This is a genomic window from Sporosarcina pasadenensis (assembly GCF_047228845.1).
Classification (GTDB): Bacteria; Bacillota; Bacilli; order Bacillales_A; family Planococcaceae; genus Sporosarcina.
Genome location: NZ_JBFEGM010000007.1, coordinates 1 through 115,343, shown reverse-complemented (window position 1 = coordinate 115,343; position 115,343 = coordinate 1). Strand labels below are relative to the sequence as shown.

Here is a 115,343-nt window from a genome sequence, read left to right as displayed (position 1 = left end):
CCGACAGCTTGACTGCCATCAACGTCAGCTTTGCAACTGCCCGCACATTGCCGGCCACTTTTGAATGCACAGCGAAATTCCGCTATCGTCAACCGGACACGAAAGTGACGGTTGAGCTTACAGGTGAAGGAAATGCCAATGTCATTTTTGCGCAACCTGTCAGAGCGATCACACCAGGACAAGCCGTCGTCTTCTATGACGGTGAAGAATGCCTCGGTGGAGGAACAATTGATAAAGTCATAAAAAATGGTATGCAACTAGATTACGTAGGATGAGGGGAAGCATTATGGAATACAACGAAATTGGAATCAAGGCCCTTCAAGAAGGGAATTATGAAAAGGCCATCGAAGCCTTCATGAAAGCTGCAGAGGAAGAGCCGGACAATCCGGTCGGCTATATCAATCTTGGAAATGTCTTCGCTTCCGCAGGGGACACCGAAAGGGCTGAGCGATTCTTCCAGAAGGCGATCAGTTTGGATGAAAATGCGGGTTCAGCACTTTATGGCCTAGGCAATCTCTATTATACGAATGAACGGTTCGAAGAGGCTGCCAAACTGTATGAAAAGGCCATCCGTACAGGCTTGAATGAATCGGATGCCTTTTTCATGCTCGGAAAGAGCTTGAAGCAGTCGGACAAATCCAAGCTCGCATTGCCCTATTTCCAAAGGGCAGCGGAATTGGCGCCGGAGGACATTGAAATCCGTTTGGCGTACGGGATTCTGCTTGCAGAAATGGAGCTATTTGAAGAAGCGAGTAAAGAGCTGGCATTTGTCCTAGAGATAGATAACGAGAATGCAGATGCCCATTACAATTTAGGTGTGCTGTATGCCGTCTCTACGGATCGTAAGGATGATGCGCTTTTCCATTTGGAAAAAGCGTTTACGATCGAACCGGAACATACGCAAGCACGATATATATTCGATATGATTAAGTTAGGTTAATTTCCAAAATGGACGGAACGTAAGGCGGTGATCTGTTTGGCTGAAGGAAAAGGGAATAATGAAGCGGTTTTCATCGTTGGACGGCCTGTCGTCACTATTTTTCACAATCCTGATAATCTCTTTTCCATTGTTAAGATGAAAATAACGAAAACGAATAGCGGCTATGAGGATAAGGAAATCGTCATTAAGGGGAATTTCCCTCCCTTGGCGAACGAAGATGACTACAGACTGACGGGCAGGCTTGTCAATCATGCGACATATGGACAACAGTTCGACGTTCATACGTTTGCGAAAGAGATGCCCGAAACCGAAACCGGAATCGTCCATTACTTGTCTGGAGATCTATTTCCTGGAATCGGTAGAAAAACTGCCGACACTATCGTGAAAACTTTAGGCAAGGATGCCATCAAACAGATTCTGGAAAACCCTTCGGTGCTTGATCGCGTTCCGAAGCTTTCGGAAGAAAGGAAAGAGACTCTTGTCTCAGTGCTTCAGGAAAATCTCGGATTGGAAAGAAGCATGGTGCAATTGAATGAATGGGGATTCGGTCCTCAGCTAGCGATGCGAATCTACCAAACTTATCGAGAAGAAGTCATTGAACTGTTAAAAGAGAATCCCTACAAGCTGATCGAGGACGTTGAAGGAGTCGGTTTCCAGCGCGCGGATGAATTGGGAAGGCAGTTGGGGATTACCGGCAAGCATCCTTCCCGAGTGAAAGCTGCAATCCTTCACACGATGAACCAAGGCGTCCAGTCGGCTGGTCACGTCTATTTGCATGCTGAAACTGTGTTGCCCGAAGTGAAGCGGTTACTAGAGTCTAGCCAAACGGAAGAAGTGCCGTTCGATCATATTTCCAGATGTGTCATTGAATTGGTTGAGGAAACTAAGCTGTGCGGCGAAGGACAAAGGCTTTACATCCCTTCGCTTTATTTTTCTGAAATAGGCATTGCCTCTAAAATGGAAAGAATCATGGAAAACGATCTTTCCGACAAATTCCCAGTTTCAGAAATCCGTAAAGCGATTGGGGAAGCCGAAGAGCGGCTTGGTGTTAATTATGCCGAAACCCAAGTGGCGGCAATCGAAAAAGCGCTCCATTCGCCTGCAATGATTTTGACAGGGGGACCCGGAACAGGAAAAACGACGGTCATCCGTGGTTTAGTGGAAGTGTATGCCGAGCTGCATGGTCTTTCACTCGATCCAAAAGTGTATGTGGAAAAAGAGGAGACCTTTCCAATCGTTTTAGCAGCTCCGACAGGGCGAGCAGCTAAAAGGATGTCCGAGTCGACAGGACTTCCCGCAATGACCATTCATCGGCTTCTCGGCTTCAACGGCCAGGAAAAAGATGATGCAATCGGCAGGGAAGTGGAAGGGCGGCTAATCATTATCGATGAAATGTCGATGGTCGATACATGGCTTGCCCATCAACTCTTAAAAGCATTGCACAATGATATTCAAGTCCTTTTCGTAGGCGATCAGGATCAGCTTCCGCCTGTCGGTCCCGGTCAAGTGTTAAAAGATATGCTTGATTCGGGAAAGATCCCTGTCGTTGAACTGACCGAAATTTATCGCCAAAGCGCCGGGTCGACAATCATTGAGATGGCCCATATGATCAAAAATGCGGAATGGACAGATGACATAACGAGAAAAACGACTGACCGCTCCTTTATAAGGGCAAATGGAGAACAAATCCTCGAAGTCGTCGAAAAGGTCGTGAAAAACGCCATTTCGAAAGGCCATCATATTAAAAACATCCAAGTGCTTGCTCCTATGTATAAAGGACCGGCCGGTATCGACGGACTGAACAAGATGATCCAACAGATGGTCAATCCACCGGGACCGGATCGGAAAGAAGTCGTCTTCGGAGATGTTGTCTATCGGATCGGAGACAAAGTGCTACAGCTTGTCAATCAACCTGAAAGCAATGTGTTCAATGGAGATATGGGCGAAGTCATATCCATTATCAAGGCGAAAGAAACCGTAGATAAAAAGGAAATGCTGATCGTTTCTTATGACGGCATCGAAGTGGAATATGAGCGTAACGACCTAAATCAAATCACGCTTGCCTATTGCTGCTCAATCCATAAGTCTCAAGGAAGTGAATTCCCAATCGTAGTCATGCCAGTCGTTCGAGGATACAGAAAAATGCTCCGAAGAAATCTTCTGTATACAGGCATTACAAGAGCTAAGAACTTCCTCATCCTATGCGGTGAACCAGAAGAATTTAAAATCGGCGTCAACAGGACAGATGAACTGGAGCGGCAGACGACATTGAAAGATCGCCTGCGTAAGGAAACCCCTGTGGAAAACCGCGAAGAGATCATAGAAAATGAACAAGCCGAAGAGCAGCAATCTATACCTAGCGAAACTGCTAGCGAGACGCCGATAATCACTAAGGAGTACAAACTTACAATGGAGACGATACTCGGAATCGATCCAATGATCGGGATGCAAGGAGTCTCTCCTTATGATTTTTCAGAGGCGATGGATTGACACGGAGGCAGCGATTCCCTATAATCCAAAGTATCATATGAAATTCGATGACGGAGAAAGTACGCCTACCGCCATGCTCAGAAAGGAATCCCAAGGCTGAAAGGATTCCCATGGCCGTTTGTCGGAAAGCTACTCCAGAGAGCAACTAACACTTGCCGTTAGCCGCGTTATGGCTTCTTGAGATACCGGCTTTCCGTCGGTAAATTAGGGTGGTACCACGAAAAATCTTCGTCCCTTGTACAGGGGCGGGGATTTTTTTATTTTCACTTTATTTATTAGTGTGAAAGATTCTTTATCAAGGATTGGAGCGAAAGCCGGCGACTCCAGCGGGAATAGCACAAGCTGAAAACCCCGCAGGAACGCAGTGACGAGGAGATTGAAGCTGTGCCCGCGGAAAGCGTCCGGCTGAAGCGGAAATCCAGGTACAATGGCAACTTGACTACTAAGGAGGAATATTCATGAAAAAATTATCAGCATCTGAAATCAGAAAAATGTTTCTTGATTACTTCAAAGAGCATGGCCATAGCGAAGAGCCATCAGCACCCCTAGTGCCAATCGACGATCCATCACTTCTTTGGATCAACAGCGGCGTCGCGACACTGAAAAAATATTTTGACGGACGTGTCGTCCCGACAAATCCGCGAATCGTCAACGCACAAAAGTCCATTCGTACGAACGACATCGAAAACGTAGGAAGGACTGCACGCCATCATACATTCTTCGAAATGCTCGGGAATTTCTCGATCGGCGATTACTTCAAAGAAGAAGCAATTATTCGCGCATGGGATTTCTTGACGAATGAAAAATGGATCGGCTTTAATCCCGACTTGCTTTCCGTCACGGTCCACCCAGAAGATGAGGAAGCATACGCGATTTGGAGAGACAAAATCGGTATTCCTGAAGAGCGCATCATCCGATTGGAAGGGAACTTCTGGGATATCGGGGAAGGTCCAAGCGGCCCGAACTCCGAGATCTTCTACGATCGAGGACCTGCGTTCGGCGATGATTTTTCGGATCCGGAACTATATCCAGGCGGCGAAAACGAACGTTATTTAGAAATATGGAACTTAGTATTCTCCGAGTTCAACCATAATCCTGATCATACGTACACGCCGCTGCCGAAGAAAAACATCGATACAGGAATGGGGCTTGAAAGGATGGCCTCAGTCATCCAGGAAGTGCCGACGAACTTCGACACAGACCTATTCATGCCGATCATCCATGCTGTAGAAAAAGTATCTGGTGAAAAGTATGGCAAAGACGGTGTGAAGGATACAGCATTCAAAGTGATTGCAGATCATATTAGAACTGTTGCGTTCGCTATCGGCGACGGCGCATTGCCTTCTAATGAAGGAAGGGGATATGTTCTACGAAGACTATTACGTCGTGCAGTACGCTTTGCGAAACAATTGGGCATCAATAAGCCGTTCATGTATGAACTCGTTCCTGTCGTCGGGGAAGTGATGCAAGACTTTTATCCCGAAGTCAAAGAAAAAGAAGCATTCATCATGAAAGTAATTAAAAACGAAGAAGAGCGCTTCCACGAAACATTGAATGAAGGAATGGCAATCTTAAATGGCGTCATTGAAAAAGCGAAGGCGGAAGGCAATCCAATCGTTTCGGGTGCGGACGCATTCAAGCTTTACGACACGTACGGCTTTCCATTTGAGTTGACAGAGGAATTTGCGGAGGAAGCGGGCGTTACCGTCGACCGTGCTGGATTTGACGAAGAAATGGATAACCAACGGAAACGTGCTAGAGCTGCACGACAAGACGTAGATTCCATGCATGTCCAATCGGAAGTGCTTGGCAGCATCCATGAAAAAAGCGAATTCATCGGATACGATCAACTGTCCTGCGAGACGAAAATCGTTGCCCTATTGCATAATGGCGAATTGGTTGCACATGCTTCTGAAGGCGATGAAATCCAGTTCATGCTGGAGCGGACTCCTTTTTACGCGGAAAGTGGCGGGCAAATTGCCGATAAAGGAACTATATCAAGCGATACGTTCATCGTCGATGTGAAAGATGTCAAAAAGGCTCCGAATGGTCAACATCTGCATACAGCTATTGTTCGATCTGGAGAAATTGCTGAAAAATCGGAAGTGTTTGCTGAGATTGATTCAGAATCACGTAAAATGACAATTAAAAACCATACCGCTACACATCTTCTGCACAAAGCTTTGAAAAGCGTCCTCGGTGAGCATGTCAATCAGGCAGGCTCTTATGTAGGACCAGATCGTCTCCGTTTCGACTTCTCCCATTTCGGGCAAGTGACGAAAGAGGAGCTGGAAGAGATTGAAGCGATCGTCAACGAAAAGATTTGGGCGGATATTCCTGTCCAAATCGAACAGAAACCGATTGATGAAGCAAAAGAGATGGGCGCAATGGCTTTATTCGGCGAGAAATATGGAAATATCGTCCGCGTTGTGTCAGTCGGGGATTATTCAATTGAATTGTGCGGAGGCTGTCACGTGCCGGCAACTTCGACAATCGGCCTCTTTAAAATTGAATCGGAAGGCGGCATCGGTGCAGGGACGAGAAGAATAGAAGCAATTACAGGGCAAGAGGCATATCAATCATTTAAAAAGGAAGAGGCTCTTCTTACGGAAGCCGCTACATTATTGAAGGCCAATCCGAAAGATCTCGTTACGAAAGTCAGCTCTTTCCTATCTGATATGAAAGAGCTTCAGCGGGAGAATGAATCGCTTTCCGCAAAGCTTGGGAACAGTCAGCTCACGGATATCTTGGCAACTGCTCAACAGGTTGGCGATGTGACAGTCCTTTCCGCTAGAGTCGATGTTAAGGATAATAATGCACTTCGACAAATGATTGATGAATTGAAGCAACAAGTGAGCAATGGTGTAATTGTCCTAGGAGCTGCGGCTGATGGAAAAGTTTTATTGGCAGCGGGAGTGACAGAAGATTTGAAAAACGGGAACTTCCATGCTGGAAAAATCGTCAATCATGTAGCATCTCTCTGTGGCGGCAAGGGCGGAGGCCGTCCGGACATGGCGATGGCAGGTGCGAAAGATGCTTCTAAACTTGATGAAGCACTTCATTCCGTGTATGATTATGTCAAATCCGTTTAAGCGGAAATGGATGTCGGGTATAGAGCTAGTGGGAAAGGTATCCGATTTGCTAACGGACGATTGGAAAGCGGGGTGTCGACTATGAATTCATACGACAAGACGATGAAATTCAACTTTCCTGAAGAATCAATGGAGCAAGAAGTGAAACAAGTCATGCTCCATGTGCACAAAGCATTGGAAGACAAGGGTTACAATCCTATCAACCAAATTGTCGGTTACCTCTTATCGGGCGACCCGGCTTATATCCCTCGCCACTATGAGGCACGAAATCTCATTAGGAAATTGGAGAGGGACGAGATTCTCGAGGAATTGGTCAAGTTTTATATCCGTGAAAACGGAGGTCAGACGAATTGAGGGTAATGGGATTGGACGTCGGTTCCAAAACGGTCGGTATTGCAATCAGCGATGCTCTTGGGTGGACAGCCCAAGGCATCGAAACGATTAAAATCGATGAAAGTGCCGGCCAATTTGGCATGTCCAGAATTCAGGAGCTTGTAGCTGAATATGCGGTTACCTCTTTCGTAGTCGGATATCCGAAAAACATGAACAACTCCGTTGGTCCGAGAGGGGAAGCATCCGAAAGGTTTGCTGAAATGTTGGAAGAGGCGTTTGGTTTTCCTGTCATCCTTTGGGATGAGCGGTTGACGACAATGGCAGCGGAACGCATGTTGATCGAAGCTGATGTCAGCAGGAAAAAGAGAAAGACTGTCATCGATAAGATGGCGGCAGTCATGATACTTCAAGGGTATCTTGATTCAAAAAATAGATGAGGTGAATGTAATGGAACACGGACAAGAAACAATGACAGTAGTAGACGAGCACGGAGTAGAGCATGTATGTGAGGTAATCTTCACATTTGAATCAGAGGATTTCGGAAAATCATACGTCCTTTATCATATTCTAGGTGAAGAAGAAGTGGGCGATGATGAAGAAGTCGAAATTCATGCTTCAGCTTTCATCCCATCTGAAGACAATGAAGACGGTGAACTATTGCCGATCGAGACTGATGAGGAATGGGACATGATCGAAGAAATGTTGAACACATTCCTTGCAGAAGACGAGGACGAAGAATAATCCATATGTGCACGGACGGAATGGTGCAGGCCATTCCGTCTTTTTACTGCTATGGACCTTTTTTAGAGAGAAATTGTTTGGAATGAGGTGATGCTTGATGGAAAACGGTTCGAAAAAGGATCAGATGTTTGAGAAAATGCTTGAACAGAAAAAAGAAGTGAAGATAGTTAGACGAATCGTGTTCGTTGTTGCGCTCGTTCTTATTATCGGTGCTTTGATCGGAGGCCGAGCGGTATATAAATACATAACAGAAGCCCTCCAACCGGTCGACCCGAACTCGGAAGAAGTAATTGAAGTGGAAATCCCGATCGGCTCCGGCTTGACCTCGATTTCAGAAATGCTTGAAGCCAAAGGGCTCGTCAAAGATGCTAAGATCTTTAAATACTATGCAAAATTCAACAATGAAGCCCAATTCCAGGCAGGCTCATACGGCTTAACAAAAGCGATGACAATGGATGAATTGATTGAAAGCCTCAAGACTGGGAAGGTATACAGGACGCCTGTATTCACGATGACAATTCCCGAAGGTCTGATGTTGAATCAGATTGCAGCGATTGTTGAAAAGCGGATAGGCATACCTGAAAAAGAGTTTTTGGATTATGTCAATGACGAACAAACGATTGCCGATCTGATGGGAAGATATCCGAACATCCTGACAGAAGAGATTCTGGAAGAGGATGTCAGATATCCATTGGAAGGGTATTTATTCCCTGCGACTTATCCGTTTTATGAAGAAAAGCCATCAGTCGAAACAGTAGTTACGACGATGCTCGATGCAACATCGGACAATATAACTCCATACTTCGCGTATTTGGAGAGCAATAAAAAATCGGTCCATTGGCTACTTACTTTCGCTAGCCTGCTTGAAAGGGAAGCAACCGCTAAAACCGATCGGGAGACGATTGCAAGTGTCTTTTACAATCGGCTGGATGAAGGAATGCCGCTCCAGACGGATCCTACAGTGTTATACGCATTAGGCAAACATAAGGATCGGGTCCTCTACTCCGATCTGGAAGTCCAAGATCCGTATAATACGTATGTCCATAAAGGCCTCCCGCCTGGTCCGATTGCAAATGCCGGCAGATCCTCGATAGAAGCGGTCGTAGATCCTTCCATCACGGACTATCTTTATTTCCTTGCCGGTAAGGATGGACAGAATCATTTTGCGAAAACATATGAAGAGCATTTGAAACTTAAGAAGGAACATATATCGGGAGAATGACTGATTCAAAAAGAATGGAAGTGCCTTGTATGAAAGCCTTTGAAGCTTATATTTCCAGCATGCGAGAAGCGGATAGTCCGTTGATCCGTGAAATGGAGGAATTTGCGGCAGAACACCGTATTCCGATCATGGATCGGAGCGGGATGGAAACGTTCATTGGCCTGCTTCGAATCCAACGGCCGAAGTTAATACTTGAAATCGGAAGCGCAATAGGCTATTCTGCTATCCGGATGGTTTCCTCTTTGGAGGAAGCATCTGTCGTCACGATTGAGAGGGACAAGGAGCGGTATGCAGCCGCGGTAGAATATATTGAGCGGAGCGGATTCGGCGACAGGATTAAAATCATTGAAGGAGATGCACTTCTTCTATCCGATGAAACAATCCCTCCTTTGCGTTATGATGCCCTTTTCATTGATGCTGCAAAAGGTCAATATAAACGGTTCTTTGAAAAGTACTCCGAGCATGTGGAGCCGGGCGGCATAATCTATTGCGATAATATGTTCATGCACGGTGCCGTCATGCTTCCGGATGAAGAAGTGCCGAAACGGAATCGAACGATGATCCGTAATCTGAAGGAATTCACTTCATGGGTTATGAAGCATCCGAATTATGAGACGTCATTGCTGCCAGTAGGCGATGGAATCCTGGTTGCGGTAAAAAAGAGGGACTAAGCGAAATCCCTGTATTTGTGGGAGGAAAAGAAATGGATAAGAGAAAGCCTCTCGTCATCGGCATTGCCGGTGGTTCGGGATCAGGAAAGACGAGTGTTACGCACCGAATTTACGAAGTGTTCAAAGAACACTCAGTTGTCGTCATCGAACAAGATTATTATTACAAAGATCAATCCCATCTAGAGTTTGAAGAAAGATTGCTGACAAATTATGATCATCCACTTGCGTTTGATACAGATCTGTTAATCGAACATATCGGAAAACTTCTTGATCGGGAGACCATCGAAAAGCCGGTTTACGATTATGCGCTCCATACGAGATCTGATCAGAAAATCGCAATTGAACCGAAAGACGTCATCATTCTCGAAGGAATTCTCGTTTTGGAAGATGAAAGGCTTCGGGACTTGATGGATATTAAACTATTTGTCGATACGGACGCGGATTTGCGAATTATCAGGCGCTTGATGAGGGACATTAATGAGCGAGGGCGAACGATCGAATCGGTCATTGAACAATACCTCTCAGTCGTCCATCCGATGCATAATCAATTCATAGAACCGACAAAGCGCTATGCGGATATTATCATTCCTGAAGGCGGACATAACGAAGTCGCTATTGATTTGATGGTCACGAAAATAAAAACAATTCTTGAATTTGGAACGAATTTGTAATATGATGAAGTCAGAATTCAATATAAATGAGACTATGTCGCATACCTCTTGCAGGAGCGGCATAGTGTTTTTATGAACAGGAATATGAGGAGTGTTGTATAATGGTATCAGAGAAAAAGTATCCGATGACAGCATCGGGTAAGAAAAAATTAGAAGAAGAACTCGAGTTTCTTAAAACAGTAAAACGTAAAGAAGTAGTGGAACGCATCAAAATTGCACGGAGCTACGGAGACCTCTCGGAAAACTCGGAGTACGATTCCGCAAAAGAGGACCAGGCATTTGTCGAAGGTAAAATTTCTACACTGGAATCGATGATCCGCAACTCTGTCATCATTACAGAAAATGAAATGAATACTGACGAAGTACAACTAGGGAAAACAGTTACATTCAAGGAATTGCCTGACGGCGACGAAGAGACATATACAATCGTCGGCTCTGCCGAAGCGAATCCGATTGAGGGATTGATTTCCAACGATTCACCGATTGCAAAAGGCTTGATTGGCCGCAGTAAAGGCGATGAAGTGAAGATCTTGACTCCTGGTGGGGAAATGTCGGTCGTTATTGTTGAAATTAAGTGACCTTGAATGGCCGCCTTCAAATGAGGGCGGCCATTACTCGTTAGCAAGAAGATAGGGGGAAGGATATATGAAAGGAAATGATCCTAGATACTCGCGTGTGAATCGTAAGAAAATGCGCAACAAGAGCAACCAGCTATTGAACATTATGATCGGACTCGTCGTCGTATTGATTATCATTGTCGGCGCTTCAATCATCGTCGGGAACAAAGACGATGTAGTAAAGGAGAGTGCAGTTGAACAAGGAGAGGTCGATAAAACCGATTCAACTGACAATGAGTCACAAAATGAAGAAAATGATTCCGGTTCCGAATCCGAAAATGAAATGGGATCCGATGAAACGGGTGATGACGAAAGTGCTGATGCGGGACAGTCAGATTCAGGAAGCGAGGAAACAGGCGAATCAGACAGCAACGATGAAGGGGTCTCAGGTGAAGAGGAGACAGAAATCGTAAAGATTGTTCCGGATAATGACGAAATTATTATGGAAACTGTCATCGATAAGGGTTGGCAGCCGGTAGGGACTACTCAAACGGGCATCCACGAATCGAAATATGACGGTGAATCCGTTGATTGGAACGAAAAGAAAAAAGCCATTTCGTATGCAACCGGGCATTCAGAGGATGAATTGATTTTCTGGAAAATTAAAAACGGCGGAGGCCCCCAAAAATCGATTGGAATTGTTTCAACGAGGGACAAATCGAAGAAATACCGCGTTTCCCTCGAATGGGTTGATGGAAAGGGCTGGAAGCCTGTTCAGATGGACATTTTAAATACATTGGATTTTGAATATTGAACAGTGGATATTAGTCCGCGTTCGGTCGGAGGGTATATAAAGATGAAAATAGCAATCATTGGAGCGATGGAACAGGAAGTTGAAATATTAAGGGAGAAGATCGAGGATCCGATTACCGAAACGATAGCAGGCTGTGAATTCATTGAAGGAAAGATCGGGAAACATGAAATCATTCTCGTGAAGAGCGGAATCGGTAAAGTGAACGCGGCAATCGCGACTACTCTGCTTATCCAGCAATACTCGCCAGATGCAGTTCTTAACACAGGATCTGCAGGCGGCTTCAAGCAATCCCTTGATGTAGGAACGGTTGTCATCTCTGACCAGGTGAGACATCATGACGTCGATGCGACCGCTTTTGGCTATGAAATTGGACAAGTTCCTGGAATGCCTCCGTCCTTCCCTGCGGATGAAAAACTCATTCAAATCGCCAAGGAAGCCGTGGCCGAAATTGGTGAACATAACTATTCCATCGGATTGATAGCTTCCGGTGATGTATTTATGAGTGATGCTAAGAGGGTAGAGATTGTCAAAGGGCAATTCCCTACAATGATTGCGGCTGAAATGGAGGCGGCAGCTGTTGCACAAGTGTGCCATCAGTTCAGGACGCCGTTTGTCGTCATCCGTGCATTGTCAGATATCGCAGGAAAAGAATCGTCCATCAGCTTCGATGAATTCCTGCCATTGGCGGCAAAGCACTCATCGGAAATTGTCATGCACGCCATCTCGAAATTCTAGGATGATTATGGTAGAATGTTATCATGTTACATAATGCGTGAAGGAGGTAATAAAGGATGTTTTATTTAATGGCTGGTGTATTCGTCGTAACGGCAGTTATTGCGGTGGTCATTGCTCGTGAGGTAAGTGCAGACTGATTTTGACTATGCAGCATGAATAAAAGAAGCAATAAAGAGGCGTTTCCTTTCACAGGGCCCGTGGCCACGTGTCTGGAAACGCCTTTTCATTTGTGATGGACGGCTTTTTATTCATTATACTCATGCTTGAAAAGCTGATATAGCTTAACGATTGCTCTTTTTTCGATGCGGGAGACATAGCTTCTTGAAATGTTGAGTTGCTGCGCGATTTCCTTCTGGGTCATCGGTTGATCGTCGAGAAGACCGTACCTTCTCTGAATGATTTCAAGCTCTCTTCCATCCAGTTTTCCAAGATGGCGGTAAAGTCGCTCCTTTTGCTCTTTCTGCTGGACGGTTTCAATTGGCGCTTCCTCGTCGGTCTGCAACAAATCTGCTATCTGAAGGGACTGACCGTCTTTATCTGTCCCTATCGGATCGAAGAGTGATACATCCTTCTGCACTTTCTTTTGCGTACGCAAGTACATGAGTATTTCATTTTCAATACAACGGGCTGCATACGTCGCAAGCTTCGTCTTACGATCAAGTGTGAAACTGTTTACAGCTTTCATGAGCCCGATTGTGCCGATGGAGATATAATCGTCTAGTTGTTCATGTTTTGGATGAAATTTTTTTACGACATGAGCGACGAGGCGCATATTCCTTTCAATGAGCTCATCTCTCGCACTTTCATCACCTTCTGCCAATCGTTTCAAGCAATCAGCCTCTTCCGCTTTCGATAGCGGTCGACGGAATGCCTGCCCCCTGATATAGCCGACCATAGCAGGGACTTCGACCCACAGTTGGACGAGTGCCATGACAAACCCGCTCATCGGTCCACCTCCTGTGTCGTTATATGACAGCATATGCGATGACTGCTTGTTTACATTCGGTTATAGAACGGAGAAAATCAACGGATTTCCAGCTTAGCTCAATCCGTGCCATTGGATGGCAATATGATATAATCGGAATACAATTAGAGAAATAACGGAGTGGTTAACTTGTATAAATATTTTTTGCCGGATGAATATGTCAAAAATATTTTTCAGATTTCACCGGAGGCATTAAAAGAAAAAGGAATCAAAGGAATTATCACCGATTTAGACAATACTTTGGTGGAATGGGATCGGCCTGAAGCGACGCCCGAGATAATTGAATGGGTAAGGATGATGCAGGAAGCTGGTCTCCAAGTGGCGATCCTTTCGAATAATAACCAGAGCCGCGTTGAATCGTTCTGCAATCCGCTCGGCACGCCATTCATTTGCGACGCTCGAAAGCCTTTGGCAAGGAATTTTAAAAAGGCTCTCACAATGATGGGCCTACAGAAAGAAGAGGCTGTAATGGTAGGCGATCAGCTGATGACAGATGTTTTAGGTGGCAACAGATTCGGTCTTCATACAATTCTCGTAGTGCCCGTAGCAAGCTCAGATGGATTCGTGACGAAATTCAATCGGATGATTGAAAGAAGAATCTTGTCAAAACTGAAAAGGCAAGGATTGATTAAATGGGAGGAATAAGTTTGGAACGACTTACATGTATAGGGTGTGGAATTGAAATACAAACAGAAGATCCGAAAAAGGAAGGGTATGCACCTGCTGCTTCATTGGAGAAGGAAGAAGTCATTTGCAGACGTTGTTTCCGCCTTCGAAATTACAATGAACTACAGCCCGTCTCTTTATCAGGAGACGATTTTCTAGCGATATTGAATGGTATCGGGGAAAAAGATGGCCTTATCATCAAAGTCGTCGATATTTTCGATTTCAATGGAAGCTGGATAAACGGCTTACAACGATTTGTCGGAAAGAAAGATATCCTTCTGATCGGCAATAAGTCTGATGTACTTCCTAAATCCATCAACCGCAATCGACTGATTCAGTGGATGAAGGCTGAGTCTTCAAAGCTTGGCTTGAAGCCGGTTGATGTATTGCTCATTTCCGCATACAAAGGTCATGGAATGGAAGAGGCATTGACAGCCATAGATAAATATAGAAAAGGGAAAGACGTCTATGTCGTCGGTTGTACGAATGTCGGAAAATCAACATTCATCAATCGGATCATCAAAAATGCGACGGGCATGGGTGAAGTGATCACAACTTCTCATTTCCCAGGAACGACACTCGATCTTGTTGAAATCCCACTCGACGATGGCAAGGCCATCTATGATACACCTGGTATCATTAACGACCATCAGATTGCCCATCATCTGGATACGAAAGACTTGAAGGCCATCACGCCTAAAAAGGAACTGAAGCCTAAAGTATTTCAATTGAACGCGGAGCAAACATTGTTCATCGGTGGTCTAGCAAGATTCGATTTTCTATCGGGCGATCGTTCTTCATTTACGATCCATGTCTCGAATGAAATCCCTATCCATCGGACGAAGCTTGAGAACGCCAACTCGTTGTATGCTGCGCATCTCGGAGAAATGCTCTCCCCGCCAAGCGGCGATTCCCTTGAAAAGATGCCGCCGCTCGTAAGACATGAGTTCTCGATTAAAAAGCCCAAAATGGATCTCGTCATTTCGGGATTAGGCTGGATCACTGTTCAGCATCCGGGAGTTGTCGTTGCGGTGCATGCACCGCGAGGAGTCGATGTAGTACTCCGTCCATCGCTTATTTAAGGAGGACTGTTTCATGAAAAAGTGGTATGCGGTCATCGGTGACCCAATTGCTCAATCGATGTCTCCTATAATGCACGATACGTGGTTTCGGGAAAACGGGATCGACGCATCCTATATTCCGATCCACGTAGAGGCAAATCATTTAAAGGATGCCGTTGACAGCTTGAAACGATTAGGTTGCAGCGGTTGGAATGTTACAGTGCCTCATAAAAGTGCAATCATTCCTTTTCTCGATCAAGTGGACGAGGAAGCAAGGCGGATGGACGCTGTGAATACTGTAAAAGTCCTTGATGATGGAACGTTATTCGGAACGAACACTGATGGTCGCGGTTTTGTCCGCTCCTTGCAAGAAATTGGAACTACTCCTGAAGATGTCGGAGAGTTGCTCATCATAGGCGCTGGCGGGGCAGCTGCAGGCATTTCCTATGCACTTGAGTCGGCGAGTTTCGGCCCAATTGCCATTACGAACCGTACAATAGAGAAAGCTAAGCAAATGTCCAAAGGCATTACAGGAAGTTACGCTATACAAGTAGACGACGCGCAATCTGAAATTAGTAAATTCGGTTTGATCGTTCAAACGACTTCTGTCGGGATGAATTTTGCACAAAGTGGATTCCCACTCGATCCGAAAGGAATTTCCGAAGGCGCAACGGTCGCTGACATTATCTACAATCCATTGGAAACCGAATTTCTCTGCCGTGCCCGGGAGGCTGGCGGTAAGACATTGAACGGGATCGGTATGTTTGTCCACCAAGGGGCATTGGCCTTTGAGCTTTGGACAGGCGTCTACCCGGATACGAAGAAAATGATTCATTCAATTACAACTGAACTTGGAGGAAAATAAATGTTAACAGGTAAACAGAAAAGTTATTTACGAAGTGAAGCGCATCATCTCCAACCGATTTTTCAAATTGGAAAAGGTGGCTTGACTGAACCGATCATCAAACAGATCGAAGAGGCGCTTGAAGCCCGTGAGTTGATTAAAGTGAGCATCCTTCAAAATTGTGAAGAAGATAAAAATACGATTGCGGAGAGACTGCAAGAGGAAGGAATTGAGGTCGCGCAAGTGATCGGTAAAATCCTTGTGCTTTACAAAGAGTCGAAGGAGAAAAAGCGAATCGTTTTACCTTAAGGAGGACAACATGAAAAAGATTGGACTGCTGGGCGGTACTTTTAATCCACCGCATATCGGACATCTTATCATGGCGAATGAAGTGAAGCATGCACTGCAACTTGATGAAGTTCGGCTAATGCCCACTTCGATTCCGCCTCATAAAGCGGACCCATCAGATGCAACGCCCGAGCAAAGGTTGCGAATGGTTGAACTTGCCGTCTCAGGCACACCCGGATTGACCGCATCCTCTTTTGAAGTTGACCGGGGCGGTGTCTCCTATACGTTTGATACGATGAAAGCCTTAAAGGAACAGGAACCGGAAACCGAATTCCACTTTATCATCGGCGGCGATATGATCGATATGCTGCACAAATGGTATAAAATCGATGAACTGATGAAAATTGTGACGTTTGTCGGTGTGGGGAGACCGGGTACTGTAGGTGAAACGCAATATCCGATTACAATGGTTCAAATCCCGGAAATCGATTTGTCTTCGACGTTGATCCGTAACCGGCTGCAAACAGGCGGCACGATACAATTCCTTGTACCGGACGACATCGCGACGTATATCCGACAGGAGGGGCTCTATGGAAACCGGATCATTGATAGCGGAACTTGAAAAAAGATTGCCGAGAAGGCGTTTTGAGCATGTAATGAGGGTGACGGAAAAGGCAAAGGAATTGGCTTTACGATACAGTGTTCCGGTAAACAAAGCGGAACAGGCGGCACTGTTCCATGATATTGCGAAATTCATGGAGCCGGCTGATATGCGAAAACTTATCGAAGAGAATGGGGAAGATAAAAGGCTTTTGTCCTTCCATCATGAACTTTGGCATGCGGCAGCGGGACGTATCATCGCTGAGGAGGAGTTCGGAGTGAAGGATTTGGATATCCTCAATGCCATCCGTTATCATACGACAGGCAGGCCCGGCATGTCCGTCTTGGAGAAAATTGTTTATATTGCAGACTTAATTGAACCGGGAAGGAATTTTCCGGGCATTGAAAAGCTGCGCGAAGCTGCCGAACTGCAGATTGATGAGGCGATGAAGGCTTGCATCGCCCATTCTGTGCTCTATCTTATCGATAAGCGCGCCGCTGTCTTTCCGGACTCCATTGAATGCTATAATGAACACGTACGAAGAATTTGAAACAGCCAACTACGAAAGGAAACGTGAAAATATGTCAACTTTACTTGAAACAGCTTATAAAGCGGTAGACGATAAGAAAGGGCAAGACATTGTCGTATTGAATATGGAGGGAGTTTCACTCATCGCAGACCAATTCATCATTTGTCATGCGAACTCGGAGCGCCAAGTGCAAGCAATTGCCAGAGAAGTTGCCGATAAGGCTTCAGAAAACGCATTTGACGTCAAAAGAGTGGAAGGTATGGATAACGGCAGATGGGTCCTCGTCGACTTGGGCGATGTCATCGTCCACGTATTCCATAAGGACGAGCGCGGATATTATAATTTGGAGAAGTTATGGGGAGATGCTCCATTGCTGAAAATGGACGATGGACAATAAAGAGGCATATACGGACTTCGCCCTCGTCTATGATGAATTGATGATAGATATACCTTATGAGGCATATGTGGAGTTGATCTCCCTTGCTGCTGACGGGATAAAAGAAAAGAAAATCATCGATGTCGGTTGCGGGACGGGTTTGCTTTCTGTAAAGTTATCGAAAGCCGGGGCATTTGTGACAGGGATCGATTTATCTAAGGATATGCTCAATGTCGCAGAAAAACGCGCAAATGACCTTTCCTTGGACATTGATTTTAAGAAAATGCCAATGCAGGAAATAGAAGGGGCAGAGCAATTTGACGTTGCTGTCATAGCGATTGATTCGCTGAACTACTTACCGGACCGTGAAAGTGTCCTCGACACTTTCAATGGTATCCATTCTGTTTTGAGAAAAGGTGGAGTGCTCATTTTTGATGTGCATTCCACTTTCAAGACCGACGTCATTTTCATGGAAGGTCCATTCACTTTCGATAACGATCGTATCGCATATATTTGGCATACAGAGGAAGGCGATGAGGAGCATTCCGTCATGTCGGAACTCAGCTTTTTCGTAAAAGAGGATAGCGGCCTTTACCGTCGATTCGATGAAAGACATCAACAACGCACTTTTCATGTGTATGAATACGTAGATTTATTGCAAGATGCTGGTTTTACGATGGAACGTATTTTTGCAGATTGGGAAGATGAGCCCCCGCACGAAGAAAGTGAGAGAATATTTTTTCAAGCGCGTAAATGACACTTCCAATTTCGTTGGAAATCAGATATAGTGGGATATGACTCCATATGGATGCCTCGTAGAAAGGGTGGTAAAGCTGTTTCTATCGATCGTATCCGGAAAATGGCGTAAAATCATCACCCCTATTGCAGCAATCGCTGTACTATCCGCAATTCTGTTCTTTCCCCGAGGGCAGGCCGACAGTCAACTGACAGTCGCAAGCGGACAAACCCCAATTTTAGATGTTATACAAGAGCAACAACTAGAAGAAGAGCAGCCGATTGAAAGTATTGAAACGGCCCCGATGATGATCATGGTCGATATCCAAGGCGCCGTGAAGTATCCTGGCGTCTATTCACTCATGGAAGGAGATCGTCTGATCGATGCCATTCATGCGGCGGGTGGCTATTTGGCTGATGCGGATTCCCGAATGCTGAACCACGCTATGAAACTTCCAGATGAGTTTTTCATTTATGTGCCTAGGGAAGGTGAAGAAGTTGATTTTTCCGGGTCAGCCGGTTCAAGTCATCTCCAGCAGGGCGATGGCTCGAAGGATGACGGAAAAGTGAACATCAACACCGCGGATGCGCAGGAGCTCATGACAATTCCGGGAATCGGACCGTCAAAGGCCGCTGCCATCATTCAATATCGTGAAGAGCATGGGCTATTCGCTTCCCCCGAAGCCATAATGGAAGTGTCTGGAATCGGGCAAAAGACGTATGAAAAGCTTGAGTCTTTCATTACGGCAAAATAATTGAAACTGTTTGGAGGCATACATATGGAGCGTATTACATGGGATCAGTTTTTCATGGCGCAATGCCATTTGCTTGCGGTCAGAAGCACTTGTACAAGACTGACGGTCGGAGCGACAATCGTCAGAGACAACAGGATCATTGCGGGGGGCTATAACGGCTCCATTTCAGGCGGGGACCATTGCATCGATCATGGATGTTATGTTGTCGGAAATCATTGCGTCCGAACAATTCACGCTGAGATGAACGCATTGCTCCAATGTGCAAAATACGGAAGTCCTGTTGAAGGGGCATCCTTGTATGTGACTCATTTTCCTTGTTTGCAATGCTCAAAAGCGATCATTCAGTCTGGAATAAAGACTGTCAACTATGCGTCGGATTATAAGAACGACGAATACGCCATAGAGCTTTTCAAGCAATCCGGTGTTGAAATCAGACATATCCCTTTCGATGAAAGAAAGGTGGATTTCACAAAGGAAGGGAAGTTACAGCTCATCAATGACTTGCTTGCAGAAATGGAATCATTAGGCGCGCCGACCGAAGAGCTTGTTCCATTCAAAAAAAGGGTGGATGACTTATTTGGCAAGTGATCGGCAAAATTCGCCTTATTTATATTTGCGTGCCGGTAGCCGTATCCGCTTTTGCAGCATACGGACCGGCGCAATTTTTACTCCTCAATCTATTGCTTATCCCCATTTTTCTCCGTAGAAAAGAAGCCGCCACTCCAATACTTGCATTGGCGGCATCAATATTCTCCTATTTTTTCATTTCATTGCATGTACCTGAACTTAATGAAGGCGGACAACCTGCCACCTTGAATTTAACATGGACCGATCAAGTTAAAATTGATGGCGGAAAAATGAAAGGCTTTGCGAAGACAGACACCGGCGAAGTCGTTTATGCCTTGCTGAAATTCGAGAATGAAGCCCAGAAATTACAATTTCAAAACTTGCATATCCCTTCTTATCATTTTACTTTGGAAGGGGCTTTTCAGGAACTGCCCACCTCGGCACATGAATATTCCTTCAACATGGAACGTTACTTGAGAATGAATGGTGCTGTAGGCATGTTCGAATCCACTAGATTATTAAACTATGAATTCAACTCCGGATTGAATACGATTTTATCGGAGCGAAGGTGGAATGTGAAGCAGCATATCCAAGAAACTTTTCCGGAATCGCTCGTAACGGAAGCGCAAGCCTTGCTCATTGGGGATCGGAGCGGCATGGATGAACAGGTGGCTTCCAGATATAGGACTCTTGGAATCACCCATCTATTTGCCATATCGGGTTTGCATGTCGGACTGCTGACGTTTCTATTTCGAAACCTGCTGATCAGATTGTCGGTCAGGATTGAAACAATCGATAATTTTCTGATCATTCTTCTACCATTATACGCAGTAATAGCGGGTGGAGCACCATCTGTTTGGCGAGCAGTATCCGTGACAATACTCATTCTGCTTACTGCGACTGGGCGATTCAGAATGAGAATGGATGATGCACTTGCCATGAGTGCCGCCGGCTTTATCCTTTGGCAGCCATTCGTCGTATTCCAGCCCGGATTCCAACTATCATATTTGGCCGCATTCTCGTTAATATACTCGACAAGAATACTTTCGCGTCCTACATCAGCAATTACGTTATCATTTCTAGTGACGTCCATTACTCAATTAGCGTTATATCCGATCCTTTTGTACCACTTCTATGAGTTGTCACTATCGTCTTTTATCGTAAATCTTTTCTATGTTCCTCTTTATTCATTCGTCATATTACCGACGAATATCGTATTATTGTTGTTGACCTATGCATTGCCTCCTATCGCTGAAATTGTTTTTTTGCTCTATGTTCCGTTTAGAAGCTGGATTGAGGCATGTACAGAATTTCTGGCATCCTTACCAAATCAAGTATGGGTTCCGGGTCGACCTGGTCCATTTACATCGATACTCGCAATATGCGGTACTCTCTTGTTTTTTATTGCCCTTGAAAGAGGAGTGAAAGCATTTCGGGCTGTCCCTTACGTCTTGATACCCGCGCTTCTTATTCAGGCATTACTGTATACGGAATCAGCGACGAGGGTGACGTATCTTGATGTCGGACAAGGGGATGCAATCGTCATCGAACTCCCATATCGCAGAGGAGTATACGTCATCGATACAGGAGGGACGGTGAACTTTGGAGAACCTAATTGGCGCACGCCGGAAAAAGCATTCGAAGTGGGCAGGAGCATTGTCGTCCCTTTTTTGAAAGGGAGAGGAATTACTAAAATAGATAAATTAATATTAACCCATGCGGACAGCGATCATATGGAAGGTGCGGACGAAGTTCTGGAAGAGGTCCAAGTGAGGGAGATCCACATTTCACCGGGGAGTGAAAAGGAAAAGACGATGGAAGATGTTATGCGGATAGCTACAGACAAGGGGATCCCGGTTTTTGCTATGAAAGAGGGGGCCACTTGGTTGGACAAGAACTCTGATTTTTACTATATGGCACCTGCCGTTGGTCCATACAAAGGGAATGACAGCTCCCTTGTGCTCTTCATGACGACAGAAGGGCCTTCATTCCTGTTCACCGGAGATTTGGGGGTTGAAGGAGAGAGGAAGCTACTTGGAAGATATGGAAACTTCGATTGGGGAAAGGTGATTCTGAAAGCCGGCCATCACGGCAGCCATACGTCCAGCTCTGATGAATTCGTGCGAGCTCTGCAACCGGAACTGACAATATTCTCATACGGGAAGGATAATCGGTATGGACATCCTCACGCAGAAGTGTTGGAGACTTTTAAAAAGTATGGACTTTCGACGATGTCAACGGCTGATCACGGCTCAATAACGGTTTCCGTGAAAAGAGGCGGCTATTCTGTTGTGGCGCAATAAAATGAAAAGGCGGCCTTGTCCATTCCGAGTGGGAAATGAACAAGCCGCCTTTCAGGAGTGCTATTAGTGCGCGACGAAGTCTACGATTGTAGCAATAACGAAAATTGCAGAAAAAGCAACGAAAGCTACAATGAAACCGATACCAGAGTCGATTAAATCATTGCGTTTAGACTGTACGTCATGTTCGAACTCATTCATTGCTACACCTCCTAATTCCTTTATAGTATAGATGATAACCGATAAAAAATCTATATCAAACGATCTTTTATGCCGGGTTTGTGACAATCGACACAAATTGTTCATAGTCGTGAATTGGTAATGTATAATGGGACAATGTGAGTGACTGGAGGGATTCAGATGGTCAACGCGATCTGGAAAAGCATAGGAGAAGGGAAATTAGAACCTGTTTATTTGTTGACAGGCATCGAGCAGCATTTGATTGATACGACAATCAAAAGGATTATAAAGGCGATGCCTGACATCGATGAGAGTTCGGTCGTCCGTTTTGATTTGGAGGAAACACCGATTGAAGCCGTTCTTGAAGAGGCGGACACACTTCCTTTTTTAGAAGATAGGAAATTAATTATCGCCAATAATGCATCCTTCCTGAAGGCGGCCGATAAAACGAAAGAGAAAGTCGTACATAATATCGCATTACTGGAGACTTGGCTAAGTAATCCATCGCCAACAGCAACTGTCCTGTTTTTGGCGCCTTATGAAAAACTGGACGGGCGGAAAAAGATTGTGAAGGTAATGCAACAAAAAGCGGTTGTCGTAGAAGCGATGCCGCTGACCGGCCGAGATTTGACTACATGGATACAAAACGAAGCAGGAAGGAATGGCGTCAAAATCAGTCCGGAAATTGCACAAGTGCTCGTGGAAATGGCAGGTGACAGCCTATTGACCCTTTCAAGTGAAATTGAAAAAATAGGCATGTATATGAATGGGAAAGGCGAAGTGACTAGAGAGATCATCGAAATGCTCGTACCCCGTTTGCCTGAAATGGACGTATTTCGCCTGACGGATGCATACATGACCGGCAATGTGAAAAGGACAATTACAATTTACCATGATTTACTGCGTAATGGTGAAGAGCCAATTATGCTGACTTCTCTCATTGCAGGACAGATCAGATTGATGATTCACGTAACGTCATTAGTGAAAAAAGGTTATCAACAACAGCAAATCGCAAAAACATTAAACGTCCATCCATATCGGGTGAAGTTAATTATGGATAATCGTAGTATACCGAAAATGGAAAGGCTACTCCTTATCTTAGAGAAACTAGCCCACATCGACCATCAATTAAAGTCAACAAGCGGCAAAAGGGAAAGGGTGCTTGAAATCTTTTTCATGGAGCCACTAAGAGTGTAAATAGAAAAGGCTGTCCACTTTGTCGATTAATCGACACGAGTGACAGCCTTTTTTACTTATTGCTTATAGAGCTTTTTTTGTAAGACGTGCTTTTTGACGAGCAGCTGTGTTTCTGTGGATAAGACCTTTACGAGCAGCTGTATCCAATCTTTTGACTGCGTCTTTCAAAAGTTCAGAAGCGTTCTCTTCTTTATTGATGAGCGCAGTGTCAGCTTTACGCACAGCAGTACGCATTGCAGCTTTGAATTGAGAGTTTTGCTCGTTTGCTGCGGCACTTTGTTTAACGCGCTTAATTGCACCTTTGATGTTTGGCATTCCATTCACCTCCAATTTCAGGTAAGGCAAGAGTGTTTCCATAATAGCATTCGGATATCTCTTTACAACATTAACATTTTAGCAAAAACCTAGCTTTAACGCAATAAAAATATGCAAAGAATATTTCCTTGACACAACGTGCAAACTGCATGTTGAGGTGATGACAATGGATAAGTACGACTTTTACCGGACGGACCTCTTAGTTGAAAACGAGGAAATGGTTCGCCACCGGACAGAAAAAGAAAAACAGAAATTAAAGGATTCCGAAGGTATACAATTTGATGAACAACGAAAGGGCAGAGTCATTTTGACGTCTGTCAAAATCAATGCTGAAGGGGAAAAGAAAATCGGTAAGAAGAGAGGAACCTATTTGACGTTGACGAACCCTACGTTAACGCATACCGATCGTGAAGGCCTCCAAGAGATGACGGAAATGCTCAAATTGAAACTGACAGAAATGACTGAGGGTATAACGGATTTGAAGACGGGGAAGATCCTTATGGTCGGACTTGGCAATCGGGAAGTAACTCCTGACGCTGTCGGTCCGCTGACGATGGATCGTCTGAAAGAAATTGTCCCCTTATATTATTCGGACGAGGGAAGCGAATTGTTCGTCTATGCTCCAGGAGTGACGATTCAGACTGGACTCGAGACGGCTGATTTTGTCAAAGCATTGGTGAACGAAATCAAACCTGATCTCCTGATCGTCATAGATGCATTGGCTGCCCGAGATAGTTCAAGATTATGCAAAACAATCCAAATGACAGACACAGGTATACATCCTGGCTCCGGAGTAGGGAATAGCCGAAAAGAGTTATCGAGAGAAACTCTTGGCATCCCGGTCATTGCCATCGGCATCCCGACTGTAGTGGATGGTCCGGTATTGATTGCAGATGCCATCAATACGCTATTTAGTTATATCGCGTCCAAAATCGAGGAGGAAAGTCATCCTTCCTCAAGGCTGTCCGTTGGGAATTGGCTGCATACCCCTAATAAGGATGCAGATCGAACAAAATTGGTACCTATTTTCGGCGATTGGACTTCATGGCCGCATGAGGAAAGGGTTCAACTGTTTGAAGAAGTATTATCGAATCACGACCTGAATACATTTATATCACCTAAAGAGATCGATTCATGGGCTGCTCTTTATGCAGAGACATTAACCGACTCCATAAGTGAGTGGATTGAGGACATTAAAACGAGTCATTGACCCCAACTTCAACGCATATAGTTGAAGACGGGGGGATGTCGCATGAAGAAAAATCTGCAAATATGGATTGCAATCGTATTCGTTCTTTTCCTATTCCCGGTACTCATCCAATTCATACCGGAAGAATCGAAAATCTCAAATTCGAAAATTATCAAGGAAAATGCAATGATCGTTTACGCCTCGAACATCGTTGAAGAAGAGAAAGCAGAACCTGAACCTGTAGCAGAAGTCATGGAGGAGCCCGAAACGAATGCCGGGAAAGTATTGCTTTATTTCACCCATGGCTACGAAGCGTATGAACCGATCACAAAAGCGGCTGATGGAAAAATCGCGGTAAACCATCAGACTGAAAATGTGATGAAGATGGGTGATAAGCTCAAAGGATTACTTGAAATGAATGGTGTGGAGACGGATACGTTGAAAAAGATGGTACCGATTCATGCACGTGCCTATAAGGATATGAGACCGTTCGTAAAAAAGCAGCTTTCCGAAAATGAATATGATTTAATTATTGATATCCATCGGGACGCAGTCGGACCCGAAAAGACGACAATAGTACATGAAGAGGAACGTTTTGCGAAAGTTGCATTCGTACTTGGGCTAGATAACCCTTCTTATAAAAAGAATGCAGTGATGACGAATAGGCTAAAAACAGAGATGGAAAAGCGGATTCCGGGCATAACAAGGGATGTCATTCCAAAGAGTGGGGCTGGCGTGGATGGAAAGTACAATCAAGATCTTCACCCGAACCTCATACTTTTGGAGCTTGGAGGAATTGGAAACTCGGAAGATGAACTTAATCGTACAATATCCGTTATTTCAGAAGCTATATTAGAAATTCTGAATAACGGTGAAACGGAAGGATAGGAATGAAAGTTTAGCTTCATGGATAATGTCCATGAAGCTTTTATTCGTTTGAAGTATCACCAATCTTTATCAAATCGCGCTCATCTGTTAGACTTGATAAGTCAATAATGTACGCTTTCATTATTTAATTTGCGGGAATAAGAAAATGTAACATGTTTATCAGTTATTTGCTATAATGCAAATAGCTTATATAGGAGTGAACTGACAGATGAATCATGAAGAAAGATTGGCACGTCAAAAAAACATTAGGAACTTCTCGATCATTGCCCATATCGATCACGGGAAATCAACGTTGGCCGATCGACTATTGGAAAAGACGGAAACGGTAAGCTCGCGTGAAATGAAATCACAGACACTGGATTCTATGGATTTGGAACGCGAACGCGGAATTACGATCAAATTGAACGCAGTGCAATTATCATACACGGCGAAAAATGGTGAAGAGTACACTTTCCACCTGATCGATACTCCAGGGCACGTAGACTTTACGTACGAAGTGTCACGAAGCCTTGCAGCATGTGAAGGAGCGCTGCTTGTTGTTGACGCAGCCCAAGGAATTGAAGCCCAAACGTTGGCAAACGTTTATTTGGCGCTGGATAATGATCTAGAAATTTTGCCTATTATTAATAAAATCGATTTGCCTGCGGCGGATCCGGATAAAGTGAAAAAAGAGATTGAAGATGTCATCGGTTTGGATGCCTCTGAGGCAGTCCATGCATCTGCGAAAGCCGGCATCGGCATCGAAGAGATCCTAGAGCAGATCGTCGAGAAAGTGCCCGCGCCGACAGGAGATCCGGAAGCGCCATTGAAAGCATTGATTTTCGATTCTCATTATGATCAGTACAAGGGTGTCATCGTCAATATCCGAATTGTTGAAGGGACTGTAAAACCCGGCGACAAAATTCGCATGATGGCAACCGGAAAAGAGTTCGAAGTCATTGAGACTGGAGTGTTCACACCGAATATTTCCATGCGCGATGAACTATCAGTTGGAGATGTCGGCTTCCTTTCCGCGGCGATTAAAAATGTCGGGGATACACGGGTAGGGGACACGATTACGAATGCGAAGAACCCTGCAAGTGAGCCGCTGCCAGGTTACCGTAGATTGAATCCGATGGTGTTCTGCGGACTTTACCCGATCGATTCATCCAAGTATGTCGACTTGCGTGAAGCGCTTGAGAAACTTGAGCTGAACGACTCAGCTTTGGAGTATGAAGCGGAGACATCACAGGCATTAGGCTTCGGATATCGATGCGGATTCCTCGGACTTCTCCATATGGAAATCATCCAGGAGCGGATTGAACGGGAATTTAAAATTGACTTGATAACTACAGCACCGAGCGTTATTTACAATGTTGTCACGACTGACGGAAAAGAATTGAAAGTCGACAACCCTTCCATGATGCCGGATGCACAAAAAATCGATCATGTTGAAGAGCCTTACGTAAAAGCATCAATCATGGTGCCAAACGAATATGTCGGTTCCGTCATGGAGTTATGCCAGACAAAACGCGGTAATTTCATTACAATGGATTACTTGGACGCTTCACGTGTCAATATCATATACGAATTGCCTCTTGCAGAAATCGTCTATGACTTTTTCGACCAATTAAAATCTGGGACGAAAGGATACGCGTCATTCGATTATGAACTGATTGGCTATAAAACATCGAAGCTTGTGAAAATGGACATCCTGTTGAACGGTGAGCAAGTCGACGCATTGAGCTTCATCGTCCACCGTGATTTCAGCTACGAGCGGGGTAAGGCGATTGTCGAGAAACTGAAGAATCTCATTCCTCGTCAACAGTTCGAAGTACCTGTCCAAGCCGCAATTGGTCAAAAGATCGTTGCCCGTTCGACGATCAAATCGATCGGTAAAAACGTTCTTGCCAAATGTTACGGCGGAGACATCTCCCGTAAACGGAAATTGCTTGAGAAGCAAAAAGAAGGGAAAAAGCGGATGAAGCAAGTCGGATCCGTCGAAGTCCCACAAGAAGCGTTCATGGCTGTCCTCAAAATGGACGAGGATTGATATCTGAAAAATTAAAAGGAGTCCAATCCGGACTCCTTTTTGCACGACCGCTATTGCTGACTAGAAAGGGGAAAACCAAATGCGAGGTATGTATATTCATATTCCTTTCTGCCATCAGATTTGCCATTACTGTGATTTCAATAAAGTGTTCTTTAAAAATCAACCAGTTGATGAGTATATCGAATCGATCGGAAATGAACTTGCCATCATGGCGAATGAAGGTCATTCATTCAACGGGCTTGAGACCGTCTTCCTAGGCGGAGGAACACCGACTTCATTATCAGAAAAACAACTTGACCGATTACTGGAAATCATCCATCAGCATGTCGACGTCAGTACGTTGCGGGAATTTTCGACGGAAGCAAATCCTGATGAGTTGACCCGCGGAAAACTAACTGTCCTGAAAAACGGCGGTGTAGGTCGACTGAGCATCGGCGTCCAATCCTTCGACGAGCAACTTTTAAAAAGGATCGGGAGGACGCACGGCGCGGATACTCCCAAAAAAGTCATTCAGGATGCACGTGAAATCGGCTTTGAAAACATAAGCATCGACCTCATCTATGGATTGCCGGAACAATCCATTCGTCAATGGGAGGATACGCTCGATAAAGCACTATCATTGGACCTTCCTCATTACTCAGGGTACTCGCTCATCGTCGAGCCTAAAACGGTCTTTTATAACTTGATGAATAAAGGGAAGCTGCCGTTGCCAGGAGAGGATACCGAAGCAGAGATGTTTTCTATGCTGATCGACCGGATGGGCGAAGCCGGCAAAATGCAATACGAAATCAGCAATTTTGCGAAAACTGGGTATGAGTCAATCCACAATCTCATTTACTGGGATAATGACGAGTACGCCGGCATAGGCGCGGGCGCGCATGGGTACTTGAAAGGGCAACGATATGCTAATCATGGACCGCTTAGAAAATATATGGAATCGATGGAAACCGGATCGCGACCTATCGTGGAACAACATGTCGTATCGCCAACTGAAGCAATGGAGGAGGAAATGTTTCTAGGGCTGCGAAAATCCGAAGGCGTATCCCTTCATTCATTCGAATCCAAATTCGGAAAAACATTGTCGGAAGTTTACGGCAATGTTCTTGAAGAGCTGACTAGTAAAGGTCTGATTTCTGAATCTGAGGGTAGTATAAAACTGACAGGGAAAGGCGTTTTCAGAGGGAACGAAGTATTCCAGCAATTTCTCAAATGACCGCGAGTGAATTCATTGACACTAACAATTCGATTTGTTAAATTATGAGTAGTATTAGCACTCACACTTAAAGAGTGCTAACAGGAGTGATGATTATGTTGACAAACAGACAATTGCTTATTTTGCAACTGACGGTTAACGATTTCATCGAATCCGCCCAACCTGTCGGATCAAGGCAGTTATCTAAAAAACCGGAAGCCCCTTTTAGTCCTGCGACCATTCGGAATGACATGGCCGATTTAGAAGAGATGGGCTATCTTGAAAAGACCCATACTTCATCAGGTAGAGTCCCTTCCGAAAAAGGGTACCGTTTCTATGTCGATCATTTATTGACTCCCGAAAAACTGACATTGGAAGATAGTGTGCAATTGCGCTCCATTTTTCAGGAACGGGTTGTGGAGACGGAGGAATTGATAAGGAATTCCGCCAAAATCATATCCGAATTGACGAATTATACGTCTATACTTTTAGGACCGGATATGTCCATGCATTCAGTGAAACGGTTTTCGATCGTGCCGCTGGATGACACAAAAGCGGTCGCCATCATTGTGACCGACAATGGACATGTTGAGAATCGGGTCTTTGATGTACCGCAAGGCATGCTTGCTTCGGATATTGAAAAGATGGTCAATATTTTAAACGAAAGGCTTGTCGGGACACCACTGAGTTTCCTACAAAACAAGCTTGCCCATGAAACGAGAACGGTTTTCGAACAGCATGTGCATCATGCTGGTGAACTGTTTGCTTCCTTTCAAAGGGCTATGACGATCAAGCCTGAGGAACGTCTGTATTTCGGCGGCAAAATGAATATGATGAAGCAACCGGAATTTAACGACCTACAAAAAATGAAGATGTTTTTCGAGTTGATGGAAACCGGAGAGCCAGCGATGACATTTTTCCAAGATGATTCAAAAGGCATTCACGTTCGGATCGGTTCGGAAAACAAGCATAACGCAATGGAAGATTGCAGTGTGATTACTGCCAATTACTCTGCCGGTGACAATATGGCTGGTTCCATAGCAATCATCGGACCGAAGCGGATGGATTATGGCAGGGTCATAACGGTGCTTGATATCCTAAGTGAGAACTTATCGCAAGCATTATTGCAAATGACCATCGGATTGGATAGGAGGAAAGAAAAGTGACGGATAAAAAAGAAACAGTGGAAAAAGAAGACGTTCAACAGGACACTGTGGCGGCCGAGGACGTTGCATCAGCTCAACAAGAGACTGTAGCAGAAGACGGCGTTGCAGAAGTTGGTCCTGAGATCGATGTAAAGGACAAAAGAATTAACGAGCTTGAGTCCAAGTTAGAAGAAGAGGAAAACAAGCTGCTGCGTGTCCTTGCAGATTTTGAAAATGCCAAAAGAAGGAATGCGCTTGATCAGGAAGCGCTCGTCAAATACAAAGCCCAAAGCTTGTTGACATCTATTTTGCCCGTCTTGGACAACTTCGAACGCGCTCTTACAGTCGAAGTCAAAAATGACGAAGCTCAATCTATCATGACAGGAATGGATATGATTTATCGTAACCTTCTCGAAGCTCTCAAAGGTGAAGGGCTCGTCGAAATCGAGGCTTCAGACAAGGAATTCGATCCAAATTTCCATCAGGCGGTCATGACGGGCAGCGATCCTGATAAGTCATCAGGCATCGTGCTTGAGGAGCTTCAAAAAGGGTATTTGTTGAAAGATCGTGTACTTCGTCCTTCCATGGTCAAAGTAAACGAATGAGTATGTAATCTAGTTGAAGATGTATTATTTTAGGAGGAATTCAAATGAGCAAAATTATCGGTATCGACTTAGGTACAACTAACTCTGTAGTTGCAGTATATGAAGGCGGAGAGGCGAAAGTCATTCCTAACCCGGAAGGAAATCGTACAACACCTTCAGTAGTTGCATTCAAAAACGGAGAGCGACAAGTCGGGGAAGTGGCTAAGCGCCAATCCATTACGAATCCAAACACCATTATGTCCGTGAAAAGACATATGGGTTCCGATTATAAAGTGAAAGTTGAAGATAAAGAATACACTCCACAAGAAGTTTCTGCAATGATCCTTCAATATATGAAAGGTTACGCGGAAGAATACTTAGGTGAAAAAGTGACGAAAGCAGTCATTACCGTTCCGGCTTATTTCAATGATGCACAGCGTCAAGCGACGAAGGATGCCGGCACAATTGCAGGACTTGAAGTTGAGAGAATCATTAACGAACCGACAGCGGCTGCTCTTGCTTACGGTCTTGATAAGGCGGATGAAGATGAAACGATCCTCGTCTATGACCTTGGCGGCGGTACATTCGACGTTTCAATCCTCGAGCTCGGCGATGGTGTCTTCCAAGTGCGTGCAACGGCAGGCGACAATAAATTGGGCGGCGACGACTTCGACGATGTCATCATTGACTACTTGGTACAAGAATTCCGTAAAGAAAACGCAATCGATCTATCAAAAGACAAAATGGCGATGCAACGCTTGAAAGACGCAGCTGAAAAAGCGAAGAAAGACCTTTCAGGGGTAACGTCAACTCAAATTTCATTGCCGTTCATCACTGCGGGAGAAGCGGGTCCGCTTCATTTGGAGATTTCATTGACTCGCGCTAAATTCGACGAATTGACAGCACATTTGGTGGAACGTTCAATGGTGCCGACGCGCCAGGCTATGAAAGATGCAGACTTGTCACCATCAGAAATTGACCGTGTCATCCTCGTAGGAGGTTCTACACGTATTCCGGCTGTACAAGAAGCAATCAAGAAAGAAACTGGCAAAGAGCCTTTCAAAGGCGTTAACCCTGATGAAGTCGTAGCTATGGGTGCGGCTGTTCAAGGTTCGATCCTGCGCGGAGATGTGAAAGATGTTGTCTTGCTTGACGTAACGCCACTTTCCCTAGGAATCGAGACAATGGGCGGCGTATTCACGAAATTGATCGAAAGAAATACGACGATTCCAACGAGCAAGTCCCAAGTGTTCTCGACGGCTGCTGATAACCAGCCTGCGGTAGATATCCACGTATTGCAAGGCGAGCGTCCAATGGCTGCCGATAATAAAACACTTGGCCGTTTCCAATTGACGGATATTCCACCGGCTCCACGCGGTATCCCGCAGATCGAAGTGACATTCGATATCGACAAAAACGGTATTGTCACAGTAAAAGCGAAAGATCTCGGAACGCAAAAAGAGCAAAACATTACGATTCAATCAAGCTCCGGCCTTTCTGATGATGAAATCGAGCGCATGGTGAAGGATGCCGAAGCGAATGCTGAAGCGGATAAACAGCGCAAAGAAGAAGCAGATTTGAAAAATGACGCTGACCAGCTCGTATTCATGGCTGAAAAGACATTGAAAGACCTTGAAGGCAAAGTATCTGAAGACGAAGTGAAAAAAGTTGAAGATGCTAAAGAAGAACTGAAAGCGGCAGTTGAAGCAGGAAACTTGGACGAAATGCGTACGAAGAAGCAAGCATTGGAAGAACTTGTCCAACAATTGTCGGTTAAATTGTATGAGCAGGCAGCAGCGGAAGCTCAAGCGCAAGGCGGCTCAGCTGAAGCTGGCGGCCAACCGCAAGATGATGGTGTTGTCGATGCCGACTTTGAAGAAGTGGACGATGACAAGAAAAACTAATTGAACGATTGATTGACGGAAAAGTCAAAGTCCGATATTCCGGCTTTGACTTTTTCTTTTGTTGAGCGAGCAATATAATCTTGCCGATAGCAGTTTTGTCTCTTTTTTCTATGCGTGTTACAATGAGCTGTAACTCGGAACTGGAACGGTTTTAAGCTAGGATTACGGTTCGTGAAATGCGAATGTCAAAGATTCATGGGAGAGTGGAATAATGAGCAAGCGTGATTATTACGAAGTACTTGGCGTGCCGAAAACGGCAAGCAAAGAGGATATTAGGAAAGCCTATCGGAAATTATCTAAACAATATCATCCCGACTTGAATAAAGAAGCGGGAGCAGAAGAGAAATTTAAAGAAGTGACAGAAGCTTTTGAGATATTGAGTGACGAGAAGAAACGCGCAAATTACGACCAATTCGGCCATGCTGATCCTAACCAAGGGTTCGGCGGTTTCGGCGGCTTTAGCGGAGGTTCTGCCGACGGATTCGGTTTTGAAGATATTTTCAGTACGTTCTTTGGCGGTGGTACGAGACGACGCGATCCGAACGCACCTAGGAAAGGCGATGATCTCCAGTACTCCATGACGATCGATTTCATGGAAGCAGTATTTGGAAAAGAGACTGAAATTGAATTGCCTAGAGAAGAAACATGTGATACGTGCAGCGGAACCGGAGCCAAAAAAGGTACACCGGTCAATACATGTTCGCATTGTGGTGGATCAGGACAAATTTCAATCACTCAAAATACTCCATTAGGTCAAATGGTAAACCGCAGGGCATGTCCGCAGTGTCAAGGATCCGGCAAAATCATTCCTGAAAAATGCGAAACTTGCCATGGTGCAGGACGTGTGACGAAACGGAAGAAAATCAAAGTGACAATTCCTGCGGGTGTCGATGATGGTCAGCAGTTGCGCGTGTCTGGTCAAGGGGAAGCAGGCATCAATGGCGGCCCGGCTGGAGACTTATACATCGTCTTCAGGGTGAAAGATCATGATCGCTTTATTCGTGAGGGCGACGATATCTATTTGGAAGTCCCTATTACATTCCCTCAATTGGCGCTTGGAGATGAAATCGAAGTGCCGACTGTGACGGGGAACGTCAAATTGAAGATACCTGCAGGGACGCAATCAGGAACGAATTTCCGCCTGCGCGGAAAAGGCGTCAAAAATGTACACGGACATGGAATAGGTGATCAGCATGTCATCATCAAAGCGATCACGCCTAAAAAAATGACGGAAAAACAGAAAGAGCTACTCCGTGAATTCGCTTCAATCGATGGCAACTCGCCAGATGAGTATTCGAGCTCACTTTTTGATAAAATCAAAAGAACAATAAAAGGCGACTGAAAGGGATGAACGTAGTTGAAATGGTCTGAAATCTCCATCCATACATCACATGAGGCGACAGAAGCCGTTGCCAATATTTTGCATGAAGCGGGGGCGAGCGGAGTCATCATCGAGGATTCCGAGGAGCCTGACCGGATTCATGAAGATCGTTTCGGCGAGATCTACGAGCTCAAGAAAGAAGACTTCCCTGCAGAAGGGGTCATCGTCAAAGCCTACTTGCCAGTTAACAGCTTTTTGATCGAAACGGTGAAAGAAATAAGTGAATCCGTAAACGAACTGGCTGAGTTCGGCTTGGATGTGGGACTCAATCGAGTTCAGACAAACGAAGTCGATGAAGAAGATTGGGCGACGGCTTGGAAAAAATATTACCATCCTGTCAAAATCTCGGGAAGATTCACGATCGTTCCTACGTGGGAAACGTATGAGCCTGTTGATTCTGATGAATTGATCATTGAACTCGATCCTGGCATGGCTTTCGGAACAGGGACACACCCGACGACGGTCATGTGTCTACAGGCATTGGAAAAGTATGTGAAACAAGGCGACACTGTCATTGATGTCGGGACCGGATCGGGAGTGTTGTCTATCGGAGCAGCACTACTTGGAGCGTCTCATGTCCATGCGCTTGACCTGGATGAAGTCGCCGTGCAGGCAGCAAAAGAGAATATCAGCTTGAATAAGGTTGAAAATATCATTGAGGTAACACATGGCAATTTATTAGATTCCGTCAAAGAGCCGGCCTCAATTATCGTTGCCAATATTTTAGCGGAAGTAATTATGACGTTTTCCAGAGATGCGTACTCCATCTTGCCAGAAGACGGGCTGTTCATCGTATCGGGAATCATCGCTCAAAAACGGGACCTTGTGAAGGAAGATCTCCAAAGCAAAGGCTTTGAAATCATCGAATCGGTCTTAATGGAAGAGTGGGTGGCGATTATCGCTTCCAAAAGGAGCGTGTGAACCTGTGCAACGCTATTTCCTTGAGACGCCATTCGAAGAGGACGGAAAAGCCTCTATTTCCGGTGATGACGGTAAGCATATCGCAAAGGTGATGAGAATGGAGGTCGGTGATCTCATCATTGCTGTAGATCATGGCGAAGCATTCATCTCTGAAATAACAAGCATTCACTCGGATGGAGTGTCTGTCAGTAAGAAGGATGGCCCCCTGCCAACGAACGAAATGCAAGTGAACGTGACAATTGCTTGTGGCTTGCCTAAAGGCGATAAATTGGATTTAATCGTACAGAAAGGGACCGAGCTTGGTATGCATTCAGTTATCCCTTTTGAAGCGGAACGATCCATCGTTAAATGGGATGCGAAAAAAGGCGATAAAAAAGTGGAAAGGCTCAAAAAGATTGCGAAGGAAGCAGCGGAACAGTGTCATCGGACGAAGATTCCAGTTGTTTCAGCCCCGATGTCTTTCAAGCAATTGATCCAGGAGTCAAGAAACTATGATATTCGCTTTTTTGCGGATGAGGAAGATGCGAAAGGCACTGACCCAAACAGGATTGCAGACAGGTTGAAAAACGTGTATCATAAACAAACGGTACTGGTCGTTTTCGGTCCTGAAGGCGGATTGTCAAGAAAGGAAGCCGAGGAAATGCGCGCAGCGGATTTTTTATCGGTTTCATTAGGCCCGCGCATACTGAGGACGGAAACTGCCCCGCTCTATTTTTTGTCCGCAATGTCATACGAATTTGAATGAAAGAGGTGAGCAGCTAGTGTCTTCTGTCGCTTTTCATACATTAGGCTGCAAAGTGAATCATTATGAAACGGAAGCTATTTGGCAGCTTTTCAAGGATGCCGGATATGAACGATCCGATTTCGAAAAAAATGCAGACGTCTACGTTATTAATACATGTACGGTCACGAATACCGGCGATAAGAAAAGTCGCCAAGTCATCCGGAGAGCCATCAGGCGCAATCCGGATGCGGTCATTTGTGTTACTGGTTGTTATGCACAGACTTCCCCGGCTGAAATCATGGCGATTCCGGGAGTCGATATTGTCGTCGGTACACAGGACCGTACGAAATTACTCGGACTGATAGATGAATTTAAGGTCGAACGTCAACCGATCAATGCTGTACGGAACATTATGAAGAACCGGGTATACGAAGAGCTCGACGTGCCTGCGTTCACAGATCGCACGAGAGCTTCATTGAAAATACAGGAAGGTTGCAACAACTTCTGCACGTTCTGTATTATCCCATGGGCTCGTGGGCTTATGCGGTCAAGAGACCCAGAAGAAGTCATCCGGCAAGCCCAGCAATTAGTCGATGCCGGGTATCTGGAAATTGTCCTGACGGGAATCCACACAGGCGGATATGGTGAGGATTTGAAAGATTATAACCTTGCCCGCCTGCTGCGTGACCTTGAAACACAGGTGAAGGGATTGAAAAGACTACGGATCAGCTCAATTGAAGCAAGTCAATTGACTGATGAAGTAATTGAAGTGTTGCGTCAGTCAACCAAGATTGTTAGGCATTTGCATATCCCGATTCAATCCGGATCCAATACAGTACTGAAACGGATGAGAAGGAAATATACGATGGAATTTTTCGCAGAAAGACTCGATCGTCTGCGTGAAGCACTTCCGCATCTCGCCATCACATCTGATGTTATCGTAGGTTTCCCGGGTGAGACGGAAGAAGAATTCATGGACACGTATAATTTCGTCAGGGATTATCGTTTTTCCGAATTGCACGTATTCCCTTATTCGAAACGTACGGGGACACCAGCAGCACGGATGGAAGATCAGATTGACGAAGAAGTAAAAAATGAACGTGTCCACCGCCTAATTGAATTGAATGATCAATTGGCAAAACAATATGCAGCCGAATTTGAAGACGAAGTGCTTGAAGTGATTCCGGAAGAAAAGTATAAGCACGACTCGGAAAGCGGTTTGTATGAAGGATATACGGATAACTATTTGAAAGTCGTCTTCCCAGCCGAGGAGTCGATGGTCGGCAAAATTGTCAAAGTGAAAATTACGAAGGTTGGCTATCCTTATAATGAAGGTCAATTCGTCCGTGTTATGGAAGAGGAAGAAGTCCTTGCATGAGTTTTTCAGAAAAACGGTTCATCCATTGTTGGGTGGACTGTTTTTTGATGCGAAGAAATTCATTCTTTGCTATGATGAAAGAGGTATGTACAACTTGAGGAGGAATTATTTTGAATCAACAATATGCATCATATATCGACCATACATTACTGAAAGCGGATGCGACAAAAGAAGAAATCATTAAGTTATGTGAAGAAGCGAAGACATATTCTTTCGCATCGGTATGCGTCAACCCCACGTGGGTAAAGACGGCAGCAGAAATCTTGAAAGGGTCAACAGCAAAAGTATGCACGGTTATCGGATTTCCTCTAGGTGCTTCCACAAGCGAAGTGAAAGCGTTTGAAACGAAAGACGCTATTGAAAACGGTGCCGGCGAAATCGATATGGTTATTAATATCGGCGCATTGCGGAGCGGTGATGATGAACTTGTCAAAGACGACATTGCGGCTGTTGTCGATTCCGCAAAAGGCAAGGCGATCGTCAAAGTGATTATTGAAACGGCATTGTTGAACGATCAAGAGAAAAGGAAAGCTTGCGAACTTTCACGCGCTGCTGGTGCCGATTTTGTCAAAACATCAACCGGTTTCTCAACTGGCGGAGCTACAGTCGAAGATGTGAAATTGATGCGAGGAGTCGTCGGTCCGGAAATGGGTGTGAAGGCTTCTGGAGGAGTTCGTAGCTTCGACGATATGAAAAAGATGATTGACGCAGGCGCGACAAGGATTGGTGCAAGTTCAGGAGTTCAAATCATGCAAGGGTTGCAAGGAAACTCTGCATATTGATAGGCTTCCTGCCCCCCCAATGAAAATTTTCCTATTTCCCGAAGATATTTTGAAAGTTTTTTATTGACCGCTCACAAATAGTACGATATAATTTTTTAGTACAAGGAGTAACGCCTTGTTTCGAAGTGTGCTCGGAGGGAGGGACAAGAGATATGACGAAAACTGTCGTTCGCAAAAATGAATCGCTTGAAGATGCTCTTCGCCGCTTCAAACGTACTGTATCAAAAAGTGGTACAATACAAGAGGTAAGAAAGCGTGAGTTCTACGAGAAACCAAGTGTTAGACGTAAAAAGAAGTCTGAGGCTGCTCGTAAGCGTAAATTCTAATATCTGTCCATATTAACTAACAAAAATAAGCATGTTATGAATGAAACCGGAAGATCCATTTGGATTTTCCGGTTTTTGTACTGATTAGAATGAAACTTTTTAACAAGCTATTACGTAAAGAATATATAATGGATATAAAGAAAGAGGTGAATGGACGAATGCGTAAAATGATTGGGAAGTTTCTCCTGTTCATTTTATTCCTATCCGCGTTTTCAGTCCCTTTTGCGCAAACTGATGCCGCCACTGAAAAAGTATACCACGTGAAATTAAACAAGGATGTGGAAAAGGGCCTTCATGCCTATTTGAAGCGTTCCTTCAAGGAAGCAGAGGAAGCTGGGGCGAAAGCAATCATACTTGAAATCAATACAAATGGAGGCTTTATCGACGCGGCAGGAGAAATAGGGAAATTAATGGATGAGACTAAACCTGATATTATTGCCTATATCAATTACAAAGCACTCTCCGCTGGGGCATACATCGCGTTACATGCTGACAAGATCTACATGTCTCCGAACGGAAAAATTGGTGCAGCCCAAGCAGTTGAAGGAACTACTGGAAATGCCGTAGACGTTAAAGCGCATAGTTTTTGGGTTGCCGAAATGATAAGTGCTGCCGAATCGCATGAGCGTAATCCGGAGTATGCTGAAGCTATGGCAGAACCGTCCATTGAGTTGTCAAAATACCGTGCAGGAAAGGGTCAATTATTGACGTTGACTGCAAGTGAAGCGGCCGAAGTCGAGTATAGTGAAGGAACCGTTTCGTCTTTCCAGGAACTTCTGAAAGTGAATGGGCTGGAAAACGCTGAAGTCGTGAAGACCCATGTGACGTTCACGGAAGGCATTGCACGATTTGTTACAAATCCAATCGTCGTTCCAATTTTGCTGTCGATTGCGGGTCTGGGCCTCGTAGTGGAGCTCTATTCTCCTGGTTTCGGCGTGCCGGGAACGATGGCGCTTTCGGCATTGCTGCTGTTCTTTTTCGGACACCTTATTGCCGGCCTTGCCGGGTATGAAACGCTGATTCTGTTCATCATCGGCATTGTGCTAGTTGTACTTGAGTTTTTCTTGGCGGGTGGGATAGCCGGCCTCCTTGGGGCTATCGCTATCGTTGTAAGTATTATTTTGGCGGGTGGCAATCCGATGTTCATGGCGTATTCCGTCTTAATTGCGATTGCAGTGGCCGTCAGCGGGATGGTGATCATTATGAAGTTTTTTGGAAGGAAATTACACTTGCTTAATAAGGTCGTACTAATGGATTCTACAGACACGGAGAGCGGTTATGTATCGAATGTCAATCGGGTCGAGTTGCTCGGTAAGAAGGCGGTTACAATTACGCCTCTTCGTCCTGCAGGTACGATTGATATGGAAGGCGAGCGGATCGATGTCGTTTCACAAGGAAGCTACATTGATAGAGGGAAACATGTTATCATTGTGAAGGTTGAAGGATCCCGGATCGTAGTTCGGGAATTCGAAGAAAAGGGGGATAATGAATAATGGATGTAATTTTTGGAGCTGGTTCGATTGCGACAATCGCAATCATCATCGGAGCAATAATTATTCTGTCAGTATTTTTCACACTCGTTCCAGTTACACTGTGGATTTCCGCATTAGCAGCGGGTGTGCGTGTTAGCATTTTCACGTTGATCGGTATGCGTCTCCGCCGGGTAATCCCAAGCAGGGTCGTCAATCCGTTGATCAAGGCGCATAAAGCAGGGCTGAATGTTTCTATCAACCAGCTTGAGAGCCATTACTTGGCTGGGGGTAACGTTGACCGTGTCGTTAATGCATTGATTGCCGCACATCGTGCGAATATTGAATTGTCATTTGAACGTGCAGCAGCAATTGACCTTGCGGGACGTGACGTCCTAGAAGCGGTTCAAATGTCCGTTAACCCGAAAGTCATTGAAACACCATTTATCGCTGGTGTGGCAATGAACGGAATCGAAGTGAAAGCGAAGGCGCGGATCACTGTTCGTGCAAACATCGATCGCCTTGTCGGTGGTGCGGGTGAAGAAACTGTAGTTGCACGTGTCGGGGAAGGAATCGTTTCGACAATCGGTTCATCCGTCGACCATGCTAAAGTTTTGGAAAATCCGGATTTGATCTCTCAAACAGTCTTGGCGAAAGGGCTTGACTCCGGAACTGCTTTCGAAATCTTGTCCATAGATATCGCAGACGTTGACATCGGTAAAAACATCGGTGCTGAACTTCAAACTGAACAAGCACTTGCGGATAAGAACATTGCGCAGGCTAAAGCGGAAGAACGCCGTGCAATGGCTGTCGCGAATGAGCAGGAAATGAAGGCGAAAGTTCAGGAGATGCGCGCGAAAGTGGTCGGAGCGGAGGCGGAAGTCCCTCTTGCAATGGCAGAAGCGCTCCGGACAGGCAACATCGGCATCATGGATTATATGAACTACAAAAATATCCAGGCTGACACAGGCATGCGTGATTCCATCAGTAAAATCGGCTTGGATCAGCAAAAGCCTGACACAACGAAAGAGTGACGTTTGAGCGGATAATTCCCGGAAAGGGGATGCACAGATGGAACAAATAATAATATTAATTGTCCTTGGAATCATCAGTACGCTCTTCAAAGGGAAAAAGTCGGAACAACCGAAGACGCAGAAGAGACAACCGACCGGTCAGCGAAATGTTTCTGATCCGATGCGGAAGTTGAAAGATATGACTCAGGAGATGTATAAGGAAATCCAGCGTGAATTCCAAACGGAAATCGATGAGCCTCCAAGTAGGCAAACATCTGAGCGAACACCTGCCCCGGCAGTTTCACTTCCTTCCGAAGTGATAGAAGCGAAGAGAAGGGACAGCGCAAAAGTAATTCCGGATCGCGCTAAGAAGCCTGACAGGGCATCGACCCGGGAAAATACGCATCGCGGCCGATTGTCGGTTCATCAAGGAAGTCTCCTATCGAAAGAGCCGGTCGAACATCATGAGATGATTCCAAAAAGTGAAGAGGATTTGATCAAGGGCATTATTTTCTCTGAAATTTTGGGTCCTCCCAAATCAAAACAATAATCATTGACCCCCTATCCAAATCATAGGCTTGGATAGGGGGTTTTATCTTGAAAAAACTATTTAAAATGAACACATCTGTAACAATTGAAGAATTTGTTTCAGTCAGTATTACAGGGCCGTATTCTTTATTGAAACTTGGACCAGATTATGCAGTAATCCGAAGTGGGGACCATGTCATTGAAGCTACAGGAGAGGACCTTATCGTTGAAACATTGTCCGAGGAGATAGCGGTGTTCTCTTTTGAAACGTTAACAATGGTGACCGTCAAAGAATTGAAAAATGGGCATGATGCCTATGATTCATAAACGGTTTCTCGTCGTTCTCACTGGTAAAACGGATCCCTCCAGATTTTTGACATTTCTTGTTGGCGCTGGGGTGAAGATATCTGGGATTACGGAATCCGGTAAAGGAGTTCGATTCCGTACAGATAAAAAAGGGATACAAGTCATTAGGAAACATCGGCGCCGATTTAAAATGAAAGTATCAATCAAACAGGCAGATGAGGGAGCAGTGGAAAAGAGGCTCTTTACATCCTTCCGTTTTCTTATTGCATGCATTATTCCGCTCATCGCGTCATTATTTCTTTGGAAGATAGACATAGAAACAGATGTGCCGGAAGTGTCGGAGCGGATCGGCAACAAGTTGGAGGAAATATCAATTACGATGTTTCGTCCGCTTTCCTTGATTCCGGATGAAGGGGAAATTCGCAGAGCGCTCATGTTGGAGGATCCATCCCTCTCCTGGGTGCGATTCAAAAGGTCAGGGAGCACATTGACGGTAATTCCGATGCTATCTCCAAAATTGAATGAAAGTGTCGAAAAGACCGGGCCGCCATCCGATCTCATCGCTCGTACCGGTGGTGTCATAACGGGCTTTCAGTTAAGCAGAGGTGAAAGGGTGGCTAGAGTCCACCAGACAGTGAAAAAAGGTGATTTACTTGCAACCGGTATATTGGAGCAAGGGAATAAGCGTACAGTAGTCGGAGCTGAAGGATCTGTATATGCGGATTTTTGGACAGAGTACTCTTTCAAGATTCCGAAAACTGTTGATTATCATCTACTTGGGGAAGAAAATGTCATCATCCATTGGCAATCACCAATAGTCTGGAAAGAAGACGGGATGCCCGCGTTGCGATCTTTTATTAAAACTGAGAGGTACCGAGAAGACCGGATTGATCAATTCGAATTGATGGAAGGCATGGAGGAAGATGTGATCATTCCTTTAATAAAATATAAAATACTGACGGAAACACAAACTGATCTCATTATTAAAGATGAAAACATTTTACACTTGACGTTCGGAAATGATACAGTTGAGGGGACTATATTGTTTTTAATGAATGAGAATATAGCGATAAAAAGACCGTTATCCCAAGGAGACTGAAACTATTGAGCGAACAACTGATTCAACTTCATATTGAGGAACCGAATGAGGCCGTCATGCTTCTAGGCATATCAGATCAAAATATGAAATTGATTGAAGAGTCCATGAATATTTCCATTCTTACCCGTGGCGATACTATTTCGCTGGCCGGGGAAGAAGAGGACATCATTGCAGGAAAGTATCTTCTTGAGCAATTATTGAAAGTGATCCGCAAAGGCATCAATATCAATTTACGTGATACTTCCACTGCAATTGAAATGGTGAAAAACGGTACGATTGAATATTTCTCAGAGTTGTATGATGAAGAAATCGCCAGGACTGCAAAGGGGAAGGCGATTCGTGCAAAGACGATTGGCCAACGGGAATACATTCATGCAATCCGGAAAAACGACTTAGTATTCTGCATCGGACCGGCTGGTACCGGAAAGACGTACTTAGCAGTCGTTCTTGCCGTACAGGCAATGAAGACAGGGACCGTCAAACGGATTATTTTGACGCGGCCTGCGGTTGAAGCTGGCGAAAGTCTTGGATTTCTTCCCGGTGACTTGAAAGAGAAGGTGGATCCTTATTTACGTCCTCTCTATGACGCCCTGCATGACGTCTTAGGGGCTGAACATACAGAACGGCTCATGGAGCGAGGGGTGATCGAGATTGCTCCCCTGGCGTATATGAGGGGCCGTACGTTGGACGATGCATTTGTCATCCTCGATGAGGCACAGAATACGACGAAGGCGCAAATGAAAATGTTTTTGACACGCTTGGGGTTCGGCTCCAAAATGGTGATTACTGGAGACAAGACGCAAATCGATTTGCCTCGTGGCGTTGAATCCGGCCTGAGCGCCTCCGAATCTATCTTAAAAAAGGTTCCTGAAATCCATTTTCAATATTTGGAGCAGGGCGACGTCGTCCGACATCCGATTGTTGCAAAAATCATTGAAGCATACGAAAGTGAGCAGTCATCCTAACATGACTGCTCTTTCATCATTTCGACATCCTGTGAGGAGATAAAGAGAGATAGGGGGGATTGACTGTGTTCACACCCATCATAAAACTTTTCAAGTCCTTGAAATTCAAATACTTAGCATTATTCGTAATCGGATTGGCAGCAATTGCATTATTTTCCCTCATGTACGGCAATGTAAAGCAAGAGACATATGAGCTGCATGAATTCAAGATTTCTCCGAAGACGATTCGTTCTTTGAAAACTGTTGAGGACACCGTGAAAACAGATCAGGAAAAGCGGAGGATTGAAGCCGAAGTTACGCCGTTTTATCAGTTTTCAGAAGATACCGCGAAAAATAGGGCTGCTATTGCTATTAACTTATTTGATTTTATCATCGAAGAGAAGCGGGAAAATACTCCAGACGCTGAAGATCCGGATAAAAAAGTGAAAACACGTTCGGAGCAGATTAATGACATTAGGGAGAATTTCAAGAAGCTGGAAAAGGAAGAGCCCGGCCTTCGCTTGACAGATGATGCGATTGCGAGTTTGTTGACTAGAGATGTATCGGTCTTGCGCAAAATTCAGAATGAAATTGCAACAATTATTAATGAAGAACTATCCAAGCCTGTACGAAGCGGCGACCTGTCCACGGTCCGCTACGAAGTGGAAAGGAAGCTACGTTTGTCTGAAGCAATCCCGCCAGCGGAATTGCAGACGCTAATAACTCTCGGCAGATCTCTCGTTGTCGAAACGGAAACTATTAACAAAGAATTGACAGACAAAAGGATCGAAGAGGAAAAAAATGCAGTTGAGCCGACAAGGATCCTACAAGGGCAAGTGATTGTACGGGAAGGACAATTCATCGATTCCGAAATTTACAGACAGTTGGAATTGACGGGTCTTTTGACGAATCAGTCTTCCACCAAGCCAATGGCGGGACTTATCCTCTTCGTAATTTTTGTATCTGCCATCATTTTCATGCATTTTCATACATGGCGAGAAGACAATAATAAGAAAAAGAAATCATTGCTGATCATTTATTCCGTATTTTTCATTCTCGTAATTATGATGAAGCTTATCAGTCTGATTGATAAAGAGTTCGATGTGCAGGTCGCTTTCCTCTTTCCTACGGCGCTCGCACCACTTCTTGTAAAGCTGTTGACGAATGAAAGGCTTGCTTTCATGATGACGATCATCACGGCAGCAACAGCTGGCATCATGCTTCAGGAAGGGTTCGCAGCAATCATGCAGATGGAAATCGCCCTTTATATTCTGTTTAGCGGGGTCATAAGTATTTATGTCTTAGGGAATAATGGGCGAAGGTCGAATATCTTACGGACGAGCCTCGTCGTGGCGGCGTCTAATATTCTTTTCATAGGTTTCTATTTATTGATGACCCAGTCGTCTTATGAACTTTCCGAGTTGGTCTTCTACTTGATAGCTGCACTGACTTCAGGAATCTTATCGGGAGCCTTGACAATTGGGCTTATGCCTTTTTTCGAATCAGCTTTCGGACTGCTTTCGGATATGAGGTTAATTGAATTATCAAATCCGAATCATCCGCTTTTGAAAAAAGTGCTCACTGAAACACCTGGTACATATCACCATAGTGTGATGGTTGCGAACTTGGCGGATGCCGCATGTGAATCCGTAGGGGCAGATGGATTACTGGCAAGGGTCGGCAGCTATTATCATGATATCGGCAAAACGTTGCGGCCGGGCTTTTTCATCGAGAACCAACATGGCGCCGTAAATCCGCACGATGAATTGCCGCCGGAAAAAAGTCGTGATATTATTATTTCCCATGCGAATGACGGGGCGGAACTGCTGACCAAGCATAAGATGCCGATTGAAATCATCGATATAGCCAGACAGCACCATGGTACAAGCTTTTTGAAATTTTTCTTTGTTAAGGCGAAGGAAATGGGACAGGATGTAGTGGAGGATGATTTCCGCTATCCAGGCCCTAAACCACAGACAAAAGAAATTGCAATCATCTCAATTGCGGATAGTGTGGAAGCGGCCGTGCGCTCCTTGAAAGAGCCGACACCTGACAGAATCGCTAACTTGGTCAAATCAATCATCGCTTCAAAATTGAATGATGGGCAATTCGATGAATGTGATTTATCGATGAAAGAATTGAAAACGATTGAAAATGTCATTTGCAAAACATTGAACGGCATTTTCCATAGCCGGATCGAGTATCCGGACTGATCAGAAGGAAGGCGAAAGAATGCTCGATATTTACTTTAATGATGAGACTGGCAAGGTGACCGAAGACATTACTCAACTTGTGAAAAATGTGTTGAATCATGCTGCGGGAATGGAGGAACTTTCCGGTCAACCTGAAGTGTCTGTCACATTCGTGACGGATGAAGAGATAAGGAAAATAAATGCTGAATACCGCGGGAAGGACAAGGCGACCGATGTCATTTCATTTGCGCTGGAAGAGATGACTGAAGGGGAAGTGGCCATTGTCCAGGAAGAGGGCATGCCGATTGTCCTCGGAGATATTATCATATCTGTCGAGACGGCGGCCCGGCAATCAGCAGAATACGGTCATGATGAAAGACGGGAGATTGGATTCCTTGCTTTGCATGGGTTCTTGCATCTTCTTGGGTACGACCATATGACCGAAGAGGATGAAAAAGAGATGTTCGGAAGGCAGAAGGAAATCCTGACTTCTTTCGGACTTGAAAGGTAGTAAGGAAATGCACCCATTCTTCAAGTCCTTTCATTATGCCTTCAAAGGGATAGTGCACGGCTTTCTGACGGAACGGAATATGAGGTTCCATCTACTCGCCATTATCGTCGTGTCGATTGCAGGTGTTTTAACAGGTCTTACTGTGACAGAGTGGTGCATCATATTCATTCTGTTCGGAGGGATGACCGCATTGGAATTGATCAATACGGCAGTTGAACGAACTATTGATCTCATTACGAATGAGTTTCATCCCCTTGCCGGACAGGCGAAGGATCTTGCTTCGGGGGCCGTTTTGGTATTTGCATTTTTTTCAGCAATCATCGGCATGATCATTTTCATTCCGAAATGGTTGTAATATAACTTACGCAGAGGTGTTAGTATGGATAAAGTAAAATTGATGGAAGAAGCTAAAACAGCAAGAGAAAAAGCATATGTACCTTATTCGAAATTTCCGGTAGGAGCGGCGTTGTTAACTGGGGATGGCCAAGTTTACCACGGCTGCAATATCGAAAATTCAGCTTATAGCATGACGAATTGTGCGGAAAGGACGGCTTTCTTCAAAGCGGTTTCAGAAGGAAAGACAAATTTCAAAGCATTGGCGGTAATTGGCGATACGGAAGGACCAATTTCACCATGCGGAGCATGCAGACAAGTGATCGCCGAATTTTGCGATTCCGATATGCCGGTCTATTTGACGAATTTAAATGGGAAAGTGCAAGAGACAACTGTAGGGGAATTGTTACCGGGTGCTTTCTCCAAGGAGGATTTGGAATATGCAGAAGGACAGCAATAAATTCAAATCCGGCTTCATATCGATCATAGGTAGGCCGAATGTCGGAAAGTCTACATTTTTAAATCGAGTTGTCGGTCAGAAGATCGCCATCATGAGTGATAAGCCGCAAACGACAAGGAATAAAGTGCAAGGAGTTGTCACAACGGACGACTCCCAGTTAATCTTCATTGATACTCCCGGAATTCATAAACCGAAGCACAAACTGGGAGATTTCATGGTGAAGTCTGCTCGCAATACATTAAAGGAAGTCGATGTCATCATGTTCATGGTAAATGCCAATGAACCGATCGGCGGAGGGGACAGATTCATCATTGATTTATTGCAAAACACGGAAACTCCCGTTTTCTTAGTGATCAATAAAATCGATCTCGTCCATCCGGATGATCTATTGACGACAATCACTTCGTATACGAAGGAATATGACTTTGCGGAAGTCGTTCCTTTATCTGCGTTGAATGGCAATAATGTCGAAAGGTTAATGGAAACATTGACGAAATACTTGCCTGAAGGACCGAAATATTATCCGGACGACCAAGTGACAGACCACCCTGAACGCTTCATCATTTCCGAATTTATTCGGGAAAAGGTATTGCATTTGACGCGTGAGGAAATACCACATTCGGTCGCTGTCGTCATTGAAAAGATCGAAAGGGATGAAAGCCGGGGCCTTGTCGATGTGGCAGCCACAATCATCGTCGATCGGGATTCTCAAAAAGGGATTGTCATCGGTAAAAAAGGTGCCCTTTTGAAAGAAATCGGAACGAAAGCAAGGCATGATATCGAAATGCTTTTAGGATCGAAAGTTTATTTGGAGCTTTGGGTGAAAGTGCAGAAAGATTGGCGCAATAAACCCGGTCAACTTCGGGAATTCGGATTCCGCGAAGACGAATATTGAATTTTTAAATTGAATAGGAGGGATGTCCTTGCTGAATAAATGGGAAGGGATCATCCTGAGGAGCATTCCATACGGTGAATCGAACAAGATTGTCACTCTCTATACACGCGAAGCGGGAAAAATGACTGCAATGGCGCGGGGAGCAAAAAAACCAGCGAGTCGTTTAGCCGCCGTTACCCAGACATTTACGCACGGATATTACCTTCTACGAACGGGGCGTGGAATGGGAACGCTGGAACAGGGCGAGCCGATTGATTCGATGCGGCATATCCGGGAGGATCTTGAAGCGACAGCTTATGCTAGCTACATAGTGGAGCTTATCGACCGATTGACGGAAGACCGTGGACAAGGTCCGAATGTCTTCGGGCTGCTCATTGAAGCGTTGCAAGCTATCAATGAGCAATACGATCCTGAAGCGATCGCATTATTCGTCGAGTGGAAGATGCTCCCTGTAGCGGGTGTTCATCCTGTTTTGCATCAATGCGCAAACTGCGGAGCAACCGAAGGAGAATTCGCTTTCTCGTTTCAAGAGATTGGCTTCCTTTGCCATCGCTGCTTCCAAATCGACCCGTATCTTGTAAGGATCACCCCTACGCAGCTGAGGTTGATCCGCACCTTTTTTACAGTTCCGATCCAGCAAGTCGGTTCATTGGATTTGAAAAAGGCGACGAAACAGTTTATGAAAAAAATCGTTCGGACGGTTTACGACGAACAAGTGGGGGTCCGGTTAAAGTCCCGGTCCTTCCTGGATCAATTGGAGCGTACACCTGAATTATTGCCACAAAAAGAAAAACCGGAGGAAAAAGGCGAATGACCTTTTTCCTCCGGTTATTTTTTACTTAAAATACGAGATGTTTTTCGATGTAATCTTTAACATCCGCAATCGGCATACGGACTTGTTCCATGGAATCGCGGTGCCTTACTGTCACTTGGCGATCTTCCTCCGAATCGAAATCGTATGTGATGCAGAATGGAGTACCGATTTCATCCTGTCTGCGGTAACGTCTACCAATGGATTGGGAATCGTCATATTGTGTCGCAAAATGCTTGCGCAATTCAGCATACACCTCTTCAGCACCTTCAGAAAGCTTTTTGGATAAAGGAAGGACTGCCGCTTTAATAGGCGCAAGGGCAGGGTGGAAACGCATTACAGTCCGTTTGTCGTCTCCTTCAAGCTCTTCTTCGTCAAATGCATCGCATAGGAAAGCCAGGGTAACACGATCTGCACCGAGAGAAGGCTCAATGCAATAAGGGATATATTTTTCGTTCGTCACTGGGTCTTGATAATGGAAGTCTTCACCTGAATGTTCCATATGTCGAGACAAATCGAAATCTGTCCGGTTCGCAATGCCCCAAAGCTCTCCCCATCCGAACGGGAATTTATATTCGATATCCACTGTCCCTTTAGAGTAGTGTGAAAGCTCGTCGGAATTATGCTCGCGCAAACGCATGTTTTCAACCGTCAAACCAAGGTCCAACAGCCATTTCTCAGAGAAGTCTCTCCAATACTCATACCATTTCATATCTTCGCCAGGTTTACAGAAGAATTCCAATTCCATCTGTTCAAATTCCCGGGTACGGAACGTGAAGTTTCCTGGTGTGATTTCATTACGGAAGCTCTTTCCGATCTGCGCGATTCCAAATGGCATCTTTTTACGCATGGACCGTTGAACATTTTTGAAATTGACGAAAATACCTTGTGCCGTTTCTGGACGCAGGAAGATTTCATTTGCAGATGAATCGGTGACGCCTTGTGAAGTTTTGAACATCAAGTTAAACTGTCGAATTCCCGTATAGTCCATCGCACCGCAAGTCGGGCAGACAATAGAATGTTCCTGGATAAGTTCTTCCATTTTTTCGAATGGCAAACCATCTACGACCAATTCAATGCCTTTTTCATCTAGAGCATCCTCGATCAGCTTATCAGCGCGGTGGCGTGTTTTACATTTCTTGCAGTCAATCATCGGGTCATTGAAGTTTCCGATATGACCAGACGCTTCCCATACTTTCGGATTCATGAGGATTGCAGCGTCTAATCCTTCGTTATATGGGGACTCCTGTACGAATTTTTGCCACCATGCGCGTTTAATGTTGTTTTTCAGGGCAATGCCGAGTGGACCATAGTCCCAAGTGTTTGCTAAGCCGCCATATATTTCCGAACCAGGAAATACAAAGCCCCTTTGCTTTGATAAATTGACAATCTGTTCCATTGAATACATGTAAAAATCCCTCCAATTAAAATAAAAGCACCCATCCTCGGACATTAAGTCCGAGGACGAGTGCATAATTACCCGCGGTTCCACCTCGATTGGCTGCAAGTCGCAACCCTCTTTAAGAAATGCTGGCTCCAGGCTGCCGTTTCATGCCAATACGGGCTTCCACTATCCCCGTTCGCTCAAGGTGGCATTACTTATATACCCTTCTCCGCCTATTGAATTCTGTATTAGTGTAGCATGGTTCCTCATTCTCTGCAATCCATATCATCGATATATGGACAGTTAAGACAGAAACCAAGCCATCGGGTTAGGAATTATGGACGTAAAATGCTATACTAATCAAGGATAAATTATTGAACGATTAGGGCGGTGATTCATATGGAATTGAATAAGCGCCAGACTGAAATCCTTGAAATCGTCAAATTGGATGGACCTATCACTGGTGAGCAAATTGCGGAAAGGTTGAGTCTAGCTAGAGCAACGATAAGACCCGACCTGGCAATCCTGACAATGGCAGGCTATTTGGATGCAAGGCCGCGTGTCGGCTACTTTTATTCAGGGAAGAAACCGACCCAATCTATTGCTGATGGCATGATTGGAATGAAAGTCGGTGATTTCCAATCCATTCCAGTAGTCGTCAATGAAAATATATCAGTCTACGATGCTATCTGTCAGATGTTCCTGGATGATGTAGGAACGCTGTTTGTTGTGGATAAATCCTCCTGTTTGACTGGGGTTCTATCCCGCAAGGATCTGTTGCGTACAAGTCTTGGAAACAGCGAGCTGGATAAAATTCCGGTCCACGTCATAATGACGAGGATGCCGAATATTACATATTGCAAAAAGCAGGATTCACTCATTCAAGCGGCAAAGAAAATGATCGATCAACAAATCGACTCTCTTCCTGTCGTCACTATGAAAGAGGAAGGACTGGACGTAGTAGGAAGAATTACCAAAACGAATATTACACGTGCATTCCTGTCGCTAGCTGAAGATCATGAGTTATAAGCGGTTGCCTTTTTGAGCAAAATGAAAGAGGAGTGTTACAATGAGAAAGTTGACATTGTTCATCGTTTCCGATTCTGTCGGCGAGACAGCGGATTTAGTTGCCAAGGCAGCGGCGAGCCAATTCAGACAGGATCTAGAAACGGTTTCGACAAAACGTTTTTCACATGTAGAAGATGAATCACAACTTCGTGAAATTGCATATTTGGCAAAACAGCAAAATGCAATCATCATCTATACACTTGTGAAAAGTTGCATGCGAAGGAAACTGAAAGAGGAATGCCGGAACAATGGACTGCAATGTATTGACCTGCTAGGTCCGATCGTCAAAGAAATCGGCAATTCCCTTGAGGAAAAACCTTTAGAGGAACCGGGACTTGTCCGACAGTTGGATGAGGATTATTTCAAAAAGATCGAGGCGATCGAATTTGCCGTGAAGTATGATGATGGCCGAGATCCGCGAGGTGTATTGAAAGCGGATATCGTCTTGGTTGGAGTTTCGCGCACGTCGAAGACGCCATTATCCCAATATCTTGCACATCGCCGTTATAAAGTGGCGAATGTACCGCTTGTTCCCGAAGTCGATCCTCCTGAGGAGTTATTCAGAATCGACCCGAGTAAGTGCTTTGGTTTAGTTATATCCCCAAGCGTTCTCAATTCAATAAGGAAAGAAAGATTAATAGCGCTCGGCTTGAAGGATGACGCGAATTATGCGAGAATCGAACGTATCCAACAGGAGTTGGAACATTTTGAGAAGGTTGTTTCAAAAATCGGCTGCACTGTAATCGATGTATCGAACAGGGCCGTTGAAGAAACTGCAAACCTAATTTTAAGTGAAGTTGCCAATCGCAACTCATAATATATACATAAGAAGGACCACCAAGTAAAAATGGTTGGTTCTTCTTTTGCGGATTGTGTACAATAGTATATTGTCGCAATACTAATTTCGTATTTTAAACAAATGTGATTGATTATGAATTTATTTTGTCGAAAAAGCAGGATTTATGAAAACTGTCTCGAATTCAAGTATGTGAGAAGAGAATGGTGATAGGATGACTAAAATTCCAGAAGAGACAATCGAACAAATCCGAGCCAAAACGGATATCGTCGATCTTGTCGGCGAATATGTCCAATTGACGAAGCGGGGCAGGAACTGGTTTGGACTGTGCCCATTCCACGGTGAAAATACCCCATCCTTTTCGGTATCAGAGGAGAAGCAAATCTTTCATTGCTTCGGATGCGGTGCTGGCGGGAACGCCATAACTTTTGTCATGGATATAGAAAATAGTCCTTTTACAGAAGCTATCTCTAAGCTAGCCGGGCGGGCGGGTATCGAATTGGAAGTCTCCTTTAGCGAGACCTCCAAAGGTGGAAGTTCAAATGAATACCAGCAGATGATCGATGCTCATGCGCTTGCGGCGAACTTTTATAGTCACTTATTACTGAATACAGTGGAGGGTGAAAAAGCATTACATTATTTAGAGCAAAGAGGGTTTTCCCGTGAGCATATCGAAAAGTATGGTATAGGATGGTCGCTCGACGATCGGGAAGTGCTCACCCAATTGTTGATGCGCAAGAAGTTTGATATGAAGGAGATGGAGCTGGCCGGACTTTGTATTATGAAAAATGATGGAACTGGGTATTTTGATAGGTTCCGTGGACGTATTATGTTTCCGTTACATGACGATAATGGAAATGTCGTTGCTTTCTCAGGGAGGACATTGTCTGACTCCAAAGAGGAAGCAAAATACTTGAACAGCCCAGAGACGCCAATTTTTGAAAAGAGCCGATTGCTCTATAATTTTCACAACGCACGTCTTAATGTTCGTAAAACGGGTAAAGTAATACTGTTCGAAGGTTTTATGGACACGATTGCCGCTGAACGAGCGGGAATTATGAATAGTGTTGCCGTCATGGGTACATCCTTGTCAGACATTCATCTGACCAAAATGAAACGCATCGCCAATCAGTTGATCATTTGCTGTGACGGCGACAATGCGGGATGGGATGCAGCAAAACGGTTTGCCGTCCTTTCCACACAAAAAGGATTGGATGCGAAAATAGCTTTATTGCCGGGAAAAATGGACCCAGATGAATATATTTCAACATTTGGCGGGGATTCTTTCTCCGAAAAAGTGATTGGCAATCCACACTCGTATATGTCATTCATTATGGCTTATTATAAAAGGTCGAAAAACTTATCGCATGAAAACGATGTGTTGCAATATATACATGAAGTGTTGGAGGAACTTGCCCCGAGAGTTTCACCAGTTGAACGTGATTTGATGATCAGGCAACTGACGGCGGAAACAGGAGTTTCCCCGAGCGCTCTCAATGAACAGTTGATGAAAAAGGTTGGTAAGCTGGCAAAGCAGGAGAAGACGATGCAACCTGCGGGACAAGCCGTCCCGATGACCGTATCTGATCGGAAGATGTCGAGCATTGAACGGGCTGAGAGGCTTCTATTATGCCATCTGCTAAATGATGGGAATTTATTCGACAGAATTCGGGATGAACATCAAGAACTCTTCTTCCGGGAGGATTATGCTGCGATTTTCATAAAGCTGGCCGGATTTTATGAAAAGCACGGCATGCCCGATTTCCATAGATTCGCGGAGTCTTTGGAGGATCGGGAGCTACGCAAAGTCGTCATGGAAGCGGCTATGCTTGATAGAGATCCTGAATTTGCTGAACAGGAAATAGAAGATTGCGTCCATCATCTTAATAAGCATCGGATAATTAGACGAATTGATGAGATGATGCATGATTCCAAAGAAGCGGAAAAAATGAACGATCATACCCGGGCACTGGAGCTGGCCAGGGAAATTATACAGCTCCGGAAATCATTATCGGCACTGTAAGCCGTATTCCGGTGAAATAAGGAGGAACGGGTATTATGACTAAAGAGCAATCTGGAGAAATGGAGCACGAAATGACATTAGATGAAGTGAAAGCTGGTTTATTGGAAGTTGGAAAAAAAGCGGGGGAATTGACCCTTGAAGAGGTGACGGAGAAATTATCCGTCTTTGAAATGGAGCCTGAGCAGTTCGAAGAATTCCTCGACCAAATAGAAGCTGCAGGAATAGAAATGGAACGTAAAGATGAAGAGGAAGCGACTGCCAAGGAGGAGGAACAATTCGATTTAAATGATCTGAGCGTTCCTCCGGGCGTCAAAATCAACGACCCTGTACGTATGTATTTGAAGGAAATCGGCCGTGTTGACTTATTGACCGGAGATGAAGAAGTGAAATTGGCAATCGGCATTAAAGAAGGCGTGGAAGCGGAAGAGAAACTGGCTGAAATGAAAAAGCCGGATCCAGCCCTTTTAGAGCTCGTCGAGAAAGGCGAAAATGCTAAGAAAAAGCTAGCGGAAGCCAACCTCCGCCTTGTGGTCAGCATCGCAAAAAGGTATGTCGGACGTGGAATGCTATTCCTCGATTTGATTCAAGAAGGTAATATGGGACTTATCAAAGCCGTTGAGAAGTTCGACCATACGAAAGGATTCAAATTCAGTACGTATGCAACATGGTGGATCCGTCAGGCAATTACAAGGGCGATAGCGGATCAGGCTCGTACAATCCGAATCCCTGTACACATGGTTGAGACGATCAACAAACTAATTCGGGTGCAGCGTCAATTGCTTCAAGACCTCGGACGCGAACCGTCTCCTGAAGAAATTGGAGAGGAAATGGATTTGACGGCCGAAAAAGTGCGTGAAATCCTTAAAATCGCACAGGAACCGGTCTCGCTTGAAACTCCGATCGGGGAAGAAGACGATTCGCACTTAGGTGATTTCATCGAAGACTCGGAAGCTCAGTCACCATCCGATCACGCCGCCTATGAATTATTGAAAGAACAGTTGGAAGACGTTTTGGACACGTTGACTGACCGCGAAGAAAACGTGTTGCGACTACGTTTCGGTCTGGATGATGGAAGGACAAGAACGTTGGAAGAAGTAGGGAAGGTCTTTGGCGTCACCCGCGAACGGATTCGTCAAATTGAGGCGAAAGCTCTCCGGAAGCTGAGACACCCATCCCGCAGCAAAAGATTAAAGGACTTCTTAGAATGATCACCCGCATCGGCATACTTCATGCCGATGCCTTTTCACTTTGAACAGAATAATGATTAGGGGCGACATAGGGATGAATGCTCAGCGAAAAAAGATTATTACGTCTGAAATTAACTATTGGAAACAAAATAAATTGCTGCCGGAACATTACTGCGATTTTCTCATAACGCTTTATACGCAAGGGGATCATGAACAGGAAATCAGTGCAACCGAAGCAGTCCTCTCAAAAAAGAAAAGGAAGTTCAAAGTGCGCGCCGTCCTCATTCAATCACTATACATACTTATTGCATTCGCATTGCTCGGTATTTCTCTGAAGTTATGGACACAATTTTTTGATGGACAGGCGATTCTATTGGTAGGATTCTTAATTGTGAACTGTTTATTATGGCTGTTAGCTGGAAGACTATTGAAATTACTGTACTTTACAATTTCAGGTGGTGCCGGATTGGTTTTAATTGTCATCTTCATTATAAATACAGTAATCTAGCATCCTTCGAAAGAATGATTGTGGTAATGCCGGTATTTTCGGTATAATTAAATTGTAAGCGTTCACAACAAAGGGGATGAAGAAAATGAATTTTGACTTGACGGATGAGCAACAGATGATCAGGAAGATGATGAGGGAGTTTTCCGATGAGGTCGTTGCACCGGGAGCGATTGAACGGGATCGGACAAAGGAGTTTCCAACCGAGATATTCAAACAGCTTTCCGAAATGGGGATGATGGGATTGCCATTTCCTGAGGAGTATGGCGGAGCAGGTGCGGATACGACGAGCTTTGCGATTGTAACTGAAGAGTTGAGCCGCGGCTGTGCTTCCACAGGCATTACATACTCCGCTCATATTTCTCTTGGAGGTGCGCCTCTCTATCTATTCGGAACAGAGGAGCAGAAACGTAAATATTTGACGCCGATATGTACGGGGGAATCATTCGGCGCATTTGGGCTCACGGAACCGAATGCAGGGTCTGACGCCGGGGGGACGCAGACAACTGCGAGAGAAGAAGGCGATGAATTTGTCATCAATGGCTCAAAAGTATACATTACAAATGCAAGCTATGCTAAACATTTGGCGCTTACAGCAATTACAGGAAACGAAAACGGCAAAAAGGAAATCAGTGCCGTCATCGTTCCGACAGATGCAGATGGGTTCACGATAATCGACAACTATGAAAAGATGGGCTTAAATGCTTCCAACACGACAGAATTAGTGCTCGACAATGTTAAAGTTCCGAAAGAGAACCTTCTTGGCAAGCGTGGAGACGGCCTTAGACAGTTTCTAGTCACTTTGGACGGCGGAAGGATTGGAATCGGGGCGATGGCGGTAGGGATTGCGCAAGCCGCTTTTGATAGGGCATTGAAATACTCGAAAGAGAGGAAGCAGTTTGGCAAAACGTTATCTGAATTTCAGATTACACAATTTAAGTTGGCCGATATGGCATTGAAAATTGAATTAGCTAGAAATATGGTCTGCAAGGCGGCATGGTTGAAAGACCAAGGACGTCCATTTACGAAAGAGGCTGCCATGTGTAAACTGTATGCTTCTGAAATTGCGATGGAAGTCGCGGATGAGGCAATTCAAATTCACGGAGGTTATGGCTACATGAAGGAATATGAAGTTGAACGATATATGAGAGATGCGAAATTGCTCGAAATCGGCGAAGGGACCTCTGAAGTGCAACGCATGGTGATTGCTAGACAAATTGGTTGCTAATATCAAAAAAACTGGGTTCCATAGAAAAGTTTGTCCAAATTGTCACAAACAGCTAATTGTCTAGTGATAACTCTTTCAGTTTTCATCAGGATACAGTACAATATGAGATGTGCACTGTATACTTTTACAGAATAATTCCTGGTGAAGGAGGGTAATTCGATGAAAAACAATCCTGTAGTGCCTTATATCCTGATTTTCGCGCTAGGATTAGGACTTATTTTCTTCATGTCCTTGTACGGTATCGAGCAGAAAGATGAAATCGCTGCATCGAATGAGGAAGGAAAAACTGAAGAAAAGACTGATGATGCAGCTGCATCTGAGGATTTCGATCCTGAAACATTTGCTCAAGGACAATGTGTCAGCTGTCATGGCGGTGACTTGTCTGGTGGATTCGCACCGAGCCTACATGGCCTGTCAGCATCCAAAGATGAAATCCATGACATCATTAAAAATGGTCAAGGTGCAATGCCTGCATTCGGCGATAAGATCTCGGATGAGCAAATCGACCAACTATCAGATTATATCCTATCACTTAAATAAGAACGGGAAGCCATCGGTAGCGTTACCTATACGCACCGGTGGCTTTTTCAATTCTGGAAAAGATGTTGAGAATCCCTTACAATAAGGGTATTGGAAAGGCGGGGATCTATTGAATTCCGAAAAATTATCAAAACGGCTCGCAGCGGTCGCGTCATTTGTAGAACAAGGCGCCACTCTCGCTGATATTGGAAGCGACCACGCGTATTTACCTTGTTTTTTAGTGCAAGCAGGAAAAATCTCCAAAGCGATTGCAGGAGAGGTCGTTAAAGGACCGTTTGAGTCAGCAATAAAAAACGTACAAAAGAAAGGGCTAACGGATATAATTACCGTCAGACTAGCGAATGGATTGGAAGCCATTCATGCTTGCGATGGAGTAGATACGGTTACAATCGCCGGGATGGGCGGGCCGTTGATCGCATCCATTTTAAGAGATGGGGCCGAAAAGCTGCAAAGTGTCAAACGAATTATCACGCAACCGAATATCCATGCAATATCAATCCGTGAGTGGGCCGTACAAAACGGATGGGAAATTGTCGAGGAGCAGATTTTGAAGGAAGATAATAAAATCTATGAAATCATTGTCCTTGAAAAGGGACAGGCGGCATACGGCGAGTTGGAAATGATGGTTGGTCCTTACTTGCTCAAGCAAAAATCGGATGTTTTCATTGAAAAATGGAAGCGGGAACTAGATGAATGGGAACGGGTACTGTCATCTTTAGAGAATGCCGGAAACACGACTGAAATCATTGAGAAAAAGGAACAATTACAGAAGAAAATCGAGTTGATAGGAGGGGCTTTGATACATTGAAAAAAGTGAATGGGCACGAAATCATAACCCTTTTTGAACAGTGGTCCCCAAAACGGTTTGCAGAAGATTGGGATCCGGTCGGTTTGCATATTGGTCAGTTGAATCGTCCAGTCGAAAAGGTCATTATCACATTGGATGTTAACGAAGCAGTCGTAGGTGAGGCGATTGAAAAAGGGGCAAATTTGATTATTGCACATCATCCTCCCATTTTTCGTCCAATGAAACATATTTGGACCGATACACCACAGGGGAGGCTCATTGAAAAATGCGTCAAACATGACATTTCCGTTTATGCCGCACATACAAATCTGGACGTTGCTCCCGGCGGGGTGAATGATCTGCTCGCCTCCCGTCTTGGTCTCGGGGATATCGAAGTGATGGAGCCGACAATATCCGATCCGCTATATAAATTGGCGGTGTTTTGCCCGGTCGAGCAGGCAGATGAATTAAGGCAAGTGTTGGCGGACTCAGGAGCGGGGGCAATCGGGGATTATGCCGGATGCAGCTTCACTTCTACGGGAATAGGCCGATTCACGCCTGCTGCTGGCGCCGATCCGTTTATCGGGGAAGTCGGGAAAATGGAAAAGGTTACTGAAGAACGCATTGAAGTCGTGCTTCCTGGTCCACTAAGATCTAAAGTTCTGAAAGCGATGCTGGCAGCTCATCCATATGAAGAGCCTGCTTATGATTTCTTTGTTCTAGATCAACGGACCAAGGAGTTCGGTCTTGGCAGGGTCGGTAAATTAAGTGAGTCAATGGAACTTCATGAGTTCGCCGAGTTTGTCAAAGAGGCTTTAGACGTTCCGGCTGTCAGGATTGTCGGCGACTCTTCAAAGCGCATCCGTAAAATTGCCGTGCTCGGGGGCAGCGGCAGTAAATATATAAGAGCTGCAAAACGAAAGGGAGCAGATGTATTCGTCACCGGAGATATGGATTTTCATAGTGCTCAGGAGGCAGAACTGATGGATCTCGCCATCGTGGATCCAGGCCATCATGTGGAGAAAGTGATGATTGCAGGAGTTGCCCGGTATATGGAACAGGCATGCCGGGAAAAAGGGTATGATGTTTCTTTCATCGAATCGGAAATCGACACCGAGCCATTCCGATTCATGTAATAAATAAAGGCTGTTCCGTGTCGGTAAACGACGGCGGAACAGCCCTTTCATTTCTGTTATTCTGTAATTGCATACGGCTCAATACGCTTGACCGGTTCAGGATTCTTGATTTTTGGCAAAATCCGATCCAATTTGAATTTACGCTCTGGAACGTGAGTCGATGGATCCTCGGGATCGAAGCTTTCCAGGAAAGCGATCACTTCACGGACGATCAACGTCGGAGTGGATGCGCCCGCTGTGACTGCAACCGTCTCGACGCCTTGCAGCCAATCGATACTAATCTCGGAAACATCAGAAATTCTGTAGGAAGGCGTATTTGCAATTTCAACCGACACTTGTGTCAAACGATTGGAGTTGTTACTTTTTGGATCTCCCACAACGATCAACAGATCCGCTTCTCCTGCCTGCTCCGCGACAGCTTCTTGCCTAACTTGAGTTGCTAGACATATTTCCTTGTGCACTTCAATATGAGGGAATTTCTCTTTCAGTGCATCCATGATATGCGCGACATCCCATTGGCTCATCGTCGTCTGATTCGTTACAAGGAGCTTTTCATTGTCAAGCTCGAGCCCTTCGACGTCATCAAGCGTCTCAATCAGATGAACAGCATGTGGTGCTACACCGATAGCCCCTTCAGGTTCGGGATGGTGCTTCTTTCCAATATAAATAATGTCGTAACCTTCTGCAGTCTTTTCTGCAATCAGGTCGTGTGTGACAGTCACATCCGGGCATGTCGCATCAATCGAAACGAGGCCTTTACGGCGGGCTAATTCCCGGACTTCCGGCGATACGCCGTGGGCAGTGAAAATGACAGTGCCTGTTTCCACTTTCTCGAGGATTTCCAACCGGTTCTCCCCATCCAATGTGATGATGCCATCTTCCTCAAATGCATCTGTGACATGTTTATTATGGACAATCATGCCTAATATATAAATAGGTCTCGGCAACGTTTTGTCGAGTGCTGCATTTCTCGCTATGACCATTGCATCGACAACCCCGTAACAATAACCGCGCGGGGAAATCTTTTTAACTTTCATTCACTCCACACTCCTCTAAAGGGATCTGTATCCATTATAGCGGAGTCAGGCACACGTTTCAAAATTATAATTTGGGCGGCTGGAAGATCCGTGGATTGGACACGCCGGGTTGAGGACTTGGTGTGCTCCCCGATGCGGCAGCAGAAGCTGCTGTTCCGGCTGCTCCTCCTGTGGACGGAAGAGATTGAAAGCCTTTATATAATTTCCACATCGCGGGCAAGTTCTGGAACATCGGTGCGATCTGCTGGACAAGCGGCGCATATTGTTGGGCGGTATTTAAAAACCTGTTGGCCGTTTGCATGTACATTTCCATTTTGGACGTATTTTGAAACGGACCCGGCATGGATGAGCCATACGGATTTCCCATCGGAGACCCCTGAAAAGGTTGTCTCGGTGTTTGGGTAAAATTTGGCGGTTGCTGTGGGCCGCGGAATGGCTGCCTCATTGCAAACGGCGAGTTTTGCGTGCGGGCGAATGGATAGAAGGATTCGTACCTCATGGATAACCCCTTTCATTTGGTCATTGTGAACTTTCACAATCTATAGTATGCGAAAATCGCATACTGCGGAACAGAATCATGCTACAATAGGAATACGTTAGGAGGCATATGAATGTCTAAATTCACTGATTATCAATTCAAACCATTTCTTAGGGAGGCAATTGCCCAACTGGGGTTTGAAAACCCGACACCGATACAAAAAGAAATGATTCCATTAATCCTTAAAGGATCTAATGCAATCGGACAAGCCCATACAGGAACAGGCAAGTCACACAGCTTCCTTATTCCGATCCTTGAGCGTTTGGACGAAGAGAAGGAAGAATTACAAGCGGTTATTACCGCACCGACGCGGGAACTCGCTTTGCAGTTATATGACGAGTTGAATAAAATGACAGCAAAGACAAGTATCAGGAGTTCGCTTTTAATTGGAGGAACCGATAAGCAACGATCCATCGACAAGTTGAAATCAAACCCCCATATTATTGTTGGCACACCAGGAAGGATTCGTGACCTTGCAGAAGAAGGTGCTTTGGCAATCCATACGGCATCGATATTAGTTATTGATGAAGCAGATTTGGCCTTCGACATGGGGTTCATTGAAGATATCGACAAATTCGCGTCAAAAATGCCGACGGACTTGGAAATGTATGTATTTTCTGCGACGATACCTGAAAAACTGAAGCCTTTCTTGTCTAAATACATGGAGAATCCCACTCACGTTCAGATTGGTAATAAAAAGCCTTTGACGGAAGGGATGAAATACTCGCTCGTTCCGGTCCGAAGCATGGACCGTAGGAAAAAGCTATTGCACATATTGAGTGCAATCAATCCTTATTTAGCGATCGTCTTTACGAACACGAAGCAAAATGCGGATGAGATCGCCGATTACCTAGCGGATCATGGCATTAAAGCGGGTAGGATACATGGTGATCTATCACCTCGGGAACGTACCCGGATGATGAAACAGATCAGGGACCTTGAGTATCAATACATCGTTGCGACAGATCTAGCTGCACGAGGAATTGATATTCCTGGCGTAAGCCACGTCGTCAACTACGAGTTGCCGGATGACTTGGAGTTCTTCATCCACCGGGTGGGAAGGACAGCCCGTGCAGGACTCGAGGGCATCGCTATTACAATGTACGAGCCTTCCGAGGACGACAAAATTGTGCAGATTGAAAAAATGGGCATACCATTTATCCACGAAGACGTTAAACAAGGTGAATGGATTGAGGTCAAGGAGCGCCATGCCCGGAAGAAACGGGTCAAAGAGACTGATGATCTCGATCGGAAAGCGGCCTCGTATGTACGTAAACCTTCTAAGGTCAAGCCTGGATACAAAAAGAAAATGGCTAAAGATATAGAGAAGTTCAAGAAGAGGGAAAGGAGATTGAAACGAAGAAATGAAAAATGATCAACCTCTGCTGTTGGGTTCACATGTATCGATGAGCGGCAAGAAGATGCTGCTAGGTTCAAGTGAAGAGGCGTTAGGATACGGCGCGACGACTTTCATGATTTATACAGGTGCTCCTCAGAATACTCGTAGGAAACCGATTGAAGAATTGAATATCGAAGCGGGACTTTTGCATATGAAAGAGAACGGTCTATCCAATATCGTCGTACATGCCCCTTACATCATCAATATCGGGAATACGACTAAGCCTGAGACGTTCAGGTTAGGTGTCGACTTTCTGCAGCAGGAAATCCAAAGGACCGCAGCTCTCGGGGCAGACCAGATCGTTTTGCACCCGGGGGCTCACGTTGGTGCAGGAGCGGAGAACGGCATCGCTAAAATCATTGAAGGATTGAATGAGGTACTCTCTGAAGATTCGACAGTCCGCATCGCGCTTGAAACGATGGCCGGAAAGGGCAGTGAGTGCGGTAGGAATTTTGATGAAATTGCGAAAATCATAGACGGCGTTAATAACAATGAGCGGCTTTCCGTCTGTTTTGACACTTGCCACGTCCACGATGCAGGATATGACATCGTCAATGACTTCGATGGTGTGTTAAATGAATTTGACAAGATTATCGGAACAGACAGGATTTCAGTCATCCACGTCAATGACAGCAAAAACGAACGTGGGGCGATGAAAGATCGTCATGAGAATATCGGGCATGGCTACATCGGTTTTGATGCTCTCAGCTATATCGTCCATCACCCTGAATTCATGTCTATCCCTAAAATTCTTGAAACACCTTTCGTAGGAACCGATGCGAAAAACAAGAAGGCACCTTATCAATATGAAATTGAAATGTTGAAATCCAAAACATTTCAAGCTGAGCAAAGGGAGCTATTATTAGTTTAATAAAAAAATCCCCGCCAATTGGAAACTCCGTTGGCGGGATGTTTTTTTACGGTTAGATCATATCCAAATAATGACGGAACAATTCCTCTCCTTTTTTCTCTCCGACAGCATACTTCACTTTAGCGATGAAGCTTTCTGGAATGCCGGTAAAAAGCCAATGGAATGAAATCTCATCAAGCAAAGGTCGCAACGCTCTAATTTCTTTGACTGATAGATTGATGCCATACGACTGGGCCAGCAACTTAGCCTCCTCGTCACTTTTCCTCTTTATTTCATTCAACATTTGCATGTAATCCAATTTACACCATTCCTTCTCAATTAGTTGTGTCTGACCAACTCTTCCTATATACTCTACTAGTAATCGTAATCGTTCCTGTTTACATGCATTCAACAGAAAGGGATTTTACTATATGACAAATACGATAATTGAATGTTCTAATGTCAATTTTCGATACGAGCACACCACCGTTCTCGAAGATATATCATTGGAAGTGAAAGAAGGGGAGTTCTGGGCGCTCATCGGTCCGAACGGCTCCGGTAAATCGACGCTGATCAATATTATTTTAGGATTATTGAGAGCAGATCAAGGGACTGTGAAGCTATTTGGCCAAAACGTTGATTCATTCAAGCAACGGGAGCGCATCGGATACGTCTCGCAGAAATCCAATTCATTTAATTCAGGATTTCCGGCCACTGTTCTAGAAGTAGTGAAAAGTGGTCTCACTCGCAAGGTAGGATTATTTAAAGGATTTTCAAAGCGCGATGAACATAAAGCTTTGGAAGCTTTGAAAATCGTTAAAATGGAGGAATTCGCCTCCCGAAATATAGGTGAATTATCCGGCGGCCAGCAGCAACGTGTATTCATTGCGCGGGCATTGGTAGGGGAACCAGATTTATTGATCATGGATGAACCGACTGTTGGAATCGATCAGAAAAATGTAGCTTCGTTCTATTCTATGCTCAATGAATTGAACCGTGAACACGGTATCGCAATATTGCTTGTTACACATGAAATCGATCTTGTCACTGAATTAGCGACACATGTTGCTTGCCTGAATCGATCAATCCACTTCCACGGCGTTCAATCGGACTACAAGAAGTTGAACGATGCAGACATATCATTATGGTACGGTCACCCTGTGCGGCGCGTCCATCAACAACAGAAGGGGGTATGACCATGATCAGTGCTCTATTCACATATGAATTTCTTCAAAATGCATTTTACTCTGGGCTGATCATCGGTGTCATAGCACCGTTGCTCGGGCTTTTTATCGTAGTAAGGAGATTAGCGCTCATTGCGGACGCGTTAAGCCACGTTGCGTTGGCTGGAATTGCCGGAAGCCTCTATTTGAGCCAGTCGGTGCTATTCTTCTCGGCATTAAATCCTGTTTATTTAGGGATGGCAAGTGCGGTAGGCGGCTCATTGTTGATTGAAAGACTGAGGGGTGCCTATAAGCACTTCGAAGAATTGGCAATTCCGATCATCCTTTCTGCCGGAATCGGCTTCGGAGCGATCTTCATATCTTTAGCGAAAGGCTTTGGGTCAGATCTTGTAGGTTATCTATTCGGATCAGTTTCCGCCGTAAGCCGGCAGGATTTATGGATTATCGTCATTATTGCAATCGTCGTCATTGCATTTATACGTTTTTTCTACAAAGAATTGTTTGCCTTGTCATTTGACAAGGAGTATGCAAAAGTTTCGGGCATTAATGGGAAATTCATTCAAATTGTTTTCATGATCATTGTTGCCCTTGTCATCGGCGCATCGATGCGAATTGTTGGAATCCTGCTCGTTTCTTCGTTAATGACGATCCCGGTTGCAGCTGCAATACAGCTTGCCAAAAGCTTTAAAGGAGCAATGATGTACTCAATCATCATCGGTGAGCTGTCGGTCATTATCGGATTGTTTGCCGCATTTCATCTCGATATTGCTCCAGGAGGTACAATTGTCATCACGTCGATCATCATTTTATTGCTCGTCCTTGGGTGGACTAAAATAAAAGGCAAACAGCCTACCCGGAAAGTGAAGGGGGAATTTGCATGACACTTGATGAAGCTTGGCGTATATTACAGGAACGCCAATTTAAGAGGACTAAAAATCGGGAGACGATTTTGGAGTTTTTTTCGGACAATGATCGGTATTTGACTGCGATGGAAGTCCGGAATTTCATGGCTGCAGATAATCCTGGTATCAGCTTTGATACGATCTATCGCAATTTGACGACTTTTTCGGAGCTTGGTATTTTGGAAGAGACCGAGCTGAATGGAGAGAGGCATTTTAGGATGCAATGCGACCATGGCGTCCATCACCATCATTTCATTTGCACGACATGCGGCAAGACGCAGAACATTGCATATTGTCCAATGGAGTCGATTACAATCAATCTAAAGGGCTATGAAATCGAAGGCCATAAATTCGAGGTCTACGGAAAATGCCCGGTTTGTGTGGGATAAGAAAAGGAGTAGGGGATTGAACCCTACTCCTTTTTAATTCACTTTTTCTCCAATTGGGAACAGCTTTTTGATCCATTGGTCGGCTTCTTGCCAACTTTTCACTCGAATAACACCTTCCGGAATCGGTTCGCGATTATATGGAGTGTCAAAGAGAAGGACTGGAATGTTCAATTCTTCGTGAATATCGACTGCATTGTCATGTTTATCCTCGAAAAACGCATCGACATCGAACTTCTTCGCAGTCTCGATTTTATGATGGCTTCCGATCAATTCGATATGATCATAAGGGATTTCCTCCCGTTCGAACCAATCATGCGTACAATCTGCAACATTTGACCCCCGAGCCGAAATATAATACAGCTCGTAATGCTTCCGCCATTCAATGAGAATGATTTTCGCATACTCCTGAGCGGGGGATGTTTCATAGATCGTCTTTTCCGCTTCACGGTACCATTCAAAGAACTCTTTCTCGTCAACCGGGAAAGCTTTCGTCAAATCGTATTGCGTAATATCATCTAAAATCAGATTGCATCCAAATTGTGCATTGATATGCGGAAGAAGGGAAGTCGGACATGTGACGGTCCCATCGATATCAATACCGAATCGGATTTTCCTCATTCTGAAGCCCCGCTTTTTAAAAGCTGTTCTTCTTGTCGTTTCTTCTCAAAATACTCTTCGGCGAGCTTGTCGATTTCCATTTTCAGTTCTTCGACCATTGTTTCCTCAGGAACTTTACGGACAGTTTTCCCTTTCATGAAGAGCAACCCTTCACCGCGTGCACCAGCAATCCCAATATCCGCTTCACGCGCTTCGCCTGGACCATTCACCGCACAGCCCAATACAGCGACTTTCAATGGCGCTTTAATTGTGGATATATATTCCTCTACTTCATTCGCAATCGAAATCAAGTCAATCTCAATGCGGCCGCATGTCGGACAAGAGATCAGCGTTGCAGCGTTGGAAGAAAGACCAAATATTTTCAACAATTCACGGGCAACCTTTATTTCTTGAGTAGGGTCTGCGCTCAGTGAAACACGGAGTGTATTACCTATGCCGGCTGATAGCAAAGTTCCAAGACCTGCAGCACTTTTAATGGAACCTGCGAACAATGTACCAGATTCTGTTATTCCGAGATGCAATGGATAATCGAATGCAGCTGCCGCTTTCATATACGCTTCAACAGCCAGATTAACATCTGAAGCCTTCAATGAAACGATAATATCGTGGAAGTCGAGATCTTCCAGTATTTTAATATGATGCAAAGCACTTTCTACCATGCCGTCTGCAGTCGGATAACCGTACTTTTTAAGAATATGCTTTTCAAGTGAACCGGCATTTACACCGATTCTAATCGGAATGCCTTTTGCTTTAGCCGCTTTGACAACGGCTTCAACTTTTTCCTGACGGCCGATATTGCCCGGATTGATTCGGATTTTATCTGCACCTTGTTCGATTGCAATTAATGCGAGTTTATAGTCGAAATGGATATCAACGACGAGGGGAATATTGATTCGCTCTTTGATTGCGCTAATCGAATAAGCAGCTCTTTCGTCGGGACAAGCTACACGGACGATTTGACAACCCGCTTCCTCAAGACGTAGAATCTCTTCCACCGTAGCATCAACATCATGCGTTTTTGTTGTCGTCATACTTTGGATGAACAGCTCATCGCTGCCACCGATCGTCAAATTGCCGACTCGCACAGGACGAGTTTTAGATCTGTGTATTATTTCACTCATGGATATATTCTCTCCTTAAAAAACTCATAACTAATTTCTATTTTAGCAATCAATCGGATGAAAAGACAAGGGACACCGCTTAAAACATCTTCAATTGCAGTTAACCTGCCCTGTATTCGAAAGTGGAAGTTGGATGGATAGACCACCGATAAGCTCCTGGTTTCGAAGATGGGGATTAAGGGAATAAAATATTGATAATCTTTCAACAAATGTTGTCTCTGGGTCCGGATACATGGAAAAAAGGGATTCTATCGTATCTCCTTGGATTGTTGTAACGTGTATGGTTTTCAATTTCGTCTCTGTGCAAGGCTGTTCATTCCCGAAAAATGATGCAAGAGGGATTGTCCCATCCCCCAAGTCGATTCGGATGATATGGAAGGTAAGAAACAGAATTATAGCTACGAATAAAGTACGCATGAACATTCCTCCTTCCCACACGATATGTGGGAAACATGGAAAGTATTCACTTGGCTGCTTTTGGATAATACTTGAGCGCAATAATTAAATAACCGATATGAAATAATGACGAGAAGATGATGCCGGAAGTTTCCCAAATCTGAAAGAAATCTAGAAAAATCGTCAGCAATAAAGGGACGGTTATGGCGATGGCAGCAGTCCGCCAAACAAAACGATATTCCACACGCCTTTTCATCAACTTGCCAATCCATATTCCGATGGCAGCAAAGATGCTGATTCGGACAAATACGTAAAATGTTGCGATGACGAATTGGAAAATGAAGGCCATCGGATAAATGAGCCCACCAATCGTTTCACTATACTCGTTCAACTCAGGGGAGGCTTCGAACAAGTCTGTATCACCGACTGAGAATCGAGTGAATGAAATTAGTGTCATCAGCAATATGAAAAGGAATGCATATCGGATAACCCGGCCGATTGGAAGCAGCCGGAAAGCCGCTAGTTTTTTAGGTTCATGGAATGCTGCCAGAAATAATTGATGGAACTTCAAAGCGGGACCTCCTTTACTTACTGATAGTCTATCATGTCTCGTGATGCGAAGTGCCGATTCCAAATTCGACAGAAGTATGACTTTTTTAGGTCGAATTGTTAAGGGAATGTAAAGATTTGTCCGCTTCTATTTACAATTCGTTAATAAAGTCAACATAATAGGTATGCTAAAAGATAATGCATGATGGAGGTATACAATTTAATGGAAGTGAATTGGCAAGAAGTGATCTTTCAATTTGTAGGAGGTCTTGGGATTTTCCTATTCGCCATAAAGTATATGGGTGATGGCTTGCAAAAAGCAGCAGGGGACAGGCTGCGAAGCATATTAGATAGGTTTACGACAAACCCGTTCATGGGTGTACTCGTCGGAATAATCGTTACCGTGCTCATTCAGTCAAGCTCTGGTACTACTGTCATTACAGTCGGATTGGTCAGTGCCGGGTTCATGACCCTCCGCCAGGCGATTGGCGTCATCATGGGGGCGAATATCGGGACGACGATTACCGCATTCATTATTGGCCTTGATGTTGGCGCATACGCATTGCCGATCATGGCGTTCGGTGCAGTCCTCATCTTCTTCTTCAAAAAGAACTCGATTAAGAATGTGGGAGAGGTAGTCTTTGGCTTCGGAGGTCTATTCCTCGGGTTGGAGCTGATGAGTGCAGGTATGAAGCCTCTCAGGTCGCTTTCCGCTTTTTCCGATTTTACAGTTTCGATGGCCGACCATCCAGTACTTGGAGTCGTGGCGGGAACTGTCTTTACACTGATCGTCCAAAGCTCCAGTGCAACGGTCGGGATCTTGCAAGGATTGTATGCAGAGAACCTTGTTTCGCTTCAAGCCGCGTTACCGATTCTCTTCGGTGATAATATCGGTACGACGATTACAGCAGTTCTCGCGTCGATCGGTGCGTCTGTGGCAGCGAGAAGAGCTGCAGCGACGCATGTCCTATTCAATGTAGTAGGTACAGTCGTTTTCATGATTTTACTATATCCTTTTACCCTCTACGTTGAGTGGATTTCAGGGGTTTTAGCATTGGAAAGTAAAATGCAGATTGCATTCGCCCATGGGACTTTCAACGTGTTGAACACCGTTATGCAATTTCCTTTAATTGGCGCTTGGGCATTACTCGTGACGAAAGTCATTCCAGGCAAGGACGTCACAATTGAGTATAGACCAAAACATTTGGATCCGAACTTTATCAACCAATCACCATCTGTCGCAATTGGACAAGCGAAAGAAGAAATTATTAGGATGGGTGATTTCGCAGTCCAAGGAATGGAAGAAACGTATGAGTATTTGAAGACAAGCAACAAGAGACATGCTGAAACGGCTTATCAAATCGAAGATGCCATCAATAATCTAGACAGAAAAATCACGGATTATCTAGTAGATATTTCTGCTGTCAACATCTCACCGATCGAATCCGCAAGACACGTCATGCTAATGGATACAGTTCGGGATATCGAACGGATCGGGGATCATTTCGAGAACATTATCGAATTGATTGATTTCCGGGAAGTGAATCGTGTGAAATTGACGGAAGATGCAATGGGAGATTTGACGGAAATGTTCACTTTGACAATTGCCACTGTTGATAAGGCTGTCCGCTCACTCGATATGAATGATATTGAATTGGCGAAAGAAGTTGCTGAGCAAGAAGCGTTAATCGATAAGATGGAGCGCAAATTCAGGAAAAACCATATTATCCGTCTGAATGAGGGTCATTGTTCTGCACAAGCGGGAATGGTCTTTGTCGATATCGTTTCCAATCTGGAACGTATCGGTGATCACGCCGTAAACATCGCAGAAGCCATTTTAGGCAAACGTGGGTAAATTGATAATCTAATTTGTACGGGATAAGGAGGGGGATTGTATGGAAATCATTGGTTGGATTGCGGCAATACTCATGTTCATCGTTGCCTTCATCGGATTGTTCTATCCAATCATCCCTTCCGTGTTTTTTATCGTTGGCGGTTTTCTGTTGTATGGTTTGTTTGCTTCCTTCGAAGAGATGGGCTGGTTATTTTGGGTAATACAAGCGTTGTTCGTCATTTTACTATTCGGTGCTGATACGCTCGCAAATATTGTCGGTGTCAAAAAGTTCGGAGGATCCAAGGCGGGAATGTGGGGAAGCACGGTCGGGCTGCTTATAGGTCCTTTCGTCATTCCAGTTGCGGGAATTCTCATCGGGCCTTTCCTTGGGGCATTTCTGTCAGAGCTTCTAGTGACGAGGACAGGTGTGAAACAGTCCTTGAAGACAGGCATTGGCTCTATCGTAGGCTTCTTCACCTCAATAGCTTCCAAAGGCGCAGTCATGTTGCTGATGATCGGGATTTTCATATTCTATGTTGCCCGATAGTTCATTTAAATTGAATGGCCTTCCTAATTTTGATAATGTTTATAGTGTAGGATAAATTTTGTATCAAATGAGGAGGAATGGACAAATGGCTTACAAATTACCAGAACTACCATACGCATACGATGCGCTGGAGCCTCACATCGACAAAGAAACGATGAACATCCACCACACGAAACATCACAACACGTATGTGACGAACGTGAATAACGCATTGGAAGGACACGAAGACTTGGCTTCTAAGTCAGTTGAAGAACTGATTTCCAATTTGGATGCTGTTCCTGAAAACATCCGTACGGCTGTCCGCAATAACGGTGGAGGGCATGCGAACCATACGTTCTTCTGGAATATTCTTTCACCTTCAGGTGGTGGGAATCCGACGGGTGCACTCGCTGAAGCGATTGACTCTAAATTTGGAAGCTTTGATGCTTTCAAGGAAGAATTTGCAAAAGCGGCAGCAACTCGCTTCGGTTCAGGATGGGCTTGGCTCGTTTCGAATAACGGAGAGCTTGAAATCATGTCCACTCCAAACCAAGATTCTCCATTAATGGAAGGAAAAACTCCTATTCTTGGTCTAGACGTTTGGGAGCATGCATACTACCTAAACTACCAAAACAGACGCCCGGACTACGTTTCTGCATTCTGGAATGTAGTGAACTGGGACGAAGTTGCTAAAAACTACGGTAAATAATGCATTTTCATGCAACCAAGCATATATCCTGTTCGTCAGGATATATGCTTTTTTATTTTTAGAATGCTATAATTCAAATTGGACTAATTAAGTAAGGGGAATACATATGAAAAAGCCGATGCGCAAAGTTGATCAAGCGAAAATCCGACAACGGAAACATATTGCATTCAGGATGAACCTTCTATTCTTCTCCATCTTCATCCTTTTTTCCTTGCTCATTTTCAGACTTGGATACTTGCAGATCGTCAAAGGTGAAGATTATACAAGATTATTGGAAAGGACCGAGGAAATCGCGGTCAACACTAGCGTTCCACGTGGAAGAATTTATGACCGCACTGGAAAGGTCCTTGTCGATAATAAACCAATGAATGCCATAACATATACGAAAACAACTTCAACTACTTCAAGGGAGATGCTGGAAATCGCTGAAGCTCTATCGGAATTGATCCAACAGGATACGAAAAGAGTCACGATCGGCGATAAACGCGATTTTTGGATTTTATTGAACCCAGACGAAGCGGCCGCCAAAGTGAGCGATAAAGAGTTGAAGGAAATCGGCAAAGACGGCACCGTATCTAAACATGACATCCAACGTGAAGTGACCCGATTGACGCGTGAAAGGATTACCGATGAGGAACTGAACTCATTCACGGACCATGAGCTTGAAGTGTTGGCTATTTATCGGGAAATGATGTCAGGATATGCCTACTCCCCTCAAATCATTAAAAGCGGGAATGTCACAGAGGAGGAATTTGCTGCCGTATCGGAGCGGTTGAATGAATTTGAAGGAGTCAACACGACGACAGATTGGGATCGTGTGAAATTCTCGGACAGTACGATTCTCGGTACGATGACGAGTCCGATTGAAGGAATTCCGCGAAGTCATCTTGATTATTATTTGGCGAGGGATTATTCACGGAATGATCGGATTGGACGAAGCTATTTCGAACAATATTATGAAGAGTTATTGAAAGGCCAGAAAACGATCGTTAAAAATGTGAAAGATCGGACGGGCCGCGTCATCGAAACGAAAACAGTCAGGGAAGGGGAACCGGGCAGGGATCTCGTATTATCGATGGATAGTGAACTGCAGGAGTCTTTAGAGAAACTGATTTCAGAGAAGCTTCTGGAAATGAAAAAAGATCCAAGGTCCGGATTGCTGGATAGGGCTTTCCTTGTCATGATGGATCCAAATAACGGAGAATTGCTCTCGCTTGTTGGAAAACGATTAGTGAAGGATGAAGATTCAGGGCGATGGGAGGTTCATGATTATGCGTATGGGACTTTCACTTCCGCTTATGAAGTCGGTTCCACTATCAAGGTGGCGACAGTTTTGGCGGGCTATAGTGAAGGGGTCCTGTCGGTTGGTGAAGTGAAGATCGATGAACCGATGAATATTGCTGGTCAGAATAAAAGATCTCTTTTCAATCAGCACGGGCGGGTGGCAGTTGATGATGTAACAGCGCTCGGCAGGTCTTCCAACGTTTATATGTTCAAAATCGCCATTTCGATAGGTAAAGGAGTATACAGACCTTATAAGGCGCTTCCAATTGACATTGCCGGCTTTGATAGGCTGCGAAACGCATACGCCTCCTTCGGCTTAGGGGTGAAAACAGGGATCGATTTGCCTGGTGAATTCCCGGGCATTCCAGGTACGGATACACGTTCCGGGAAGTTGCTTGACTTTGCGATCGGTCAATTCGATACGTACACCCCGCTGCAACTTGTGCAATATATTTCGACTGTAGCGAATGGAGGAAACAGGGTTGCACCGAAAGTGTTGAAAGAAATAAGGGAACCATCTAAAGACGGTGAGACACTTGGAGCTTTGCTAGAGGAGACGAAAGTGAATATCCTCAATCGTATTAACAACACGCAAAAAGAGATTGAACAAGTCAAAAAAGGGATGCAATACGTGTATTACGGACCAAATGGGACTGGACGCAACATATTCAACGGGGCTCCCTATACGGCTGCCGGAAAGACCGGAACTGCGCAATCCTACTACTACGGAGATGATCGAAGTAAATATGGCATGGCATCTGTCAATTTAACACATGTCGGATTTGCTCCGGCAGATAATCCCGAAGTAGCATATGCAGTCGTCATTCCGTACGCTTCGACAGATCGAGGCAATTACATTACTCAAGGCATAGCGATGAAAGAGATTGTCAGAACGTCGCTAGACACCTATTTTGACTTGAAGGAAGAGCGGGCAAAGACCAATGCTTCTGAAACGACAGATCAAAAAATAGACCGCCGATTTGATAGAGAAAAAGAAAAAGAGACAAATGAGAAATGAGAAAAGCTGCCATCGCGATAATCGGCGAATGGCAGCTTTTTTCCTTATTTTGTATTCGTTATAATGCGGGCGATTGTGCCAAGGTCCATCGTTGTATCAACTTCGTGCACGCCGATTTGAATCAGTCCTGCTAAGCCGTTGTCAATCAGATATTGTTCCAACTCTTTCGCGCTATTGATGATTCCGGCGCGTTCGAGCTTGTCAGCTACAGTTGCAGATGTTGAACCGGCCTCGATTGTCAAAATTATTTTAGTGATGGGCTTTGAAGTCGACTCGACTTCAGGTTTAGATTCCTTCTTTTCATTCGAACTTTCATGTGAGGTTTTTTCCGCTTTTGAAGAAGTGAGTGTCTGGGCGACAGCCAACTCTTTTTTCACCTTGTCCAATTCGGTTTGCAACTCGTCCACCTGCGCTTTATACTGTTCCGTATCGGACGGATCTTGGTCGTTATTCGTGAAATAAAGGATTCCTCCAGCCAAGACGCAGCCTATTCCGACACCCCTTACAATGTCCTTCATCATAAGGCGACACCTCTGGACTTCAATACTTCCATAACTTCCTCATCCGGCAGGGAAGAGCGTTTGGCTATTTCAGGAATTGAATAACCTTGTGCCTTCAAGGACAAGATTTGATTGACGATGATTTCGTGGACGGGTTTCGTTTTTCGTCGCTGTCCATTTGTGATTGGGCCGACACCGATCATCAATTCCTCTTCAACGGCTTTCAAACGCTTTTTCAATTGATTTGTCTCCTGATGAAGGCTAATTGAGATGTTCTCAATATCCTCTTCGCTTTTGCGGGTGGATTTTCCGATGAAAAATGATAAAATGATGAATAGGATACCAATACATAGTAAAATTAATTCAATATCCACTATTGAACAACCTCCGGGAATAGATTACTTTGTTCCCATAGTAACATATGCATCTTCTGAATGTAATTTGAAACTTTCTGCTTTACATACCGGTGTGATATGATACAATTGAAAAGTCGTATAAATCATGCTCATATTAATTTATATTGCCAATGAGTGGGAGGGACAACAATGCGCGTAAATATTACACTTGCTTGCACAGAATGTGGAGAGCGTAATTATATTACAAAGAAAAACAAGCGTAACAATCCGGAACGTCTTGAAATGAAAAAATATTGCTCACGTGAAAAGAAACAAACTTTGCACCGTGAAACGAAATAATCGCTCATGCCAAAACTCTTCGCGGGTTTTGGTTTTTTATTTCAGAATGGGGGAATACTTGTATGAGTAAATTATCAAAACGAAAACAGATGATAACAATCATGAAAGATATGAATCATTCTGAACATGCAAGTAAATCGACTAGGATTTTGGAACGACTCTATACATGTGATGAATATACCTCGGCTCAGACAATCGGGGTTACTGTATCGCGTTTTCCTGAAGTTAATACATATCAATTGATCGAATCCGCATGGAGATCAGGGAAGCGGGTGGCTGTGCCGAAATGCATCCCCGATACGAGGAAGATGGACTTCAGAATTATTACTTCTCTTGAGGATCTTGAAACGGTTTATATGGATTTAAAGGAACCAATTGTCGGACGGACGACTTCAATCGATAAAGGACAGATTGACCTACAAATTGTTCCCGGCGTCTTATTTTCGTATGATGGGTACAGGATTGGTTTCGGCGGTGGGTATTATGACCGTTATTTGAATAACTACGATGGCGACCGCGTGTCCTTGGCGTTTGACAACCAGATTTCACAAGAAGTGCCCATTGAGGAATATGATATTCCAGTGAATAAGATTATTACTGAAATTCGAGTGATACAATGCCGGAAAATACGTGATGCGAAATGACTGATTTCTTTGATGTCCTGCAACTTCTTAAACGTTTCGGCATTTTTATATATACAGGGGAACAAAAAACAGATATCGAAATGATGATGTCTGAAGTGAAAGAGCTTTACGATAATGGCTTGATCATGAAAGAGGATTACTTGCCAGCACTGTTAATATTGAAAAAAGAATTGGGGAAAAGGACCGGATAAAACTTATAGCAGAACGATTCCCAACCGATTTTTTTAGTTAAAAATGAAACTTTTTTAGGTCTCATCCGTCTATTATATATAGTGCATGTACAAATGATAGGGTAAACTTATAAATAGAGGCTTCAACATGAAAGGAAGATTAAGAATGAAAAGAGTAACTTGGCCCAAACATTCCGTACTCGTCATTGCAATTATTGCAACATGGCTAACAACGTATGTGGGCTATATCACTAGCTTTAATATGAAAATTGACAATGTGATGCAGGAATTCATTCTGTTCATGAACCCACTCAGTTTTCTATTATTCATATACGGTTTGGCCTTATTCATGAAGAGTGCGAAACGGCGCAACATCTATATATTTTCAATCAGTTTGATAACGTCCATTATTATGTTCAGCAACGCTGTATTTTATCGATTTTTTAATGATTTCATCACCTTGCCGGTATTATTCCAGACAAGCAATTTCGGTGATTTGTCGTCTTCAATCGGAGCGAACGTGCATCCTTGGGACATTTTCTTTTTCACTGATGTAATCATTATTGCATTGGCTATGAAATTCATCCCTGCATCTGAAAGTGCTCTTAGCCATAGAAGCATTGGACGCAAGCTCTATTTCGTAGTGGCTGCAACAGTGCTCATGGTCAACTTGGGATTAGCGGAAGCTCAAAGGCCGCAGTTGTTGACCCGTAGCTTCGACAGAGAATTGCTCGTTAAAAATATCGGGACATACAATTATCACATTTATGACATGTTCATCCAATCGAAAACACATGCACAACGTGCGTTAGCCGATGGCAGTGAACTGACTGAGGTGGCAAACTATATTAACGCAAATTATGCAGAACCCGATCCTAAAATGTTCGGTGTTGCCGAAGGACGCAATGTGATTTTTGTTTCACTGGAATCTCTGCAAAACTTCGTCATCAACAATGAGATGAATGGATTTGAAATTACGCCATTCCTCAACGAACTGACGAAGGACCCGGACACGTTTTATTTCAACAATTTCTATCATCAAACGGGATTAGGGAAAACTTCCGACTCGGAATTTATTGTTGAAAACTCGTTGTATGGCCGTAATGGAGGTGCTGTCTTTTTCACGAACAGCGGGAATACGTTCAACTCCATGTCAGAAAGACTAGGTGAAAATGGCTACTTTACGAGTGTCATGCATGCTAATAACCGTAGTTTCTGGAACCGGGACATCATGTACCAAGCATTAGGCATACAAAAATTTTATGATGTCGAAAGCTATGAGATCGGAGAAGGGCAAGCGGTCAACTGGGGAATGAAAGATATTCCGTTTTTTGAACAGTCCGTTGAAATCATGAAGACAATGCCCCAACCGTTTTCAACTAGAATGATCACATTGACGAACCACCATCCATTTGATTTGGATGAAGAAGATATGATTATTCCACCGTACGATTCCAATTCGAAAACATTGAATAAATACTTCCAAGCTGTCCGCTATATGGATGAAGCTGTAAAAATCTTCTTTGAAGACTTGAAGAAAAGCGGATTGTATGACAACTCAATAATTGTTATGTACGGCGACCATTATGGAATTTCGGAAAATCATAATAAGGCGATGAGTATGTACTTGGATAAGGAAATTACTCCATTTGATAATGTTGAATTGCAAAAAGTACCAATGTTCATCCACATTCCTGGTTATGGTAAAGGAAAAACAATTGATGAGCTCTCCGGTCAATTGGATGTGAGACCGACTGTTCTTCATTTGCTCGGCATCGAGACGAAAGAAGACATGCAAATGGGTGCGGACATTTTCTCACCGGATCATGAGCCGTTTGTCATTTTCAGAGACGGGCGCTTAGTGACAGAGGATTATATTTACACTCATGACGTTTGTTATGATATCAAGACAGGGGAAGCAATCGAAGGTGAAGCGTGTGGCCCTTATATCGATCGCGCCAACACTGAACTTGGCTACTCCGACTTGATTATTAATGGAGACTTGCTCAGGTTTTCGGATACGGAAGAGGAATAAGCCAAAATTGGCGATAACGACTAAATTCTGCACGGGTTCGTTTACCGTGCAGATATTTTTTTGAATAAGACGGAAGGGAGAGGGTGGCATAATGAAAAAAGGGCTATGTTTAATTGCGATGCTCATCTTTGTTCTATATGGCTGTGCGGAGCAGAAAAATCCGCCGTCTGTGCAACCTGACATGGAAGAATCATTCGATATTGCAGAAGAGCCATTTGAGCCGCCTTCTCCTCATGTTTTTAAAGCAGACCCTTCCAAGTTCCATTTCATAGCAGATTGGCTGACTGACACTCAAATCCTCTATGTAGAAAAAAACGACGGTTTCTACACAGTGAACTATTTTGACATTGAAACAGGTGAATCCGGATTGGTTTATGAGGATGAATCGTTCATTATCGATGTCCTCGTCCATCCATCCGGTGACTATTTATTAATACATACGAGTGAACATCCTACAACCGCGGCCATAAAGATTGTTGGAAAAGATGGAGCGGTCCAGCATCAGGTGGAAATCGATTCGACTGAGCTAGGCATTGAGTGGAATCGTACAGACCCGAAAAAGATACTATTCACTGCCTTCCATGAAGACTGGTCCTATGACCTTTTCGTGTTTGATGGCAATGATGATAGTTTGTCCATTGTTGAATTGGACGATCCCTTTCCTAAATGGGCGGGAGAGAATAGAATTATGACCCTTTCGTTCAGGGGGCATCCTCTCGATGGAGGAGATATCGAGATATTTCACATGGAGGATGGGGAGATAGAGACGACTGAAATTGGAAACGCGATTTATTTTGATGTGTTAGAGGATTCTATCGTATCCGTACAATCCGTCGATGCGGGGGCATTCGCATATACAATTAGAAAACTTGACGGAACAGTTGCCTTTGGGTGGACGTTGCCAGCTGTCAGCAATTATTCAGAGTGGATTGTGCCATCGATTGAATGGCTCGATGAAAAGAGTTTGATTGTCATAGGGGCAGAAAAAAGCGGTCAACTCGATGAAATGGAATCAGGATTTAATATGTATTTTTTTGAAAAAGGTAATTCTGAGCTGATTATAAAAGGGTTGGATGCGGGCCCGATCAAATGCTCTCCGTCCGCAAAATATTGTTTAAGCGGATATTCATCAGATGAGTTGATTGACGTGGAAGCAAAGGAAAAACTTAAGTGGATTAAGTTTGACAACTAAAAAAACATCCCCTGCAATTTTATGCAGGGGATGTTTTTTTCTAAACAAATACTGATTAATGCAAAGGTGTAGGATATCCTTGGAAGACAATCGTTGCGATTGTAAAACCGCCGAAGATGACAGCAGCCCCAAGATTGAACAAAATGCTCAGCACATTACGTTCTTTGAAAGCTTGTACAGTACCAATGACAGCAAAGATCGCAACGAGTCCGAAAATTACCATTAAGATGTTCATGCGGAAGACACTCCTTTCAATAGAGAAAAAATGAATGCCAATTTAGCAATAGTCCTCTTCTATTGTACTGTTTACCACAAATTTTGTCGAGGTATATAAATGACGAATGTTTGAAATCCAGTCAGAAGTTCATTACTATCAAGTATAGGAGGTGTGAATAATGCTGGAAATACGTACATATCCATTAGGTCCAATACAAACGAACTGTTATTTGATTTACAATCGTGAAGAGGAATGTTTAGTAATTGATCCTGGAGAAGAAGGGGATCGCATTATTGCTGAAATCGAAAGAACGAACAGCAAACCGCTTGCTATCCTATTGACGCACGCCCATTTCGATCATATCGGAGCGGTGGATCGGGTGAGGAATCATTTTGATATACCAGTCTATATTCACAAGGCTGAGCAGGAGTGGCTTGGCAACCCGGATTTTAACGGTTCTTCGAGATATCCCGGCCTGCCTATTGTGAAAAATCAGGCTGCGGATCATTTACTTGAGGAAGGTGAGTTGCAGATTGGTTCCTTCCAATTGGAGGTCCGCCATACCCCGGGTCATTCTCCAGGGAGTGTCTCGTTCATTTTCAATGATGCGCAAAAGGCAGTAGTTGGTGATACGCTTTTTAAAGGCAGCATAGGCAGAACGGATCTTCCAGGAGGCGATACACAGACGTTGCTTCAGTCCATCCATGATAAACTGTTGAGCTTGGATGACGAGTTTGTCGTTTTTCCCGGCCATGGACCTTCGACAACCCCTTGGGAGGAAAAAGATATGAATCCGTTTTTGAACGGCTTCTCCTAAAAAGAAAAAAACAGCCGATCGGCTGTTTTTTTCTTTGGACGATTAGTGTCCTGAACCTGGTACGTGAATGAATGTCGCATAATAGCTGAATCCTACCATGAAAATCATAAGGTAAGCTCCAAACATGTACATATACATACGCTCTGTAAGATTCAAATATCCAAGCAACAGGAAGAAAATAGTGCTCGCGATCATGATAACGGAAGCTGTCATCATGTCACCGACGAAAAACATTACAGCGAAAATGCCAGTCCAAAAACCGCATAGCTTGAACATGTTATCCATAAGTGCGTCCCTCCTTAACGTAAAACAATACAAAGATCTCTTCTTCATTATAATAGATAGCAACTCGAAAAGTAAACTCCAATCAAGTCGACATTGTGACAAATGAAAGGAGAGTTAGTAGATCATTCCAGTGCAAAATTCATTTTTGTCGTTAAAACAGCATTCAAAAATCGAATTTAAGCCGAAAACGGCATGTGAATTTTGAATTCGCGAAGAAGTATTCCTTTTTCGATTTGTTCCACGTATACTCGATGTAAAGTGAAAAGCGGTCTTTCACTTTTATCTTGATTCAGCAGGAGGTCCTGCCAAATCAATGCGTAATTGATTGAAAGAGGGGTGTTCAATGGAAAACCGTGACAATCTCGTTGAGAAAAAGTGTTTTGACCTTTTGGAACGGGCGATTGCCAATGAGGCAACAGACATCCATCTCGTTCCGTTGAACAATCATTATGATATTTGCTTCAAAAAGAATTCAAAACTGGAACGGTCCGGCACCTATCCCCCGCATTTAGCCGCCCGTATGATCTCCTTTTTCAAATTTCTCTCCTCGTTAGATATCAGTGATAAACGAAAACCACAAAGCGGTTCATTTCATAAGAAAATGCAGAATGAAAACTATTCGTTCCGTGTATCGACCATTCCCTCAATCCGAATGAAAGAAAGTGTAGTCATCCGTATTCAAAGGCATGATCAAATCGTCCCACTAAATACGCTCTGCATCGATCCTGTTTGGGAAAAGAAGCTCCGGCGTGCTGCAGAAGAGCGGCAGGGGCTCGTCCTGTTGACTGGTCCGACTGGAAGCGGGAAGACGACGACAATCTATTCCCTAACTGCCCATTGTGTCAATCATCTTGAAAGGCATGTAATTTCACTCGAAGATCCAGTCGAAAACAATCATTCACATCTTCTTCAAATACAAGTGAATGAAAGAGCCGGCATGACTTATGCAGCCGGATTGAAAGCGATACTGAGGCATTCCCCTGACGTAATCATGATTGGTGAAATAAGGGATGCCGAAACTGCTAGAACAGCTGTGGCGGCAGCGTTGACAGGGCATCTTGTATTGACGACGGTACATTCAAAAGATCCGGAGGGATGTTTTTATCGAATGATGGATTTTGGAATTACGGCGGAAGAATTGAGGCAAACGGTAGTTTGCATATCATCGCAACGGCTCATTCAGAAACAAGATGGCGAGGTTGGGGCTGTATTTGAAATTGTCGAAGGCGAATTGTTAGAGGCGATTGCAGATGGAATCATTTCGGGCAAGCGCGTATCTGTGCCAAAAGATATGACAATTGAAGCAGTCATGAAAAAATACAGCATGAAAAAAGGGGTTTCCCATGGTTAGTGTTAGTATGGGACGGGCGTTGTTTAAGCAATCTGTGCAATGCATTGAAAACCGTCCGGCTTTTTTGGGAAGGCTCGCTGTCCTTATGCAAGAAGGGTACACATTCCACGATGGAGTCGTACTACTTTTGCCTCATCATTCCAAACAATACAATGAATTGATCGAGCAAGTGGAAAATGATCTGATGGCAGGACTTGGGGTTACGGATATTCTTAGTAGGCTTGGATTTTCATCTACTATACTATTGCCGATCGTCATCGCGGAAGTGGATGGAAGATTGCCGGTTGCATTGAAAGGGATTGCGGAAAGAATGAAGCAATCGGAAGAAAGGAAGAGGAAGTTGCGAAATCTTCTACTCTATCCATTCATTCTTTTCTCTTTTCTTGCTATCTTTTTAGTAGTTTTTAGAAGCTATTTCCTTCCCAACTTAGAAGCGATGGCGGTAGCAAGGAATGAGGAGGCGACAGGTATCGTTTCTATGCTTCCTCTACTCGTCTCAAGATTACCGGACGCATTGATCGGTTGCGGTGTGATTCTCATTATAAGTGTGGGAATTGGTGCCGTGTTTTATCGCAAAATGCCGCCGTCGAGAAAAATCAGCTTCATCATGTCGATTCCTTTCATCGGTTCTTTTTTCTCGAAAGTGATAACGAGGGACTTTTCAGGCGAAATCGGTAGTCTCCTTCAATCGGGACTACCCATGCAAGACGCACTTGAAGTGTTGGTGGAACAAAAGGTGAATCCGATCCTGAGTGAAGTCGCAATGACAATTAAAGGACATGTCGTCTATGGGGAAAATTTCGACACAGCAATAGAGTTGACGGATGGTCTGCGTAAGGAGTTATGCTCATATGCCAAACACGGTTCCGATACAGGACATTTGGCAAAGGAGCTTCAACTATTTAGTGAAAATCTCCACGATATGATCGAAGAGGAGCTGGGGAAGTGGCTTGCGTTGTTGCAACCTGCTCTGTTCGCAATATTGGCCATATGCATATTGGCCGCCTACCTGGCATTGTTACTGCCGGTGTACAGCATGTTTGATAATTTATAGGGAGGGAGTAAGTCTTGAAAATGGTGAAGGAAGAAGACGGCTTCACGCTCATTGAAATGATGATCGTTTTACTCATCATCTCTGTCTTAGTGTTGATAGCGATACCGAATGTGACAAAACATTCGAAGTCGATCGATGACAAAGGGTGCGAAGCATTTGTGAAGATGGTGGAAGGACAAGTTGCGGCGTATAAAATGGAGCATCATGATAACCCAAGTATGCAAGATTTGGTTGACAAGAAGTATTTACCGGAAGGTGCAAAATGTCCGGACGGAACTGAAGTTTTACTCGAAAACGGTGAAGTGACAGCACCGAATTTCAACAAAAACACCGCAGGACAATGAAGCCAACTAACGAAAACGGCTTTACATTTCTGGAGATGCTCTTAGTTTTAAGTGTCGTAGCCATTCTGACAGCTGTTATCCTTCCTATCGGCGATCGCTGGATAACAAAACAGAGCGAGGAGGAAGCGCTGTATACTTTCATCGCTACGATTCATCATGCGCAAGCGTATGCAATGGCAAATGAAACGTATACGGCAGTCAGATTCCGTAATTCAGGGAAATCCTATAGTTTATTTGCGCCTAGCTCAGTAACCTATTCCACTATCGACTTTCCTGGTAGTATGTATTGGTTGAGTGGCGGCAATAGAATTAGCGCGGTCGAGTTTCATCCGAATGGACATATTATTAATCCGGGTACAATCATTTTGCGGACATCAACGGGGGACAAGCGGTTAACATTGCAGCTGCAGCATGGGAGGGTGCTTGTTTATGATTAATGAAAAAGGATATTCTTGGCCGGAAGCGATGTTATCACTTGTTGTTATTACGGTCATTTTCGGGACATTATTACCGCTTTATTCCCATCTGTCGGAGCGTCTTGAAATGAAGAAAATGGCTATGCATGCAGCAGAATCCGCCTATCATGGGGCCATTCTCTATCATGCTTACGGAATGATGGCGGGGACAAATCGGATAGAGAAGTCTGTGTATCAATGGTCGATTGATAGTGAAGGCATCTGTGTAACCTATCATTACATAGAAAGGGAATTTGTGAAATGCATAGAGTTCTGAAATGTTGTAATGAGTCAGGATACTCCCTTCTCGAAGCTTTGTTTCAACTACTAATTATGGGCGTATTCCTTCATTTTGCTGTCCTTTTCTACTATTGGAAGCAGCCGATCGAGCGTCAATTGGAAGATTACTACGCGACTGAATGGGAACTGTTTGCGATTGATCTGCAATCATTGTTAGTTAATATGGAAGATTTCAATGTCCTAATGGGAAACAGGTCAATCTCACTCACGAATGATAGGGGAACAATTGAAGTGGGGCAAAGTAACTACGTCATCCGCAAATTGACCAATCTTAAAGGATATATTCCCCTCTTCACTAATGTCTCGGATGTAATTTTCACACATGAAGGACATGAGTTGAACGTTGAAGTGACAATGCTTGACGGAAGGAAGCGGGAGAGGAGATTTGCAATTGGTATTCGCCAGGAATGAGGAAGGAACCATTTTAGCCGCTTCGTTAATTTTACTATTTATCGTAAGCCTCTTTCTTTTTACTATCGTTTCATGGCATAGTAATCTATACAGAACATTCGATTCAATAGAAATCTATTATGAGAAAGAAACAACAAAGTTGATGAGGCAAGGCGGGTAAAGATATGAAAAGAGTATACTTGGTCGGTTTCATGGGAAGCGGAAAAAGTGCAATCGGGAAGCGGCTCGGAACGTTGCTGAATTTGCCTTTTTACGATATGGACACGGAAATTGCCAATCGGACAGGCATGGCGATCCCTCAAATTTTCGAAACGTATGGCGAGGAAGGGTTCAGGGAGATGGAAACGGAATTCCTGCGGAACTTCCATGATGAATATTGTATCATCGCAACCGGCGGCGGTGTGGCAATGCGGGAGGAAAACAGGGAGATTATGAGAAGGACAGGACTTGTCTTTTACTTAAACTCCACATTTCGTGACATTTGGCGCAGGATTTCCACTGATAGAAACAGGCCGATCGTACAACAGTCATCTAGATATGAATTGGAAAAGCTCTTTCACAACAGGAAGCCGCTTTATATGCAAAGTGCCCATTTTAAAGTTGAAACAACGAATAGGACATTAAAAGAAATTACGCAGTATATCGCTTCTCAGATTATTAGATTGAAAAACGGATAATGAATGCATCTTAAATGTTTGATGATTATAACACGAACATTAATTAACTTTTTATCATTTTCGTTCGTGTATATAATAAAATATGAAAAAGGATTGCGCTTGCAAAAATGAAATGTTAAGATATAAGGCGAAAGGACAGTTATTCGTCTGAATTTTAATCATTTTATCTTTAATTGCATATGGCGGATGATTGAATGGGGAGAGCACGCATTAGGCGTCGCCGAAGGAGCAAGTAACGAAAGTTATGAATCTCTCAGGTAAAAAGACTCATTCATGACGCGTCTCTGGAGAGTGCCGATATTATTCGGCCACCAAAGAGGAAAGCCGCAAGGTCAAACTTTCAGGTACACGGACAGAGGTTCTCTTATTTAAGGGGACTTCTGTCTTTTTTTATCATTCATTTCAAGGGGGATATGACTTTGACAGAAACTTTGAAACGTACCGCTCTCTTTGATAGTTATCAAGAGTACGGTGGAAAGACGATTGATTTCGGTGGTTGGGAATTGCCTGTTCAGTTCTCAGGCATTAAGGCTGAACATGAAGCTGTACGTACGAAAGCTGGCCTATTTGACGTTTCGCATATGGGTGAAGTTTTTGTTTCAGGCGAGGATGCACTTTCCTTCCTGCAAGGATTAGTAACAAATGACGTCTCCAAATTGAAGGACGGTCAAGCGCAATATACTGCCATGTGCTATGAGAATGGCGGAACTGTGGATGATCTGCTCATCTATAAAAGGAAAGAGAATGATTACTTGCTCGTTGTGAACGCTTCTAACATTGAAAAGGACGTTGAGTGGATGAAGCAGCATACTACAGGGAACGTAGTCATCGAAGATCGTTCGGAAGAGTATGCCCTGCTTGCATTACAAGGCCCGAAAGCGCAAGAAGTTTTGCAGAAATTGACTTCAGAACCATTGGATGAAATCAAGTTCTTCCGTTTCAAAGAAAATGTCGATATTGCTGGACACAATGTACTCATTTCCCGTACAGGATATACCGGTGAAGACGGTTTCGAGATCTATGGATCGCCGGAGTCGATGGTCGCTCTTTGGCCTGCGATCTTAGAAGCTGGAGAAGAGGAGGGGGTTGTGCCTGCAGGTTTAGGTGCTCGTGATACGCTCCGATTCGAAGCGGGTCTGCCGCTTTACGGCCAGGAATTGTCAAAAGATATTTCACCTCTTGAAGCAGGCTTAGGATTTGTTGTCAAGTTGAATAAAGAAGCTGATTTCATAGGCAAAGAAGTGCTTGCTGCACAGAAAGAGAATGGCGTGCCAAGGAAGCTTGTCGGTCTTGAAATGATTGATAAAGGGATTCCTCGGACCGGTTATAAAGTGTTCATTGGTGATAAGGAGATCGGAGAGGTTACTACCGGAACTCAATCACCCACATTGAAAAAGAATATCGGATTCGCCCTTCTTGCAACGGAACATACCGGCGAAGGAACTGAAGTGGAAGTAGAAGTGCGCAGCAAACGATTGAAAGCAGTATTGATCGCTACACCTTTCTACAAACGATAAATGAATGAAAAGGGGACATGTTGATATGAAGCATCGTTATATTCCTATGACGGAGACGGATCGTGAAGAAATGCTATCGGCAATCGGAATTGCGACAGTTGATGAGCTTTTTGATGATATTCCAGAAAAGGTCCGCTTTAAAGGTGAGTTGAAAATTAAGGAAGCGAAGTCGGAATCGGCATTGATGAAAGAGCTTGCGCAGCTTGCAGCGAAAAACGCAGATGCACGTACATATGCATCTTTCCTCGGAGCAGGCGTGTATGACCACTATAAGCCGGTCATCGTCGATCATGTTATTTCGCGTTCTGAATTCTATACAGCTTATACACCGTACCAACCTGAAATCTCACAAGGGGAACTGCAAGCCATCTTCGAATTCCAAACGATGATTTGTGAATTGACAGGAATGGACATTGCCAACTCATCAATGTATGACGGTGGTACTTCACTGGCAGAAGCTGGGACGATGGCGGCAGGACATACACGACGCACGAAAATCCTCGTCTCCGAAACGGTCCATCCTGAAGCGCGGGATGTAGTGGCATCCTATGCAGCTGGCCAATTCATCGATGTTGTCACAATCCCTCATAAAGATGGTGTGACGGATATGGCTTTGCTTGAGGAGTTGCTCGATGATAATATAGCAGCAGTTCTCGTCCAGTACCCGAACTTCTTCGGACAGGTGGAAGACATCCAGAAAATTGGGGACATCACTCATGACAAAGGTGGCTTGCTAGTCGTATCAGCGAATCCGCTAGCACTAGGTGTATTGACGCCTCCGGGTAAATTGGGTGCGGATATCACTGTTGGAGATGCGCAACCATTCGGTATATCAGAACAGTTCGGAGGACCGCATTGCGGATACTTTGCAACTACGAAAAAATTGATGAGGAAAATGCCGGGAAGATTGGTAGGGGAAACTACTGACGGTGAAGGCAGACGTGGTTACGTACTGACGCTTCAAGCACGTGAACAACATATCCGACGTGACAAAGCGACATCCAATATTTGTTCGAACCAAGCATTGAATGCCCTTGCGGCTTCGGTTGCGATGACCGCCTTAGGAAAAGTTGGGACAAAGGAAATCGCATACCAAAACATAGCAAAAACCGCATATGCGAAAAGCGCTTTTGAAAAAGCTGGATTCGAAGTGAAATACGGCGGAGTTCATTTCAATGAAATTGTCGTGGCATTAAAAAAGCCGGTTAGAGAAGTGAATGCGAAGCTTCTAGATAAAGGAATTATCGGCGGATATGATCTTGGATTGACGTACCCTGAGCTGTCCAACCACGTATTGATTGCCGTTACTGAACAGCGTACGAAAGAAGAAATCGATGCACTTGTGCAGGAAATGGAGGCCCTTCATGCATAAAGATAACCAACCGCTCATTTTTGAAATTACAAAAGCAGGCCGGATCGGCTATAGCTTGCCTGAGCTTGATGTTCCTGAAATCGATCTTTCAAGCCATTTGCCGGAAGGTCTTCTCAGAGAGGAATCTCCTGAACTTCCAGAGGTTTCCGAACTTGATATTATGCGCCATTATACAGCTTTATCCAATCGAAACCACGGGGTAGATACCGGCTTCTATCCACTTGGATCTTGTACGATGAAGTATAATCCGAAAATAAATGAAGCAGTGGCAAGATTCCCTGGGTTTGCGAACATTCACCCATTGCAGGATGAATCGACTGTCCAAGGCGCAATGGAAATGATGTATGATCTACAGGAACACCTTGAAGAAATTACCGGAATGGATGAAGTGACGCTTCAACCAGCTGCGGGTGCCCATGGCGAATGGACAGCTCTTATGATGATCCGCGCATTTCACGAAGCGAACGGTGAATCCCACCGTACGAAAGTGCTTGTACCGGATTCAGCGCATGGAACAAACCCTGCTTCCGCTACAGTTGCAGGTTTTGACACAGTGACAGTCAAATCAAATGAATTTGGACTTGTCGATATCGATGATTTGAAATCGAAGGTCGGCCCGGATACGGCTGCCCTCATGCTTACGAATCCGAATACATTAGGACTCTTTGAGGAAGATATTCTTCAAATGGCTGAAATTGTACATGGCGTAGGTGGGAAATTGTATTATGATGGTGCAAACTTGAATGCTGTTATGGCAAAGGCGCGTCCTGGAGATATGGGCTTTGATGCGGTTCACTTGAATTTGCATAAGACATTTACAGGTCCGCATGGCGGAGGTGGTCCAGGTTCCGGCCCTGTCGGCGTAACGAAGGAATTGGCTCCATTCTTGCCGAAACCAATCCTTATCAAAGAGGAAGACCGTTATACTTTTGAATACGACGTTCCACAATCAATCGGGCGCGTCAAACCTTTCTATGGCAACTTTGGCATCTATTTGCGTGCGTACACATATATCCGCTCAATGGGTCCGGATGGCTTAAAAGCTGTCACGGAGAACGCGGTATTGAATGCAAACTACATGATGCGCAAACTGGAGCCTTATTTCGATCTGCCTTACAAGCAGCACTGTAAGCATGAGTTCGTATTATCAGGTCGTCGCCAGAAGAAATTGGGTGTACGGACATTGGATATGGCGAAGCGACTGCTCGACTTCGGGTTCCATCCACCAACAATCTACTTCCCGTTGAATGTTGAAGAGGCGATTATGATCGAGCCTACGGAAACGGAATCGAAGGAGACGCTCGATTCTTTCATCGACGTAATGATTCAGATTGCGAAAGAAGCAGAAGAGAATCCGGAAATCGTTCAGGAAGCCCCTCATACGACTGTCATCAACCGTCTTGACGAGACGAAAGCAGCTCGCCAACCTGTGTTGAGGTATACAAAAGAAGAGCCTGTGCATGCTTGATATGAAATAAAGAAAGGAGAGGCCCTGTAACCGGGTCTCTCCTTTGTCTATTCAATCGATTATTTACTTTTCACTTTGCCTGTCCATGTTCGGAATCCGCCTTGCAATTGATAGAGTTGGGTATAGTCCCGTTTCTTCAAGAACATAGCAGCTCGTGAGCTCTTCCCGCCGTTCTGATCATAAAGATAGACCGGCTTGTCCGGACGTATTTCTTTAAAGCGTTGACGGAACTGTGAATACGGGATGTTGCGGGCGCCTAAAATATGACCAGCCTCGAATTCCTTCGGTTCACGCACATCGATCAATTGCGCTTTTCTGTATCCTTCGATGAATTGCTCCTGCGTTAAATTTGTAACTGCTTTTTTGACACGAAACATCATGATGACAAAATACAAAATGATGGCGAGTATAACTGCTCCAAGAATATAATAATCCACAACCGTTTTTCCCCTTTCTTTCTATAGTTCCATTATAAAGAATGAGTAGCACTTGTTCAATGGGAATGATAAAATGATATGCATTGCTGGTAAGGGGGTAGATGAATTGGGGAAGACTGTTTGGCATTTTATCAATTCAAGAAAATGTTCACCATCATACAATATGGCGCTTGATGAAGCACTATTGGAATGGCATAGCAGGGGGGAGATCGGTCCCGTGCTCCGTTTTTATGAGTGGGAGCCTGCAACCTTGTCGATCGGATATTTTCAACGCGTCGAAAAGGAGATCGATTTGGAAGCGGTCGAGAAGCACGGACTCGGTTTTGTCCGTCGACCGACCGGTGGAAGAGGCGTCCTACATGAGCATGAACTTACATATAGCGTTATCGTAACAGAAGAATACCCTGGAATGCCGGAGACCGTCACAGAGGCGTATCGGGTCATTTCGGGCGGTCTTTTGGAAGGCTTCCGCAATCTCGGACTGCATGCTGAATTTTCAGTGCCAGTATCGAGGGAGCAGAATGAAAACTTGAAAAAGCCGAAAAGTGCCGTTTGTTTCGATGCGCCAAGCTGGTATGAACTCGTCGTCGAAGGGAAGAAAGTCGCCGGAAGCGCACAAACCAGACAGAAGGGTGTCATTTTGCAACATGGAGCAATCCTTTTAGGCTTGGACGAGGACAAGCTTGTGTCCCTTTTCAAGTTCGAGTCCGAGGAAAGTCGGAAGCGGATGCGCGAAAGCCTGCCGGAAAAAGCGGTCGCCATCGATCGATTGACCGATCGTTCCATCTCCGTGGAGGAATGTGTGGAGGCTTTTGCAAAAGGCTTTGAAACGGCATTAGATATCGTTCTTCAACCGATGGAACTTACAGAGGAACAACTCCTTTTTGTAAAAGAGATTGAACAGAAAAAATATGCGAATAAAGACTGGACGTTTAGAAAATGAGACTGGAACTTTTGGATTATTTTTTGCGTTAAACCGCATAATAGCAACTTCGGTTTTTCCTGTTCAAAATCTTGTCATTGATACGCGTTTCAATATGTAGTAGATTAGGGAATAGAATCAACACAACATGTTGTGTTAATAAAAATATACCAGAAGGAGGATGCGTTAATGGTAATTGTTTCGAAGCATCAGGAACCAATTCTGGACAAGGCGCGGCTGAATGAGGATATTGCCCAATTCCCGCAAGTGCATCCAATTACAGAAGACATGAAAATCGAACATAGCGGGGTATCAAGACTCGTCATGATCGATCGATATTCGTTCAAGGATACTGAAAAGAAAACATTAAAAGTCGGTGATTTCGTTGTTTTGACGGTCAAGGAGGATCCGAAGTTTCCAGCAAGGGGACTAGGTTTCATTACAGCGCTTGATAATGAAAATCGAAAAGCGGATATTTGGATCGAAAAAGAATATCGCAGTGCAATCGACAATCCCGAGAATCAGGAAACAGGCATAATCACAAGACCGATTGATGTCATTGAAAAGCCACTTGAAGTATTTTATGAGCAGATCGCTAAACGGAATGCGACAGGGCTTGCATCTGTCGAAAAGACTGAAGAGCAGCGAAAGGCATCATTCGATAAATTTTATGATCAACTCTCCAAAATGAACTTCATTCCAGCGGGCCGTGTATTATACGGGGCTGGATCGGATACTGAAGTGACATTTTTCAACTGTTACGTCATGCCGTTCGTGGCGGATTCACGAGAAGGGATTTCCGATCACCGTAAACAGGTAATGGAAATCATGAGCCGTGGCGGTGGCGTTGGCACAAACGGTTCGACATTGCGACCTCGTAACACGCTTGCTCGAGGCGTCAACGGGAAATCTTCCGGCTCAGTATCATGGCTCGATGATATCGCGAAATTGACACATCTTGTCGAACAAGGCGGTTCAAGACGTGGTGCTCAGATGATCATGCTTGCGGACTGGCACCCTGACATTTGCGAATTCATCATTTCGAAGATGCAGAACCCAAGGATTCTACGTTATCTTCTGGAACATACAGAAGACGAAATGATCAAGAAGCTGGCAGATGAAAAATTGAAATTCAAACCGCTAACTGCGCAAGAGGAAGCGATGTACCAAGGAATTCTCAACTATCGCACAATCCCTGGAATGGGCGGCTTCAATGAAGCAATCTTGAAAGACGCGGAGACGAAATTACGTGACGGCGGGACGTACTCTGTACACAATCCTGACTTTCTGACAGGCGCTAACATTTCCGTTACATTGACAGATGATTTCATGAAAGCTGTGGAAGAGGATGCTGATTATGAGCTCCGTTTCCCTGCAGTTGAAAAATATTCCCCTGAGGAAATGGCTGCGTATAATGAGGAATGGCATAAGGTCGGGGACGTGCGTGAATGGGAAAGTCTTGGATATGAAGTCCGTGTCTACCGAACAATTAAAGCACGCGCACTGTGGGATCTAATTAACATTTGCGCAACATACTCAGCAGAGCCGGGCATTTTCTTTATCGATAATGCAAACAAAGAAACGAACGCTAAAGCATACGGCCAGCAAGTCGTAGCAACAAACCCTTGTGGTGAGCAACCTCTTGCGCCATATTCTGTTTGTAATCTTGCGGCAGTCAACCTTGCAGAGTTTGCAGATAAAGAAACCAAAACTGTAAACTACGATAAATTGAAAGAAACAGTCCGTGTAGGTGTCCGTATGCAGGACAATGTCATCGATGCGACACCTTATTTCCTTGAGGAAAATAAAGTACAAGCCCTCGGCGAACGCCGCGTTGGACTTGGTGTAATGGGTCTTGCTGATCTACTGATCTATTGTGAGAAGGAGTACGGCTCAGAAGAAGGCAACGAACTTGTAGACAAAGTGTTCGAAACCATTGCGACAACGGCCTACCGTGAATCGATTGAGCTTGCGAAAGAGAAAGGTAGCTTCCCATTCCTCATCGGAAAGAACGATGAGGAAACAAAAGCGCTCCGGGAAGCATTCATCAACACAGGATTCATGAAAAAAATGCCGGAAGATATCCGTGAATCGATTTTAGAACATGGTATTAGAAACTCCCATCTATTAACTGTAGCTCCAACGGGATCCACTGGAACAATGGTTGGCGTTTCTACCGGCTTGGAACCATATTTTTCCTTTACTTATTACCGCAGTGGACGCCTTGGGAAATTTATTGAGGTCAAAGCGGGTATCGTTGAGGAATACTTACAACGTCATCCGGAAGCAGATCCGGACAACCTTCCTGAATGGTTCATTTCTTCAATGAGCCTGGCGCCGGAAGCACATGCAGACGTACAATGCATCATCCAGCGCTGGATCGACAGCTCAATTTCCAAAACAGTAAACGCTCCACGTGGCTATACAGTTGAGCAGGTGGAAAGTGTCTACGAGCGTCTTTACAAAGGTGGAGCCAAGGGTGGTACTGTGTACGTAGATGGAAGCCGAGACTCGCAGGTGTTAACGTTGAAAGCCGAAGAAAACGAAATGGAATCTGATTATGTGGAAGAGACCATCGAACAACGAAAAGTCGTACTCGTTAACACAATCCAAGACTTGCGTTCGACCAACGTCACAATCGGTTCAGAAGTCGGCGATACATGCCCTGTCTGCAGACAAGGAACTGTCGAGGAAATGGGCGGATGTAACACTTGCACCAACTGCAACGCACAATTGAAATGTGGATTATAATAAGATAACGGACTGTCCACTAAGTCCGAATAATAACTCAGGAGAAGAAAAACAAATGTTTTTCTTCTCCTGTTTTTCTTTTGTTTTGAATTTGAAATATTTGGTATAATGAACAAGGCGTTATTTTCAACAATCGGGCCATTTAGCGGCAAACATTTTAGAAAAAGGCGGGGTTGGATGTTAAATCGAGTCATTCAACAATTCAAATTGAATTTGTTATCAATTCAAGAGGTTGAAGATTCCCATAGCTCAACAGTTTATAAATGTAATTTGCTTAATGGGGAAAATGTCTTTTTGAAAATACCTTACACAAAATTGAAGTGTCAACGGGAATTGGAAGCCTATGAAATCTTAAAAGGTAGAGTTTCCATTCCTAACATGTTGGATTATTGGTCTGGTGATGAGGAGTGTCCCGGAGCGTTCTTATTATCCGAATTAAAAGGACAACCGCTAACAAATAAGGATTTACCCACAGTAGCGTTTCAGGTTGGGGTACTTCATGCCTCTATGCACCAGATTCAGCCACCTACTACAACACAGTTAATTGGCATACAAGACGAATTTCCGGACTGGTCTAATTTTGTGGAACGCCAATTTTATAGTTTCGCAAAGGATGTGAAGGAAGTTTTGGATGAAAGTATATACAGACTGGCCATTGAAAAGTTTGAACATATGAAACTGCAGCTCCCACCTTCAGATGGCCCAAGCTTTATACATATGGATTTTCGTCCAGCAAATATAATTGTTGATGAAGATAATATGTCAGGCGTGATAGATTTTGAAAGTGTACGATTTGGTTCAACAGAAATCGATTTCACTAAACTGTATCGTGATTTTTTAAGCTTTGATTTTAGCTTGTATCAGTCCTATCAAGAAGGCTATAACACCATAAGACCATTAATTGATTTAGAGGTTGTGCTGCCTTTTTATCAATTTACAGATGCTTTTAATAGTATTGGCTGGTGTAAACGCCGTGGAATTGAAAAGAACGCTTCATTTCTGGAGGAAAATCTTTCAATCCTAAAAAAAGTATTGCTATAAGCCACAATCGGACCATTACGTTAAAGAAAGGTATGAAGTAGGATTATAAATTATAAGAGGTGAATCATGACTAAGATATTTTCAAAAGAAAGGCTCACATTCACACAGTTTATACTTCATATATTAATCGCTACGATAGGGCTTATTAGTGTGCCATTGCATATACTTTTTTCTCCCGAACCACGTGTATCTATTACGAAATTCACAATCCATTCTAATATCATTGTCACCATAATATTTACAATAAGCACGATTGTTATTTTGTTAAAGAAAAAAGAAAGTCGTATGTTGGACTTGTGTAAAAATGCAGCCCTTATTTACATGATAGTAGTTTTAGCAACTTACCACCTTATCCTTTCGAGTGGTGGAGAATACAGTGGGCTGAGGATCATTACAAATTTTACATTACACTATTTAATTCCAATGTTAGTTATACTAAATTGGATTATTTTTGAAGAGAAAAAGTGGTATAGTTACAAATCAATCGTCTTATGGTTGTCTTTTCCAATACTCTACGGCGTTATATCATTAATAAGAGGAATGTATGATGGATTTTATCCTTACTTTTTCCTGAATCCGAATGGTCATATCCCTGATGGAGTTGGCAGCTATGCAAACGTAGCATTAGTCATAGTGGGTCTCACCTTTGTTTATTCCATGCTTGGTTATCTGCTAATATTAATGAATAGGGTTATTCTTAAATTGCAAAATACTAAAAAAGATATTGTGAAATGAAATAAATTTAATAGAAGTCCGCTATACGATTGTAGAAGAGTTACTCAGGTATGTATATTTTTACGTCGATTATAAAAAATATAAAAAGGAAGTGCCTCGGATATTGGGGCACTTCCTTTTGTTAATTCACCGGAACAGTCGATTCATTCATCTTTGGATTCGATGACTTTAAAATATCAACATTCTCAATTCCTTGCTCTTCAATTTCCAGCAGCTTATTGAAAGAGGCGATCGCCACTTCCACCTGCTGATCATCAGGTTCTTTCGTCGTCAATAACTGGAGCCATAATCCGGGATAACCTAGATACTTCAATACAGGGACATTGCGAAGGCTGTTCGTAAACTGCAATACTTCGAAAGATATCCCGATTACGACAGGAATCAACAAAATTCTGTTGACAATCCTTAGCCATAAAGGATCTGTCGGCACTAGAAAATAGATGAACATCCCGACAATCACTGTAAACAACAAGAAGCTGCTTCCGCATCTATAATGCAGGCGGGACTGCGCTTGGACATTTTCAACGGTAAGTGGAAGCTTGTTTTCGAAAGCGTTAATCACTTTATGCTCAGCCCCATGATATTTGAAGACCCGCTTAATTAACGGCGTCATGGAAATGAGGGAAATGTACAACAACAGTAACGAGAGTTTAAAAAAGCTTTCCAGCAATATTTGAGCTGTCTTTCCCGGAGCAATGAAATCTAGCATTTGCGCTAAAAAGACCGGTACGAGAGTAAATGCAAATTTACCGAACAAAAACGATAGCACGCCGACCGCGGCGACGCCGATCACCATGGCGAGCTTTGATGTTTCTTCGCCATTCTCTTCTACTTCTTCGCCGGGCATGACATCGTATCGCTCATTCGCAAACGTCAAGTGTCTGGATCCGATCCCAGCTGATTCGATTAAAGCAACAATTCCACGTACAAAAGGTATCTTTTTCAATTTCATCGATAATGGCTTTTGCTCTTTTGGAACGTAAAAATAATCGAGGGAATCATCTTTGCGCCGAATAGCTGTCACTGTATGATTTCTGCTGCCGAACATTACGCCTTCAATAAGCGCTTGCCCACCGTATGCCGGCGGTTGTTGTTTTTTAGACATGGGTTAACCAACACCTTCTCTTATCAAATAAATAGCATATTACGAAAAATGATCAACTCTATAAACATTATAGCAAATAACTTATCTTAATATTGTACAAAAAAATGGTTGTCGACTCCACCATTAAGGTTTAAAAAACTGAGTAATTTCCGACACTCATCATAAGGAGGAGTCGAGATGTTCAATAAAACAATGATATGGACGACAATCATCGCAGCATTATTCACAATAGGGGCATTGAAATTCCTGCATTTTTTTAATTTCATAAAATGGTCACCAGTCGGATGGGGTGAAAAATGGTTATTATTCGGTTCATCCGATGAAGGTTGGAAGTGGGCAATCTTATTCATCATCTTACTTATTGTGTTCGGATTATTTTATGCTATATCGAGGGCGACGACTAACATTCCGCCAGCTATAACGGCCATCGCTGTGAGCATTATCGCGGCTGTCGCTATTGAATGGATCATTTATGCGCCACAGACGTTTACAGAAGGTGTCAAGAAGCTGTCCATTCCATTCATCTCAATTATTGCGATCGTCAGCAGATTCATTACGGGTACCGCTGTATATATGAAGAAAAGTTTCGAATGACATATATAAATAGGTTGCGCCATTGGAACGATATGATAAAATGGGGAAGAAAATGGTGAGGGGAATGGTGTAGCTGTGAGATTGCTTGTTCTGAATGGACCGAATTTGAATCGGCTAGGCAAAAGGGAACCTGGGATTTATGGTGCGGAGACTTTGGCGGATGTTGAAGACCATCTGCAATCAATCGCCCAAGAGCAACTCGTGGATATTTCTTTTTTTCAGTCGAATGCAGAAGGCGCATTGATCGATAAAATCCATGAAGCCGAGGATGCCGGGTGTGACGGAATCATTTTCAATCCTGGGGCTTATACACATACAAGTGTAGCACTAAGGGATGCAATTGCTTCTGTGAATGTACCGGTCATTGAAGTCCATATTTCGAATATACATAGTCGGGAACCATTCAGACAAACTTCAATGCTCGCACCTGTGTGCATCGGGCAGTTGTCAGGCTTTGGCACAAGCGGCTATGAGCTTGCACTCCGGGCTTTCCTTCTCCGAAGAAAAGGGGTAAAGCTATGAAACTGTCAAAATTGAGGGAAGCATTGAAAGAACACGGATTAGATGCACTATTGGTGACAAATTCATATAACCGACGTTATATGACCGGTTTTACAGGAAGTGCGGGTGTTGCAATCATCTCAGCTGAGGACGCAGTGTTCATCACAGATTTCCGGTATACGGAACAGGCGGCTGAGCAAGTGCAAGGATTCCGCATCGTAAAGCATGAAAAAACGATCATCGAGGAAGTCGCAACCCAAGTGGATCAGATGAAAATTAAAACACTTGGCTTTGAAAAAGATAATGTTTCATTTGGCACGTACGAATTATATAATGACAAAGTGGATGCGGAACTGAAAGCGGTATCTGGCATCGTAGAAAAGCTTCGTCTCGTGAAGTCGGCTGATGAAATTGAAGTCCTTAAACAAGCGGCGAAAATTGCGGATGATGCATTTTCGCATATTTGCACTTTCATCAAACCGGGTGTAACTGAGCTTGAAGTCTCAAACGAACTTGAAATGTTCATGAGAAAACAAGGTGCAGCCTCATCTTCTTTTGATATAATTGTAGCTTCGGGTGAACGTGGTGCTTTGCCGCATGGCGTCGCTTCTGAGAAAGTGATCCAATCTGGAGAAATGATCACATTGGATTTCGGGGCACTGTACAATGGATATATTTCAGACATCACCCGAACTGTCGCAGTAGGAGAGCCTTCAGAAAAAATGAAGGAAATCTACGAAGTGACCCTTGCGGCGCAGGAACTGGCTTTGGAAAAGATTAAACCGGGTATGACAGGTATAGAAGCGGATGCAATTGCCCGGGACTACATCAAGTCGAAAGGTTATGGGGACGCATTCGGACACTCGACTGGCCATGGCATCGGATTGGAAGTTCATGAAGGCCCGGCATTATCATTCCGTTCGGAAACGGTTCTTGTGCCGAATATGGCCGTAACTGTCGAACCGGGCATATACCTTCCTGGCATCGGCGGCGTCCGTATTGAGGATGATATACTAATCACTGAAGACGGCAACGTCCGTTTGACGCATTCACCTAAAGAATTAATCATCCTATAACGAACATAATGGAGGAAAAAGCATGATATCTGTAAACGAGTTTAAAACAGGTCTTACAATCGAGTTTGAAGGGGACATTTGGCGGATTATTGATTTTCAACACGTCAAGCCAGGAAAAGGTGCAGCATTCGTCCGTTCTAAACTACGCAACTTGCGTACAGGTAATGTGAACGAAAAGACATTCCGAGCAGGCGAGAAAGTCGAAAAGGCGCAAATTGACAACCGTCGCATGCAATACTTGTATGCAAACGGTGATGACCATGTCTTCATGGACAACGAATCATACGAGCAGATTGAATTATCTTCTGCACAGATCGAAGAGGAATTGAACTACTTGAGAGAGAACATGGAAGTTCATATCATCTCATTTAAAGATGAAATCCTTGGTGTCGATCTTCCGGCAACCGTCACTCTCGAAGTAACCGAAACTGAGCCGGGCATTAAAGGCGACACGGCGAGCGGCGGATCGAAGCCGGCTACATTGGAAACCGGTCTCGTCGTCCAAGTCCCATTCTTCGTAAACGTTGGAGATAAACTGATCATCAACACAGAAGAAGGCGAATACGTTTCAAGGGCTTAATACAAATTTGCACTCCGACTCCTTTATGGGGGGGCGGGGTGTTTTTTTGTGTAGTAGAAAATATTTTTGGTTTTACAATATTTGTTGGGGTATTCCCCAGTTTTAACAAAAAAGCACGTAATTACCGTTTTTTTTTACTTAGGACGCCCCGTAATTATCGCAGACCGATTCCATTATTGTCGTTATATCTACTCAGCGCTTGATGAGGTTCGGTGGAAAGTGCAGAAGGAATGGCATGTGTATGACCGTAAGAAATGTAAAAGAATACGGCATGTATTATATAAGCGCATCGAGAAATTGACAGAAAATCACCGTTGGTATTTTAGATCGATATCTAGCCATGTCTGATGAGTTGAAGAGGGCATGCGAACTGAAAGAAGCTTACTGTGAGTGGTTCGACTGGGCAAAGACCACAGATGGTATGACAGAAGTTAATAGTGACTAAAGCCTTTTACCGTAAGGTAGAGAAAGCGGGTATTCCGGCATTTTCACAAGCCAATCAGACGTTTAGAAACTAGCAAGTGGAAATCTTGAATAGTTTTTCCTTCAAGTATTCCAACGGTTTTCTTGAGGGGATTAACAATAAAACAAAAGTGAGGAGACGCAATACGGATGGTTTTAGGCGTATTGATCACTTTAAAGCAAAGATATTATTGAGCATTCGATATGAAGAAATCGGGGTTCATTTAGGTTAATGATTTATTTTACTGCGCAATTGATTTAAAAGTCATTCGTTGATTGAAGCGAAAGGCGGCGGCTCCTGCCGGAATAGAATGAGCTGAAGACCCTGGACTGAGCAAAGCGAGGGAAGCGGCTGAAGCCATGCCGGCGGAAAGCGTCCGCCTGTAGCGTAAATCAACAATCTACTTTACAAAATCTAAATGAAAGGGTGTCGTGTAGATCACATAACCCCGACATTTGATTTAGAACCATATTTTTCAACTAAAATGTTCATCATATTTCCCCTCACCCTTTCATAAGTTGTTCATGAAGGGGGAACCCGAAATGGAATTGAACGATTTATTGCGCATTGCTGGAATTGGATTGGTCATCGGATTTCTTCATGTTTTCTTTGAACAGACCGGTAAGAAGGAGTTCTCATTTTTCCTTTTCTTCGTAGCCTATATTTACATAGCCGCCGAAATGCTCCGTTTCCTTAGGATCTTCTTTTCGGAAATTGCCGAGTTCTTTCAATGGCTGTCCTTGGCATTCTAATGGTTACGCTTTTTCAACTGGTCGTCATCTACCTCCTTCTGTTAATCGTGTCTTTCGCTTCCAAGAGCTTGCAACCGATCATATATGCAGCTATTTTCTTCTTTTTTCTGTCGTATGTCGGTATGACGATCATCATACCTTTCGGAAAAACCTTCATGCATCTGTTCGAACCATTGCCAGGATCCTATGCCAAGCTATTGATAGGAAGCGTCTTTTTGTTTTATTTCTCGGAATTGATCGCAAAACATGTTGCCGAAGCAGGATATGAATCTATTGCAACGATTGCACACGTAGCTATTAAAATCGGAATTTTGTCTCTTTGGCTTCCGCAGTTATCCATGCTGCTCGAAACGCTCTCCAAATTCATTATTAAATGATCGGATGAAGAATACATGATGCCTATGCTCGAATCCGTAATCGGGACAGTCCTATCCAGTTTCATTATTGTCATCATCTCAACTTTCATGGCACTAGTGCTAGATTTCCTATTTCCTTCGTTTACCAGATGGACGAGAACTTTTCTGTTTTTCATCGTGCTCACCGTCGTCCTATATCCTGCATATGAGCATCTGCAAATGATTCGATCTGTAACACAGACGATTGCGACGATGTTCATTTCCATTTATCCGTTATTGACTGCAAGCATATTGGCATCCGGCGGCTCATTCAGCATGCTGAACTTTCAGCCTGCCATGCTATTGTTTGCAAACGGTGCAGTGATCCTCTCGGATAAGATCCTAATCCCTATATTGTCCGCGGCGATGTTGTTTGACATAGTTTCAAGATATCACCCTGCGATGCCTTTTACGAAAATGGCGGACTTGCTACGGAGCACTTTAATTGGACTTGTTTCAGCTCTCGTCGCGGCTTATTCAATCTTCATCACAGCGGGAGGTACAATATCCTGGGCGTTGACAGGTGTGACGAGCGAACCGATCAAGGAATTGATCCGTCAAAACGTCCCTCTCATCGGTTCCTTCATGACGGACAGTTTAGGGGCGATCGGGCGTTATTCATCAGGCGCAAGCGTCTTTATTGGAGCGTGGCTCATCGTCACGATTTGGTCAGTAGCTCTTTTGCCTACGTTGAAGACGCTGTTGACCGGCTTCTTATACCGATGGACAGCTGCACTTATCGAACCATTCGCCAACGAGGATATTACAGGAATACTTGATGATATCGGGAAGACGTTATTCGTCCTTTGTGCCGTCTCCTTTCTTGTAGCGTTTGCATTCATCTATACGGCCCTGTTTACTGTCATCCTTGTCAAATTGATAACTGCAGTGAAATGAGGGATGGCATGCTGGAGTTTTTGACAGGCGTTTTATTCATCACTGTATTGTCCTCCATTTTATTATTACTGCTTCCCGAAGAGCAGGAGCAGGAAATTCTTCCGCTCGTAAAGATGGCAATGGGAATTTGGATCATTCATTCCATCACGAGAATTTTTGGTCATAGCTTGTTCTGAACAAGCATAATATGCAACATAGATAACACGAACCATATCCGTCTTGAAGGGATGAAATGGTGATCATATGCAAAAATCCAAACGAAAAGTTCATATGCTCTTCATCGGAACGCTACTTGCGCTCTTCATCATTTTCATCAATTCGACGATTGGTTCGATGGGAGGGGAGAAAGGGAAAGGGGAGGAGAGCCGGGAAGCAGCACAGCTTGAACAAGCATTGATGAAGATAGAAGGGATTGGGGAAGTGTTCATCCACTTCCATTACGATCAATCAGAAGAGCCAAGCCCATTATCCGGTTATTTTTCGGGCTCTGGTTCCTCATCAGTAAAAGAGAATCCGCTCCGAGGAGTATTAGTCGTTGCAGAAGGAGCGGACAATCCTAGAACGAAAAACGAATTGACGCGAATCTTGTCCACGGTTCTTCAATTGCCTGAACATCGGATAGTCGTCGAAGAAATGAAAAGGGGGATACACGTTGAAAGCGAATAAACGAACAGTATGGTTCTTGACTTTACTAAGTCTTGTAGCGGTCATCTCAATCTACTATCTGAAGAAGGAAGCACCGATGAGTTTAGATGGTATGGCGATTTTTGGGGATAATGATGCAGTGACCGTTTCCAAGCCGGGAAATGCGGAAGGTGAAACGAAAACTGTCTATGCCGACTCAATGTACTTCGAAGAAATGAGAATGCAAGTCCAAAATGAGCGAAGCACCTTGAACGATCAATTGAAATCCAAAGTGCTTTCTCCTGATACAACCGTTGAAGAAAAAAGCGCGGCCTATGATGAAATGGCAGAACTGACCAAACGTACATCTGCTGAAGTATTGATGGAAACTCAATTAAAAGCGCTAGGCTATCCGGAAGCGTTTGTACGTAAGGATGGTGGCAAAGTGAGTGTGTCTGTAATCGCGGAAGATGGCGGACATTCTACAAAAATGGCTGCGGAAATTACACAATACGTATTGACGAGCTGGGAAGATGCACGCACCGTCCAAGTCGACTTTATGGAATAATGCTTATTCAAGGCCCTAAAAGGGTCTTTTTCTTTTTTAATTTGCTCTATTTCACAGTAAATCCAGTATATCTATTTCATTATGGATGAAAAACGTCTAAAATAGGGAGGAGGTACGTAAATAAATATGAGTCAGGAGAATTGTCATGTTGAAAATTCAAGAAATCCGTGAAATCATTAAATTAATCGATCAATCTTCAATTGAAAAATTCACATTCGAATCAGAAGGAACAAAAATAAAACTGGAAAAAGGGAATAGCGCTCTCCAACATCCCGTTCAAGTTGAACAACGCAAAGAGGAGCCTATTCAGCAAGTTCAGCCGGCTGTCCAAGAGACGAAGAAAGAGCAGTCCGAGCAAGCACCTGCAGAACAAGAGAGCAAGGAGTCTTCTACAGATTCATCTACAGCTGCAAACGACCCTTCATTGCATAAAATAACGTCACCGATGGTTGGGACATTCTACCAGTCTTCATCTCCGGATGCGGATCCTTACGTTCAAAAAGGGGATTCCGTCAAAGCGGATTCAATCGTCTGCATTGTTGAGGCGATGAAACTTTTCAATGAAATTGAAGCGGAAGTTTCCGGAGAAATTGTGGAGATCTTAGTGGAAGACGGTCAATTGGTCGAATATGGACAGCCTCTCTTCCTTGTCAAACAGAAGTGAGGGGGACTACAAAAATGAAAAAAGTATTAATAGCTAACCGGGGCGAAATAGCAGTAAGGATTATCCGGGCATGCAGAGAATTGGATATTGAAACAGTTGCCGTCTATTCGGAAGCGGATCGGGAGGCGCTACATGTCCAACTGGCCGATGAAGCATATTGCATCGGGCCGAAACTTTCGAAAGACAGCTACTTGAATTTCTCCAATATTATTAGCATCGCTAAATTGACAGGTTGTGATGGGATCCATCCGGGTTATGGGTTCCTTGCAGAAAATGCAAGCTTCGCAGAACTATGCGAAGAAGTGAATATCGAATTCATTGGACCGACTGCTGATGCAATCTCAAGAATGGGTACAAAAGACGTCGCGAGAGAAACGATGAAACAAGCTGGCGTTCCGATTGTCCCTGGATCTGATGGAATCGTCGCCGATGAAGTCGAAGGCCTGAAAGTTGCCCAAGAAATCGGCTTCCCGGTCATCATCAAGGCGACTGCTGGTGGCGGCGGTAAAGGGATCAGGGTTGCCAGAAATGAAGAGGAACTAGCTAAAGGCATAAAGATTACACAGAAGGAAGCTGCCGCGGCGTTCGGCAACCCTGGCGTATATCTTGAAAAATATATCGAAGTTTTCCGGCATGTGGAAGTGCAAGTGCTTGCAGATAAGCATGGCAATACGATCCATTTTGGGGAACGCGATTGTTCCATTCAAAGAAGGATGCAGAAGCTTGTTGAGGAAGCTCCTTCGCCTGCCCTTACTCCGAAAATGCGCGAAAAGATGGGGGAAGCCGCTGTCAAAGCTGCTGAGGCTGTAAACTACAGAGGCGCTGGGACGGTCGAGTTCATTTTCGATCATATCAACCAGGAATTCTATTTCATGGAAATGAATACACGTATTCAGGTGGAACATCCAGTAACCGAGATGATTACCGGAATCGATCTAATTCAACAACAATTGAAGATCGCATCGGGTGAAAAGCTTGCTTATCGTCAAAAGGATATAAAGATTAACGGTTGGTCGATCGAGTGCCGGATCAATGCGGAAAACCCTGCGAAAAACTTCATGCCTTCACCCGGAAAAGTAACGATGTATATGCCGCCGGGCGGTTTTGGAGTCCGGGTCGATTCTGCAATGTATACTGGATATACGATCCCTCCATTCTATGATTCCATGGTGGCGAAGCTGATTGTTCATGCTGATACGCGCGAAGAAGCAGTTGCAAGGATGAAACGCGCACTTGACGAATTCATCATCGAGGGTGTCGATACGACGATTCCTTTCCATCTGAATTTGATGGACCACGAAGTTTTCAAGTCTGGCGATTTTGATACAAAGTTCCTCGAGAAGCATACAGTTATGGAATAAGTGAAGGAACCGGCATTTTTTAGATGGTTGGACACAAATAAGCCGGAGTAAGAAATGCATATAAGGGAGGAGAAGTGGAATGGCTGATAAGGCAAATCCTTCATTCACAGGGAAGAGTTCAAAGGGAGACGAGGTTTTAGGCCGCGTACAATTGGCTCCTGAAGTGCTTGAAGTCATCATCGGCATTGCAACGAACGAAGTCGACGGGGTCGCAACGACAAAAGGCAACTTCGCAACAGGGGTTGCGGAAAAGTTCGGCAAAGTATTCCATGGAAAAGGGGTCAAGACGGATTGGACTGGTAATAAACTCATCATTGACGTTTATTGCGTCGTCCAATATGGCCACTCGATCCCCGCTGTAGCTACGGAGATTCAAAGACAGATCCGTCACGCTGTCTACAATATGACTTCACTTGAAACGGAAGAAGTGAACGTCCATATAACCGGCATTGATTTCGATACGTCCGCCGAAACAGAATGATCTGAAAAGCATCGTCCATTGGATGGTGCTTTTCAACTTGTCCTGCTATATCTTCGTCAACTGAATATGCTATGATAAAGCCCAAGAGACACAGTAGTGGAGGAGACAAACGAATGAAACGAAGAGAAGCACGCGAAAAGGCGGTTCAAACACTTTTTCAATTGGATAATACAGAAATGTCGATTGAGGAAGCGATCACTTATATAGTGGAGCGGCCGATCGATCCTTTCTATGAATCGCTCGTCAAAGGAACGACTGAACACCGTGACGAAGTGGACAAAGAACTTTCAAGCAAGCTTGAAAATTGGTCGCTCGACAGATTGCCGAAAATCGAAAGGACAATCCTGAGATTGGCAGTCTATGAACTGCTATATCATGAAGATGTACCCCATAAAGTCATATTGAACGAAGCTGTCGAGCTATGTAAGCAATTTGGAGATGAAAAATCAGGCCGTTTCGTAAACGGAGTACTATCAAAATTTGAGGAAAAATAAAACGTTGGAGGAAAATGGGATGACCGCAAAATTAATAAATGGCGTTGAAATTGGTAAAGAGCTCAGAGGGGAAATAAAAGAAGGCGTAAGCATCCTGGAAGCATCAGGCTGTAAACCGGGTCTTGCAGTCATCCTCGTCGGGGAAGACCCCGCATCCCAAACATATGTAAAGAACAAGGAAAAGTCCAGTGTGGAAGTCGGCATGAAATCAGAGCTGATCAGATTGCCAGCAACGGTGACTGAAAAGGAATTGCTGGCTCATGTAGATAAATTGAATAACGATGACTCCATCCATGGAATTTTAGTCCAACTCCCTTTGCCGGATCATATCAATGAAGATCTCGTCATTCAAGCGATCGATCCTCGCAAGGATGTGGACGGATTCCATCCTCAAAACGTCGGTAAAATGATTATCGGCCAAGAAACATTCCTGTCTTGTACCCCTTATGGAATTATGGAAATGCTAAAGCGTGCTGGCATTGAAGTCGCAGGGAAGCACGCTGTCATTATCGGACGGAGCAACATCGTCGGGAAACCGATGGGTCAGTTGCTTCTTCAAAAAGATGCCACAGTTACATATTGCCATTCGAGAACGAAGGATCTGCCGTCATTTGCGAAGCAGGCAGACATTTTGATCGTTGCCATCGGTCGAGCAAAATTCGTGACGGACGAACATATTAAAGACGGCGCTGTCGTCATTGATGTCGGTATGAATCGAGATGAAAACGGAAAATTATGCGGTGATGTAGATTTTGAGAAGGCGAAGGAAATAGCTTCTGCCATCACGCCGGTTCCAGGCGGTGTCGGGCCGATGACCATTACAATGCTATTGAAGAATACATTGCAAAGCGCTGAAATGGCATGCCGACAAGCCAAGCGCGATAATGAAGGGTAATTGGAGTCGGGGTCACATTTACTAATCATCTATAAGAATCGAGGGGCGCTGTTTTTCAGAAGAAAGACAGCGTTTCTATACGTCGGAAACTCCGGGGGTGAAGTTGTTGAGTGAAAATACGTATCTCTCTGTACATTCATTAACAAAATACATAAAACGTAAATTTGAAGCCGATCCATATTTGAGAAATGTATTTGTGAAAGGTGAACTTTCCAACGTGAAAATTCATCCAAGCGGGCATATTTATTTTACATTGAAGGATGATAAAAGCAGAATCCAATCCGCTATGTTCCGTTCGGCCGCAGGATCATTGAAGTTCAAGCCGGAAGAAGGGATGAATGTCCTGATAACCGGAGATGTGAATGTATACGAATCTAGTGGACAATACCAGCTCTATGTCCAATCGATGCAACCGGATGGCGTAGGGGCATTATATCTCGCTTATGAACAGTTGAAGAAGGCACTGGCGAAAGAAGGACTTTTTGATATGCGATGGAAACAGCCCTTGCCAGCATTGCCAAAGAAAATCGGTGTCATCACGGCCCAGTCCGGTGCAGCCATACGGGATATCTGTTCTACATTGCAACGGCGGTATCCGTTAGCTGATATATGCCTATTTCCGGCAATCGTGCAAGGTCCACAGGCCGTGCCTTCCATTGTACGTGCATTGGAGCTCGCGGAATCACATGGTTCAATTGATGTATTGATCCTCGGGCGTGGCGGCGGATCCATAGAAGATCTGTGGGCTTTCAATGAAGAGGCAGTAGCGAGAGCGATTTTTTCTAGCCGGATTCCAATTATTAGCGCAGTCGGTCATGAGACGGATACGACAATTGCAGATTTCGTCGCAGATATGAGGGCGCCGACACCTACTGCAGCCGCGGAGCTTGCTGTCCCTTCGAGGGAAGAACTATTTGAGCGCATATTGGAACGGAAACGTTCGATTTATATCTCATTTTCGAATCAAATCAAACATGAACGTAAACGCCTGACAAACTACCAGCAATCCTATCCGTTACAGTTTCCGGAAAGACTCTACAGACCTTTCACAGAAAAACTGAGCGGTTTGGATGACCGACTCCTCAGGAGCAGGAATGACCTGACCGCCAATAGAAAAGCAGAACATGCCCGGTTGGACAGGATGCTCTCATTTTATTCCCCGCTTCAGCGCATAAAAGAAGAAAATCGAAACGTGTTGATTTTGACCGAAAGAACGACGCGGGCCATGCAAAATAATTTGCGGAACAAGTCCGATCAATTCGGTTCGGCAGTCAGGATGTTGAAAGCGCTAAATCCGCTGGAGGTCATGGACCGTGGATTTTCAATAGTTTATAAAGATGGAAATGTAGCAAATTCCGTTAACGACCTTGATATTGGTGAAACGTTGCTCGTCCGGTTACAAGACGGAACTGTGGAAACGGAAATCAAGTCAATCAAGAAGAAGGATGAGGAGGAAAACTAAATGAGTGAGGAAACACTTCGATTTGAAGAAGCGATGTCGAAGTTGGAAGGCATTGTTCAAAAATTAGAATCCGGTGACGTTCCTTTAGAGGACGCCATCACATTATATAAACAAGGAATGGAGCTTTCCGCTTATTGCCATGGGAAATTACAAGACGCGGAAAAACAGCTAATTTCAATTATTGACGACAATGGCCAGGCCGCCCCATTCGATCCAGCGAAAGGTCGGGATTCAAATGGATAAACGATTGCAGACATTCATCTCAGAAAAAGCGCCGATAATCGATGCTGAATTAAATCATTTGATTGAATTCGAAAAAGCACCTTCGTCCTTGAAAGAATCCATGCTCTATTCGGTGAATGCAGGCGGTAAAAGAATCCGTCCACTTCTCGTCTTAGCGGTTCTAGACGATTTCGATACGAAATCCGATGATGCACTTAAAGTGGCATGTGCAGTTGAGCTCATCCATACATACTCTCTCATCCACGATGATTTGCCTTGCATGGACGATGATGATTTCAGAAGAGGCAAGCCGACGAATCATAGAGTATATGGGGAGGCGACAGCCGTTCTCGCCGGAGATGCGCTTCAGACAAGAGCATTTGGGATATTGGCTTCCTTGGAACAGACGAGACCGGAGCAGATCATCCGCTTAGTCGCTCTTCTCGCGGATGCTTCTGGCGCAAATGGTATGGTCGGCGGCCAAATTCTAGATATGGAAGGGGAAACAGCCACCTTGTCTCTCCCGGAACTTGAAGAAGTTCATATGCATAAGACAGGTGCCTTATTATCATTCTGTATTGAAGCAGGTGCAATTCTTTCCGATGCACAGGAAGAAGAGTTGTCGCAACTACGTAAATATGCGAAAAACATTGGGTTGGCATTCCAGATCAAGGACGATATATTGGACGTCACGTCAACGACTGAACAACTTGGCAAGACAGCAAATAGCGACACTGCTAGCGAAAAGTCTACGTATCCTTCTCTTTTAGGACTTGAGGGTGCACAACAGCAACTTGAAAAATATCACCGCGAGGCAGTCGAGTGCTTAGCTTTCTTAAAGAAGGAAAACTCCATGCTAAAACTTTTTGCTGATTATATCGTCCAAAGGAATGCATGATTTTCCTTTGGCATAAAAAGCCGGTTATCCGGATAATGGTCCAATAGTTCCTATTGTAGAGCCTTCTTGTTATAATGAAAACATTACTTAGACTAACGCGGCAATCAATTTATGAAGGTGTGTGATAGAAGTGGATCTCACTAAGATTACAAATCCGTCTTTTTTAAAAAATCTTGATAAAGAACAAATGACGGAATTGGCACAAGAAATCCGGAATTTTTTAATTGAAAACCTGTCTGTGACAGGCGGTCATATCGGACCGAACTTAGGTGTCGTCGAATTGACAATGATGTTGCATAAGCTTTTCGACAGTCCGAAAGATAAAATCATCTGGGATGTCGGGCACCAAGCCTATGTTCATAAAATTTTGACGGGTCGTGCTGGACAATTCGGCACACTCCGCCAGTATAAAGGCTTAAGCGGCTTCCCGAAAATGTCGGAGAGTGAACATGATGTTTGGGAGACGGGGCATAGCTCCACGTCCCTTTCCGCCGCTTTAGGGATGGCTGCTGCAAGAGATATGCAAGGCGATTCGAACCATGTCATTCCGGTCATCGGTGATGGTGCATTAACGGGCGGTATGGCTTTGGAAGCATTGAATCATATTGGTCACCTGAAAACGAATATGATTGTCATCTTAAATGACAATGAAATGTCGATTGCTCCAAACGTTGGTGCGCTGCATGATGTCCTAGGCAAGTTAAGGACAGCCGGAAAATATAATAGCGTAAAAGACGAATTGGAATATATACTGAAAAAAATACCGGCAGTCGGCGGAAAAGTGGCGGCAGCTGCTGAGCGGGTGAAGGATAGTTTGAAATACCTGCTCGTTTCTGGCGTGTTTTTCGAAGAGCTCGGATTTACTTATTTAGGTCCGATCGACGGCCACGATTTCAATGATTTGGAACGGAATATCCAGTATGCCAAAAAGGTGGAAGGACCTGTCCTACTTCACGTACTGACGAAAAAAGGAAAAGGGTACAGACCTGCCGAAGATGATAAGATCGGGACTTGGCATGGAACGGGACCTTATAAGATCGAAACGGGGGCTTTCTTGAAATCTCCGACAACAGCTCCATCGTGGAGTGGGTTAGTTGCTGAAACCGTCAGGAAAATCGCTCGTGAAGACAAAAGGGTTGCTGCCATTACACCGGCTATGCCTGTAGGTTCAAAACTGGAGTCCTTCGCAGCTGAATTCCCGAATCGTTTCTTTGATACAGGAATTGCTGAACAGCATGCCACAACAATGGCAGCAGGGTTGGCTACCCAAGGGATGAAACCGTTTTTGGCGATCTACTCGACATTCCTGCAACGTGCGTATGACCAGATGCTACACGACATTACGAGACAGAAGTTGAATGTCTTCATCGGAATCGATCGTGCGGGTCTTGTAGGGGCGGACGGTGAAACCCATCATGGTGTGTACGATATTTCATTCTTACGACATATGCCAAACCTTGTCATTATGATGCCGAAAGATGAGAACGAAGGACAGCATATGGTAAAGACCGCATTGGAATACAATGATGGTCCTATCGCCATGAGGTACCCGAGAGGAAATGGTCTTGGCGTAGTGATGGATGCGAAGTTGAAAACGATTCCTATTGGCACATGGGAAGTATTGCGTGAAGGCTCGGACGGTTCGATTTTGACATTCGGAGCGACCATTCCAATGGCATTGGATGCGGCTGAAACGCTTGCGAAGAAAGGCATTCATGTAAAAGTGATAAACGCAAGGTTTATCAAACCTATGGATACAGCTATGCTCGACCAGCTATTTAGCACTGGAAAACCGATAGTAACGATAGAAGAAGCGGCATTGGCTGGCGGGTTCGGCAGTGCTGTCATAGAATATGCACATGACGTCTCTTCAAATGTCTCCATTAGTCGTCTCGGGATTCCAGATGATTTCATCGAGCATGGAAGTGTCGATAAGTTGCTTGAGGAAATTGATTTGACTGAAGAGAATGTAGTGAGGACGATGGAACGGGCGGTTAAAGGATTCCCCAAGGTTGAAAGGGAGATCGTATGACGAACGGCCAACAAAAAGAACGCGTCGATGTACTTCTTGTCCAAAGAGGGTTAGTAGAAACAAGGGAACAGGCGAAGCGTTCCATTATGGCTGGAATCGTGTTTTCAGCTGAAACAAGAATGGACAAGCCTGGTGAGAAGATTAAGGTCGACGCACCGCTATCAGTGAAAGGCTCTGCGTTGAAATACGTGAGCCGTGGCGGCTTAAAGCTTGAAAAAGCTCTCGAAGTATTCGATATATCCGTCGAAGAGAAAATCGTATTGGACATTGGCTCGTCAACTGGCGGGTTTACAGATTGTGCCCTACAAAATGGAGCGAAACATTGCTATGCACTCGATGTCGGAACAAACCAGCTTGCCTGGAAAATACGAAGTGACGAGCGGGTGACCGTCATGGAGAAAACCAATTTCAGACATGCGGTTCCCGAACATTTCACGAAAGGGACACCACAAGTGGCTACGATTGATGTCTCTTTCATTTCACTCACGCTCATACTGCCTCCACTGAAGCAAATAATTGCTGTCGGTGGAGACGTCGTGGCACTTGTTAAGCCTCAATTCGAGGCTGGAAAAGACAAAGTGGGAAAAAAGGGGATTGTAAAGGAAAGAGCTGTCCATTTGGAGGTTTTGCAAAAGATAGCGGAATCATCAATAATGAATGGTTTTTCATTACGTGGAATTTCCTTTTCTCCTGTGACAGGGGGAGAAGGGAATATCGAGTTCCTATTCCATTTGCGATCGGAAGCAGATCCAGTCAATCCTTACGATGAATCGGCTTTCGGTACATTGATCACCGAAGCTTATAAAGCATTGACGTGATTCCAAAAGAAAGGGTTAAAATTAACCATGGGAGTGATTGTATTGAATAAAGGACAACGGCATCTGCGAATCCGGGATATCATTACAAATGAGGAAGTGGAGACTCAGGATCAACTTGTCGAGAAATTGAAAAATGCTGGAGCCGACGTGACACAAGCGACAGTCTCCCGCGATATTAAAGAATTGCATCTCATCAAAGTGCCTCTGCCCGATGGCCGTTATAAATATAGTCTTCCGCCAGTCCATAAATTCAATGCGGAAGAAAAGCTTCGTCGAATGTTGACTGATGCATTCGTGAGCATTGATAGCGCAAGCCATTTCATCATCTTGAAAACATTGCCGGGAAATGCGCAGGCAGTCGGTTCCCTCGTTGATAATTTGGGTTGGGATGAAATGCTTGGAACGATTTGCGGAGACGATACGTGCATGATCATTTGTAGGGAAGAGTCTTTAACAGTCGAAGTGAAATCAAGGCTATTGGCCCTTATTTGAGCTGAGCGTTCGATGAAGGAGGTGCGTATTTGAATGTTAAGTGAAATTTCCATTCATAATTTTGCCATAATAGAGCATCTCGAAGTGACTTTTGATGAAGGATTGACTGTACTGACTGGTGAAACAGGTGCCGGCAAGTCCATAATCATTGATGCGGTTCAGCTCCTAGCTGGTGCTAGGGGCTCTCAGGAATTCATTCGCCACGGAGCAAAAAAAGCTGAATTGGAAGGGATGTTCACGATTGACGACGAGCATCATCCTGTCTTCCGGAAACTCTCTGAATTCGGCATTGAATACGAGGATGGCAGTATCATACTGAGACGCGATTTGAATGCGAATGGCAAAACGACTTGCCGGGTAAATGGCAAACTAGTGACGATTGCGAGTTTAAGGGAAATAGGTTCCCAATTAATAGATATCCATGGGCAACATGATAATCAAGAACTGATGCTTGAAAAGCGGCATATTCATCTGCTAGATCAATTTGCCGGATCGTCATTATCCGAAGCGCACCGTAACTATCTTGATATTTACAATCAATACACAAAGTTGAAACGCAGGCTTGAAACGGCGACTGAGAATGAACAGCAAGTAGCGCAGCGTATTGATCTCTATTCATTTCAATTGAAGGAAATCGACAACGCTGAACTCGTTATCGGTGAAGAGGAAGAGCTTGAAGAGGAAAAGCTGAAACTTCAACACTTCCATAGGATTTTCGAACGTTTGAACACTGCATATGAGTCGATTAGTGGCGATAATCATGCATTGGACTGGGTTGGTTCCGCAATGAGCGATCTGGAAGATGCTGCGTCAATCGACAAGGAACTGGCATCTCACTCCGAAGTCGTTTCAAGCAGTTTCTACTCTTTGCAAGATACTGCGCATGAATTAAAAAGTATCATTGACAGAATGGAGTACGATCCGACGAGACTGCCAATTGTCGAAGATCGACTTGCAATGCTCGTCTCTTTAAAGCGGAAGTACGGAGCAACGATAGAGGATATCCTTATTTATCGGGAGAAAATTGCAGACGATCTTGACCAGTTGCTCAATCGGGATGAAAGGCTTGGCCAAGAACAGGAAAAGCTTGCACAACTTGAAAAAGATTTGGAAGTGGAAGCGAATGAACTGTCGATTATCAGGCAAGAGTCAGCTCTTCACTTAGAAAAAGCGATCATGCAGCAATTGAAAGAATTGCATATGGAGAAATCCACCTTCAAGGTATCCATCAATCGAAAAGCATCCAACAGTTTTGACAGTCACGGCTTTGACGAAGTGGTCTTCCTCATTTCGACAAATTTGGGTGAGCCATTAAAGCCACTTGTTAAAATTGCTTCCGGAGGCGAGTTGTCGAGGATCATGTTAGCTTTGAAAACAATTTTTTCTAAGCACCAAGGGATTACATCAATCATTTTCGATGAAGTCGACACTGGCGTCAGTGGACGAGTTGCACAAGCCATTGCAGATAAAATCGCAATGATCGCCACTCATTCCCAAGTGCTTTGCATTTCACATCTTCCGCAGGTGGCTGCCATGGCTGACCATCATTTGCTCATTAGGAAAGAAGTGAAGGGGAACCGGACAACGACTGCTGTCGCTGAAATTGCTGACATGGATAGAACAAAGGAATTATCAAGGATGTTGTCGGGTGCGGAAATTACTACACTTACGCTGCAACATGCAGATGAACTATTAACAATGGCGGACGAACGTAAAACATCTTTCCGCAATTAGGCGCATACTTCATGTATGCGTTTTTTTCATGATTTAACCTTTCATAAGATTCACCTGAACGGACATACCAATAGTATCTTTCAACCGAGGAGGTGAACTATGGGATGGAGTAAACGACTGATGTTATCCGCTTCGTTTGCCACGCTAATATTTTTCTTGCCGTTCCAAAATGATATTTCCGCTTCATCAGGTGAACGGGTCATTCCGATGGGGCATTCAATTGGTATTCAAATGGATTTGTCGGGTATTTTCGTCACGAATGACGTACTGGTCAACAATGAGCAATGGTTAAAGGCGGGCGACTCCATTATCCGTCTCAATGGGAGAGACATCATTAGTCTCAGCGATTTCGAAAAAATCATGGCCAAAGAAAAAAAAGAGAAAATCCACATGAATATTAGCCGAAAAGGCGCGTCGGTTGAAGTGTTGGCGGAAAGAGATGCCGTAAAACGTCTCCTTCCCTTCCTTAAAGACCGAACTGAAGGAACCGGGACATTGACTTATGTCGATCCCAATCGAGGCACTTATGGAGCCCTCGGCCATCAAATCGTTGACAGCTCCTTGAAATCTCCACCGCCTTTCAAACATGGCGCAATTTACCTTTCAGAAATTGAACAGATCAAGAAAAGTACACCAGGCACTCCAGGTTATAAAATCTCCTCAATTGTAGACGATGAACAGTATCTCGGCACAATCCGAACCAATGGAATTTACGGAATATTCGGGGCGTGGAACGATGCTTATAAGAAAGTGTTAGCTGAACCACTCGAAATTATGCAGCCCACAGAATTACAAGCAGGGGCAGCGGAAATTTTTACTACAGTAAAAGGGACACAAGTCGAAAAGTTCTCCATCCGTATCACTGACATTGAGGAGGAACAGTTTCATTTCATTTTAACCGACGCCAAGTTGCTGGAAACGACAGGTGGAATTTTACAAGGCATGAGTGGGAGTCCTGTCATTCAAAATGGAAAGTTTGTTGGCGCGGTCACCCATATGTTTGTCGACGAACCGAAAAAAGGTGCGGGCTTGTTCTTAGTTACGATGAGAGACGGTGAAAGGCGATAATAAAAAAACCGATCCTAATAGGCACTGACTATCTTTTTTGAGACAAGTAAAAAACACCTTATTAAGCAGCCAGTTGTCGGTATTGTACCGGCGATTG

128 protein-coding genes, 1 pseudogene, 1 riboswitch and 1 other annotated feature (1 of these 131 running past the window's edge) are annotated in these 115,343 nt (G+C 44.2%); of the genes and pseudogenes, 112 read left to right on the top strand and 17 right to left on the bottom strand.

Going from position 1 to position 115,343, the window contains the following annotated elements; genetic code table 11:
• The 13 genes from mnmA to mtnN form a co-directional block, all read left to right on the top strand.
• On the top strand, window positions 1-275 hold the final stretch of the coding sequence (gene mnmA / locus AB1K89_RS11320) for a tRNA 2-thiouridine(34) synthase MnmA (RefSeq protein ID WP_413054841.1). The gene continues 850 nt to the left of window position 1, outside the view; 275 of the gene's 1,125 nt are visible here — the last part of the coding sequence; its start codon lies off the left edge, out of view; the stop codon is at window positions 273-275.
• 11 nt (window positions 276-286) lie between these two features.
• On the top strand, window positions 287-940 hold the full coding sequence (locus AB1K89_RS11315; RefSeq protein WP_413054840.1) for a tetratricopeptide repeat protein: 654 nt from the start codon (window positions 287-289) through the stop codon (window positions 938-940).
• Window positions 941-976: 36 nt separating this feature from the next.
• Window positions 977-3,430 (top strand): SF1B family DNA helicase RecD2, encoded by a 2,454-nt coding sequence (gene recD2, locus AB1K89_RS11310; protein WP_413054839.1) that lies wholly within the window; start codon window positions 977-979, stop codon window positions 3,428-3,430.
• Between the two features lie 38 nt (window positions 3,431-3,468).
• Window positions 3,469-3,669 (top strand) — a binding site (T-box leader).
• Between the two features lie 219 nt (window positions 3,670-3,888).
• Window positions 3,889-6,522, top strand: a complete 2,634-nt coding sequence (alaS, locus tag AB1K89_RS11305) for an alanine--tRNA ligase (RefSeq protein WP_413054838.1) — start codon at window positions 3,889-3,891, stop codon at window positions 6,520-6,522.
• Between the two features lie 81 nt (window positions 6,523-6,603).
• Window positions 6,604-6,876, top strand: a complete 273-nt coding sequence (locus AB1K89_RS11300) for an IreB family regulatory phosphoprotein (RefSeq protein ID WP_251624673.1) — start codon at window positions 6,604-6,606, stop codon at window positions 6,874-6,876.
• Complete coding sequence (ruvX, locus tag AB1K89_RS11295) at window positions 6,873-7,292, top strand: Holliday junction resolvase RuvX (protein ID WP_252502873.1); 420 nt, start codon at window positions 6,873-6,875, stop codon at window positions 7,290-7,292. The genes AB1K89_RS11300 and ruvX overlap by 4 nt, the downstream gene beginning before the upstream one ends.
• A 10-nt stretch (window positions 7,293-7,302) precedes the next feature.
• Complete coding sequence (locus AB1K89_RS11290; RefSeq protein ID WP_252502874.1) at window positions 7,303-7,596, top strand: DUF1292 domain-containing protein; 294 nt, start codon at window positions 7,303-7,305, stop codon at window positions 7,594-7,596.
• A 97-nt stretch (window positions 7,597-7,693) separates the two neighbouring features.
• Window positions 7,694-8,818: an endolytic transglycosylase MltG gene (mltG, locus tag AB1K89_RS11285; protein ID WP_413054837.1), complete on the top strand. Its 1,125-nt coding sequence runs from the start codon at window positions 7,694-7,696 to the stop codon at window positions 8,816-8,818.
• A gap of 29 nt (window positions 8,819-8,847) precedes the next feature.
• Entirely contained in the window at window positions 8,848-9,489 is a 642-nt protein-coding gene (locus AB1K89_RS11280; RefSeq protein ID WP_413054836.1) for an O-methyltransferase, read from the top strand.
• A gap of 32 nt (window positions 9,490-9,521) precedes the next feature.
• Entirely contained in the window at window positions 9,522-10,160 is a 639-nt protein-coding gene (gene udk, locus AB1K89_RS11275) for a uridine kinase (RefSeq protein ID WP_413054835.1), read from the top strand.
• 101 nt (window positions 10,161-10,261) lie between these two features.
• Entirely contained in the window at window positions 10,262-10,738 is a 477-nt protein-coding gene (gene greA, locus AB1K89_RS11270; RefSeq protein ID WP_252502878.1) for a transcription elongation factor GreA, read from the top strand.
• Between the two features lie 67 nt (window positions 10,739-10,805).
• Entirely contained in the window at window positions 10,806-11,531 is a 726-nt protein-coding gene (locus tag AB1K89_RS11265) for a YrrS family protein (RefSeq protein ID WP_413054834.1), read from the top strand.
• 42 nt (window positions 11,532-11,573) lie between these two features.
• Window positions 11,574-12,266, top strand: coding sequence for a 5'-methylthioadenosine/S-adenosylhomocysteine nucleosidase (gene mtnN / locus AB1K89_RS11260; RefSeq protein WP_413054833.1), 693 nt, complete (start codon window positions 11,574-11,576; stop codon window positions 12,264-12,266).
• Window positions 12,267-12,510: 244 nt separating this feature from the next.
• Here the strand turns inward: mtnN and sigK are convergent, their stop codons facing one another.
• A complete protein-coding gene (gene sigK, locus AB1K89_RS11255; protein WP_252502881.1) occupies window positions 12,511-13,212 on the bottom strand; it encodes an RNA polymerase sporulation sigma factor SigK in 702 nt (233 codons plus the stop codon).
• Window positions 13,213-13,380: 168 nt separating this feature from the next.
• On the opposite strand from sigK, the gene AB1K89_RS11250 reads away from it, so the two are divergent.
• The 11 genes from AB1K89_RS11250 to AB1K89_RS11200 are packed head-to-tail and all read left to right on the top strand — an operon-like array spanning window position 13,381 to window position 21,976.
• Complete coding sequence (locus AB1K89_RS11250) at window positions 13,381-13,896, top strand: YqeG family HAD IIIA-type phosphatase (RefSeq protein WP_413054832.1); 516 nt, start codon at window positions 13,381-13,383, stop codon at window positions 13,894-13,896.
• On the top strand, window positions 13,884-14,999 hold the full coding sequence (yqeH, locus tag AB1K89_RS11245; protein WP_413054831.1) for a ribosome biogenesis GTPase YqeH: 1,116 nt from the start codon (window positions 13,884-13,886) through the stop codon (window positions 14,997-14,999). The genes AB1K89_RS11250 and yqeH overlap by 13 nt, the downstream gene beginning before the upstream one ends.
• Window positions 15,000-15,012: 13 nt before the next feature.
• Window positions 15,013-15,843, top strand: coding sequence for a shikimate dehydrogenase (gene aroE, locus AB1K89_RS11240; RefSeq protein WP_413054830.1), 831 nt, complete (start codon window positions 15,013-15,015; stop codon window positions 15,841-15,843).
• Window positions 15,844-16,131 carry a ribosome assembly RNA-binding protein YhbY gene (gene yhbY, locus AB1K89_RS11235; RefSeq protein WP_413054829.1) on the top strand — a complete coding sequence of 96 codons (288 nt, stop codon included), beginning with the start codon at window positions 15,844-15,846 and terminating at the stop codon, window positions 16,129-16,131. It begins immediately after the preceding gene.
• A 10-nt stretch (window positions 16,132-16,141) separates the two neighbouring features.
• Window positions 16,142-16,732 carry a nicotinate-nucleotide adenylyltransferase gene (locus AB1K89_RS11230; RefSeq protein WP_413054828.1) on the top strand — a complete coding sequence of 197 codons (591 nt, stop codon included), beginning with the start codon at window positions 16,142-16,144 and terminating at the stop codon, window positions 16,730-16,732.
• Entirely contained in the window at window positions 16,701-17,261 is a 561-nt protein-coding gene (gene yqeK / locus AB1K89_RS11225) for a bis(5'-nucleosyl)-tetraphosphatase (symmetrical) YqeK (RefSeq protein ID WP_413054827.1), read from the top strand. The genes AB1K89_RS11230 and yqeK overlap by 32 nt, the downstream gene beginning before the upstream one ends.
• 31 nt (window positions 17,262-17,292) lie before the next feature.
• A complete protein-coding gene (rsfS, locus tag AB1K89_RS11220) occupies window positions 17,293-17,637 on the top strand; it encodes a ribosome silencing factor (protein ID WP_413054826.1) in 345 nt (114 codons plus the stop codon).
• Window positions 17,627-18,373, top strand: coding sequence for a class I SAM-dependent DNA methyltransferase (locus tag AB1K89_RS11215; RefSeq protein ID WP_413054825.1), 747 nt, complete (start codon window positions 17,627-17,629; stop codon window positions 18,371-18,373). Before rsfS ends, AB1K89_RS11215 begins: the two co-directional genes overlap by 11 nt.
• 37 nt (window positions 18,374-18,410) lie before the next feature.
• A complete protein-coding gene (locus AB1K89_RS11210; RefSeq protein ID WP_413054824.1) occupies window positions 18,411-19,106 on the top strand; it encodes a helix-hairpin-helix domain-containing protein in 696 nt (231 codons plus the stop codon).
• A gap of 24 nt (window positions 19,107-19,130) precedes the next feature.
• Window positions 19,131-19,694, top strand: a complete 564-nt coding sequence (locus AB1K89_RS11205) for a ComE operon protein 2 (protein ID WP_413054823.1) — start codon at window positions 19,131-19,133, stop codon at window positions 19,692-19,694.
• The gene (locus AB1K89_RS11200; protein ID WP_413054822.1) at window positions 19,691-21,976 is read left to right on the top strand and encodes a DNA internalization-related competence protein ComEC/Rec2; all 2,286 of its coding nucleotides are present in this window, start codon (window positions 19,691-19,693) and stop codon (window positions 21,974-21,976) included. The genes AB1K89_RS11205 and AB1K89_RS11200 overlap by 4 nt, the downstream gene beginning before the upstream one ends.
• Window positions 21,977-22,039: 63 nt before the next feature.
• Here AB1K89_RS11200 and AB1K89_RS11195 read toward each other — a convergent pair whose 3' ends face one another.
• Complete coding sequence (locus tag AB1K89_RS11195) at window positions 22,040-22,174, bottom strand: YqzM family protein (RefSeq protein ID WP_251694353.1); 135 nt, start codon at window positions 22,172-22,174, stop codon at window positions 22,040-22,042.
• 159 nt (window positions 22,175-22,333) lie between these two features.
• Here AB1K89_RS11195 and holA point away from each other — a divergent pair, with 159 nt between their 5' ends.
• Window positions 22,334-23,350, top strand: a complete 1,017-nt coding sequence (gene holA, locus AB1K89_RS11190) for a DNA polymerase III subunit delta (RefSeq protein WP_413054821.1) — start codon at window positions 22,334-22,336, stop codon at window positions 23,348-23,350.
• Window positions 23,351-23,413: 63 nt separating this feature from the next.
• Here the strand turns inward: holA and rpsT are convergent, their stop codons facing one another.
• Window positions 23,414-23,665, bottom strand: a complete 252-nt coding sequence (gene rpsT / locus AB1K89_RS11185) for a 30S ribosomal protein S20 (RefSeq protein ID WP_413054820.1) — start codon at window positions 23,663-23,665, stop codon at window positions 23,414-23,416.
• Between the two features lie 166 nt (window positions 23,666-23,831).
• On the opposite strand from rpsT, the gene gpr reads away from it, so the two are divergent.
• The 25 genes from gpr to recO all read left to right on the top strand — a co-directional run bounded on the left by gpr (window position 23,832) and on the right by recO (window position 48,675).
• On the top strand, window positions 23,832-24,875 hold the full coding sequence (gpr, locus tag AB1K89_RS11180) for a GPR endopeptidase (RefSeq protein WP_413054819.1): 1,044 nt from the start codon (window positions 23,832-23,834) through the stop codon (window positions 24,873-24,875).
• Window positions 24,876-24,917: 42 nt separating this feature from the next.
• A complete protein-coding gene (gene spoIIP, locus AB1K89_RS11175) occupies window positions 24,918-25,742 on the top strand; it encodes a stage II sporulation protein P (protein WP_413054818.1) in 825 nt (274 codons plus the stop codon).
• Between the two features lie 208 nt (window positions 25,743-25,950).
• Entirely contained in the window at window positions 25,951-27,774 is a 1,824-nt protein-coding gene (gene lepA / locus AB1K89_RS11170) for a translation elongation factor 4 (protein WP_413054817.1), read from the top strand.
• 79 nt (window positions 27,775-27,853) lie between these two features.
• The gene (hemW, locus tag AB1K89_RS11165) at window positions 27,854-28,987 is read left to right on the top strand and encodes a radical SAM family heme chaperone HemW (RefSeq protein ID WP_413054816.1); all 1,134 of its coding nucleotides are present in this window, start codon (window positions 27,854-27,856) and stop codon (window positions 28,985-28,987) included.
• Between the two features lie 95 nt (window positions 28,988-29,082).
• Window positions 29,083-30,132, top strand: coding sequence for a heat-inducible transcriptional repressor HrcA (gene hrcA, locus AB1K89_RS11160; RefSeq protein ID WP_413054815.1), 1,050 nt, complete (start codon window positions 29,083-29,085; stop codon window positions 30,130-30,132).
• The gene (gene grpE, locus AB1K89_RS11155; protein ID WP_413054814.1) at window positions 30,129-30,716 is read left to right on the top strand and encodes a nucleotide exchange factor GrpE; all 588 of its coding nucleotides are present in this window, start codon (window positions 30,129-30,131) and stop codon (window positions 30,714-30,716) included. The genes hrcA and grpE overlap by 4 nt, the downstream gene beginning before the upstream one ends.
• A 44-nt stretch (window positions 30,717-30,760) precedes the next feature.
• Window positions 30,761-32,599 (top strand): molecular chaperone DnaK, encoded by a 1,839-nt coding sequence (gene dnaK, locus AB1K89_RS11150; RefSeq protein WP_413054813.1) that lies wholly within the window; start codon window positions 30,761-30,763, stop codon window positions 32,597-32,599.
• Window positions 32,600-32,810: 211 nt separating this feature from the next.
• The gene (gene dnaJ, locus AB1K89_RS11145; RefSeq protein WP_413054812.1) at window positions 32,811-33,941 is read left to right on the top strand and encodes a molecular chaperone DnaJ; all 1,131 of its coding nucleotides are present in this window, start codon (window positions 32,811-32,813) and stop codon (window positions 33,939-33,941) included.
• A gap of 15 nt (window positions 33,942-33,956) precedes the next feature.
• Entirely contained in the window at window positions 33,957-34,901 is a 945-nt protein-coding gene (gene prmA / locus AB1K89_RS11140) for a 50S ribosomal protein L11 methyltransferase (protein ID WP_413054811.1), read from the top strand.
• A 4-nt stretch (window positions 34,902-34,905) separates the two neighbouring features.
• Window positions 34,906-35,646: a 16S rRNA (uracil(1498)-N(3))-methyltransferase gene (locus AB1K89_RS11135; protein ID WP_413054810.1), complete on the top strand. Its 741-nt coding sequence runs from the start codon at window positions 34,906-34,908 to the stop codon at window positions 35,644-35,646.
• A gap of 16 nt (window positions 35,647-35,662) precedes the next feature.
• Window positions 35,663-37,003, top strand: coding sequence for a tRNA (N(6)-L-threonylcarbamoyladenosine(37)-C(2))-methylthiotransferase MtaB (mtaB, locus tag AB1K89_RS11130; protein ID WP_413054809.1), 1,341 nt, complete (start codon window positions 35,663-35,665; stop codon window positions 37,001-37,003).
• A 110-nt stretch (window positions 37,004-37,113) separates the two neighbouring features.
• A complete protein-coding gene (gene deoC / locus AB1K89_RS11125) occupies window positions 37,114-37,785 on the top strand; it encodes a deoxyribose-phosphate aldolase (RefSeq protein ID WP_413054808.1) in 672 nt (223 codons plus the stop codon).
• A 152-nt stretch (window positions 37,786-37,937) separates the two neighbouring features.
• Window positions 37,938-38,111, top strand: coding sequence for a 30S ribosomal protein S21 (rpsU, locus tag AB1K89_RS11120; protein ID WP_252502907.1), 174 nt, complete (start codon window positions 37,938-37,940; stop codon window positions 38,109-38,111).
• 158 nt (window positions 38,112-38,269) lie between these two features.
• Window positions 38,270-39,604, top strand: a complete 1,335-nt coding sequence (locus AB1K89_RS11115) for an NfeD family protein (RefSeq protein ID WP_413054807.1) — start codon at window positions 38,270-38,272, stop codon at window positions 39,602-39,604.
• Entirely contained in the window at window positions 39,604-40,614 is a 1,011-nt protein-coding gene (gene floA, locus AB1K89_RS11110; protein ID WP_252502909.1) for a flotillin-like protein FloA, read from the top strand. The genes AB1K89_RS11115 and floA overlap by 1 nt, the downstream gene beginning before the upstream one ends.
• Before the next feature lie 37 nt (window positions 40,615-40,651).
• On the top strand, window positions 40,652-41,143 hold the full coding sequence (locus tag AB1K89_RS11105; RefSeq protein WP_413054806.1) for a hypothetical protein: 492 nt from the start codon (window positions 40,652-40,654) through the stop codon (window positions 41,141-41,143).
• 47 nt (window positions 41,144-41,190) lie between these two features.
• Window positions 41,191-41,448 carry a hypothetical protein gene (locus tag AB1K89_RS11100; protein ID WP_413054805.1) on the top strand — a complete coding sequence of 86 codons (258 nt, stop codon included), beginning with the start codon at window positions 41,191-41,193 and terminating at the stop codon, window positions 41,446-41,448.
• Window positions 41,438-42,526, top strand: a complete 1,089-nt coding sequence (locus tag AB1K89_RS11095; RefSeq protein ID WP_413054804.1) for a sporulation protein YqfD — start codon at window positions 41,438-41,440, stop codon at window positions 42,524-42,526. The genes AB1K89_RS11100 and AB1K89_RS11095 overlap by 11 nt, the downstream gene beginning before the upstream one ends.
• 5 nt (window positions 42,527-42,531) lie before the next feature.
• Window positions 42,532-43,491: a PhoH family protein gene (locus tag AB1K89_RS11090; protein ID WP_413054803.1), complete on the top strand. Its 960-nt coding sequence runs from the start codon at window positions 42,532-42,534 to the stop codon at window positions 43,489-43,491.
• Between the two features lie 65 nt (window positions 43,492-43,556).
• Window positions 43,557-45,683, top strand: coding sequence for an HD family phosphohydrolase (locus AB1K89_RS11085; RefSeq protein WP_413054802.1), 2,127 nt, complete (start codon window positions 43,557-43,559; stop codon window positions 45,681-45,683).
• Between the two features lie 19 nt (window positions 45,684-45,702).
• On the top strand, window positions 45,703-46,173 hold the full coding sequence (gene ybeY / locus AB1K89_RS11080; RefSeq protein WP_413054801.1) for an rRNA maturation RNase YbeY: 471 nt from the start codon (window positions 45,703-45,705) through the stop codon (window positions 46,171-46,173).
• A 7-nt stretch (window positions 46,174-46,180) separates the two neighbouring features.
• Window positions 46,181-46,528, top strand: coding sequence for a diacylglycerol kinase family protein (locus tag AB1K89_RS11075; RefSeq protein WP_413054800.1), 348 nt, complete (start codon window positions 46,181-46,183; stop codon window positions 46,526-46,528).
• 24 nt (window positions 46,529-46,552) lie between these two features.
• The gene (locus tag AB1K89_RS11070) at window positions 46,553-46,966 is read left to right on the top strand and encodes a cytidine deaminase (RefSeq protein ID WP_413054799.1); all 414 of its coding nucleotides are present in this window, start codon (window positions 46,553-46,555) and stop codon (window positions 46,964-46,966) included.
• On the top strand, window positions 46,947-47,861 hold the full coding sequence (gene era / locus AB1K89_RS11065; RefSeq protein WP_413054798.1) for a GTPase Era: 915 nt from the start codon (window positions 46,947-46,949) through the stop codon (window positions 47,859-47,861). Before AB1K89_RS11070 ends, era begins: the two co-directional genes overlap by 20 nt.
• Before the next feature lie 28 nt (window positions 47,862-47,889).
• Entirely contained in the window at window positions 47,890-48,675 is a 786-nt protein-coding gene (recO, locus tag AB1K89_RS11060) for a DNA repair protein RecO (RefSeq protein ID WP_413054797.1), read from the top strand.
• A gap of 25 nt (window positions 48,676-48,700) precedes the next feature.
• Here the strand turns inward: recO and AB1K89_RS11055 are convergent, their stop codons facing one another.
• On the bottom strand, window positions 48,701-50,080 hold the full coding sequence (locus AB1K89_RS11055) for a glycine--tRNA ligase (protein WP_413054796.1): 1,380 nt from the start codon (window positions 50,078-50,080) through the stop codon (window positions 48,701-48,703).
• A gap of 375 nt (window positions 50,081-50,455) precedes the next feature.
• Here AB1K89_RS11055 and ccpN point away from each other — a divergent pair, with 375 nt between their 5' ends.
• The 9 genes from ccpN to AB1K89_RS11010 all read left to right on the top strand — a co-directional run bounded on the left by ccpN (window position 50,456) and on the right by AB1K89_RS11010 (window position 59,326).
• Window positions 50,456-51,085 (top strand): transcriptional regulator CcpN, encoded by a 630-nt coding sequence (gene ccpN, locus AB1K89_RS11050; protein WP_305880091.1) that lies wholly within the window; start codon window positions 50,456-50,458, stop codon window positions 51,083-51,085.
• Between the two features lie 40 nt (window positions 51,086-51,125).
• Window positions 51,126-51,941 carry a pyruvate, water dikinase regulatory protein gene (locus tag AB1K89_RS11045; RefSeq protein WP_413054795.1) on the top strand — a complete coding sequence of 272 codons (816 nt, stop codon included), beginning with the start codon at window positions 51,126-51,128 and terminating at the stop codon, window positions 51,939-51,941.
• A gap of 193 nt (window positions 51,942-52,134) precedes the next feature.
• Window positions 52,135-53,943, top strand: a complete 1,809-nt coding sequence (gene dnaG, locus AB1K89_RS11040; protein WP_413054794.1) for a DNA primase — start codon at window positions 52,135-52,137, stop codon at window positions 53,941-53,943.
• A 35-nt stretch (window positions 53,944-53,978) separates the two neighbouring features.
• Entirely contained in the window at window positions 53,979-55,151 is a 1,173-nt protein-coding gene (rpoD, locus tag AB1K89_RS11035; RefSeq protein WP_413054793.1) for an RNA polymerase sigma factor RpoD, read from the top strand.
• 73 nt (window positions 55,152-55,224) lie between these two features.
• Window positions 55,225-55,638 (top strand): hypothetical protein, encoded by a 414-nt coding sequence (locus tag AB1K89_RS11030; protein ID WP_413054792.1) that lies wholly within the window; start codon window positions 55,225-55,227, stop codon window positions 55,636-55,638.
• Window positions 55,639-55,723: 85 nt separating this feature from the next.
• Complete coding sequence (locus AB1K89_RS11025) at window positions 55,724-56,863, top strand: acyl-CoA dehydrogenase family protein (RefSeq protein ID WP_413054791.1); 1,140 nt, start codon at window positions 55,724-55,726, stop codon at window positions 56,861-56,863.
• 159 nt (window positions 56,864-57,022) lie between these two features.
• Entirely contained in the window at window positions 57,023-57,403 is a 381-nt protein-coding gene (gene cccA, locus AB1K89_RS11020; protein ID WP_413054790.1) for a cytochrome c550, read from the top strand.
• 109 nt (window positions 57,404-57,512) lie between these two features.
• The gene (locus AB1K89_RS11015) at window positions 57,513-58,211 is read left to right on the top strand and encodes a tRNA (adenine(22)-N(1))-methyltransferase (protein ID WP_413054789.1); all 699 of its coding nucleotides are present in this window, start codon (window positions 57,513-57,515) and stop codon (window positions 58,209-58,211) included.
• Window positions 58,208-59,326, top strand: a complete 1,119-nt coding sequence (locus tag AB1K89_RS11010; RefSeq protein WP_413054788.1) for a Nif3-like dinuclear metal center hexameric protein — start codon at window positions 58,208-58,210, stop codon at window positions 59,324-59,326. Before AB1K89_RS11015 ends, AB1K89_RS11010 begins: the two co-directional genes overlap by 4 nt.
• Window positions 59,327-59,382: 56 nt before the next feature.
• Here the strand turns inward: AB1K89_RS11010 and AB1K89_RS11005 are convergent, their stop codons facing one another.
• Both AB1K89_RS11005 and vrrA read right to left on the bottom strand, forming a co-directional pair.
• Window positions 59,383-60,363 (bottom strand): 4-hydroxy-3-methylbut-2-enyl diphosphate reductase, encoded by a 981-nt coding sequence (locus tag AB1K89_RS11005; protein WP_413054787.1) that lies wholly within the window; start codon window positions 60,361-60,363, stop codon window positions 59,383-59,385.
• Window positions 60,364-60,427: 64 nt separating this feature from the next.
• Window positions 60,428-60,862: a VrrA/YqfQ family protein gene (gene vrrA, locus AB1K89_RS11000; RefSeq protein WP_413054786.1), complete on the bottom strand. Its 435-nt coding sequence runs from the start codon at window positions 60,860-60,862 to the stop codon at window positions 60,428-60,430.
• 112 nt (window positions 60,863-60,974) lie between these two features.
• Here vrrA and AB1K89_RS10995 point away from each other — a divergent pair, with 112 nt between their 5' ends.
• On the top strand, window positions 60,975-62,276 hold the full coding sequence (locus AB1K89_RS10995; RefSeq protein WP_413054785.1) for a DEAD/DEAH box helicase: 1,302 nt from the start codon (window positions 60,975-60,977) through the stop codon (window positions 62,274-62,276).
• Window positions 62,277-62,283: 7 nt separating this feature from the next.
• A complete protein-coding gene (locus AB1K89_RS10990) occupies window positions 62,284-63,171 on the top strand; it encodes a deoxyribonuclease IV (protein WP_413054923.1) in 888 nt (295 codons plus the stop codon).
• A gap of 52 nt (window positions 63,172-63,223) precedes the next feature.
• On the opposite strand, the gene AB1K89_RS10985 is transcribed toward AB1K89_RS10990, so the two are convergent.
• Entirely contained in the window at window positions 63,224-63,460 is a 237-nt protein-coding gene (locus tag AB1K89_RS10985) for a hypothetical protein (RefSeq protein WP_413054922.1), read from the bottom strand.
• 121 nt (window positions 63,461-63,581) lie between these two features.
• On the opposite strand from AB1K89_RS10985, the gene AB1K89_RS10980 reads away from it, so the two are divergent.
• From AB1K89_RS10980 to AB1K89_RS10970, 3 genes are read left to right on the top strand one after another with little or no spacing between them, the layout of a single operon-like run.
• Window positions 63,582-64,346 carry a metal ABC transporter ATP-binding protein gene (locus AB1K89_RS10980; RefSeq protein ID WP_413054784.1) on the top strand — a complete coding sequence of 255 codons (765 nt, stop codon included), beginning with the start codon at window positions 63,582-63,584 and terminating at the stop codon, window positions 64,344-64,346.
• A 2-nt stretch (window positions 64,347-64,348) separates the two neighbouring features.
• On the top strand, window positions 64,349-65,215 hold the full coding sequence (locus AB1K89_RS10975; RefSeq protein WP_413054783.1) for a metal ABC transporter permease: 867 nt from the start codon (window positions 64,349-64,351) through the stop codon (window positions 65,213-65,215).
• Complete coding sequence (locus tag AB1K89_RS10970) at window positions 65,212-65,625, top strand: Fur family transcriptional regulator (RefSeq protein WP_413054782.1); 414 nt, start codon at window positions 65,212-65,214, stop codon at window positions 65,623-65,625. Before AB1K89_RS10975 ends, AB1K89_RS10970 begins: the two co-directional genes overlap by 4 nt.
• A gap of 33 nt (window positions 65,626-65,658) precedes the next feature.
• On the opposite strand, the gene AB1K89_RS10965 is transcribed toward AB1K89_RS10970, so the two are convergent.
• The 4 genes from AB1K89_RS10965 to AB1K89_RS10950 form a co-directional block, all read right to left on the bottom strand.
• Window positions 65,659-66,243 (bottom strand): 5' nucleotidase, NT5C type, encoded by a 585-nt coding sequence (locus tag AB1K89_RS10965; protein ID WP_413054781.1) that lies wholly within the window; start codon window positions 66,241-66,243, stop codon window positions 65,659-65,661.
• Window positions 66,240-67,364: a flavodoxin-dependent (E)-4-hydroxy-3-methylbut-2-enyl-diphosphate synthase gene (ispG, locus tag AB1K89_RS10960; RefSeq protein WP_413054780.1), complete on the bottom strand. Its 1,125-nt coding sequence runs from the start codon at window positions 67,362-67,364 to the stop codon at window positions 66,240-66,242. The genes AB1K89_RS10965 and ispG overlap by 4 nt, the downstream gene beginning before the upstream one ends.
• Before the next feature lie 90 nt (window positions 67,365-67,454).
• Entirely contained in the window at window positions 67,455-67,781 is a 327-nt protein-coding gene (locus tag AB1K89_RS10955) for a hypothetical protein (protein WP_413054779.1), read from the bottom strand.
• Between the two features lie 46 nt (window positions 67,782-67,827).
• The gene (locus tag AB1K89_RS10950) at window positions 67,828-68,331 is read right to left on the bottom strand and encodes a DUF1189 family protein (protein ID WP_413054778.1); all 504 of its coding nucleotides are present in this window, start codon (window positions 68,329-68,331) and stop codon (window positions 67,828-67,830) included.
• Window positions 68,332-68,532: 201 nt separating this feature from the next.
• Between AB1K89_RS10950 and AB1K89_RS10945 the strand changes: the two genes are divergently transcribed.
• The 4 genes from AB1K89_RS10945 to AB1K89_RS10930 all read left to right on the top strand — a co-directional run bounded on the left by AB1K89_RS10945 (window position 68,533) and on the right by AB1K89_RS10930 (window position 73,680).
• Window positions 68,533-70,164, top strand: coding sequence for a Na/Pi cotransporter family protein (locus tag AB1K89_RS10945; protein WP_413054777.1), 1,632 nt, complete (start codon window positions 68,533-68,535; stop codon window positions 70,162-70,164).
• Between the two features lie 40 nt (window positions 70,165-70,204).
• Window positions 70,205-70,690, top strand: a complete 486-nt coding sequence (locus AB1K89_RS10940; protein ID WP_413054776.1) for a DUF456 domain-containing protein — start codon at window positions 70,205-70,207, stop codon at window positions 70,688-70,690.
• Between the two features lie 85 nt (window positions 70,691-70,775).
• Window positions 70,776-71,378, top strand: a complete 603-nt coding sequence (gene sodA / locus AB1K89_RS10935) for a superoxide dismutase SodA (protein WP_413054775.1) — start codon at window positions 70,776-70,778, stop codon at window positions 71,376-71,378.
• Window positions 71,379-71,484: 106 nt separating this feature from the next.
• Window positions 71,485-73,680: a peptidoglycan D,D-transpeptidase FtsI family protein gene (locus AB1K89_RS10930; protein ID WP_413054774.1), complete on the top strand. Its 2,196-nt coding sequence runs from the start codon at window positions 71,485-71,487 to the stop codon at window positions 73,678-73,680.
• Between the two features lie 44 nt (window positions 73,681-73,724).
• On the opposite strand, the gene AB1K89_RS10925 is transcribed toward AB1K89_RS10930, so the two are convergent.
• Together AB1K89_RS10925 and AB1K89_RS10920 are read right to left on the bottom strand one after the other, a co-directional pair.
• On the bottom strand, window positions 73,725-74,201 hold the full coding sequence (locus AB1K89_RS10925; protein ID WP_413054773.1) for a hypothetical protein: 477 nt from the start codon (window positions 74,199-74,201) through the stop codon (window positions 73,725-73,727).
• Entirely contained in the window at window positions 74,198-74,554 is a 357-nt protein-coding gene (locus AB1K89_RS10920; RefSeq protein ID WP_413054772.1) for a hypothetical protein, read from the bottom strand. Before AB1K89_RS10920 ends, AB1K89_RS10925 begins: the two co-directional genes overlap by 4 nt.
• 171 nt (window positions 74,555-74,725) lie before the next feature.
• Here AB1K89_RS10920 and rpmG point away from each other — a divergent pair, with 171 nt between their 5' ends.
• From rpmG to AB1K89_RS10895, 5 genes are all read left to right on the top strand, one after another.
• Window positions 74,726-74,875, top strand: a complete 150-nt coding sequence (rpmG, locus tag AB1K89_RS10915) for a 50S ribosomal protein L33 (protein ID WP_060210366.1) — start codon at window positions 74,726-74,728, stop codon at window positions 74,873-74,875.
• Window positions 74,876-74,937: 62 nt separating this feature from the next.
• Window positions 74,938-75,519, top strand: a complete 582-nt coding sequence (locus AB1K89_RS10910; RefSeq protein ID WP_413054771.1) for a 5-formyltetrahydrofolate cyclo-ligase — start codon at window positions 74,938-74,940, stop codon at window positions 75,517-75,519.
• On the top strand, window positions 75,516-75,710 hold the full coding sequence (locus AB1K89_RS10905; RefSeq protein WP_413054770.1) for a YqgQ family protein: 195 nt from the start codon (window positions 75,516-75,518) through the stop codon (window positions 75,708-75,710). Before AB1K89_RS10910 ends, AB1K89_RS10905 begins: the two co-directional genes overlap by 4 nt.
• A 145-nt stretch (window positions 75,711-75,855) precedes the next feature.
• Complete coding sequence (locus AB1K89_RS10900) at window positions 75,856-77,724, top strand: LTA synthase family protein (protein ID WP_413054769.1); 1,869 nt, start codon at window positions 75,856-75,858, stop codon at window positions 77,722-77,724.
• 91 nt (window positions 77,725-77,815) lie between these two features.
• On the top strand, window positions 77,816-78,916 hold the full coding sequence (locus tag AB1K89_RS10895; protein WP_413054768.1) for a YqgU-like beta propeller domain-containing protein: 1,101 nt from the start codon (window positions 77,816-77,818) through the stop codon (window positions 78,914-78,916).
• A 55-nt stretch (window positions 78,917-78,971) separates the two neighbouring features.
• On the opposite strand, the gene AB1K89_RS10890 is transcribed toward AB1K89_RS10895, so the two are convergent.
• Complete coding sequence (locus AB1K89_RS10890) at window positions 78,972-79,151, bottom strand: DUF2759 domain-containing protein (RefSeq protein WP_252502949.1); 180 nt, start codon at window positions 79,149-79,151, stop codon at window positions 78,972-78,974.
• Window positions 79,152-79,311: 160 nt separating this feature from the next.
• On the opposite strand from AB1K89_RS10890, the gene AB1K89_RS10885 reads away from it, so the two are divergent.
• Entirely contained in the window at window positions 79,312-79,950 is a 639-nt protein-coding gene (locus tag AB1K89_RS10885) for an MBL fold metallo-hydrolase (protein ID WP_413054767.1), read from the top strand.
• A gap of 42 nt (window positions 79,951-79,992) precedes the next feature.
• On the opposite strand, the gene AB1K89_RS10880 is transcribed toward AB1K89_RS10885, so the two are convergent.
• Window positions 79,993-80,235, bottom strand: a complete 243-nt coding sequence (locus tag AB1K89_RS10880; RefSeq protein ID WP_252502951.1) for a DUF2626 family protein — start codon at window positions 80,233-80,235, stop codon at window positions 79,993-79,995.
• Window positions 80,236-80,578: 343 nt separating this feature from the next.
• On the opposite strand from AB1K89_RS10880, the gene comGA reads away from it, so the two are divergent.
• The 10 genes from comGA to gcvPB all read left to right on the top strand — a co-directional run bounded on the left by comGA (window position 80,579) and on the right by gcvPB (window position 89,184).
• Complete coding sequence (gene comGA / locus AB1K89_RS10875; RefSeq protein WP_413054766.1) at window positions 80,579-81,586, top strand: competence type IV pilus ATPase ComGA; 1,008 nt, start codon at window positions 80,579-80,581, stop codon at window positions 81,584-81,586.
• Window positions 81,579-82,640 (top strand): competence type IV pilus assembly protein ComGB, encoded by a 1,062-nt coding sequence (comGB, locus tag AB1K89_RS10870; RefSeq protein WP_413054765.1) that lies wholly within the window; start codon window positions 81,579-81,581, stop codon window positions 82,638-82,640. The genes comGA and comGB overlap by 8 nt, the downstream gene beginning before the upstream one ends.
• A gap of 20 nt (window positions 82,641-82,660) precedes the next feature.
• Window positions 82,661-82,984, top strand: a complete 324-nt coding sequence (comGC, locus tag AB1K89_RS10865) for a competence type IV pilus major pilin ComGC (RefSeq protein WP_413054921.1) — start codon at window positions 82,661-82,663, stop codon at window positions 82,982-82,984.
• Window positions 82,981-83,421, top strand: a complete 441-nt coding sequence (gene comGD / locus AB1K89_RS10860) for a competence type IV pilus minor pilin ComGD (RefSeq protein ID WP_413054764.1) — start codon at window positions 82,981-82,983, stop codon at window positions 83,419-83,421. Before comGC ends, comGD begins: the two co-directional genes overlap by 4 nt.
• Window positions 83,414-83,716 (top strand): hypothetical protein, encoded by a 303-nt coding sequence (locus tag AB1K89_RS10855; RefSeq protein WP_413054763.1) that lies wholly within the window; start codon window positions 83,414-83,416, stop codon window positions 83,714-83,716. Before comGD ends, AB1K89_RS10855 begins: the two co-directional genes overlap by 8 nt.
• A complete protein-coding gene (locus AB1K89_RS10850; RefSeq protein ID WP_413054762.1) occupies window positions 83,701-84,150 on the top strand; it encodes a competence type IV pilus minor pilin ComGF in 450 nt (149 codons plus the stop codon). The genes AB1K89_RS10855 and AB1K89_RS10850 overlap by 16 nt, the downstream gene beginning before the upstream one ends.
• A 164-nt stretch (window positions 84,151-84,314) precedes the next feature.
• Complete coding sequence (locus AB1K89_RS10845) at window positions 84,315-84,827, top strand: shikimate kinase (protein ID WP_413054761.1); 513 nt, start codon at window positions 84,315-84,317, stop codon at window positions 84,825-84,827.
• Window positions 84,828-85,013: 186 nt separating this feature from the next.
• A riboswitch (glycine riboswitch) is annotated at window positions 85,014-85,106 on the top strand.
• 140 nt (window positions 85,107-85,246) lie between these two features.
• Window positions 85,247-86,344 (top strand): glycine cleavage system aminomethyltransferase GcvT, encoded by a 1,098-nt coding sequence (gcvT, locus tag AB1K89_RS10840; RefSeq protein WP_489686567.1) that lies wholly within the window; start codon window positions 85,247-85,249, stop codon window positions 86,342-86,344.
• 25 nt (window positions 86,345-86,369) lie between these two features.
• Window positions 86,370-87,716: an aminomethyl-transferring glycine dehydrogenase subunit GcvPA gene (gene gcvPA / locus AB1K89_RS10835; RefSeq protein WP_413054759.1), complete on the top strand. Its 1,347-nt coding sequence runs from the start codon at window positions 86,370-86,372 to the stop codon at window positions 87,714-87,716.
• On the top strand, window positions 87,709-89,184 hold the full coding sequence (gene gcvPB / locus AB1K89_RS10830) for an aminomethyl-transferring glycine dehydrogenase subunit GcvPB (protein ID WP_413054758.1): 1,476 nt from the start codon (window positions 87,709-87,711) through the stop codon (window positions 89,182-89,184). The genes gcvPA and gcvPB overlap by 8 nt, the downstream gene beginning before the upstream one ends.
• Window positions 89,185-89,243: 59 nt before the next feature.
• Here gcvPB and AB1K89_RS10825 read toward each other — a convergent pair whose 3' ends face one another.
• A complete protein-coding gene (locus AB1K89_RS10825; RefSeq protein WP_252502962.1) occupies window positions 89,244-89,621 on the bottom strand; it encodes a rhodanese-like domain-containing protein in 378 nt (125 codons plus the stop codon).
• Between the two features lie 106 nt (window positions 89,622-89,727).
• Between AB1K89_RS10825 and AB1K89_RS10820 the strand changes: the two genes are divergently transcribed.
• The 4 genes from AB1K89_RS10820 to AB1K89_RS10805 all read left to right on the top strand — a co-directional run bounded on the left by AB1K89_RS10820 (window position 89,728) and on the right by AB1K89_RS10805 (window position 95,070).
• Window positions 89,728-90,564 carry a lipoate--protein ligase family protein gene (locus AB1K89_RS10820; protein WP_489686566.1) on the top strand — a complete coding sequence of 279 codons (837 nt, stop codon included), beginning with the start codon at window positions 89,728-89,730 and terminating at the stop codon, window positions 90,562-90,564.
• Between the two features lie 168 nt (window positions 90,565-90,732).
• Window positions 90,733-93,294 (top strand): vitamin B12-dependent ribonucleotide reductase, encoded by a 2,562-nt coding sequence (locus tag AB1K89_RS10815; protein ID WP_413054757.1) that lies wholly within the window; start codon window positions 90,733-90,735, stop codon window positions 93,292-93,294.
• A gap of 177 nt (window positions 93,295-93,471) precedes the next feature.
• On the top strand, window positions 93,472-94,335 hold the full coding sequence (locus tag AB1K89_RS10810; protein ID WP_413054756.1) for an aminoglycoside phosphotransferase family protein: 864 nt from the start codon (window positions 93,472-93,474) through the stop codon (window positions 94,333-94,335).
• Window positions 94,336-94,401: 66 nt separating this feature from the next.
• Window positions 94,402-95,070: a Pr6Pr family membrane protein gene (locus AB1K89_RS10805; RefSeq protein WP_413054755.1), complete on the top strand. Its 669-nt coding sequence runs from the start codon at window positions 94,402-94,404 to the stop codon at window positions 95,068-95,070.
• A gap of 121 nt (window positions 95,071-95,191) precedes the next feature.
• Here the strand turns inward: AB1K89_RS10805 and AB1K89_RS10800 are convergent, their stop codons facing one another.
• Entirely contained in the window at window positions 95,192-96,175 is a 984-nt protein-coding gene (locus AB1K89_RS10800) for a DUF1385 domain-containing protein (RefSeq protein WP_413054754.1), read from the bottom strand.
• Between the two features lie 177 nt (window positions 96,176-96,352).
• Here AB1K89_RS10800 and AB1K89_RS10795 point away from each other — a divergent pair, with 177 nt between their 5' ends.
• The 24 genes and pseudogenes from AB1K89_RS10795 to AB1K89_RS10680 all read left to right on the top strand — a co-directional run bounded on the left by AB1K89_RS10795 (window position 96,353) and on the right by AB1K89_RS10680 (window position 115,246).
• The gene (locus tag AB1K89_RS10795; protein WP_413054753.1) at window positions 96,353-96,769 is read left to right on the top strand and encodes a hypothetical protein; all 417 of its coding nucleotides are present in this window, start codon (window positions 96,353-96,355) and stop codon (window positions 96,767-96,769) included.
• Between the two features lie 75 nt (window positions 96,770-96,844).
• Window positions 96,845-97,291, top strand: a complete 447-nt coding sequence (aroQ, locus tag AB1K89_RS10790) for a type II 3-dehydroquinate dehydratase (protein ID WP_413054752.1) — start codon at window positions 96,845-96,847, stop codon at window positions 97,289-97,291.
• Complete coding sequence (locus AB1K89_RS10785; protein ID WP_413054751.1) at window positions 97,288-98,346, top strand: M24 family metallopeptidase; 1,059 nt, start codon at window positions 97,288-97,290, stop codon at window positions 98,344-98,346. Before aroQ ends, AB1K89_RS10785 begins: the two co-directional genes overlap by 4 nt.
• A 22-nt stretch (window positions 98,347-98,368) precedes the next feature.
• A complete protein-coding gene (gene efp / locus AB1K89_RS10780) occupies window positions 98,369-98,926 on the top strand; it encodes an elongation factor P (RefSeq protein WP_413054750.1) in 558 nt (185 codons plus the stop codon).
• A gap of 138 nt (window positions 98,927-99,064) precedes the next feature.
• Window positions 99,065-99,621, top strand: a pseudogene (locus tag AB1K89_RS10775) (transposase); the annotation flags it as partial.
• 310 nt (window positions 99,622-99,931) lie between these two features.
• The gene (locus AB1K89_RS10770) at window positions 99,932-100,141 is read left to right on the top strand and encodes a SpoIIIAC/SpoIIIAD family protein (protein ID WP_060209461.1); all 210 of its coding nucleotides are present in this window, start codon (window positions 99,932-99,934) and stop codon (window positions 100,139-100,141) included.
• Window positions 100,120-100,518: a SpoIIIAC/SpoIIIAD family protein gene (locus AB1K89_RS10765; RefSeq protein WP_413054749.1), complete on the top strand. Its 399-nt coding sequence runs from the start codon at window positions 100,120-100,122 to the stop codon at window positions 100,516-100,518. The genes AB1K89_RS10770 and AB1K89_RS10765 overlap by 22 nt, the downstream gene beginning before the upstream one ends.
• A gap of 15 nt (window positions 100,519-100,533) precedes the next feature.
• Complete coding sequence (locus AB1K89_RS10760; protein ID WP_413054748.1) at window positions 100,534-101,433, top strand: stage III sporulation protein AE; 900 nt, start codon at window positions 100,534-100,536, stop codon at window positions 101,431-101,433.
• Between the two features lie 8 nt (window positions 101,434-101,441).
• Complete coding sequence (locus AB1K89_RS10755; RefSeq protein WP_413054747.1) at window positions 101,442-101,609, top strand: hypothetical protein; 168 nt, start codon at window positions 101,442-101,444, stop codon at window positions 101,607-101,609.
• A gap of 67 nt (window positions 101,610-101,676) precedes the next feature.
• Window positions 101,677-102,099, top strand: a complete 423-nt coding sequence (locus tag AB1K89_RS10750) for a hypothetical protein (RefSeq protein ID WP_252502973.1) — start codon at window positions 101,677-101,679, stop codon at window positions 102,097-102,099.
• Complete coding sequence (locus AB1K89_RS10745; RefSeq protein WP_413054746.1) at window positions 102,086-102,625, top strand: SpoIIIAH-like family protein; 540 nt, start codon at window positions 102,086-102,088, stop codon at window positions 102,623-102,625. The genes AB1K89_RS10750 and AB1K89_RS10745 overlap by 14 nt, the downstream gene beginning before the upstream one ends.
• Window positions 102,626-102,770: 145 nt before the next feature.
• A complete protein-coding gene (gene accB, locus AB1K89_RS10740) occupies window positions 102,771-103,289 on the top strand; it encodes an acetyl-CoA carboxylase biotin carboxyl carrier protein (protein WP_413054745.1) in 519 nt (172 codons plus the stop codon).
• A gap of 14 nt (window positions 103,290-103,303) precedes the next feature.
• Entirely contained in the window at window positions 103,304-104,650 is a 1,347-nt protein-coding gene (accC, locus tag AB1K89_RS10735) for an acetyl-CoA carboxylase biotin carboxylase subunit (RefSeq protein ID WP_413054744.1), read from the top strand.
• A 79-nt stretch (window positions 104,651-104,729) separates the two neighbouring features.
• On the top strand, window positions 104,730-105,131 hold the full coding sequence (locus AB1K89_RS10730) for an Asp23/Gls24 family envelope stress response protein (protein WP_413054743.1): 402 nt from the start codon (window positions 104,730-104,732) through the stop codon (window positions 105,129-105,131).
• Between the two features lie 113 nt (window positions 105,132-105,244).
• A complete protein-coding gene (gene nusB / locus AB1K89_RS10725) occupies window positions 105,245-105,625 on the top strand; it encodes a transcription antitermination factor NusB (RefSeq protein ID WP_252502978.1) in 381 nt (126 codons plus the stop codon).
• 19 nt (window positions 105,626-105,644) lie between these two features.
• Entirely contained in the window at window positions 105,645-106,520 is an 876-nt protein-coding gene (gene folD / locus AB1K89_RS10720; RefSeq protein ID WP_413054742.1) for a bifunctional methylenetetrahydrofolate dehydrogenase/methenyltetrahydrofolate cyclohydrolase FolD, read from the top strand.
• Between the two features lie 106 nt (window positions 106,521-106,626).
• A complete protein-coding gene (xseA, locus tag AB1K89_RS10715; RefSeq protein WP_413054741.1) occupies window positions 106,627-107,982 on the top strand; it encodes an exodeoxyribonuclease VII large subunit in 1,356 nt (451 codons plus the stop codon).
• Window positions 107,983-108,225: an exodeoxyribonuclease VII small subunit gene (locus tag AB1K89_RS10710; RefSeq protein ID WP_413054740.1), complete on the top strand. Its 243-nt coding sequence runs from the start codon at window positions 107,983-107,985 to the stop codon at window positions 108,223-108,225. It begins immediately after the preceding gene.
• Window positions 108,218-109,102, top strand: a complete 885-nt coding sequence (locus AB1K89_RS10705; protein WP_413054739.1) for a polyprenyl synthetase family protein — start codon at window positions 108,218-108,220, stop codon at window positions 109,100-109,102. The genes AB1K89_RS10710 and AB1K89_RS10705 overlap by 8 nt, the downstream gene beginning before the upstream one ends.
• 130 nt (window positions 109,103-109,232) lie before the next feature.
• Window positions 109,233-111,134: a 1-deoxy-D-xylulose-5-phosphate synthase gene (gene dxs / locus AB1K89_RS10700; RefSeq protein WP_413054738.1), complete on the top strand. Its 1,902-nt coding sequence runs from the start codon at window positions 109,233-109,235 to the stop codon at window positions 111,132-111,134.
• The gene (locus AB1K89_RS10695) at window positions 111,131-111,952 is read left to right on the top strand and encodes a TlyA family RNA methyltransferase (protein WP_413054737.1); all 822 of its coding nucleotides are present in this window, start codon (window positions 111,131-111,133) and stop codon (window positions 111,950-111,952) included. Before dxs ends, AB1K89_RS10695 begins: the two co-directional genes overlap by 4 nt.
• A 42-nt stretch (window positions 111,953-111,994) precedes the next feature.
• Window positions 111,995-112,444, top strand: a complete 450-nt coding sequence (gene ahrC / locus AB1K89_RS10690; RefSeq protein WP_413054736.1) for a transcriptional regulator AhrC/ArgR — start codon at window positions 111,995-111,997, stop codon at window positions 112,442-112,444.
• Window positions 112,445-112,477: 33 nt separating this feature from the next.
• Entirely contained in the window at window positions 112,478-114,178 is a 1,701-nt protein-coding gene (gene recN / locus AB1K89_RS10685) for a DNA repair protein RecN (RefSeq protein ID WP_413054735.1), read from the top strand.
• Between the two features lie 99 nt (window positions 114,179-114,277).
• Window positions 114,278-115,246, top strand: coding sequence for a SpoIVB peptidase S55 domain-containing protein (locus AB1K89_RS10680; protein WP_413054734.1), 969 nt, complete (start codon window positions 114,278-114,280; stop codon window positions 115,244-115,246).
• The last annotated feature ends 97 nt before the right edge of the window (window positions 115,247-115,343 follow it).

Bases quoted from the DNA above. Each gene is read 5' to 3' on its own strand.
- AB1K89_RS11315 (WP_413054840.1), top strand. From the start codon at position 287: ATGGAATACAACGAAATTGGAATCAAGGCCCTTCAAGAAGGGAATTAT.
- alaS (WP_413054838.1), top strand. From the start codon at position 3,889: ATGAAAAAATTATCAGCATCTGAAATCAGAAAAATGTTTCTTGATTAC.
- AB1K89_RS11300 (WP_251624673.1), top strand. From the start codon at position 6,604: ATGAATTCATACGACAAGACGATGAAATTCAACTTTCCTGAAGAATCA.
- AB1K89_RS11290 (WP_252502874.1), top strand. From the start codon at position 7,303: ATGGAACACGGACAAGAAACAATGACAGTAGTAGACGAGCACGGAGTA.
- mltG (WP_413054837.1), top strand. From the start codon at position 7,694: ATGGAAAACGGTTCGAAAAAGGATCAGATGTTTGAGAAAATGCTTGAA.
- AB1K89_RS11280 (WP_413054836.1), top strand. From the start codon at position 8,848: ATGAAAGCCTTTGAAGCTTATATTTCCAGCATGCGAGAAGCGGATAGT.
- udk (WP_413054835.1), top strand. From the start codon at position 9,522: ATGGATAAGAGAAAGCCTCTCGTCATCGGCATTGCCGGTGGTTCGGGA.
- greA (WP_252502878.1), top strand. From the start codon at position 10,262: ATGGTATCAGAGAAAAAGTATCCGATGACAGCATCGGGTAAGAAAAAA.
- AB1K89_RS11265 (WP_413054834.1), top strand. From the start codon at position 10,806: ATGAAAGGAAATGATCCTAGATACTCGCGTGTGAATCGTAAGAAAATG.
- mtnN (WP_413054833.1), top strand. From the start codon at position 11,574: ATGAAAATAGCAATCATTGGAGCGATGGAACAGGAAGTTGAAATATTA.
- sigK (WP_252502881.1), bottom strand. From the start codon at position 13,212: ATGAGCGGGTTTGTCATGGCACTCGTCCAACTGTGGGTCGAAGTCCCT.
- yqeH (WP_413054831.1), top strand. From the start codon at position 13,884: ATGGGAGGAATAAGTTTGGAACGACTTACATGTATAGGGTGTGGAATT.
- aroE (WP_413054830.1), top strand. From the start codon at position 15,013: ATGAAAAAGTGGTATGCGGTCATCGGTGACCCAATTGCTCAATCGATG.
- yhbY (WP_413054829.1), top strand. From the start codon at position 15,844: ATGTTAACAGGTAAACAGAAAAGTTATTTACGAAGTGAAGCGCATCAT.
- AB1K89_RS11230 (WP_413054828.1), top strand. From the start codon at position 16,142: ATGAAAAAGATTGGACTGCTGGGCGGTACTTTTAATCCACCGCATATC.
- yqeK (WP_413054827.1), top strand. From the start codon at position 16,701: ATGGAAACCGGATCATTGATAGCGGAACTTGAAAAAAGATTGCCGAGA.
- rsfS (WP_413054826.1), top strand. From the start codon at position 17,293: ATGTCAACTTTACTTGAAACAGCTTATAAAGCGGTAGACGATAAGAAA.
- AB1K89_RS11215 (WP_413054825.1), top strand. From the start codon at position 17,627: ATGGACAATAAAGAGGCATATACGGACTTCGCCCTCGTCTATGATGAA.
- AB1K89_RS11210 (WP_413054824.1), top strand. From the start codon at position 18,411: ATGACTCCATATGGATGCCTCGTAGAAAGGGTGGTAAAGCTGTTTCTA.
- AB1K89_RS11205 (WP_413054823.1), top strand. From the start codon at position 19,131: ATGGAGCGTATTACATGGGATCAGTTTTTCATGGCGCAATGCCATTTG.
- AB1K89_RS11195 (WP_251694353.1), bottom strand. From the start codon at position 22,174: ATGAATGAGTTCGAACATGACGTACAGTCTAAACGCAATGATTTAATC.
- holA (WP_413054821.1), top strand. From the start codon at position 22,334: ATGGTCAACGCGATCTGGAAAAGCATAGGAGAAGGGAAATTAGAACCT.
- rpsT (WP_413054820.1), bottom strand. From the start codon at position 23,665: ATGCCAAACATCAAAGGTGCAATTAAGCGCGTTAAACAAAGTGCCGCA.
- gpr (WP_413054819.1), top strand. From the start codon at position 23,832: ATGGATAAGTACGACTTTTACCGGACGGACCTCTTAGTTGAAAACGAG.
- spoIIP (WP_413054818.1), top strand. From the start codon at position 24,918: ATGAAGAAAAATCTGCAAATATGGATTGCAATCGTATTCGTTCTTTTC.
- lepA (WP_413054817.1), top strand. From the start codon at position 25,951: ATGAATCATGAAGAAAGATTGGCACGTCAAAAAAACATTAGGAACTTC.
- hemW (WP_413054816.1), top strand. From the start codon at position 27,854: ATGCGAGGTATGTATATTCATATTCCTTTCTGCCATCAGATTTGCCAT.
- hrcA (WP_413054815.1), top strand. From the start codon at position 29,083: ATGTTGACAAACAGACAATTGCTTATTTTGCAACTGACGGTTAACGAT.
- dnaK (WP_413054813.1), top strand. From the start codon at position 30,761: ATGAGCAAAATTATCGGTATCGACTTAGGTACAACTAACTCTGTAGTT.
- dnaJ (WP_413054812.1), top strand. From the start codon at position 32,811: ATGAGCAAGCGTGATTATTACGAAGTACTTGGCGTGCCGAAAACGGCA.
- rpsU (WP_252502907.1), top strand. From the start codon at position 37,938: ATGACGAAAACTGTCGTTCGCAAAAATGAATCGCTTGAAGATGCTCTT.
- AB1K89_RS11115 (WP_413054807.1), top strand. From the start codon at position 38,270: ATGCGTAAAATGATTGGGAAGTTTCTCCTGTTCATTTTATTCCTATCC.
- floA (WP_252502909.1), top strand. From the start codon at position 39,604: ATGGATGTAATTTTTGGAGCTGGTTCGATTGCGACAATCGCAATCATC.
- AB1K89_RS11105 (WP_413054806.1), top strand. From the start codon at position 40,652: ATGGAACAAATAATAATATTAATTGTCCTTGGAATCATCAGTACGCTC.
- AB1K89_RS11095 (WP_413054804.1), top strand. From the start codon at position 41,438: ATGATTCATAAACGGTTTCTCGTCGTTCTCACTGGTAAAACGGATCCC.
- ybeY (WP_413054801.1), top strand. From the start codon at position 45,703: ATGCTCGATATTTACTTTAATGATGAGACTGGCAAGGTGACCGAAGAC.
- AB1K89_RS11075 (WP_413054800.1), top strand. From the start codon at position 46,181: ATGCACCCATTCTTCAAGTCCTTTCATTATGCCTTCAAAGGGATAGTG.
- AB1K89_RS11070 (WP_413054799.1), top strand. From the start codon at position 46,553: ATGGATAAAGTAAAATTGATGGAAGAAGCTAAAACAGCAAGAGAAAAA.
- era (WP_413054798.1), top strand. From the start codon at position 46,947: ATGCAGAAGGACAGCAATAAATTCAAATCCGGCTTCATATCGATCATA.
- AB1K89_RS11055 (WP_413054796.1), bottom strand. From the start codon at position 50,080: ATGTATTCAATGGAACAGATTGTCAATTTATCAAAGCAAAGGGGCTTT.
- ccpN (WP_305880091.1), top strand. From the start codon at position 50,456: ATGGAATTGAATAAGCGCCAGACTGAAATCCTTGAAATCGTCAAATTG.
- AB1K89_RS11045 (WP_413054795.1), top strand. From the start codon at position 51,126: ATGAGAAAGTTGACATTGTTCATCGTTTCCGATTCTGTCGGCGAGACA.
- dnaG (WP_413054794.1), top strand. From the start codon at position 52,135: ATGACTAAAATTCCAGAAGAGACAATCGAACAAATCCGAGCCAAAACG.
- rpoD (WP_413054793.1), top strand. From the start codon at position 53,979: ATGACTAAAGAGCAATCTGGAGAAATGGAGCACGAAATGACATTAGAT.
- AB1K89_RS11030 (WP_413054792.1), top strand. From the start codon at position 55,225: ATGAATGCTCAGCGAAAAAAGATTATTACGTCTGAAATTAACTATTGG.
- AB1K89_RS11025 (WP_413054791.1), top strand. From the start codon at position 55,724: ATGAATTTTGACTTGACGGATGAGCAACAGATGATCAGGAAGATGATG.
- cccA (WP_413054790.1), top strand. From the start codon at position 57,023: ATGAAAAACAATCCTGTAGTGCCTTATATCCTGATTTTCGCGCTAGGA.
- AB1K89_RS11005 (WP_413054787.1), bottom strand. From the start codon at position 60,363: ATGAAAGTTAAAAAGATTTCCCCGCGCGGTTATTGTTACGGGGTTGTC.
- vrrA (WP_413054786.1), bottom strand. From the start codon at position 60,862: ATGAGGTACGAATCCTTCTATCCATTCGCCCGCACGCAAAACTCGCCG.
- AB1K89_RS10995 (WP_413054785.1), top strand. From the start codon at position 60,975: ATGTCTAAATTCACTGATTATCAATTCAAACCATTTCTTAGGGAGGCA.
- AB1K89_RS10985 (WP_413054922.1), bottom strand. From the start codon at position 63,460: ATGCAAATGTTGAATGAAATAAAGAGGAAAAGTGACGAGGAGGCTAAG.
- AB1K89_RS10980 (WP_413054784.1), top strand. From the start codon at position 63,582: ATGACAAATACGATAATTGAATGTTCTAATGTCAATTTTCGATACGAG.
- AB1K89_RS10975 (WP_413054783.1), top strand. From the start codon at position 64,349: ATGATCAGTGCTCTATTCACATATGAATTTCTTCAAAATGCATTTTAC.
- AB1K89_RS10970 (WP_413054782.1), top strand. From the start codon at position 65,212: ATGACACTTGATGAAGCTTGGCGTATATTACAGGAACGCCAATTTAAG.
- AB1K89_RS10965 (WP_413054781.1), bottom strand. From the start codon at position 66,243: ATGAGGAAAATCCGATTCGGTATTGATATCGATGGGACCGTCACATGT.
- ispG (WP_413054780.1), bottom strand. From the start codon at position 67,364: ATGAGTGAAATAATACACAGATCTAAAACTCGTCCTGTGCGAGTCGGC.
- AB1K89_RS10955 (WP_413054779.1), bottom strand. From the start codon at position 67,781: ATGCGTACTTTATTCGTAGCTATAATTCTGTTTCTTACCTTCCATATC.
- AB1K89_RS10945 (WP_413054777.1), top strand. From the start codon at position 68,533: ATGGAAGTGAATTGGCAAGAAGTGATCTTTCAATTTGTAGGAGGTCTT.
- AB1K89_RS10940 (WP_413054776.1), top strand. From the start codon at position 70,205: ATGGAAATCATTGGTTGGATTGCGGCAATACTCATGTTCATCGTTGCC.
- sodA (WP_413054775.1), top strand. From the start codon at position 70,776: ATGGCTTACAAATTACCAGAACTACCATACGCATACGATGCGCTGGAG.
- AB1K89_RS10930 (WP_413054774.1), top strand. From the start codon at position 71,485: ATGAAAAAGCCGATGCGCAAAGTTGATCAAGCGAAAATCCGACAACGG.
- AB1K89_RS10925 (WP_413054773.1), bottom strand. From the start codon at position 74,201: ATGATGAAGGACATTGTAAGGGGTGTCGGAATAGGCTGCGTCTTGGCT.
- rpmG (WP_060210366.1), top strand. From the start codon at position 74,726: ATGCGCGTAAATATTACACTTGCTTGCACAGAATGTGGAGAGCGTAAT.
- AB1K89_RS10910 (WP_413054771.1), top strand. From the start codon at position 74,938: ATGAGTAAATTATCAAAACGAAAACAGATGATAACAATCATGAAAGAT.
- AB1K89_RS10905 (WP_413054770.1), top strand. From the start codon at position 75,516: ATGACTGATTTCTTTGATGTCCTGCAACTTCTTAAACGTTTCGGCATT.
- AB1K89_RS10900 (WP_413054769.1), top strand. From the start codon at position 75,856: ATGAAAAGAGTAACTTGGCCCAAACATTCCGTACTCGTCATTGCAATT.
- AB1K89_RS10895 (WP_413054768.1), top strand. From the start codon at position 77,816: ATGAAAAAAGGGCTATGTTTAATTGCGATGCTCATCTTTGTTCTATAT.
- AB1K89_RS10890 (WP_252502949.1), bottom strand. From the start codon at position 79,151: ATGAACATCTTAATGGTAATTTTCGGACTCGTTGCGATCTTTGCTGTC.
- AB1K89_RS10885 (WP_413054767.1), top strand. From the start codon at position 79,312: ATGCTGGAAATACGTACATATCCATTAGGTCCAATACAAACGAACTGT.
- AB1K89_RS10880 (WP_252502951.1), bottom strand. From the start codon at position 80,235: ATGGATAACATGTTCAAGCTATGCGGTTTTTGGACTGGCATTTTCGCT.
- comGA (WP_413054766.1), top strand. From the start codon at position 80,579: ATGGAAAACCGTGACAATCTCGTTGAGAAAAAGTGTTTTGACCTTTTG.
- comGB (WP_413054765.1), top strand. From the start codon at position 81,579: ATGGTTAGTGTTAGTATGGGACGGGCGTTGTTTAAGCAATCTGTGCAA.
- comGC (WP_413054921.1), top strand. From the start codon at position 82,661: ATGGTGAAGGAAGAAGACGGCTTCACGCTCATTGAAATGATGATCGTT.
- comGD (WP_413054764.1), top strand. From the start codon at position 82,981: ATGAAGCCAACTAACGAAAACGGCTTTACATTTCTGGAGATGCTCTTA.
- AB1K89_RS10855 (WP_413054763.1), top strand. From the start codon at position 83,414: ATGATTAATGAAAAAGGATATTCTTGGCCGGAAGCGATGTTATCACTT.
- AB1K89_RS10850 (WP_413054762.1), top strand. From the start codon at position 83,701: ATGCATAGAGTTCTGAAATGTTGTAATGAGTCAGGATACTCCCTTCTC.
- AB1K89_RS10845 (WP_413054761.1), top strand. From the start codon at position 84,315: ATGAAAAGAGTATACTTGGTCGGTTTCATGGGAAGCGGAAAAAGTGCA.
- gcvPA (WP_413054759.1), top strand. From the start codon at position 86,370: ATGAAGCATCGTTATATTCCTATGACGGAGACGGATCGTGAAGAAATG.
- gcvPB (WP_413054758.1), top strand. From the start codon at position 87,709: ATGCATAAAGATAACCAACCGCTCATTTTTGAAATTACAAAAGCAGGC.
- AB1K89_RS10815 (WP_413054757.1), top strand. From the start codon at position 90,733: ATGGTAATTGTTTCGAAGCATCAGGAACCAATTCTGGACAAGGCGCGG.
- AB1K89_RS10810 (WP_413054756.1), top strand. From the start codon at position 93,472: ATGTTAAATCGAGTCATTCAACAATTCAAATTGAATTTGTTATCAATT.
- AB1K89_RS10805 (WP_413054755.1), top strand. From the start codon at position 94,402: ATGACTAAGATATTTTCAAAAGAAAGGCTCACATTCACACAGTTTATA.
- AB1K89_RS10800 (WP_413054754.1), bottom strand. From the start codon at position 96,175: ATGTCTAAAAAACAACAACCGCCGGCATACGGTGGGCAAGCGCTTATT.
- AB1K89_RS10795 (WP_413054753.1), top strand. From the start codon at position 96,353: ATGTTCAATAAAACAATGATATGGACGACAATCATCGCAGCATTATTC.
- AB1K89_RS10785 (WP_413054751.1), top strand. From the start codon at position 97,288: ATGAAACTGTCAAAATTGAGGGAAGCATTGAAAGAACACGGATTAGAT.
- efp (WP_413054750.1), top strand. From the start codon at position 98,369: ATGATATCTGTAAACGAGTTTAAAACAGGTCTTACAATCGAGTTTGAA.
- AB1K89_RS10770 (WP_060209461.1), top strand. From the start codon at position 99,932: ATGGAATTGAACGATTTATTGCGCATTGCTGGAATTGGATTGGTCATC.
- AB1K89_RS10765 (WP_413054749.1), top strand. From the start codon at position 100,120: ATGGCTGTCCTTGGCATTCTAATGGTTACGCTTTTTCAACTGGTCGTC.
- AB1K89_RS10760 (WP_413054748.1), top strand. From the start codon at position 100,534: ATGATGCCTATGCTCGAATCCGTAATCGGGACAGTCCTATCCAGTTTC.
- AB1K89_RS10755 (WP_413054747.1), top strand. From the start codon at position 101,442: ATGCTGGAGTTTTTGACAGGCGTTTTATTCATCACTGTATTGTCCTCC.
- AB1K89_RS10750 (WP_252502973.1), top strand. From the start codon at position 101,677: ATGCAAAAATCCAAACGAAAAGTTCATATGCTCTTCATCGGAACGCTA.
- accB (WP_413054745.1), top strand. From the start codon at position 102,771: ATGTTGAAAATTCAAGAAATCCGTGAAATCATTAAATTAATCGATCAA.
- accC (WP_413054744.1), top strand. From the start codon at position 103,304: ATGAAAAAAGTATTAATAGCTAACCGGGGCGAAATAGCAGTAAGGATT.
- AB1K89_RS10730 (WP_413054743.1), top strand. From the start codon at position 104,730: ATGGCTGATAAGGCAAATCCTTCATTCACAGGGAAGAGTTCAAAGGGA.
- nusB (WP_252502978.1), top strand. From the start codon at position 105,245: ATGAAACGAAGAGAAGCACGCGAAAAGGCGGTTCAAACACTTTTTCAA.
- folD (WP_413054742.1), top strand. From the start codon at position 105,645: ATGACCGCAAAATTAATAAATGGCGTTGAAATTGGTAAAGAGCTCAGA.
- AB1K89_RS10710 (WP_413054740.1), top strand. From the start codon at position 107,983: ATGAGTGAGGAAACACTTCGATTTGAAGAAGCGATGTCGAAGTTGGAA.
- AB1K89_RS10705 (WP_413054739.1), top strand. From the start codon at position 108,218: ATGGATAAACGATTGCAGACATTCATCTCAGAAAAAGCGCCGATAATC.
- AB1K89_RS10695 (WP_413054737.1), top strand. From the start codon at position 111,131: ATGACGAACGGCCAACAAAAAGAACGCGTCGATGTACTTCTTGTCCAA.
- recN (WP_413054735.1), top strand. From the start codon at position 112,478: ATGTTAAGTGAAATTTCCATTCATAATTTTGCCATAATAGAGCATCTC.
- AB1K89_RS10680 (WP_413054734.1), top strand. From the start codon at position 114,278: ATGGGATGGAGTAAACGACTGATGTTATCCGCTTCGTTTGCCACGCTA.